Origin of the sequence: Micromonospora sp. NPDC005324, assembly GCF_040607155.1 — a bacterium.
In the GTDB taxonomy this organism is placed as follows: domain Bacteria; phylum Actinomycetota; class Actinomycetes; order Mycobacteriales; family Micromonosporaceae; genus Micromonospora; species Micromonospora trifolii.
Map to the genome: position 1 here is coordinate 146,714 of NZ_JBEXGE010000005.1, position 114,994 is coordinate 261,707.

102 protein-coding genes and 1 pseudogene (1 of these 103 only partly in view) are annotated in these 114,994 nt (G+C 72.3%); 47 read left to right on the plus strand and 56 right to left on the minus strand.

Translation table 11 applies throughout. The annotated features are described in order from the left end of the window. Positions 1–102: 102 nt before the first annotated feature. The 3 genes from ABZS40_RS07290 to glnA form a co-directional block, all read right to left on the minus strand. Positions 103–1,086, minus strand: a complete 984-nt coding sequence (locus tag ABZS40_RS07290; protein WP_354942480.1) for a hypothetical protein — start codon at positions 1,084–1,086, stop codon at positions 103–105. Continuing rightward, the gene (locus ABZS40_RS07295) at positions 1,083–1,448 is read right to left on the minus strand and encodes a helix-turn-helix transcriptional regulator (protein ID WP_354942481.1); all 366 of its coding nucleotides are present in this window, start codon (positions 1,446–1,448) and stop codon (positions 1,083–1,085) included. Before ABZS40_RS07295 ends, ABZS40_RS07290 begins: the two co-directional genes overlap by 4 nt. A 157-nt stretch (positions 1,449–1,605) precedes the next feature. Next, a complete protein-coding gene (glnA, locus tag ABZS40_RS07300; RefSeq protein WP_354942482.1) occupies positions 1,606–3,030 on the minus strand; it encodes a type I glutamate--ammonia ligase in 1,425 nt (474 codons plus the stop codon). 263 nt (positions 3,031–3,293) lie between these two features. Here glnA and ABZS40_RS07305 point away from each other — a divergent pair, with 263 nt between their 5' ends. Beyond that, positions 3,294–3,692, plus strand: coding sequence for an RDD family protein (locus tag ABZS40_RS07305; protein ID WP_354942483.1), 399 nt, complete (start codon positions 3,294–3,296; stop codon positions 3,690–3,692). A 219-nt stretch (positions 3,693–3,911) separates the two neighbouring features. Here the strand turns inward: ABZS40_RS07305 and ABZS40_RS07310 are convergent, their stop codons facing one another. After that, a complete protein-coding gene (locus ABZS40_RS07310; protein ID WP_030488852.1) occupies positions 3,912–4,598 on the minus strand; it encodes a DUF4191 domain-containing protein in 687 nt (228 codons plus the stop codon). 207 nt (positions 4,599–4,805) lie between these two features. Between ABZS40_RS07310 and ABZS40_RS07315 the strand changes: the two genes are divergently transcribed. After that, positions 4,806–4,976 (plus strand): hypothetical protein, encoded by a 171-nt coding sequence (locus ABZS40_RS07315; RefSeq protein WP_167362519.1) that lies wholly within the window; start codon positions 4,806–4,808, stop codon positions 4,974–4,976. Beyond that, positions 4,973–8,056, plus strand: a complete 3,084-nt coding sequence (locus ABZS40_RS07320; protein WP_354942484.1) for an AAA family ATPase — start codon at positions 4,973–4,975, stop codon at positions 8,054–8,056. The genes ABZS40_RS07315 and ABZS40_RS07320 overlap by 4 nt, the downstream gene beginning before the upstream one ends. 41 nt (positions 8,057–8,097) lie before the next feature. Here ABZS40_RS07320 and ABZS40_RS07325 read toward each other — a convergent pair whose 3' ends face one another. Both ABZS40_RS07325 and lipA read right to left on the minus strand, forming a co-directional pair. Further along, a complete protein-coding gene (locus ABZS40_RS07325; RefSeq protein WP_354942485.1) occupies positions 8,098–9,786 on the minus strand; it encodes a hypothetical protein in 1,689 nt (562 codons plus the stop codon). A 53-nt stretch (positions 9,787–9,839) separates the two neighbouring features. After that, positions 9,840–10,835 carry a lipoyl synthase gene (gene lipA, locus ABZS40_RS07330; protein ID WP_112589194.1) on the minus strand — a complete coding sequence of 332 codons (996 nt, stop codon included), beginning with the start codon at positions 10,833–10,835 and terminating at the stop codon, positions 9,840–9,842. 454 nt (positions 10,836–11,289) lie between these two features. Here lipA and aspS point away from each other — a divergent pair, with 454 nt between their 5' ends. Continuing rightward, entirely contained in the window at positions 11,290–12,576 is a 1,287-nt protein-coding gene (aspS, locus tag ABZS40_RS07335) for an aspartate--tRNA(Asn) ligase (protein ID WP_354942486.1), read from the plus strand. Positions 12,577–12,597: 21 nt separating this feature from the next. Here aspS and lipB read toward each other — a convergent pair whose 3' ends face one another. The 3 genes from lipB to ABZS40_RS07350 form a co-directional block, all read right to left on the minus strand. Next, positions 12,598–13,239 (minus strand): lipoyl(octanoyl) transferase LipB, encoded by a 642-nt coding sequence (lipB, locus tag ABZS40_RS07340; RefSeq protein WP_354942487.1) that lies wholly within the window; start codon positions 13,237–13,239, stop codon positions 12,598–12,600. A 97-nt stretch (positions 13,240–13,336) separates the two neighbouring features. Then, the gene (locus ABZS40_RS07345; protein ID WP_354942488.1) at positions 13,337–14,662 is read right to left on the minus strand and encodes a hypothetical protein; all 1,326 of its coding nucleotides are present in this window, start codon (positions 14,660–14,662) and stop codon (positions 13,337–13,339) included. A gap of 57 nt (positions 14,663–14,719) precedes the next feature. Beyond that, positions 14,720–16,552 carry a DUF2079 domain-containing protein gene (locus ABZS40_RS07350; RefSeq protein ID WP_354942489.1) on the minus strand — a complete coding sequence of 611 codons (1,833 nt, stop codon included), beginning with the start codon at positions 16,550–16,552 and terminating at the stop codon, positions 14,720–14,722. A gap of 217 nt (positions 16,553–16,769) precedes the next feature. On the opposite strand from ABZS40_RS07350, the gene ABZS40_RS07355 reads away from it, so the two are divergent. Further along, positions 16,770–18,011 carry a PHB depolymerase family esterase gene (locus ABZS40_RS07355; protein WP_354942490.1) on the plus strand — a complete coding sequence of 414 codons (1,242 nt, stop codon included), beginning with the start codon at positions 16,770–16,772 and terminating at the stop codon, positions 18,009–18,011. Positions 18,012–18,083: 72 nt separating this feature from the next. Here the strand turns inward: ABZS40_RS07355 and ABZS40_RS07360 are convergent, their stop codons facing one another. After that, complete coding sequence (locus ABZS40_RS07360) at positions 18,084–18,986, minus strand: TIGR01777 family oxidoreductase (protein WP_354942491.1); 903 nt, start codon at positions 18,984–18,986, stop codon at positions 18,084–18,086. Between the two features lie 321 nt (positions 18,987–19,307). Here ABZS40_RS07360 and ABZS40_RS07365 point away from each other — a divergent pair, with 321 nt between their 5' ends. Continuing rightward, positions 19,308–20,159, plus strand: coding sequence for an NmrA family NAD(P)-binding protein (locus ABZS40_RS07365; RefSeq protein WP_354942492.1), 852 nt, complete (start codon positions 19,308–19,310; stop codon positions 20,157–20,159). A 30-nt stretch (positions 20,160–20,189) separates the two neighbouring features. Here the strand turns inward: ABZS40_RS07365 and ABZS40_RS07370 are convergent, their stop codons facing one another. Further along, positions 20,190–21,188, minus strand: coding sequence for an aldo/keto reductase (locus ABZS40_RS07370; RefSeq protein ID WP_354942493.1), 999 nt, complete (start codon positions 21,186–21,188; stop codon positions 20,190–20,192). 56 nt (positions 21,189–21,244) lie between these two features. Here ABZS40_RS07370 and ABZS40_RS07375 point away from each other — a divergent pair, with 56 nt between their 5' ends. Then, positions 21,245–21,631: a MerR family transcriptional regulator gene (locus tag ABZS40_RS07375; RefSeq protein WP_354942494.1), complete on the plus strand. Its 387-nt coding sequence runs from the start codon at positions 21,245–21,247 to the stop codon at positions 21,629–21,631. Here ABZS40_RS07375 and ABZS40_RS07380 read toward each other — a convergent pair. Both ABZS40_RS07380 and ABZS40_RS07385 read right to left on the minus strand, forming a co-directional pair. Beyond that, the gene (locus ABZS40_RS07380; RefSeq protein WP_354942495.1) at positions 21,628–22,077 is read right to left on the minus strand and encodes a hemerythrin domain-containing protein; all 450 of its coding nucleotides are present in this window, start codon (positions 22,075–22,077) and stop codon (positions 21,628–21,630) included. The two genes, ABZS40_RS07375 and ABZS40_RS07380, sit on opposite strands and share 4 nt — an antisense overlap. Positions 22,078–22,102: 25 nt before the next feature. Next, a complete protein-coding gene (locus ABZS40_RS07385) occupies positions 22,103–23,440 on the minus strand; it encodes a low temperature requirement protein A (protein ID WP_354942496.1) in 1,338 nt (445 codons plus the stop codon). A gap of 152 nt (positions 23,441–23,592) precedes the next feature. On the opposite strand from ABZS40_RS07385, the gene ABZS40_RS07390 reads away from it, so the two are divergent. Further along, positions 23,593–24,528: an SDR family NAD(P)-dependent oxidoreductase gene (locus ABZS40_RS07390; protein ID WP_354942497.1), complete on the plus strand. Its 936-nt coding sequence runs from the start codon at positions 23,593–23,595 to the stop codon at positions 24,526–24,528. A 65-nt stretch (positions 24,529–24,593) separates the two neighbouring features. Here ABZS40_RS07390 and sucB read toward each other — a convergent pair whose 3' ends face one another. After that, a complete protein-coding gene (gene sucB / locus ABZS40_RS07395) occupies positions 24,594–26,432 on the minus strand; it encodes a 2-oxoglutarate dehydrogenase, E2 component, dihydrolipoamide succinyltransferase (RefSeq protein ID WP_354942498.1) in 1,839 nt (612 codons plus the stop codon). A 67-nt stretch (positions 26,433–26,499) separates the two neighbouring features. Then, a complete protein-coding gene (gene lpdA / locus ABZS40_RS07400; protein ID WP_354942499.1) occupies positions 26,500–27,891 on the minus strand; it encodes a dihydrolipoyl dehydrogenase in 1,392 nt (463 codons plus the stop codon). Positions 27,892–28,069: 178 nt separating this feature from the next. Between lpdA and ABZS40_RS07405 the strand changes: the two genes are divergently transcribed. Further along, positions 28,070–28,399 (plus strand): hypothetical protein, encoded by a 330-nt coding sequence (locus tag ABZS40_RS07405; RefSeq protein WP_354942500.1) that lies wholly within the window; start codon positions 28,070–28,072, stop codon positions 28,397–28,399. Positions 28,400–28,450: 51 nt separating this feature from the next. Here ABZS40_RS07405 and ABZS40_RS07410 read toward each other — a convergent pair whose 3' ends face one another. After that, positions 28,451–30,025 (minus strand): leucyl aminopeptidase, encoded by a 1,575-nt coding sequence (locus ABZS40_RS07410; RefSeq protein ID WP_354942501.1) that lies wholly within the window; start codon positions 30,023–30,025, stop codon positions 28,451–28,453. Between the two features lie 162 nt (positions 30,026–30,187). Between ABZS40_RS07410 and gcvT the strand changes: the two genes are divergently transcribed. Further along, complete coding sequence (gene gcvT, locus ABZS40_RS07415) at positions 30,188–31,318, plus strand: glycine cleavage system aminomethyltransferase GcvT (protein WP_354942502.1); 1,131 nt, start codon at positions 30,188–30,190, stop codon at positions 31,316–31,318. A 23-nt stretch (positions 31,319–31,341) separates the two neighbouring features. On the opposite strand, the gene ABZS40_RS07420 is transcribed toward gcvT, so the two are convergent. The 4 genes and pseudogenes from ABZS40_RS07420 to ABZS40_RS07435 form a co-directional block, all read right to left on the minus strand. Next, positions 31,342–32,637 carry a DUF2314 domain-containing protein gene (locus ABZS40_RS07420; protein WP_354942503.1) on the minus strand — a complete coding sequence of 432 codons (1,296 nt, stop codon included), beginning with the start codon at positions 32,635–32,637 and terminating at the stop codon, positions 31,342–31,344. A 68-nt stretch (positions 32,638–32,705) separates the two neighbouring features. Beyond that, complete coding sequence (locus ABZS40_RS07425) at positions 32,706–33,479, minus strand: adenosylcobinamide-GDP ribazoletransferase (protein WP_354942504.1); 774 nt, start codon at positions 33,477–33,479, stop codon at positions 32,706–32,708. After that, the gene (locus ABZS40_RS07430) at positions 33,469–35,412 is read right to left on the minus strand and encodes a bifunctional adenosylcobinamide kinase/adenosylcobinamide-phosphate guanylyltransferase (RefSeq protein WP_354942505.1); all 1,944 of its coding nucleotides are present in this window, start codon (positions 35,410–35,412) and stop codon (positions 33,469–33,471) included. The genes ABZS40_RS07425 and ABZS40_RS07430 overlap by 11 nt, the downstream gene beginning before the upstream one ends. A 442-nt stretch (positions 35,413–35,854) precedes the next feature. Beyond that, positions 35,855–36,091 (minus strand): annotated as a pseudogene (locus ABZS40_RS07435) (serine/threonine protein kinase); the annotation flags it as partial. A gap of 142 nt (positions 36,092–36,233) precedes the next feature. Here ABZS40_RS07435 and ABZS40_RS07440 point away from each other — a divergent pair. Both ABZS40_RS07440 and ABZS40_RS07445 read left to right on the plus strand, forming a co-directional pair. Continuing rightward, the gene (locus ABZS40_RS07440) at positions 36,234–36,434 is read left to right on the plus strand and encodes a hypothetical protein (RefSeq protein WP_354942506.1); all 201 of its coding nucleotides are present in this window, start codon (positions 36,234–36,236) and stop codon (positions 36,432–36,434) included. Beyond that, positions 36,434–37,231, plus strand: coding sequence for a site-2 protease family protein (locus tag ABZS40_RS07445; protein WP_238680063.1), 798 nt, complete (start codon positions 36,434–36,436; stop codon positions 37,229–37,231). The genes ABZS40_RS07440 and ABZS40_RS07445 overlap by 1 nt, the downstream gene beginning before the upstream one ends. A 59-nt stretch (positions 37,232–37,290) precedes the next feature. Here ABZS40_RS07445 and ABZS40_RS07450 read toward each other — a convergent pair whose 3' ends face one another. The 6 genes from ABZS40_RS07450 to nadA all read right to left on the minus strand — a co-directional run bounded on the left by ABZS40_RS07450 (position 37,291) and on the right by nadA (position 47,880). Then, positions 37,291–38,289 carry an aldo/keto reductase family protein gene (locus ABZS40_RS07450; protein ID WP_354942507.1) on the minus strand — a complete coding sequence of 333 codons (999 nt, stop codon included), beginning with the start codon at positions 38,287–38,289 and terminating at the stop codon, positions 37,291–37,293. A 44-nt stretch (positions 38,290–38,333) separates the two neighbouring features. Next, positions 38,334–43,289 carry a WG repeat-containing protein gene (locus ABZS40_RS07455; protein WP_354942508.1) on the minus strand — a complete coding sequence of 1,652 codons (4,956 nt, stop codon included), beginning with the start codon at positions 43,287–43,289 and terminating at the stop codon, positions 38,334–38,336. Between the two features lie 383 nt (positions 43,290–43,672). Beyond that, positions 43,673–44,233, minus strand: a complete 561-nt coding sequence (locus ABZS40_RS07460) for an XRE family transcriptional regulator (RefSeq protein WP_354942509.1) — start codon at positions 44,231–44,233, stop codon at positions 43,673–43,675. Positions 44,234–44,405: 172 nt separating this feature from the next. Beyond that, positions 44,406–44,999, minus strand: a complete 594-nt coding sequence (locus ABZS40_RS07465) for a DUF3043 domain-containing protein (RefSeq protein ID WP_354942510.1) — start codon at positions 44,997–44,999, stop codon at positions 44,406–44,408. A gap of 113 nt (positions 45,000–45,112) precedes the next feature. Beyond that, a complete protein-coding gene (murA, locus tag ABZS40_RS07470; RefSeq protein ID WP_354942511.1) occupies positions 45,113–46,468 on the minus strand; it encodes a UDP-N-acetylglucosamine 1-carboxyvinyltransferase in 1,356 nt (451 codons plus the stop codon). Between the two features lie 212 nt (positions 46,469–46,680). Continuing rightward, positions 46,681–47,880, minus strand: coding sequence for a quinolinate synthase NadA (nadA, locus tag ABZS40_RS07475; RefSeq protein WP_354942512.1), 1,200 nt, complete (start codon positions 47,878–47,880; stop codon positions 46,681–46,683). A gap of 68 nt (positions 47,881–47,948) precedes the next feature. On the opposite strand from nadA, the gene ABZS40_RS07480 reads away from it, so the two are divergent. The 4 genes from ABZS40_RS07480 to ABZS40_RS07495 all read left to right on the plus strand — a co-directional run bounded on the left by ABZS40_RS07480 (position 47,949) and on the right by ABZS40_RS07495 (position 51,635). Continuing rightward, positions 47,949–49,088, plus strand: coding sequence for a glycerate kinase (locus tag ABZS40_RS07480; RefSeq protein ID WP_354942513.1), 1,140 nt, complete (start codon positions 47,949–47,951; stop codon positions 49,086–49,088). A gap of 181 nt (positions 49,089–49,269) precedes the next feature. Further along, a complete protein-coding gene (gene erpA, locus ABZS40_RS07485; RefSeq protein WP_354942514.1) occupies positions 49,270–49,638 on the plus strand; it encodes an iron-sulfur cluster insertion protein ErpA in 369 nt (122 codons plus the stop codon). 198 nt (positions 49,639–49,836) lie between these two features. Then, a complete protein-coding gene (locus ABZS40_RS07490; protein WP_354942515.1) occupies positions 49,837–50,814 on the plus strand; it encodes a carbohydrate kinase family protein in 978 nt (325 codons plus the stop codon). Continuing rightward, entirely contained in the window at positions 50,811–51,635 is an 825-nt protein-coding gene (locus ABZS40_RS07495; RefSeq protein ID WP_354942516.1) for an inositol monophosphatase, read from the plus strand. Before ABZS40_RS07490 ends, ABZS40_RS07495 begins: the two co-directional genes overlap by 4 nt. A 300-nt stretch (positions 51,636–51,935) precedes the next feature. Here ABZS40_RS07495 and ABZS40_RS07500 read toward each other — a convergent pair whose 3' ends face one another. Next, positions 51,936–52,169, minus strand: a complete 234-nt coding sequence (locus ABZS40_RS07500; protein WP_124820720.1) for a sulfurtransferase TusA family protein — start codon at positions 52,167–52,169, stop codon at positions 51,936–51,938. Further along, positions 52,166–53,317, minus strand: a complete 1,152-nt coding sequence (locus ABZS40_RS07505) for an aminotransferase class V-fold PLP-dependent enzyme (RefSeq protein ID WP_354942517.1) — start codon at positions 53,315–53,317, stop codon at positions 52,166–52,168. The genes ABZS40_RS07500 and ABZS40_RS07505 overlap by 4 nt, the downstream gene beginning before the upstream one ends. A gap of 231 nt (positions 53,318–53,548) precedes the next feature. Here ABZS40_RS07505 and coxB point away from each other — a divergent pair, with 231 nt between their 5' ends. Further along, positions 53,549–54,520 (plus strand): cytochrome c oxidase subunit II, encoded by a 972-nt coding sequence (coxB, locus tag ABZS40_RS07510; protein ID WP_354942518.1) that lies wholly within the window; start codon positions 53,549–53,551, stop codon positions 54,518–54,520. A 9-nt stretch (positions 54,521–54,529) separates the two neighbouring features. After that, positions 54,530–54,955, plus strand: coding sequence for a cytochrome c oxidase subunit 4 (locus ABZS40_RS07515; RefSeq protein WP_354942519.1), 426 nt, complete (start codon positions 54,530–54,532; stop codon positions 54,953–54,955). Between the two features lie 124 nt (positions 54,956–55,079). Here ABZS40_RS07515 and ABZS40_RS07520 read toward each other — a convergent pair whose 3' ends face one another. The 4 genes from ABZS40_RS07520 to ABZS40_RS07535 all read right to left on the minus strand — a co-directional run bounded on the left by ABZS40_RS07520 (position 55,080) and on the right by ABZS40_RS07535 (position 58,019). Next, the gene (locus ABZS40_RS07520) at positions 55,080–55,280 is read right to left on the minus strand and encodes a hypothetical protein (protein WP_354942520.1); all 201 of its coding nucleotides are present in this window, start codon (positions 55,278–55,280) and stop codon (positions 55,080–55,082) included. A 167-nt stretch (positions 55,281–55,447) separates the two neighbouring features. Then, positions 55,448–56,494 (minus strand): anthranilate phosphoribosyltransferase, encoded by a 1,047-nt coding sequence (gene trpD, locus ABZS40_RS07525; protein ID WP_354942521.1) that lies wholly within the window; start codon positions 56,492–56,494, stop codon positions 55,448–55,450. Between the two features lie 91 nt (positions 56,495–56,585). Next, entirely contained in the window at positions 56,586–56,981 is a 396-nt protein-coding gene (locus ABZS40_RS07530; protein ID WP_196925327.1) for a hypothetical protein, read from the minus strand. Positions 56,982–57,089: 108 nt separating this feature from the next. Beyond that, entirely contained in the window at positions 57,090–58,019 is a 930-nt protein-coding gene (locus ABZS40_RS07535) for a cytochrome c oxidase assembly protein (protein WP_354942588.1), read from the minus strand. Positions 58,020–58,118: 99 nt separating this feature from the next. On the opposite strand from ABZS40_RS07535, the gene ABZS40_RS07540 reads away from it, so the two are divergent. From ABZS40_RS07540 to ABZS40_RS07560, 5 genes are all read left to right on the plus strand, one after another. Continuing rightward, positions 58,119–58,718: a heme-copper oxidase subunit III gene (locus tag ABZS40_RS07540; protein WP_112582810.1), complete on the plus strand. Its 600-nt coding sequence runs from the start codon at positions 58,119–58,121 to the stop codon at positions 58,716–58,718. A gap of 70 nt (positions 58,719–58,788) precedes the next feature. Continuing rightward, positions 58,789–59,625 carry a cytochrome c gene (locus ABZS40_RS07545; RefSeq protein ID WP_354942522.1) on the plus strand — a complete coding sequence of 279 codons (837 nt, stop codon included), beginning with the start codon at positions 58,789–58,791 and terminating at the stop codon, positions 59,623–59,625. Between the two features lie 64 nt (positions 59,626–59,689). After that, complete coding sequence (locus ABZS40_RS07550; protein WP_354942523.1) at positions 59,690–60,778, plus strand: Rieske 2Fe-2S domain-containing protein; 1,089 nt, start codon at positions 59,690–59,692, stop codon at positions 60,776–60,778. Next, the gene (locus ABZS40_RS07555) at positions 60,775–62,406 is read left to right on the plus strand and encodes a cytochrome b N-terminal domain-containing protein (protein ID WP_354942524.1); all 1,632 of its coding nucleotides are present in this window, start codon (positions 60,775–60,777) and stop codon (positions 62,404–62,406) included. Before ABZS40_RS07550 ends, ABZS40_RS07555 begins: the two co-directional genes overlap by 4 nt. 193 nt (positions 62,407–62,599) lie before the next feature. Then, positions 62,600–63,292: a DUF4142 domain-containing protein gene (locus tag ABZS40_RS07560; protein WP_354942525.1), complete on the plus strand. Its 693-nt coding sequence runs from the start codon at positions 62,600–62,602 to the stop codon at positions 63,290–63,292. A 105-nt stretch (positions 63,293–63,397) separates the two neighbouring features. Here ABZS40_RS07560 and ABZS40_RS07565 read toward each other — a convergent pair whose 3' ends face one another. The 5 genes from ABZS40_RS07565 to ABZS40_RS07585 form a co-directional block, all read right to left on the minus strand. After that, positions 63,398–63,685 (minus strand): Lrp/AsnC ligand binding domain-containing protein, encoded by a 288-nt coding sequence (locus ABZS40_RS07565; protein WP_238680081.1) that lies wholly within the window; start codon positions 63,683–63,685, stop codon positions 63,398–63,400. A 79-nt stretch (positions 63,686–63,764) separates the two neighbouring features. After that, complete coding sequence (locus tag ABZS40_RS07570) at positions 63,765–64,634, minus strand: sugar phosphate nucleotidyltransferase (RefSeq protein ID WP_354942526.1); 870 nt, start codon at positions 64,632–64,634, stop codon at positions 63,765–63,767. Further along, entirely contained in the window at positions 64,631–65,173 is a 543-nt protein-coding gene (locus ABZS40_RS07575; protein ID WP_091407528.1) for an NUDIX domain-containing protein, read from the minus strand. Before ABZS40_RS07575 ends, ABZS40_RS07570 begins: the two co-directional genes overlap by 4 nt. A 53-nt stretch (positions 65,174–65,226) precedes the next feature. Beyond that, the gene (locus ABZS40_RS07580; protein ID WP_354942589.1) at positions 65,227–67,020 is read right to left on the minus strand and encodes an HD domain-containing protein; all 1,794 of its coding nucleotides are present in this window, start codon (positions 67,018–67,020) and stop codon (positions 65,227–65,229) included. A 126-nt stretch (positions 67,021–67,146) separates the two neighbouring features. Further along, complete coding sequence (locus ABZS40_RS07585; protein ID WP_354942527.1) at positions 67,147–68,901, minus strand: DEDD exonuclease domain-containing protein; 1,755 nt, start codon at positions 68,899–68,901, stop codon at positions 67,147–67,149. A gap of 127 nt (positions 68,902–69,028) precedes the next feature. On the opposite strand from ABZS40_RS07585, the gene ABZS40_RS07590 reads away from it, so the two are divergent. Further along, entirely contained in the window at positions 69,029–70,480 is a 1,452-nt protein-coding gene (locus ABZS40_RS07590; protein WP_354942528.1) for an NYN domain-containing protein, read from the plus strand. A 72-nt stretch (positions 70,481–70,552) separates the two neighbouring features. Next, on the plus strand, positions 70,553–71,272 hold the full coding sequence (locus ABZS40_RS07595; protein WP_354942529.1) for a DinB family protein: 720 nt from the start codon (positions 70,553–70,555) through the stop codon (positions 71,270–71,272). A 36-nt stretch (positions 71,273–71,308) separates the two neighbouring features. On the opposite strand, the gene ABZS40_RS07600 is transcribed toward ABZS40_RS07595, so the two are convergent. After that, the gene (locus ABZS40_RS07600) at positions 71,309–71,842 is read right to left on the minus strand and encodes a hypothetical protein (RefSeq protein ID WP_354942530.1); all 534 of its coding nucleotides are present in this window, start codon (positions 71,840–71,842) and stop codon (positions 71,309–71,311) included. 220 nt (positions 71,843–72,062) lie between these two features. On the opposite strand from ABZS40_RS07600, the gene ABZS40_RS07605 reads away from it, so the two are divergent. The 3 genes from ABZS40_RS07605 to ABZS40_RS07615 all read left to right on the plus strand — a co-directional run bounded on the left by ABZS40_RS07605 (position 72,063) and on the right by ABZS40_RS07615 (position 74,764). Further along, entirely contained in the window at positions 72,063–72,281 is a 219-nt protein-coding gene (locus tag ABZS40_RS07605) for a hypothetical protein (protein ID WP_196925337.1), read from the plus strand. A 102-nt stretch (positions 72,282–72,383) separates the two neighbouring features. Further along, on the plus strand, positions 72,384–73,643 hold the full coding sequence (locus ABZS40_RS07610) for a M48 family metalloprotease (RefSeq protein ID WP_354942531.1): 1,260 nt from the start codon (positions 72,384–72,386) through the stop codon (positions 73,641–73,643). Further along, positions 73,640–74,764: a glycosyltransferase family 4 protein gene (locus ABZS40_RS07615; protein WP_354942532.1), complete on the plus strand. Its 1,125-nt coding sequence runs from the start codon at positions 73,640–73,642 to the stop codon at positions 74,762–74,764. Before ABZS40_RS07610 ends, ABZS40_RS07615 begins: the two co-directional genes overlap by 4 nt. A gap of 13 nt (positions 74,765–74,777) precedes the next feature. Here ABZS40_RS07615 and ABZS40_RS07620 read toward each other — a convergent pair whose 3' ends face one another. The 7 genes from ABZS40_RS07620 to ABZS40_RS07650 form a co-directional block, all read right to left on the minus strand. Next, positions 74,778–75,440: a lysophospholipid acyltransferase family protein gene (locus tag ABZS40_RS07620; RefSeq protein WP_354942533.1), complete on the minus strand. Its 663-nt coding sequence runs from the start codon at positions 75,438–75,440 to the stop codon at positions 74,778–74,780. Between the two features lie 20 nt (positions 75,441–75,460). Further along, entirely contained in the window at positions 75,461–76,045 is a 585-nt protein-coding gene (locus ABZS40_RS07625) for a TetR/AcrR family transcriptional regulator (RefSeq protein ID WP_354942534.1), read from the minus strand. 78 nt (positions 76,046–76,123) lie between these two features. Continuing rightward, positions 76,124–77,782, minus strand: coding sequence for a bifunctional diguanylate cyclase/phosphodiesterase (locus tag ABZS40_RS07630; protein WP_354942590.1), 1,659 nt, complete (start codon positions 77,780–77,782; stop codon positions 76,124–76,126). Positions 77,783–77,861: 79 nt separating this feature from the next. Continuing rightward, on the minus strand, positions 77,862–78,671 hold the full coding sequence (locus ABZS40_RS07635; protein WP_354942591.1) for an SAM-dependent methyltransferase: 810 nt from the start codon (positions 78,669–78,671) through the stop codon (positions 77,862–77,864). A 190-nt stretch (positions 78,672–78,861) separates the two neighbouring features. Beyond that, positions 78,862–79,530, minus strand: coding sequence for a response regulator transcription factor (locus ABZS40_RS07640; protein ID WP_030337723.1), 669 nt, complete (start codon positions 79,528–79,530; stop codon positions 78,862–78,864). Positions 79,531–79,537: 7 nt separating this feature from the next. Further along, complete coding sequence (locus ABZS40_RS07645; RefSeq protein WP_354942535.1) at positions 79,538–81,229, minus strand: GAF domain-containing sensor histidine kinase; 1,692 nt, start codon at positions 81,227–81,229, stop codon at positions 79,538–79,540. Positions 81,230–81,243: 14 nt separating this feature from the next. Further along, positions 81,244–83,058, minus strand: coding sequence for a long-chain fatty acid--CoA ligase (locus tag ABZS40_RS07650; RefSeq protein ID WP_354942536.1), 1,815 nt, complete (start codon positions 83,056–83,058; stop codon positions 81,244–81,246). Positions 83,059–83,176: 118 nt separating this feature from the next. Between ABZS40_RS07650 and ABZS40_RS07655 the strand changes: the two genes are divergently transcribed. From ABZS40_RS07655 to ABZS40_RS07680, 6 genes are all read left to right on the plus strand, one after another. Beyond that, a complete protein-coding gene (locus ABZS40_RS07655; protein WP_354942537.1) occupies positions 83,177–83,632 on the plus strand; it encodes an SRPBCC family protein in 456 nt (151 codons plus the stop codon). Positions 83,633–83,663: 31 nt separating this feature from the next. Then, positions 83,664–84,368 carry a hypothetical protein gene (locus ABZS40_RS07660; protein WP_354942538.1) on the plus strand — a complete coding sequence of 235 codons (705 nt, stop codon included), beginning with the start codon at positions 83,664–83,666 and terminating at the stop codon, positions 84,366–84,368. A gap of 76 nt (positions 84,369–84,444) precedes the next feature. After that, positions 84,445–85,392, plus strand: a complete 948-nt coding sequence (locus ABZS40_RS07665; protein WP_354942539.1) for an ROK family glucokinase — start codon at positions 84,445–84,447, stop codon at positions 85,390–85,392. Positions 85,393–85,402: 10 nt separating this feature from the next. After that, positions 85,403–86,095: an endonuclease/exonuclease/phosphatase family protein gene (locus tag ABZS40_RS07670; protein WP_354942540.1), complete on the plus strand. Its 693-nt coding sequence runs from the start codon at positions 85,403–85,405 to the stop codon at positions 86,093–86,095. A 117-nt stretch (positions 86,096–86,212) separates the two neighbouring features. After that, positions 86,213–87,619 (plus strand): NAD(P)-binding domain-containing protein, encoded by a 1,407-nt coding sequence (locus ABZS40_RS07675; RefSeq protein ID WP_354942541.1) that lies wholly within the window; start codon positions 86,213–86,215, stop codon positions 87,617–87,619. Positions 87,620–87,674: 55 nt separating this feature from the next. Next, entirely contained in the window at positions 87,675–88,469 is a 795-nt protein-coding gene (locus ABZS40_RS07680; RefSeq protein ID WP_354942592.1) for an alpha/beta fold hydrolase, read from the plus strand. 19 nt (positions 88,470–88,488) lie between these two features. On the opposite strand, the gene ABZS40_RS07685 is transcribed toward ABZS40_RS07680, so the two are convergent. Next, positions 88,489–89,985 carry a trehalose-6-phosphate synthase gene (locus ABZS40_RS07685; RefSeq protein WP_354942542.1) on the minus strand — a complete coding sequence of 499 codons (1,497 nt, stop codon included), beginning with the start codon at positions 89,983–89,985 and terminating at the stop codon, positions 88,489–88,491. 158 nt (positions 89,986–90,143) lie between these two features. Then, the gene (locus ABZS40_RS07690; RefSeq protein ID WP_354942543.1) at positions 90,144–90,995 is read right to left on the minus strand and encodes a DUF308 domain-containing protein; all 852 of its coding nucleotides are present in this window, start codon (positions 90,993–90,995) and stop codon (positions 90,144–90,146) included. A gap of 684 nt (positions 90,996–91,679) precedes the next feature. On the opposite strand from ABZS40_RS07690, the gene ABZS40_RS07695 reads away from it, so the two are divergent. Next, entirely contained in the window at positions 91,680–92,372 is a 693-nt protein-coding gene (locus tag ABZS40_RS07695; RefSeq protein WP_354942544.1) for a lysophospholipid acyltransferase family protein, read from the plus strand. 42 nt (positions 92,373–92,414) lie between these two features. On the opposite strand, the gene ABZS40_RS07700 is transcribed toward ABZS40_RS07695, so the two are convergent. Beyond that, complete coding sequence (locus tag ABZS40_RS07700) at positions 92,415–95,903, minus strand: adenylate/guanylate cyclase domain-containing protein (protein ID WP_354942593.1); 3,489 nt, start codon at positions 95,901–95,903, stop codon at positions 92,415–92,417. Between the two features lie 131 nt (positions 95,904–96,034). Here ABZS40_RS07700 and ABZS40_RS07705 point away from each other — a divergent pair, with 131 nt between their 5' ends. Next, positions 96,035–96,292, plus strand: coding sequence for a hypothetical protein (locus ABZS40_RS07705; RefSeq protein ID WP_196918950.1), 258 nt, complete (start codon positions 96,035–96,037; stop codon positions 96,290–96,292). Positions 96,293–96,348: 56 nt separating this feature from the next. On the opposite strand, the gene ABZS40_RS07710 is transcribed toward ABZS40_RS07705, so the two are convergent. Beyond that, positions 96,349–97,569: an MFS transporter gene (locus tag ABZS40_RS07710; RefSeq protein WP_354942545.1), complete on the minus strand. Its 1,221-nt coding sequence runs from the start codon at positions 97,567–97,569 to the stop codon at positions 96,349–96,351. 211 nt (positions 97,570–97,780) lie between these two features. Between ABZS40_RS07710 and ABZS40_RS07715 the strand changes: the two genes are divergently transcribed. Further along, the gene (locus tag ABZS40_RS07715; protein ID WP_354942546.1) at positions 97,781–97,930 is read left to right on the plus strand and encodes a hypothetical protein; all 150 of its coding nucleotides are present in this window, start codon (positions 97,781–97,783) and stop codon (positions 97,928–97,930) included. A 152-nt stretch (positions 97,931–98,082) separates the two neighbouring features. Here ABZS40_RS07715 and ABZS40_RS07720 read toward each other — a convergent pair whose 3' ends face one another. Then, entirely contained in the window at positions 98,083–98,775 is a 693-nt protein-coding gene (locus ABZS40_RS07720; RefSeq protein WP_091407574.1) for a Crp/Fnr family transcriptional regulator, read from the minus strand. Positions 98,776–99,044: 269 nt separating this feature from the next. Between ABZS40_RS07720 and ABZS40_RS07725 the strand changes: the two genes are divergently transcribed. The 5 genes from ABZS40_RS07725 to ABZS40_RS07745 all read left to right on the plus strand — a co-directional run bounded on the left by ABZS40_RS07725 (position 99,045) and on the right by ABZS40_RS07745 (position 102,603). Next, the gene (locus ABZS40_RS07725; RefSeq protein WP_112582786.1) at positions 99,045–99,542 is read left to right on the plus strand and encodes a polyadenylate-specific 3'-exoribonuclease AS; all 498 of its coding nucleotides are present in this window, start codon (positions 99,045–99,047) and stop codon (positions 99,540–99,542) included. A 78-nt stretch (positions 99,543–99,620) separates the two neighbouring features. Beyond that, positions 99,621–100,124 (plus strand): pyridoxamine 5'-phosphate oxidase family protein, encoded by a 504-nt coding sequence (locus ABZS40_RS07730; RefSeq protein WP_354942547.1) that lies wholly within the window; start codon positions 99,621–99,623, stop codon positions 100,122–100,124. 162 nt (positions 100,125–100,286) lie between these two features. Further along, positions 100,287–101,315, plus strand: a complete 1,029-nt coding sequence (locus tag ABZS40_RS07735) for a 6-phosphofructokinase (RefSeq protein WP_124821156.1) — start codon at positions 100,287–100,289, stop codon at positions 101,313–101,315. Between the two features lie 72 nt (positions 101,316–101,387). Next, complete coding sequence (gene proC, locus ABZS40_RS07740; RefSeq protein WP_354942548.1) at positions 101,388–102,206, plus strand: pyrroline-5-carboxylate reductase; 819 nt, start codon at positions 101,388–101,390, stop codon at positions 102,204–102,206. Positions 102,207–102,252: 46 nt separating this feature from the next. Continuing rightward, positions 102,253–102,603 (plus strand): DUF2203 domain-containing protein, encoded by a 351-nt coding sequence (locus ABZS40_RS07745; RefSeq protein ID WP_036412622.1) that lies wholly within the window; start codon positions 102,253–102,255, stop codon positions 102,601–102,603. A 1-nt stretch (position 102,604) separates the two neighbouring features. Here the strand turns inward: ABZS40_RS07745 and ABZS40_RS07750 are convergent, their stop codons facing one another. Further along, positions 102,605–103,282 (minus strand): class F sortase, encoded by a 678-nt coding sequence (locus ABZS40_RS07750; protein ID WP_354942549.1) that lies wholly within the window; start codon positions 103,280–103,282, stop codon positions 102,605–102,607. Continuing rightward, positions 103,279–104,148, minus strand: a complete 870-nt coding sequence (locus ABZS40_RS07755; RefSeq protein WP_354942550.1) for a DUF4397 domain-containing protein — start codon at positions 104,146–104,148, stop codon at positions 103,279–103,281. The genes ABZS40_RS07750 and ABZS40_RS07755 overlap by 4 nt, the downstream gene beginning before the upstream one ends. A 183-nt stretch (positions 104,149–104,331) precedes the next feature. Here ABZS40_RS07755 and ABZS40_RS07760 point away from each other — a divergent pair, with 183 nt between their 5' ends. Next, positions 104,332–105,924: a glycosyltransferase 87 family protein gene (locus tag ABZS40_RS07760; RefSeq protein WP_354942551.1), complete on the plus strand. Its 1,593-nt coding sequence runs from the start codon at positions 104,332–104,334 to the stop codon at positions 105,922–105,924. A 28-nt stretch (positions 105,925–105,952) separates the two neighbouring features. On the opposite strand, the gene ABZS40_RS07765 is transcribed toward ABZS40_RS07760, so the two are convergent. Then, entirely contained in the window at positions 105,953–106,627 is a 675-nt protein-coding gene (locus ABZS40_RS07765; RefSeq protein WP_354942552.1) for an NADPH-dependent F420 reductase, read from the minus strand. Positions 106,628–106,910: 283 nt separating this feature from the next. Beyond that, positions 106,911–107,402 carry a glutathione peroxidase gene (locus ABZS40_RS07770; protein WP_354942553.1) on the minus strand — a complete coding sequence of 164 codons (492 nt, stop codon included), beginning with the start codon at positions 107,400–107,402 and terminating at the stop codon, positions 106,911–106,913. Positions 107,403–107,571: 169 nt separating this feature from the next. On the opposite strand from ABZS40_RS07770, the gene ABZS40_RS07775 reads away from it, so the two are divergent. The 4 genes from ABZS40_RS07775 to ABZS40_RS07790 all read left to right on the plus strand — a co-directional run bounded on the left by ABZS40_RS07775 (position 107,572) and on the right by ABZS40_RS07790 (position 112,452). After that, positions 107,572–109,197: a glycosyl hydrolase family 18 protein gene (locus tag ABZS40_RS07775; RefSeq protein WP_354942554.1), complete on the plus strand. Its 1,626-nt coding sequence runs from the start codon at positions 107,572–107,574 to the stop codon at positions 109,195–109,197. 181 nt (positions 109,198–109,378) lie between these two features. Continuing rightward, on the plus strand, positions 109,379–109,885 hold the full coding sequence (locus ABZS40_RS07780; protein ID WP_354942555.1) for a nuclear transport factor 2 family protein: 507 nt from the start codon (positions 109,379–109,381) through the stop codon (positions 109,883–109,885). An 87-nt stretch (positions 109,886–109,972) separates the two neighbouring features. Then, positions 109,973–111,379, plus strand: coding sequence for a class II 3-deoxy-7-phosphoheptulonate synthase (locus ABZS40_RS07785; RefSeq protein ID WP_112725193.1), 1,407 nt, complete (start codon positions 109,973–109,975; stop codon positions 111,377–111,379). A gap of 38 nt (positions 111,380–111,417) precedes the next feature. Continuing rightward, entirely contained in the window at positions 111,418–112,452 is a 1,035-nt protein-coding gene (locus tag ABZS40_RS07790) for a GntG family PLP-dependent aldolase (RefSeq protein WP_354942556.1), read from the plus strand. A 155-nt stretch (positions 112,453–112,607) separates the two neighbouring features. Here ABZS40_RS07790 and ABZS40_RS07795 read toward each other — a convergent pair whose 3' ends face one another. Together ABZS40_RS07795 and pknB are read right to left on the minus strand one after the other, a co-directional pair. Continuing rightward, positions 112,608–113,477, minus strand: coding sequence for a deoxyribonuclease IV (locus ABZS40_RS07795; protein WP_354942557.1), 870 nt, complete (start codon positions 113,475–113,477; stop codon positions 112,608–112,610). After that, a protein-coding gene (pknB, locus tag ABZS40_RS07800) for a Stk1 family PASTA domain-containing Ser/Thr kinase (protein ID WP_354942558.1) crosses the window boundary here: on the minus strand, positions 113,477–114,994 show its 3' portion. The gene runs 471 nt beyond the window's last position; 1,518 of the gene's 1,989 nt are visible here — the last part of the coding sequence; the start codon falls outside the window, past its right edge; the stop codon is at positions 113,477–113,479. The genes ABZS40_RS07795 and pknB overlap by 1 nt, the downstream gene beginning before the upstream one ends.

Consider the following 114,994-nt stretch of genomic DNA (forward strand, 5'->3'; position numbering starts at 1 on the left):
GGCAGGGCAGGGCAGGGCAGGGCAGGGCAGGGCAGGGCAGGGCAGGGCAGGGCAGGGCAGGGCAGGGCAGGGCAGGGCAGGGCAGGGCAGGGCAGGGCAGGGTTAGGCTCGCGCGCCGCAGGTGGGGCAGGGTTGGCCTGAGGGTTGGGGGGTGGAGGTCCGGCGGGAGCGGAACAGGACGGCCAGGAGCAGTGCGGCCGGACCGGCGAGCGCGACGGCGACAGAGGTCACGGCCAGTTTGGCGAAGGTGACGCTGCCCTGTACCGGGCCGAGGCCGTCAGCCAGGCTGGGCACCGCCAGGAAACCGGCGGGGGTGAGCAGTGAGACGAGCGCCCAACCGCCGCGGGTGTCCCCGCCCAGTGCCAGACCCGTGGCCAACAGGGCCCCGACGAACAGCAACAGTCCGCCGACGGTGGGCAGGAAGACTTCCATGGCGGCGCCACGATAGATGAAAACCGGGTCCAAGCCGCCGAGGAATTCAGTCGCCACCACCGCCAACAGTGCGGACAGCGCCGGCGCGAATCGGATCACCCGGGAGGGTCGGTCGGGCAGGGCCAGCCCCAGCAGGCCCAGGACCACCTGCGGCAGCAGCACCATCAGCGGCGGTCGGGGTGCGTCGAGCGCCGCGGCCACCGGTGGCAGCGCAATCGTGAGCAGGAGCGAGACGATGATGGCCCACCGGGCGACCCGGCTCGGCGCGACGGCGATCACCACCGCCGCCAGCAGCCATGCCGCCCACGTGACAACGCCGAGCGAGACGAACGGGCCGACGTGGGGGACGCCCCACTCCACGGGCGGTGGATGCAGCTCTGCCGTACCCCAGACGCCGGCGAGAGCGCTGGCGGTGACCAGGGCCAGCAGCGCCGCGAGGCGTACCCCGGGGATCAGGTCGGTGACGCCCGCGGCCCGCAACCGCTGGCGGAGGCCGCCGCGCACCAGGTCCGCGGCGTCCGCCGGCGCCGGCCAGCGTTGGTCAGGGGCGGCCAGGTCGAGGTAGGTGCCGACGATTTCGGCGCCGCGGGCGCGCCGGTAGTCGGCGGGGTACGCGCGCAGCAGCCGGAGGTAACGGCGTTCGAGGTCGTTCATGCCAAGCCTCCGGCCGTGCGTGGGGTCATCGGGAGGGCGGCGCGAGTCCGCTTGGACAGCCGGGTGGTGGCGGCTTCGACGTTGCGGCGCAGTCGCTCGGTCTCGGTGCCCAACGTGGTCTCGCCGCCGAGGGAGAGGCGGTAGTAGCGGCGCAGTCGGCCGTCCACCACCTCTTCCCGGTCGACCTCGACGAGGCCGGCGTCGACCAGCCGGTCGAGCGCCCCGTAGAGCGTCCCAGGGCGCAGCGACACGCGGTTGTCGGAGAGTGCGGCGATCTCACCGATCAGCCCGTAGCCGTGCATCGGCTGGGCGGCCAGCGCGGTGAGGATCAGGAAGGTCGGTTCGCGGAGAGGTGTGTCCACCCGAGCAATATATCGGACGCGAAGGTATGTCGGAGGGCGGCGCACAGCGAACCGGGCCGGCTCCGCGGTGAGCGGAGCCGGCCCGGCCGGTGTTCCAGCGACTGCTCAGCAGTCGTCGTGCATCTGACTGCTCAGCAGTCGTCGTGCATCTGACTGCTCAGCAGTCGTAGTACATGGCGAACTCGTGCGGGGTCGGGCGCAGACGCACCGGGTCGACCTCGTTGGCGCGCTTCCAGTCCACCCAGGTGGAGATCAGGTCGGGGGTGAAGACGCCGCCGTCGAGCAGGTAGTCGTGGTCGGACTCCAGGGAGTCGAGCACTGCCGACAGCGAGCCCGGCACCTGCTTGACGTCGCCCCACTCCTCCGGCGGGAGGTCGTAGAGGTCCTTGTCGATCGGCGTCGGCGGCTCGATCTTGCTCTTGATGCCGTCGAGGCCGGCCATCATCATGGCCGAGAAGGCCAGGTAGACGTTGGCCGACGGGTCCGGGACGCGGAACTCGACGCGCTTGGCCTTCGGGTTCGCGCCGGTCACCGGGATGCGGGTGCAGGCGGAGCGGTTGCGCTGCGAGTAGACCAGGTTGACCGGCGCCTCGAAGCCCGGCACCAGACGACGGTACGAGTTGATCGTCGGGTTGGTGAAGGCCAGCAGCGACGGCGCGTGGTGCAGCAGACCACCGATGTACCAGCGGGCCATGTCGGACAGGCCGGCGTAGCCGGTCTCGTCGTAGAACAGCGGCTCGCCGTTGAGCCAGAGGCTCTGGTGGGTGTGCATGCCGGAGCCGTTGTCGCCGAACAGCGGCTTGGGCATGAAGGTCGCGGTCTTGCCGTTGGCCCAGGCCTCGTTCTTCACGATGTACTTGAAGAGCTGGAGCTGATCACCGGCGTGCAGCAGGGTGGAGAACCGGTAGTTGATCTCGGACTGGCCGGCGGTGCCCACCTCGTGGTGCGAGCGCTCCACGTTGAAGCCGGTGTCGACCAGGCGGCGCACGATCGAGTCACGCAGGTCGGCGTAGTGGTCGACCGGCGGGACGGGGAAGTAGCCGCCCTTGTACGCGGTCTTGTAGCCCCGGTTGCCGCCTGGCTCATCGCGGCCGGTGTTCCAGGCGCCCTCGATCGAGTCGATGTAGTAGAACGACTGGTGCGCCGAGGTCTCGTGGCGGATCGAGTCGAAGATGTAGAACTCCGCCTCGGCGCCGAAGTAGGCGGTGTCGGCGATGCCGCTCGCCGCCAGGTACGCCTCGGCCTTCTTCGCCACGTTGCGCGGGTCGCGGCTGTAGGCCTCGCGGGTGAACGGGTCGTGGATGAAGAAGTTGAGCGCGAGCGTCTTCTGCGCGCGGAACGGGTCGATGAACGCGGAGGCGACATCCGGGAGCAGGAGCATGTCCGACTCGTGGATCGCCTGGAAACCGCGGATCGACGAACCGTCGAACGCGAGGCCGTCGGTGAAGAGGTCGTCGTTGACGGACTCGACCGGCAGGTTGAAGTGCTGCATCACGCCGGGCAGGTCACAGAAACGAACGTCGACGAACTTCACGTCCTCGTTCTTGAGGTATCGCAGCAGTTCCTCGGGATTGGCGAACACACATCCTCCTGGCACGTCCACGGGGTGGCTAGGCTTCTGGCGACGCTAGGGCCGGGGGGTTGCCCGGCCGTGTCTCCGTTGTTTCTGCCGTGTTACGTCCCTCGCGGAGCGTCAGCGACGCCCCGGTCCGCGCCTCCGGCCCGCCAGGAACGCCGTACCGACTGTGCCAGTGTAATGACATCTGATGCCTTTGGCCTGAATCGGCACACAGCGGCGGCGGCACCCGGCGAGCCCTCGTCCCGGCGCGGATACCCTTGACCGCTGTGACCAATCCGCACCTCCCGGCAGCGCCGGCCACCGACCCCACCTTCACCGCGCCGAGCCTCGGTCGGCGGTTCGGGGCGCTGATCATCGACTGGGTGCTCTGCCTGCTGGTGTCCAACTTCTTCGCCGACCCGGTACGCGACGGCTGGGCGCCGGTGCTGGTGCTGGTCCTGGTCTACGGCATCTTCCTCGGCCTGTTCGCCCAGACTCCGGGCATGTACATCACCAAGATCCGCTGTGTGAGCTGGAACGACGGTGGTCGGATCGGCGTACTCCGGGGGCTGATCCGGGGCCTGCTGCTGGCCCTGGTCGTCCCCGCGCTGATCATGGACGAGCACCGGCGTGGCCTGCACGACCGAATCGCCGGCTCGGTCATCGTCGACGCCCCCCGAGGCTGAGGCCGACCCTCCAAGGCAGGTCCGGGGCCGCCCGAACCCAGATCGCACTCGATCCAGGATGTAGTGGCATCCTCCGCGCGCGAGGCCACTGCATCCAGGATCCAGCACGATCATGGCGAGGGTGGCCCGAGGCGGGCGGCGCGTCGGGGGTGGGCGCCTGCGGGTGTACGCGAAGGAGCCGGACCCGTGTGGGTCCGGCGCCTTCGCGTACACCTGGGGTCAGCGGCCCCGCGACTGGCGGGAGGCGCCTGGCGGCCGCATGTTCTTCGGGATCGCGCCCTTGGGCATCTGCGGCCGGGCGGTGAGCGCCTTGAGTCGCTTGTCCAGCGAGTTGACGTCCTTGCCGGAGAGGGCGCGGGGCAGGCGCAGCAGCGTCGTCCGGAGCTTGCGGATCGGCAGCTCGCCCTCCTCCTGCCCGATCACGTAGTCGTGCAGGGGAGCGGAGCCGATCACCTTGGACAGCCGCCGCTTCTCCTGGCCGAGCAGGCCGCGCACCCGCTGTGGGTTGCCCTCGGCCAGCAGGATCACGCCCGGGCGGCCGATCACCAGGTGGACCATGTCCATCTGGGTGGTCGAGCTGACCGCCGGGGTCACCCGCCAGTCGCCGCGCATGTTCTCCATGATCTGCGCCGCCGCGCCGGGTTGCCCCTCGGCGGCGTTCATCATCGCCTTGTTGGACCGCAGGTTGAGCACGATCAGCACCGCGAGCAGGATGAACAGGATGCCCAGCGGCAGCCAGATCCAGCCCCAGAGGATGACAGCGACCACGGTGAGCGCGAGCGGGAGCAGCACCGCTGCGGCGACCAACGGCGCGAACCACCGGTCCTGCTTGGCGGTGAACTGGAACACCATCCCGATCTGCTTCAGCCGCTGGCCGAACGAGACCTTCTCCTGGGGCTTTGCCATGCCGCAGAGTCTAGTGGTCGCCGCTGGCCCGGTTGATCCGCGTCCGGGTGCCGGGGCAGCTGAGTACCTTACGTCGCCGTAAGCGCCCGGAGCGGCCGGGTAAGGAGGCTGTGGGCGGGGAAGATGAGGCGCCATGCCCATGCCCGGGTGGGGCCTTCGCGCGGAGAGTCGTCAGCAGAGGACGACGACCCCACGAAGGAGCCCGACATGTTCGGCAACGACGCAGATTTCCTGCTCACCCTGCACCGTACCCACGCCGCCGAGCTGCGCGCCGACGCGGCCGCGGACCGGCTCGCCCGGTCGCTGTCCCGTCCGGTCAGCCGCGGGTGGTTGGGCCGGCGCAGGCAGGCCGGTCGCACCGGCGACGCACGCCGGTGACCGCGCCCAGCACGGCCGCCACGTCCACCGCGCCCAGCACGGCCGCCACGTCCACCACCCCCGGCGGGGCTGCCACGTCCACCGCGCCCGCCGGGCTGACCGCTCGACCCGATCCGACCCCGTCGCCCGGCCGCCGGCCGATCGGCGGGGTCGGCGGGGCGGGCCGCCATGGCATGCTCGAACACGTGACAGTACGCGCCGCCAGCTCCGTCCTCGTCGGACGCCACAGCGAGACCGCAGCGCTGCGGGACGCGCTGGGCCGGGCGCGGGCCGGGGAGCCGACCACAGTGCTGGTCGGCGGCGAGGCGGGCGTGGGCAAGACCCGGCTGCTGGAGGAGTTCGCCGGCTGGGCCACCGACGGCGCGGCGCGGGTGCTCGTCGGCCAGTGCCTGGAGCTGGGCGAGGCGGGTCTGCCGTTCGCGCCGTTCGCCGCCGCGTTGCGCGCCGTGCTCCGCGCCGACGGCCCCGAGGTCTTCGCCGGTTACGAGGCGGAGTTCGCCAGGCTCCTGCCGGAGCTGGGCCGCGCCTCCGCGACGCTGGCCACCCCGCGTGCCGTCCCGCTCAGCGACGCCCCGCGCGGCTACCTGTTCGACCTGGTCGCCGAGCTGTTCCAGCGGCTGGCCGATGCGCGCCCACTGGTCCTGATCATCGAGGACCTGCACTGGGCCGACCGTTCCACCCGCGACCTCATCGGCTTCCTCGTCCGGGCGGCGAGGCCGGGTCGGCTGCTGCTGGTCTGCACCTACCGCACCGACGAGTTGCAGCGCGGGCACCCGCTGCGCCCGTTCCTCGCCGAGCTGGACCGGGCCCGGAGTGTGGAGCGGGTCGAGCTGGGTCGCCTGGACCGCGACGGCACCGCCGCGATCCTCGCCGACCTGCTCGGCGCCGAGCCGCCCGCCCGCGCCGTCGACGATGTCCACGACCGCACCCAGGGCAACCCCTTCTTCATCGAGGAGTTGGCCGTCGCCGGTGACCCGATCGGCTGCGCGGCGCTCCCCGAGACGCTGCGTGACCTGCTGCTGGCCCGCGTGGACCGGCTCCCCGAGCCGGCCCAGCGGGTGTTGCGGATCGCCGCCGCCGGCGGCACCCGTTTCGCCCATGACCTGCTCGCCGAGGTCGCCGGGCTGCCCGAGGCCGAGTTGGAGGACGCGTTGCGCGCCGCCGTCGCCGCCCAGTTGGTGGTGGCCGACCGGGACGGTGACTACGAGTTCCGCCACGCGCTGGTCCGCGAGGCCGTGCACGACGAGTTGTTGCCCGGTGAACATGCCCGGATGCACGCCCGTTTCGCCGCCGCCATCGAGGCCCAGCCGCACCTGGTCGCCGCCGGCCGGGCCCCGGCCGAGATCGCCCACCACTGGTACGCCGCACACAACCACCCGAGGGCTCTCGTCGCCGCCCGAACCGCCGCGTGCGCCGCCGCCGACCGGTACGCGTACGCCGAGCAGCGCCGGCTGCTGGAGCGGGCGCTGGAGTTGTGGGAGCTGGTGCCGGACGCCGTCGACCTGCTCGGCATGGACCATCTGGCGTTGCTGGAGCAGACGCTGGCCGCGGCGGTCACGGCCGGCGACTTCAGCCGGGCCATCACGCTGACCCGGGCCGGCCTGGCCGAGGTGGACGCCGACGCCGCACCGCTGCGTGCCGCCCGCCTGCTCAACCAGCGGGGTCGGCTGATGGCACTGCTCGGCAAGAGTGACGGTCGCCGGGAGCTGGATGAGGCGTACCGGCTGGCCGCTGGCGGCCCCCGTGACGTGGCGCGGGTCCGGCTGCTCGCCGACATCGCCGCGCACATGGTCAAGATCGACCCCCAGCAGGCGGCCCGGGTGGCTGCCGAGGCTGCCGTGGACGGCGAGGCACTCGGCGAGGACCTGGCGCTGCTGCACACGCGGATCGCCCTGCTCTGCCACGGCGAGCGGGACCTGGAGCGGGGGTTGGCCGAGCTGAGCCAGGCCGAGGCCGTCGTCCGCGCGTCCGGGGACTCCACGGCCCTGGTGCTCGCCCGGGTGTACCAGTCGGACGTGCTCTGCGAGCTGGGCCGCTACGCCGAGTCGGCGCAGGCCGCCGAGGCTGGCGTGGCCGAGGCGCGACGGGTGGGGATCAGCCGCTCCACCGGGGCGTACCTGCTCTCCAACCGGGCCGAGGCGCTCATCGCGCTGGGTCGGTGGGACGAGGCCGAGGCGGTCTGCGCGGAGGCGGCCCGGATCGACCTGTCCGGTGTCACCGGGCTGCACTGGCTCCAGTTGGGCGCCGGGCTGCGGCTGGCCCGCGCCCACCCGGGCGCCGACGAACTGGTGGACCGGGCGCTCACCTTCCTCAACCGGCCGTACCTGTGGCCGAACCACCGCCTGCCCCTGCACGAACTGGCGATCGAGGCGGCGCTGGCCGCGGACGACAAGGTCGAGGCGGTACGGGCGGCCCGCGTCGCGGTGGCCGACCAGAGCCTGCCGCAGCTTCCCCGGGAGGGTTGGCCGGTGCTCAGCGCCGCCGCGCGTACCGCGGCCCGGTTGGGTGACCGGGAGTTGGCCGCCGCCGTGGCGGCGCTCGCCACCGACCTGCCGGCGCGGCACCCGGCGGCCCGTGCGCACGCCGCTCAGGTCACCGCGCTGCTCGCGGTCGGCGACCAGGCGCTGCCGGCGTGGCGTGCGACGGTCGACGCGTGGCGGGCCGACGGGCAGCCCTACCCGTTGGGCAGGGCGCTGCTGGTGCTGGCCGAGGCGACCGCCGCGGCCGGGGAACGCGACGAGACGGCGGCGGCGGTCACCGAGGCCACCGAGATCGGCCGGCGGCTGGGCGCGACCCCGCTGGTCGAGGCGGCCGCCACACTGGCGCGGCGGGTCGGCCTGCGCGGTGCCGGAGGCGGGGCCGGCGCGGACCTGCTGACCGCTCGGGAGCGGGAGGTGCTGCGCCTGGTCGCCGAGGGGCACAGCAACAGCCGGATCGCCGAGCGGCTGTTCATCTCGCCGAAGACGGCAAGCGTGCACGTCTCCCGGATCATCGCGAAGCTGGGTGTGACCAACCGGGTGGAGGCCGCCGCCCTGGCCCACCGCCTCGGCCTGCTCACCGAGGCCGCCGCGCCACGCTGACGAGAGCACCGAGGTCGCCGCGCTGACGCGTACCGCCGCGCTCAGCGCGGCAGGTAGATGCGCCAGCCCTCGATGGTGACCAGGTCGAGGCTGCCCGGCGTGGATCGCTGCCGCTCGTCGAGCACCTCCGCCAGCGGCGAGCCGGCCGGCGCGACCCAGGCCGGTGCTGCCGCGCCGTCCACCTCCCGCCGGTACGCGGGGTAGCGGTCGAACCCGGGGCGCAGGGTGTCGTCGACGACGGCGCAGACCACCTGCTCCGCGCTGGCGAAGGTGAGCCGGTTGCAGGTCCAGTAGCCGGCGTGCACGTGCCGTACGCCGAGATGACGCAGGGTGCTCACCAACTCGGTGTGCCGGGCCTCGTCGGCCCGGGTCGTCGGGACGGTCTGCGCTGCCCGCCCTGTGGCGTGGGCGGCGGTGCCCAGCGTGGCCGCGAGCAGCACCACAGCTACCGACCGGGCAAGCGTCGACCCGACGCCGCGCCGGCCGGTCGCCGGCGGGCGCAACCCGTGCCGGGCCGCCGCCCACACCGGCCAGAGCAACGCCGGAAGGGAGATGAGCAGGCAGGACAGGTAGCGGGAACTCTCCACGGCTGTGAGCCCGGCGGAACTGCTCACTGTGTACGCGCCGAGGGTGGCCACCGCGGCCAGCACGAGTGCCAGCCGGGCCGCCGCCGCCACCCGGGGCGACACCGCCTCGGGGCCGACAGCGGCAGGGCCAGCGGGGTCGGGGTCGGGGGTGCGCAGGGCCCGCCAGGCGGTGGCGGCGGCGATGGCCAGCAGCAGCGGCAGGGCGAGCGCCCACCACAGTTGCCAGGTGGCGCACTGGCCGGGAGCGCAGAAGCCCATGCCCAGCGGCGGCCCGAGCACCAGGCCGCCGTGCAGCCGGTCCGGCCAGCCCGCTGTGGCGTTCGCACCGCCGGCCGCGAGCACGGCGTGCAGGGGGTTGCGCCCGGTCAGCAGGCTGTGCAGCAGCAGTGGGGCCGCCCCCAGCACGGCCGCCGCCCCGAGCAGCGCCCCGGCGGCACCCCACAGCTCCCGGTGGCAGAACCCGACGAGGACCGCGCCGGTCGCCGCGACGTACGGCAGCACGAGCGGGTCGACCCAGATCATCAGCCCGGCCAGGAACCCCCACGCGGCCCAGCGCGCCAGCCGCCAGCCGGGCCGTCCGGTGACGGCCGATCGCCGCCCCGGTCGACCGGTGGCCAGATCCACGGCGAGCAGGGCCAGCGCCGCCCCGGCCGCGTTCATCTCGGGGTAGCCGCCGCCGGCGATCAGCTGGTTCTTGACGATCCGGTCGGACCCGAGGGCCAGCAGCGCCACCATCAGCAGCCCGAACCACCGGTCCCCGGTCAGCCGCAGCGTCAACCGCCAGGTCAGCAGCAGGAACAGCGCGTACAGGGCCAGCGTGGGCAACCGCAGCCCGAGCAGCGACGGCCCACCGGCGAGGGCGAACACCGGCGCGGCCAGGTACGCCTCCAGCGTGCCCATGTACTGCTGGCCGTAGAACCAGACCGGGAAGCCCTCGCCCCGGGCGATGTGCAGCGCGGCCAGCCCCATGGTGGCCTCGTCGCTGTTCGTCGGCGGGGCGGCGTGCAGCAGCAGCCAGAGCCGGTAACCCACCCCGGCGAGCACTGCCAACCCGGTGAGCCAACCGACCAGGCCGGGGCGTGCGCCGGGTCGCGGGCGGGGCGAGTCCGCGCCGCGCGGCTGCTCGCGTACGCCGACGGTCATCACAGGATCATGACACCCGGGCGCCGAACGGCCGTGCGGCGCTGCCGGCGGAGTCAGCCGGCGGTGGCGACCGAGGCGGCGGCGCGGGCGTCGATGGCCTGCTTGTAGAGCCGACCGGCCCGGTACGACGAACGCACCAGCGGCCCGCTCATCACCCCGGCGAAGCCGATCTCCTCGGCCTCCTCGCGCAGCTCCACGAACTCCTCCGGCTTGACCCAGCGGGTCACCGGGTGGTGCCGGGGGGAGGGGCGCAGGTACTGGGTGATGGTGATGAGCTCGCAGCCGGCCTCGTGCAGGTCGCGCAGCGCCTGCGAGACCTCGGCCCGCTCCTCGCCCATGCCCAGGATGAGGTTGCTCTTGGTGACCAGGCCGTCGGCGCGGGCCTGCCGGATCACGTCCAGTGAGCGGTCGTAGCGGAACGCCGGCCGGATGCGCTTGAAGATGCGCGGCACGGTCTCCACATTGTGGGCCAGCACCTCGGGGCGGGAGCTGAAGACCTCGGCCAACTGCTCGGGGACGGCGTTGAAGTCCGGGATCAGCAGCTCGACGCCGCAGCCGGGCTGGAGGGCGTGGATCTGTCGGACGGTCTCGGCGTACAGCCACGCGCCGCCGTCGGGCAGGTCGTCACGGGCGACACCGGTGATGGTGGCGTAACGCAGCCCCATCGAGACCACCGACTCGGCGACCCGACGTGGCTCGTCGGCGTCGAACTCGGCCGGCTTGCCGGTGTCGATCTGGCAGAAGTCGCAGCGCCGGGTGCACTGGTCACCGCCGATGAGGAAGGTGGCCTCCCGGTCTTCCCAACACTCGTAGATGTTGGGGCAGCCGGCCTCCTGGCAGACGGTGTGCAGCCCTTCGCGCGAGACGAGCCCGCGCAGCTGGGTGTACTCCGGGCCCATCTTGGCCTTGACCTTGATCCATGGCGGTTTGCGCTCGATCGGCGTCTCGGCGTTGCGCGCCTCGATCCGCAGCAGGCGTCGCCCCTCGGGGGCCGCCGTTGCGGTGCGCGCTGCCTGGCCGGTCGTCGGCGCGGAGTGCTCGATCGTCACGAAAATGAGCCTACGCCGGACGGCGGGTGTCTATGTGCGTCAGGCGACCGGCGTCACGCCCCGAACGTTGTGACGCCGGACACCGGTTGGTCGGAAAAGGGCGTCACAGACCGGGGAATCGGATGCTACGGTCCCCGGCAACAGCGACGACGGAGCCGAGTAGTGCCCCGACCCGCCAGTGCAGAGAGCCGCCGGTGCTGAGAGGCGGTCTGGCGCCGGGGCGCGAAGACCCTCCCGAGCTGCGGGAAGAACGGCCGCGGGTCATCCGCGCCCAGTAGAGCCCGCCCGGCTGGCCCCGGTCATCAGGCGACGAACGAGGCCCCCGCTTCGGCGGGGGTGAAGGTGTGGTGGCACCGCGAGGTTCCCGCTCGCCCACACCTCCCTGGGGCTGATGCGACGCTTTCGCCACCCCAGGGCGGCGGCGGCGTGGCGATCGACCGAGGAGCAGCCCGCCATGCAACGAACCCTGTCCCAGCAACTGCCCGCCAGGATCGGCACGACAGTGCGGATCGCCGGCTGGGTGCACCGCCGCCGACTGCTCAAGTCGGTGGCCTTCCTGATCGTGCGCGACGCCACCGGCCTGGCCCAGGTGGTCGTCACCGACCCGGCCGTCCGCGCCGAGCTGGAGAAACTCACCGAGGAGACGGTCGTCGAGGTCACCGCGACGGCCACCGCGAACGGCACGGCGCCCGCCGGGGTCGAGTTGACCGACCCGACGGTACGTCTCCTCGGGCCGCCCGCCACACCGCCGCCGTTCGACCTGTACCGGCCGGCACTCGCCGCGAGCCTGCCCACCCAGCTCGACAACGCGCCCACCGCGCTGCGGCACCCCACCCGGTCCGCCGCGCTGCGGATCTCGGCGGCCGCGGTGGCGGGGTTCCGGGCCGCACTCGACGCCCAGGACTTCGTGGAGGTCCACACCCCGAAGGTGGTCAGCTCCAGCACCGAGAGCGGGGCGAACGTGTTCGCGCTGGACTGGTTCGGCCGACCCGCGTACCTGGCCCAGTCGCCGCAGTTCTACAAGCAGCTGATGGTCGGTGTCTTCGAACGTGTCTACGAGGTGGGGCCGGTCTTCCGGGCCGAACCGCACGACACCGTCCGGCACCTCGCCCAGTACACGTCGCTCGACGCGGAGCTGGGCTTCGTCACCGACCACCGGGACGTGATGCGCGTGCTGCGCGACACAGTGGCCGGGATGCTGGACGCGGTCAGCGGGCGGGCCGGCAGGGCTCTGGCGACGCTCGACGTCACACCGCCGCAGGTGCCGGCGCAGATCCCGGCGGTGCATTTCACCGAGGCGCTGACGATCGCCGGCGCGCCCGCCGACGAGCCGGACCTCGCGCCCGCCCACGAACGGGCGCTGGGCGAGTGGGCAGTGCGCGAACACGGGTCGGACTTCCTCTTCGTCACCGGCTACCCGATGGCGAAGCGACCCTTCTACACCCACCCGGACCCGACGCGGCCCGCGTACTCGAACGGGTTTGACCTGCTCTTTCGCGGTCTGGAGCTGGTCACCGGCGGGCAGCGGCTGCACCGGCACGCCGACTACGTGGCGGCGTTGGCGGCCCGGGGTGAGCCGGTCGAGCCGTACGTCGGCTACCTGGACGCGTTCCGGCACGGCATGCCACCGCACGGTGGCTTCGCCATCGGCCTGGAACGGTTCGTGGCCCGGCTGGTCGGCGCGGCCAACATCCGGGAGGTCACCGCGTTCCCGCGTGACCTGCACCGCCTGACGCCGTAGGACCCGGCGCCGGCTGTGCGCTCAGATCTCGGTCAGGGTGGACAGCCGGCGCTCGACCACCGGCAACACGTCGGCGACGCTGATCGGGCGGCCCAGCTCGGCGGTCAGCGAGGTGACGCCCGCGTCCCGGATGCCGCACGGCACGATCCGGTCGAAGTACGTCAGGTCGCAGTCGCAGTTGATCGAGAAGCCGTGCAGGGTGACGCCCCGGGCCACCCGGATGCCGATGGCCGCCACCTTGCGGGCCGGCCCCCGGTCGTCCTCGGGCACCCAGACCCCGCTGCGCCCCTCGACCCGGCCGGCGGTCAGCCCGAACTCGGCGCACACGTCGATGAGCAGCTCTTCGGTCCGGCGCACGTAGGCGACCACGTCCACCGGGTCGGGCAGGCGCAGGATCGGGTAACCGACGAGCTGCCCCGGCCCGTGCCAGGTGATCTTGCCGCCGCGGTCCACGTCGACGACCGGAGTGCCGTCCATGGGCCGGTCCCACGGTTCGGTGCGCTTGCCCGCGGTGTAGACGCTCGGGTGCTCCAGCAACAGCACGGTGTCGCCGCGCTCGCCGGCCACCACCGACTCGTGCAGGCGCCGCTGCTCGTCCCAGGCGGCCTGGTAGTCGAGCAGGCCGGCACGGACGGCCGTCAGGCCGGGGGTCGTCGTCGTCACGGCAACCAGCGTAGTCCCGCCAGGGGCGATCATCCCTGGTGAGCCGCCTCACGAGGACCTCGTCGTGCCGGCCGCGGCACCGCTCGGCGGCTCGTTGTCACGCCGGAGCAGGGACCGTCGCAGCGCGGCGGCGGCGGATCCGGCGAACGACGAGGGCGATCGCGAGTAGCGTCGGCACGCCCAGCGTCAGGTAGACCCAGAGGGGGGCGGCGAACGGTGACGGTCGGGGCTCCGGCCCACCGAACGCGGCCCGGGTCAGCAGGTGGCCCGGCACCATCAGGTCGGTCGACCCGACCGGCCCGGTCACCAGCACCTCGCGACCGCCCTCGGGCGACAGCGCGGCGAGAGTGGCCTGCCGGTCCGTGTCCGCCTCCGTTCTGTTGACATACCGCAGGAGCGGGTCGTCGCCGCGCCAGCCGACGATCCCGCTGACCGAGGTGCCGGCCGGCAGGGCCTGGCCGACCGCCTGACCGGTGGCCGTGTCCAGGAACTCGATTCGCCAGCTGCGCGCCGCCAGCTGCTCGGACGTGCACCTGGGCCCGGCGCAGCCGTCGAAGGCGAGCAGCGCGAGCCGCCGGCCGTCGGGATGCCAGGCGGCGGGGCCGGCCAGCATCCGCCGGTCGCCCAGGTCGACCTGCCAGCGAGGACCGCCGCCGGTCGGGTCCAGGACCACAAGTCGCTGGCGCTCGGCGAGCAGGGCAGGCACGTCCGGCCAGCCGGTGACGGCTACGAGGTCGCCACCGGGTGACCAGGCCGCCCCGGTGTGGGCGGCGAAAGTGCCCACGTCGAGCGTCCGCTCGGTGCCCCGGAACGGGTCGACGACGAGCAGGTCGTCGGGCTTCTCCGGATCGTTGAGCTGCTGATTGTCCGGTCCGTAACTGATCACACTGTCATCGTTGCTGCGGGTGCCCAGCACCTGCTGCCCGTCCGAAGACCAGGCCATCGGGTAGACGCCGGTGCTCATCGTGCGGCGCTGCCGTCCGGTGGTGAGGTCCAGCAGCTCGCCGGAGTCCGGCCGCAGGTAGTGCCGTCCATCCGGGGAGAGCAGTCCGTGCCCCTCCGCCATGCCGATCGGGATGAGCCGGTAGGCGCCGTCCCGGGCGACCAGCACGCCTGTCGACTCGAAATAGCGGGTGCGGTCGGTGAAGAACACCAACGCGGCCGGACCGGCCGGTCGTTGCCCCACGGTGGCCTGCCACAGCCACGGATCGCGCACCCGGCTCGGCACCACCCCGGCCGTGCTGTCGGTGACAGCGCCTCCGCCGGCCGTGCCGTCGGCGACATTGCTGTCTGCGGCCGTGGCGGCCGGCGCGCCGAGCGCCACGCTGTCAGCGGCCGTGGTCGCTGGCGCGCTGAGCGCGACGAGCCCCAGCGCGAGCCCGACCACGACGGCACGCCGCAGTCGCTCACCGGTCAATCTCATCGGTCCATTAGACGCGACGGCGGCCGGTCGTGATGCCCCGACCGGCCGCGTCGCGGTCTACCGATCGGCAGGGGGAATGCGCCAGAGCCACACGTCGTCGACCCGTTGCGGCTCGCCGAACAGTGCGGTGCCGGTACGCAGCAGCGCCTCCTCGTCGACAGGGAACTTCGCGCCGTGCACCTCGTCGGCGAGCACCACCGTCTCGATGCGCCAGTGCCGCAGGTCCGACTGGACCTCCCGGACCGTCCCGTCGGTGATGATGGGCACCAGCCCGGTGCGGCCGGCCTGGTCCATCAACGCGCTCAGCGTGCGCGGCACCGGGCCGATCCGGCCCCGCCCGTCCGGCCCGCCGGGGCCGAGGAAGAAGCCGCCCGGGATGGCGAACTCGCCCTGCCGGTGCGACAACGCGTACGCCTGCCAGCGCTGGCCGTCCGGGTAGATGTCCACTGTCAGCGGCACCGGGGTCAGCACCCCGTCGGGTGAGACGTAGTCCCGCCACGTGCCGGAGGTGATGAAGCGCGGGATCGGCTCCCGCTCGTCGGTCAGCAGCGGGGTGGGCAGCAGCGGCACCAGGGCCACCGCGAAACCGAGCAGCCAGGCCAGCTCCGTGGAGCGGTGCCGAGGTGGCGCGGCGCGCAACAGGTCGACGACGTACGCCAGCAACAGCCCGACCACCGGCGCGACCACCAGGGCCAGCCGGGCCGGTAGCGCGGCGTTCACCACGGGCAGTTGCCCGACCAGGTCGAACGGCATGGGCAGATCGGTGCGTCGGCCGTCGACCTTGGCGACCGGCCCGAAGGAGAGCACCGTGAAGATCAGCGCGAGGGCGCCCAGCGCCCAGAGGGTGGCCCGGCGGTGCGGGTCGGCCCGCCGCCAGAGCACGACGAAACAGACCACTGTGAGCACCAGCAGCGGGATGCCGAAGAACGAGTTCTCCTCGGTCGGGTTCGGCGCCAGCGAGGTGCCCAGTCCAGCCTCGCCGGCCAGCGAGCGGCGCGGGAAGGCGGCGAACGCCGCGATGTCCTCGGAGTGGATCACCGGGTCGAAGCCGGTGCCGTGGAACCGTTGCGGCCCGGCGAAGTGCAACCACAAGGGGTACGACAGCAGCACGCCGGCGACCACTGCGGTCACCCCGAGCCCGCGCAGGACATTGGGCAGCGCGGCGCGGGCCTCCACCCGGTTGACCGGGTGCAGCGCCCAGATGGCGACGAACACCCCCAGCGCCAGCGCGGTGAAGAAGAGCCCCTCGGCGGCGATCGAGAAGGCCACCGCGACCAGCACGCCGAGGATCACCCCGTCGCGAAGCCAGTGCCCGGCGCTGCGCAGCGCGAACAGCCGCCAGATCAGCAACGGCACCAGCCAACCAGCGGTCCAGTTCAGGTGCGCGTTGGCGTGCGACACCATGCCGGGGGAGTAGGCGATGAACAGGGCGCCGACCCCGGCGGCCAGCCGGTTGCGGACCAGGTGCCGGGAGAGCAGCCAGTACCAGACCAGCGCGGTGGCGAGCAGGTTCAGGGTGAGGATCACCAGGAACGTCGCCGGCGGCCCGATCAGGTACGTGAGCGGGGCGAAGACCACCGCGTACACGGTGATCGTCGTGTTGACCGCGAGGTTCACGCCGTCCGGGACGTTGATCAGGTAGGTGAAGAGCGGGTTGTCCCAGTGGGTGACCGCGTGCCCGCCGAAGGCCAGCAGCCATTCGAACAGCGCCTGGTCGCTGGAGTTGACGGTGATGGTGCGGACGTTCGGGTCCCGCCACAGCCCGCTGGTCACCCAGACGGCGAGCGCGAGCGCCACCAGCACGACGATCAGGTCGGCCCGGCGGTCCCGGACGACGCGCGGCGGTGACGCGGGTGCGGGCCCGGTGGCCAGCGACGGGGAGGACGGCACGCAGCGGACGTTACCAACCGGACCTGGACGGGCCGGTCAGACCTGCGAGGACGGGACCGTTGGGGACGGATTCGGCCCACCACGTCGACGGTTTGGCGTACACAGCGTCCGCCGTGAATGTGTGAGTGTGCCCCATGTCATAGCGGCGACACATCGTCGTAACGTCACGGCAACTCGACCGTGACCCAGTTCACAGTCCGCCCCTCAGGAGGCCGCCGTGCGCCGCTCCTCGTCCACCCTCACCCGGCTGCTCGGTGCGGTCGCCGGGCTCGCCCTCGCCGTAGCGGGCGCGGTCGCCGTCGCCGCACCAGCCCAGGCCGCCACCCTCACCCAGGTCACCGGGTTCGGCTCCAACCCCGGCAACCTCGCCATGTACGCCTACCGGCCGGACGGCCTGCCGGCCAACTCCCCGGCCGTCGTCCTGCTGCACGGGTGTACGCAGAACGCCTCCGGCTACTTCGCCAACTCCGGCTGGCAGAAGTACGCCGACCAGTGGAAGTTCGCCCTGATCGTCGCCCAGCAGCCCTCCGGCAACAACGCCAACTCCTGCTTCAACTTCTTCGAGGCGGGCGACACCACCCGGGGTCAGGGCGAGGCGCTGTCGATCAAGCAGATGGTCGACCACGCCAAGGCGAACTTCGCGGTGAACGGCTCCCGGGTCTACGTCAGCGGGCTCTCCGCCGGCGGGGCGATGAGCGCGGTCATGCTGGCCACCTACCCGGACGTCTTCGCCGCCGGATCGATCATCGCGGGTATCCCGTACCGGTGCGCCACCAGCATGGTCAACGCGTTCAGCTGCATGAACCCGGGTGCGGACAAGACCCCGGCCGCCTGGGGCGACCTTGTCCGTGGCGCGTACTCCGGCTACACCGGCCCGCGCCCCCGCGTGGCTATCTGGCACGGCACCTCGGACACCACCGTCACCCCGCTCAACGGCACCGAGTCCCGCGACCAGTGGACCAACGTGCGGGGCGTGTCGCAGACCCCGACCAGCACCTCGTCGCTGCCCGCCAACACCAGCCTCGAGGTGTACGGCAACGACGACGTGCGGCTCTACCGGATCTCCGGGATGGGCCACGGCACCCCGGTGGACCCGGGCTCGGCGGCCGAGCAGTGCGGCACCGCCGGCGCGTACATGCTGGACACCATCTGCTCGACGTACCGTGACGCGCTCTTCTTCGGTCTGAACGGCGGCGGGACGAACCCGACCCCGACCCCGACGGCCACCCCCACCCCGACGGCCACCCCCACCCCCACGCCGACCCCGACGGCCACCCCGACCACGCCGCCGACCTGCGTGACGGCCAGCAACTACGCGCACGTGGCGGCCGGTCGGGCGTACCAGTCCGGCGGCTACGCCTACGCCAACGGCTCCAACCAGCGCATGGGCCTGTACAACACCTTCTACACCAGCGCCCTCAAGCAGACCGCCCCCAACCACTGGGTAATCGGCTGCTGAATCCCAACTCCACCCACCCCACCCAGCCCGAACCCCACCCCGTAACCCAACGCGGTGGAGTTCGGGGTGGGGTCAGGGGGTTGTCAGTGCTGCTTGGAGGGCGGCGGGGAGGGTGGGGTGCTGGTACGGGAAGGCCGCGCGGGCCAGGACTCCGGGGAGGACCCGGGTGCTGGTGAGGGCCTCGTGGGCGAAGCCGCCGAGGACCACCTTGAGCGCCAGGGCGGGGATCGGGATGATCGCCGGGCGGTGCAGCTGCCGGGCCAGCTCGCGGGTGAACTCGACGTTCGTCACCGGGTTCGGCCCCACCACGTTCACCGGGCCGGCGACCTCGTCGTGGTTCAGCAGGAAGCGGGTCGCGTCCAGCCAGTCGGCCATCGAGATCCACGGCAGCCACTGCCGGCCGCTGCCCAGCCGGCCGGCAATGCCCAGCTTGAACGGCAGCAGCTGCGGCTTGAGCAGCCCGCCGTCGCGGTCCAGCGGCAGACCGGTACGCAGCCGGACCACCCGTACCCCGGCGTCCTCGGCCGGCCGGGTCGCGGCCTCCCACACCCGGCAGACGTCGGCCAGGAAGCCCTCGCCGGCCGGCGCGTCCTCCTCGACCGCCCGGTCGCCCGTGTTGCCGTACCAGCCGACGGCCGACGAGTTGAGCAGCACCTGGGGTCGGTCCGCGGCGGGCAGCCCGGCGATGGTGGTCGCCAGCGTGGTGGTGCTGTCCACCCGGCTGGTGCGGATCAACCGGCGGTAGTCGTCGTCCCAGCGTTTGTCGCCGACGCCCGCGCCGGCCAGGTTGACCACGGCATCGGCCTCGACGACGACGGCCGGGTCGAGCTGCCCGGCGGCGGGGTCCCACCGCCGCTCCTTCGAATCGCGCGGCGACCGACGGACCAGCCGGGTGATCTGGTGCCCGTCCGCCGCGAGCCGGTCGGCCAGCCGGGTGCCGAGGAAGCCGGACGCGCCGGCCAGAAGGATCCGCATACCCCCATCTTCGTCCAGAACGGCGCCGACAGATGCGCGGCGCGGCCGACGTCACCGGCTGTGGGACGTACCGGCGAAGAAATTTGTGAACGCCCCCGTGCGGCGCGAAGAACGCAGGTCAACGGGCCTCCGGGGGGCCGAAAAACGCTATCGCGCGCTTTCGGTGCCGGTCGCGTTTCCGCAGGTCAGAGCGAACGTGAATGCGGTGTTCACGATTGCTTCCGGTATCGAACTGGCTGACCATGAGCCATCCGACAGCGCCCCCGGAATGGCGGGGTCGGCTCACCGTGCCCACCGTCGGGCGACATCTGAGGAGGAACCATGCCGATCCTGGTGACCGGAGCGACCGGAACCGTCGGAGGCAGCCTGGTCCGGCAACTGGTGGCCGCCGGCCACGACGTACGCGCACTGACCCGCGATCCCGCGTCGCCGGCGGCCGCCGCGCTGCCCAACGGGGTGGAAGTGCTGGCGGGCGACTTCGCCAGGCCCCACACGCTGACGCCGGCGCTGCGCGGCGTCACGCGCATGCAGCTGGTCGCGATGGACGGGTACGGACCGCTGACCACCGGTGCGGAGATCCTGGAGCTGGCCCGGAAGGCCGGGGTCCGTCGGGTCACCCACCTCGGTCACAACGATCCGAGCCGGGCCGACGACGACCCGCTCGAGGCCCCGCACCGGCCGCTGCACCGGGCGATCGAGAACTCGGGTCTGGAGTGGACACACGTGTTTCCCGGCGAGTTCATGGCGAACACCCGGGACTGGGCGGCCGCCATCCGGGCCGAGGGGGTGGTCCGGGCGCCGTTCGGTGACTGGAACAGCGCCCTGGTCCACGAGGCGGACATCGCCGCGGTCATCCTGGCGGCGCTCACCGACGACGGCCATGCCGGCCGGGTCTACCAGCCGACCGGTCCGGCGCCGGTCCGGCGCCGGGACGCGGTCGAGATGATCGGTGCGGCGATCGGCCGTCCGGTGCGGTTCGAGGAATTGACCCCCGAGCAGGCCCGGGAGTACTGGAAGGGCGACTATCCCGCCGAGGTGATCGAGTGGTTCCTGGAGATGGGCCGGCATCTCGACGGCAACGCCTGGGTCGCCCCGGACGTCGAGCAGGTGACCGGCCGCCCCGGGCGCACGTTCCGGCAGTGGGCCGTCGAGCACGCGGACGACTTCCGCTGACGGCGCCCGGGGCGTGGGCCGGCCCGGTGGTCAGGCCGCGGGGGCCGGACGAAGGTCGGCGAGGAGGCGCTCGACCTCGGCGTAGGACTCGGGGCTGAGCGGGCCACGCTCCAGGGTCGCCAGGTTCTCGTCGGCCTGGGCCACAGTGCGCAGGCCGGGGATCGGCACGGTACGGGGGCTGCGCGCCAGCAGCCAGCCGAGCGCGCCCTGCGCCAGGGTGCGGCCGTCGGCGGTGAGCGCCTCGCGGACCTGGTCGACCCGGGCCGCCCAGCGTGGCGTCGGTCGACCGTCGGTGAACCACTCCAGCCACTCCGGCGCCCGTCCGCGCACATCGTCGGCCCCGACCGACCGGGTCGACCCGGTGAGCAGCCCCATCGCCAACGGCCCACGGTTGAGGCTGGCCAGGTCGTGCTTGTCGCAGACCGCCAGCACCGCCGCGTTGTCGCGCAGCACCGACTCGTCGTGCTGGATCGCCGCGCAGTGCGGGCCGGCAGCCGCGAAAGCCTCCGCCGAGGCCGGGTCGTCGGTGCTCCAGCCGTACGCGCGGATCTTGCCCTGGTCGACCAGGGCCTCCAGGGTGTCGACCAGATCGAGCGCGGCGGGCACCGGCAGTGCGTTGATGTGCAGTTGGTAGAGGTCGACGTGGTCGGTGCCGAGCCGGCGGAGCGAGTCGTCCAGGCTGCGCACCGCGAAGGCCGCGCTGGCGTCGGTGCCGAGCGCCCGCCGGGTGCCCTCCTCGCTGACGTTGCCGAACTTGGTGGCGATCACCACGCTGTCCCGCCGCCCGGCGAGGGCTTGACCGAGGATCCGCTCGCTGTCCCCGGCGCCGTAGTTGCTGGAGGTGTCGAACAGCGTCACCCCGAGGTCGAGCGCCCGGTGGATGGTGCGGATCGACTCGTCGTCGTCCACCTCACCCCAGCCGAACGGCTGCCCGTCGTCACCCCAGAGCGGGCCGCCGATGGCCCAGCATCCCATTCCGATAGCGCTCACCGTGATGCCGCTGCGTCCCAGCGTCCGTGTCGTCGTCATGGTCACCAGCCTCCAACCTGGAGCGCGCTCCAGGTCAAGCACTACCATCTCGCGACATGAGCGGTTACGCCCCCTCGGAGGCCGCCCGCCGCAGCGGCTTCAGTCTGGACACTCTGCGGTACTACGAGAAGATCGGCCTCCTCGCGGACGTGGAGCGGACGACAGGCGGGCAGCGGGTCTTCACCGACGACGACCTCGGCTGGCTGGTGCTGTTCCGCTGCCTGCGCGACACCGGGATGCCGATCGCGCAGATGCGCCGCTACGCGCAACTGGCCCGCGACGGCGAGCACACCGCCGACGAGCGGCACGAACTGCTGCGCCACCACGCGGCGCGGGTCGAGGAGCAGATGCGCCTGCTCCAGCGCCAGTACGACCACCTCCGGGAGAAGATCCGCTTTTACGAGCGTCTGCCCGGCACCGCGCCGACGTCAGAGGCCGGCTAGAGGGAACCGGGCGTGGTCAGGCCGAGCAGTTCCTCGGTCGTACCGGTTCGACCGGTGAGCGCGTTCAGGGCGGTGACCAGCCGCTTCTCCTCGTAGCGGAAGTGCGACTCCAGCAGGGCGGCCAGCCCGCCCAGCTCGGCGCGCACCTGGGCAACCGGCACCGCCGCGTCGCCGCCCAGCAGTGCCTCGACCCGTTCCAGGATCCCCGCCACCACCTCGTGGTCGGTGATCAGGTTGTCGATGACCGGGCGCAGCTCGGGGGCCTCCTCGGCCAGCAACCGGAACGCGCCCGCGTCCTCACCGGTGTGGTGTCGGCCGAGCGCGGCGCAGAAGGTCAGGCAGTGCGCCCGCAGGTCCCGGGACGGGGTGTCGAGGCTTGCCTGGAGCCGGGCCAGCTCCGCGCTGAGCCAGAGGTGGATCGAGATCGTCCAGGGCCGGCCGGTCACGCCCTCGAACCGGGGAACGCCGCAGTCACGGCGTGGTCGGCTCGTCGGTCTCCCGGACGTCGTGCCAGCGCGCACGCCAGGCGGCCTCGTGGGCCTCGTGGGAGGTCCGCTCCTGAAAGACGGCGGCCCGCAGGGCGTGCCGGGATTGCGCCATCACCGTCACCTCCACGGCCACCAGCGCCACGCAGATCACTGTCGCGAGGGTGAGCGTGCCCAGCGCTGGCAGGTGTTGGCCGACCGGGAGGGCCGCCGTGAGCACCACTATGACGCCGACGCGGGTCCAGCTGACGGTGTGCAGGGTGCGTAACTGGAAGAGCAGGTTGACGGCGAAGTAGCAGATCAACCCGCCGAAGAGCATCGGCACCCCCGGTCCCTCGACCCTCTCGGCGATCCCGCCGGCCGGGTCGGTGATCTTGTGCAGGATCTCCTCGTTGCCGATCGAGAAGAGGATCACCCCGGCGATCATCGGCAGGTAGAGATACGCGTACGCGTCGCGGGCCATCGCCACCCGGGGGCCGCCCTCCGCCGCGTGCAGGGCGATCCGGGCGGCCGGCCCGATGAAGTCGAAGTGCGCCCACCAGAGGGCGGCGGTGACCACGATGCCGAGCGCGGCGGCGGCCACCGCCGGCCAGGTGACCGGCTTGCCGAGAAGGTTGCCGCCGACGCCCGTGGAGATGATCGACTCGCCCAGCGCGATGATCAGGATGAGGTCGTAGCGCTCGGTCCAGTGCTCGGCGCTGGTCACCCCCCAGCCCCAGGTCCCGACGATGAAGCCGGTGGCGTACTGCACCACCACCACGGTGATCCACAGCCCGTCGCGGACCAGGGCTGCCCGGTCGGGGTCGGTGATCTGCGGCGGGATGAGCGCGGCGGCCAGCAGCAGCACGATGCTCACCGCCAGCTCCGGGGCGAACCGCCGCAGTTGCCGCCGCTCCTGCGGGCTGTCCCGCACCACGTGCTGATAGAGGATCATGTGTACGGCCCGGACCACGACGTAGCTGATGGCCACCAGCATCGGGCCGGCGGCGCTCTCCTTCGGGTCGTTGAACGCCTGCGGCAGCGCCAGCGCGAACGCGAACAGGGCGACCATCGCGATCACCATGAGCACCGGGACGTAGCCCTCGCCGAGCCGCACCCGGGTGGCGACCAGGCTGTGCACCACCCAGATCCACCAGAGCACGGCGAGCACCAGGCCGGCGTGCAGCAGTTGCCGGCCGGAGATGTTCGCGGCGGTGGCGCGGGTGATGATGAAGAACGAGAAGACGAAGACCAGGTCGAAGAAGACCTCGAACTTGTCCACCCGGGCGCCCGGGGCGATCGGGACGGCCGGTCCCAGCTGTCCACCCCGCCGGTAGCCGCCCACGATCCCACTCTGGCAGCGTCCGGGCTGGTCGGAGGCACGAACGGCGATGGCGACGGGGTCTGGCGTTACCTCCGGCCCGGGTCGGGGAAACACGGGGCCGCGGCCTTCCGCAGCGGGCCGGTCGGTCCGCCCACCCCGGACAAGGATGGACAATGACGACCAAAAACCCGATTACCACTTCGTTCGACCATCACTCCACGGCCATGGACGTGATCCGGGGCGTGGACCTCGTCGGGCGGCGGGCGATCGTCACCGGCGGGTCCTCCGGGATCGGCGTGGAGACCGCCCGCGCCCTGGCCAGCGCCGGCGCGGAGGTGACCCTGGCCGTCCGCAACCCGGACGCGGGTCAGCAGGCAGCCAACGACATCACCGGCACCACCGGCAACGACAGCGTCCTGGTCGCACCGCTCGACCTCGCCGACCAGGGTTCGGTCGCCGACTTCGTGGCCAACTGGGACGGCCCGGTGCACATCCTGGTCAACAACGCCGGCATCATGGCCGCACCCCTGTCCCGCACCCCGCAGGGCTGGGAGATGCAGTTCGCCACCAACCACCTGGGGCACTTCGCGCTCGCCACCGGGCTGCGCCCGGCACTCGCCTCCGGCGACGGGGCCAGGATCGTCTCGGTCAGCTCCGCCGCCCACCTGCGCTCACCGGTGGTCTTCGAGGACATCCAGTACGACAAGCGGGAGTACGAGCCGTGGCAGGCGTACGGGCAGTCCAAGACGGCCAACGTGCTGTTCGCCGTTGAGGCCACCCGGCGCTGGGCCGACGACGGCATCCTCACCAACTCGCTGATGCCCGGCGCGATCCGGACCAACCTCCAGCGCTACGTCAGCGACGAGGAGTTGGACCGGCTGCGCGCCGGTAACGCGGCGACCTGGAAGACCGTCGAGCAGGGCGCCGCCACCTCTGTGCTGGTCGCCGCCTCACCGCTGCTCGACGGGGTGGGCGGGCGCTACTTCGAGGACTGTCAGGAGGCCGCCCCCAACCAGCCCGGTGGGCGGACGGGAGTCGCGGCGTACGCGCTGGACCCGGAGGCCGCCGAGCGGCTCTGGCAGGTCTCGACAGCCCTGCTGAAGGGCTGAGGACCGCAGACGGAAGGGCACCCCGGTCGACGGACCGGGGTGCCCTTTCGGCGTTGCGGGGTGGATCAGGCCAGGCCCAGCTCCGACTCGAAGTTGCCGGCCTCCAGCCGCTCCTTGACAGTGGTCAGGAAGCGGGCCGCGTCGGCGCCGTCGATCAGCCGGTGGTCGTAGGACATGGCCAGGTAGACCATCGACCGGATCGCGACGACCTCGCCCAGCTCCGGGTCGTTGACCACAACCGGCCGCTTGACCACGGCACCGGTGCCGAGCATCGCGGACTGGGGCGACGGCACGATCGGGGTGTCGAAGAGTGCGCCCCGGCTGCCCGTGTTGGTCAGCGTGAAGGTCGCCCCGGCCAGCTCGTCCGGGCTGATCTTGTTGGTCCGGGTCCGCTCGGCCAGGTCGGCGACCCGCTTGGCGATGCCGCCCAGGTTGAGGTCGCCGGCGTTGTGGATGACCGGCGTCAGCAGACCCCGCTCGGTGTCCACCGCGATGCCGAGGTGCTCGGCCGCCGGGTAGGTGATCGTGCCACCTTCAAGGTCCATGCTGGCCTGGACGATCGGGTGCGTCTGGAGCGCCTCGATGGCGGCGAGCGCGAAGAACGGCAGGAAGGACAGCTTCACGCCGTGCCGCTGCACGAAGGAGTCCTTCGCCTGCGCCCGCAGCTTGGCGATCCGCGTGACGTCCACCTCGACCACTGTGGTGAGCTGCGCCATCTCGTGCAGCGACTCGTGCAACCGCTTGGCGATGGCCTTGCGGATCCGGGGGAGCTTCTCGGTGGTGCCCCGCTTGCCGCTCGGCTGCGGCTTCTCGGCCGGCTTGGCCGGGGGCGCAGCGGCGGCGGGAGCGGCCGCCGGAGCCGGAGCGGCCTTGGCGGCCTTCGCCTTCTCGGCGGCCTCCAGCACGTCCTGCTTGCGGATCCGACCACCCACGCCGGTGCCGTTGAGCGAGGCCAGGTCGACGCCGTGCTCACTGGCCAGCTTGCGCACCAGCGGGGTCACGTACCCGGCGGCCTCCTCGCCGGCACCCGGTGCCGGGGCGGACGGGCGCGGCGGCGTCGAGGTCGACGCGGCTGGCTGCGCGGCCTGCTCGGTCTTCGCCGGCTGCGCCGAGCTCTCGGTCTCCGCGGCGGGCTCGCTGTACGAGGCGCCCTGCGTCGGCTCCTCGACCTTCGGCTCCGGCTTCGGCTCGGCCTTCGGCGCCGGCTTGGCCTCAGCCTTCGGCTCGGGCTTCGGCTCGGGCTGCGCCTGGGCCGGGGCCCCGCCGGCAGCGCCGATGATCGCGAGGTCGGCGCCGACCGCTGCGGTCTCGTCCTCGGCGACCTTGATCTCCAGCACCGTGCCGGCGACCGGCGACGGGATCTCGGTGTCCACCTTGTCGGTGGAGACCTCCAGCAGCGGCTCGTCGACCTCGATGGTCTCGCCGACCTGCTTCAGCCAGCGGGTGACAGTACCCTCGGTGACGCTCTCGCCCAGGGCGGGCATCTTCACCGCGGTGCCCTCGCCCGACGAGGCGGCGGCCGGAGCCGGCGCCTCGGCCGGGGCCTCGTCCTGGGCCACCTCGTCGGCGGTGCCCTCGGCGGCGGCCGTCGGCTCGGCGGCCGGCTCGACCGACTCGGCCGGGGCCTGCTCCTGCGGGGCGGCCTCGCCACCGCCGGTCGACTCGCCCTCACCGGAGATGACGGCCAGCTCGCTGCCGACCTCGGCGGTCTCGTCCTCGCCGACCACGATCCGGCTCAGCACGCCCGCAGCGGGCGACGGGATCTCGGTGTCGACCTTGTCGGTCGAGACCTCGAGCAGGGGCTCGTCAACCTCGACCGTGTCGCCCTCCTGCTTGAGCCAGCGAGTGACGGTGCCCTCGGTGACGCTCTCGCCGAGCCTTGGCATGGTGACCGATACCGGCATTTTCTCCAGACTCCTTCATTCCCCTGGTGGGATCTTCGCCCGTCGCCGGACGCCGCGGTTTGGATGATCAGGCGTGCGCGTGCAGCGGCTTGCCGGCGAGGGCCAGGTGCGCCTCGCCCAGGGCCTCGTTCTGGGTCGGGTGGGCGTGCACGAGCTGGGCGACCTCGGCCGGGTACGCCTCCCAGTTGTAGATGAGCTGCGCCTCACCGATCAGCTCACCGACCCGGGCGCCGATCATGTGCACGCCGACCACCGGGCCGTCCTCGACGCGGACCAGCTTCACGAAGCCGGTGGTCTTGAGGATCTGGCTCTTGCCGTTGCCACCCAGGTTGTAGTTGTACGTCTTGACCTTGTCGGCGCCGTACTGCTCCTTGGCCTTTACCTCGGTGAGACCCACCGACGCCAGCTCCGGGTCGCAGTAGGTGACGCGCGGGATGCCGACCTCGTCGATCACGGCGGGGGTCTGCCCGGCGATCTCCTCGGCCACGAAGATGCCCTGCTGGAAGCCCCGGTGCGCGAGCTGGAGGCCGGGCACGATGTCGCCGACCGCGTAGACGTTCGGCACGTTGGTGCGCAGCCGCTCGTCGGTCAGCACGAAGCCGCGGTCCGTCTTGACGCCCTGCTCCTCGTACCCGAGGTTGGCGGTGTTCGGGCCGCGACCGACGGCGACGAGCAGCAGCTCCGCCTCGACGGTCTCGCCGCCCTGGATGGTCAGCTTGACGCCGCTCTCGGTCTTCTCGACCTTCTCGAACGGCTTGCCGACCTTCAAGTTGATCTTCCGCTTGCGGAACGCCCGCTCCAGCGCCTTCGACGACTCCTCGTCCTCGGCGGCGACCAGCCGGGGCAGCGCCTCGACGATCGTCACGTCGACGCCGAAGGACTTCCACACGCTGGCGAACTCGACGCCGATCACGCCGCCACCGAGGACGATCACCGACGACGGCACCCGGTCCATCGTGAGGGCGTGGTCGCTGGTGATGATCCGCTCACCGTCGACGTCCAGGCCGGGCAGGCTCTTCGCGTACGAGCCGGAGGCCAGGACGATGTTGCGGCCGGTGTAGCGCTTGCCCGCCACCTCGACCACGTTCTTGTCGACCAGCTTGCCGGCGCCCTCGACGACTGTGATGTTCTTCGAGCCGCCCACCAGGCCCTGCAGGCCCTTGTACAGGCGGGAGATCACGCCGTCCTTGTACGAGTTGACCCCGGCCATGTCGATGCCGATCAGCTCGGCCTTCACACCGAACTGCTCAGACTCGCGAGCCTGGTCGGCGATCTCGGCCGCGTGCAGCAGCGCCTTCGTCGGGATGCAGCCGTTGTGCAGGCAGGTGCCCCCGAGCTTGCCCTTCTCGACCAGCGCGACCTTCAGGCCCAGCTGGGCGGCGCGCAGCGCGGTCGCGTAGCCGCCGCTGCCACCTCCGAGAATGACAATGTCGAAGGTCGCTTCGTTCGGCTCGCTCACGTCCAACTCCCAGGTCGCGTCGCTGCATCGGGGGTCACGGGGGTGTAACACGGACACACCCCACCTCGGTCATCTTGTCACCACTGAGCACAGGGTGCGTACTGAGGTGCCCAACGACACGTCATCGACACGTACCCTTGGCACCGTTGTCGATGACGCACGGTGGGGGAGAGATCCGGTGGGGTTGTTCCGGCGCCGCAAACAGGCGGCTGTGCCGAGCCATGACCGTGCCGCCGATCGTGGCGATCTGGAGCATCTGGAGAACTTCATCCGGAGCCGGCGCGGCGTCGAGGCGTACATCGAGCCCAGGACGACAGTGACGGAGACCACTGTCATCCTGATCGCCGACGACGGGGAGTGGACCCGCCGGCGCATCGACGGCCCGGACGGGGCCCGGCGCTTCGCGTACCGGATGGGCATCCCGGTGTACGACGTCCGGCTGATGGGCTACCCGCAGCGGATGCGCGACTTCAACGAGCGCCGCAAACGGCGCCCCGAGCGGTACTGACCCACGCGAAAGGGGGGCCCCTGCTCAGGGGGCCCCCTTTCGCGTGTCCCGTCAGCCGTTGGTGGCGACATCCTCGACGAGCTGCACCAGCGTGCGGACCGGTACGCCGGTGCCGCCCTTGGTCAGGTAGCCGGTCGGCTCACCCGAGTGGTAGCCCGGCCCGGCGATGTCGATGTGCGCCCACGCCACGTCGTCGGTCACGAACTCGCGCAGGAACACGCCGCCCTGCAGCATGTGACCGGCCCGGTCCATTCCGGCGTTGACCTGCGAGATGTCCGCCACATCCGACTCCATGCCCTTACGGACGTCGTCGGGCAGCGGCATCGGCCAGGCCGGCTCGCCGACGGCGTCGCCGGCCACCTTCACCCGGTCGCACAGCTCCGGGGTGCCCATCACGCCGGCCATCCGCTTGCCCAGCGCGATCACCTGGCCGCCGGTCAGGGTGGAGGTCTCGAACAGGTAGTCGGTGCCGTCCGCGCAGGCGCGGGCGATGGCGTCGCCCAGGATCATCCGACCCTCGGCGTCGGTGTTGAGCACCTCGACCCGCTTGCCGTTGAACATGGTGATCACGTCACCCGGCCGGTAGCTGGTGCCCGACGGCATGTTCTCCGCCATCGGCAGGTACGCGCTGACCGCCACCGTCGGCTTCAGCGCGGCGATCGCCAGCATGGCCGCGCCCACCGCGGCGGCGCCCGCCATATCGGACTTCATCTCCCACATGCCCTGCGCCGGCTTGATCGAGATGCCGCCGGTGTCGAAGGTGATGCCCTTGCCGACCAGCGCGACCCGCTTGCCGTTGCCGCCGCCCTGCGGGGTGTAGGTCAGCTTCACCAGCCGCGGCGGGGCCTCCGAGCCCTGGCCGACCGCGACGATGCCGCCGTACCCGCCAGCGGCCAGCGCCGCCTCGTCGAGCACCTCGACGTCGAGGCCCGCCTCGCGCGCCGCGTCGGCGACCGCGTCGGCGAACGACGGCGGACGCAGCTCGTTGGGCGCGGTGTTCACCCAGTCCCGGCTGAGCCGGACCGCGCCCGCCACCGCCTGCGCCCGGGTGATCTCCGCCTGGGCGCCCGCGTCGCCGGCGTCCGGCACCGCGATGAGCACCTCGGCCACCGGCTCCCGCCGGGTCGGCTGGGGCCGGGTCTTGTAACCGGCGAACCGGTACCCACCCAGCAGCGCGCCCTCGGCGACCGCGCGCAGCTCCGCCGAGGCGTCCGCGTCGTCCGGCAGCGGCAGCGCCAGCGCGACAGTGGGTGCGCCCGCCAGGGCCCGGATCGCCGCACCGGCGGCCCGGCGCAGCGTCTCCGGGGCCGGGGCGGCACCCGACGGCTCCGGGCCGAGCCCGACCGCGGTGACCAGCGGGGCGGTCACGGTGCCCAGCGTGGCCAGCTTGATGACCTCACCCGGCCCGCCGGTCGCGCCGAGCAGCGCGAGGGTCTCGGTCAGCTTGCCGTCGAAGGCGGCCGCGATGCTCTCCGCGCCGCTGGCGAGCAGCAGGGTGCCGGCGAGGCCGCTGGTGGCGCCCTGCTCTCCGGTCTGGCTGTGCACGCCGATCACGATCGCGTCGACGGCGAGCTCGGCCGGGTCGGTGTCGACCAGGCTCAGGTTGGTGGTGCGGGGTGAAGTCACTGAAGCTACTCCGGGCGGGCCGGGCCGGTCGCGGCGTCGCGTACCAGCGGTGAAGGTCTCCGGCGGAACCTACCCGCCGGACGTCATGGCTGTCCCGCCGACAGCGCCAGCGGGCTCCCGCCGATGCTAACCAGCGACGTTGCCCCCGGTAAGTTGCCACCCATGACCGACGTGACCTCCGACGCCGCCGCGACCCGGCTGCGCCGTTCCCCGCTGCACGAGCGGCACACCGCCGCCGGAGCCAAGCTCGCCCCCTTCGGGGGCTGGGAGATGCCGCTGGAGTATGCCGGCGGCGGAGTGCTCAAGGAGCACACCGCGGTGCGTACGGCAGTCGGGGTATTCGACGTGTCACACCTGGGCAAGGCCCGGGTGAGCGGCCCCGGCGCGGCCGACTTCGTCAACTCCTGCCTCAGCAACGACCTCGGCCGGATCGGCCCGGGCCGGGCGCAGTACACGCTCTGCTGCGACGACGCCACCGGCGGTGTGGTGGACGACATCATCGCCTACCTCTACGCCGACGACCATGTCTTCCTCATTCCGAACGCGGCGAACACCGCCGAGGTGGTGCGCCGGTTGCGCGCCGCCGCGCCCGCGCAGGTGACCGTCACCGACGAGCACGAGGCGTACGCGGTGCTGGCCGTGCAGGGCCCCCGCTCGGCCGAGTTGCTGGCCGCCCTGGACCTGCCCACCGAACACGGCTACATGAGCTTCTCCGCCGCGAGCCTGGCCGGGGTCGAGCTGACCGTCTGCCGTACCGGCTACACGGGCGAGCTGGGCTACGAGTTGGTGGTGCCGGCGGAGCACGCGATCGCCGTCTGGGACGCGCTCTTCGCCGCCGGCGCGGCGTTCGAGCTGCGCGCCTGTGGGCTGGCCGCCCGGGACACGCTGCGGACCGAGATGGGTTACCCGCTGCACGGGCAGGATCTCTCCCTGGACATCAACCCGGTGCAGGCCCGCTCCGGCTGGGCGGTCGGCTGGGACAAGCCGGCCTTCTGGGGCCGCGACGCGCTGCTCGCCGAGAAGGCCGCCGGCCCTCGGCGTACGCTGCGCGGCCTGGTGGCCGTCGACCGTGCCATCCCCCGCCCCGGCATGACCCTGCACGTGGGCGACACCCAGGTGGGTGAGGTGACCAGCGGCACCTTCTCCCCGACCCGCAAACAGGGCATAGCGCTGGCCCTGTTGAACACCGACGCCAACCTCGCGGACGGCGACGAGGTCGAGATCGACATCCGAGGCCGCCGAGCCCCCCTGAAGCTGACGAAGCCCCCCTTCGTAACCCCCTCAGTGAAGTAACCCTCACCCTGGGGGAGTGAGGGTCAGGGGGCTGGGGTTGGGGGTTCGCCTGAGTCGAGGACCGCTTGGGTCCAGCCGCCTTCTGTGACGCCTGTCGCGTCCAGGACGGCCCAGTCGACTACGTCGGACGTCTCCACGACCACCGGGGCGCCGATGCGGACGCTCTGGTCGGTGTTGGCGTCGCTGGCGCTCACGCCGACGATGCGTTCCGGGGTCTCCCACGAGGTGACGCCCGCCCAGACGTACTCCGGGCCGTCGTCTCCGGGCAGGCCGTACTTCACCACCAGCTGCGACTCGGTGGGGAGCTGGCCGGCGACGAACCGGGCCCGCGCGTCACCCAGCGCGGCCCGGGCGGTGGCGACCGCACGGCTCATCGCGTCACCGGAGCGGGCGTAGCGCACGTCCGGCTGGATCCCGGAGAACAGGGTCGCGCAGGCGGCGGCGTAGTAGCGCCCGTCCGGGCCGGGGTGCCCGGCCGGCGGGCGCAGGCTGAGGAACGAGTCGGCCTCCGGGTCGGTCGCCGGGTCCAGTTCGAGGCGGAGCAGCACCGGGGCGGTTGCTCCGTGCTGCTCCGGGTTGCCGTACGCCACGGCGATGTCGTGGCCGGTGACCGTGGCGAGCACCGGCAGCTGCACGAACGCCGGCACCTCCTCGCCGGTGAGCCCGTCGGTCCAGTCCCGCAGCAGTCGGCGGGCCGCGCCGGTCATCACCGCACCCCAGGCGCGGGTGAGGTGGTCGGGCACCCCCTGGGTCTGCAACTCCAGCAGACCGAAGCGGCGCAGCCCCTTCGTGGTGAACCAGAGACCCTCGGTGTCCGAGGAGTACGGCACCAGCACCCAGTCGACAAGTCGGATGCGGCCCTGCTCGTCGGGGAGGGAGCGCAGCGCGGTCGCCGGGTCGAGGAACTGGAGGCCGAAGACGTCCACCACGTCGCTGTCGACGGATTCCGCCACGGCGGCCGCGACCGCCCGGGCGGCCCACTCGTGCGCGGGTGGCCAGCCGGGCCGGTACTCGGCCTGTACGACCACCAGGTGCGTCGCCGCCGCCAGCCGGTCCAGCTGTTCCCTGGTGGCGCCGAACGCGGTGAGCAGGTCCGGTGGCAGCTCGGGGAACTCGGCGATCGGCCGGGTGTCGACGCTCATCAGCGGGCTGTCGAGCATCTGCCGGGCCAGCCCGTGCACCGGCTCGGCCAGCCGGCCGGTCAGGGCCGCCACCGCGGTCTTCGCACTGACCTTCGGTAGCCCCGCCATCGGCACCAGGTAGGTCGCGCTGAGCGACTCCGGCACCGGAACGGGCAGGAAGTCGTCCGTGATGAGCATTGTGGGATCCCCCGGTGGCCGCGCCGGTGTTGTCGAGGGAGAACGCTACCCGGCCCGCCGGGCCCGGTTCAGCCGGACAGCACCAGACCCAGGTAGACCAGCGTGGTGACCACCTCGACGGTCGCGCCCAGGACGTCGCCGGTGATCCCGCCGAGCCGGCGTACCACGTGGTTGAGCAGCGGTAGCGCGACGGCGATCGCGGCGACGACGGCCAGCGGCCCCTGCCACGGACGGCCCGGCACCGCGGGCACCGCCAGCAGCACGACGGCGACCGCGCCGGCGGCCACTGCCACCGGGCCGACGGTGCCGGCGACCAGCGCGCCCAGCCCGTCGGGCCGGGCCGCCGGCACTCCCCGCCGGCAGGCCACCGTGACACCGAGCCGCCCGGCAGCGGTCGCCGCGACCACCGCCGCGAGGCACGCCGGCCAGGACCGGCCGGCGAGGTCGGCGAGCGCCGCCGCCTGCACCAGGAGTACGACCACCAGGGCGACCACCCCGAACGGGCCGACGTCCGGCTTCTTCATGATCTCCAGGGCGGCCGCGCCCCGCCGGTACGAGCCGAGCGCGTCCACGGTGTCGGCCAGCCCGTCCAGGTGCAGCCCTCGGGTGAGCAGAGCGGTGGCGCCGACTGTCACGCCGGCCGCCACCAGCGGCGGGGCGAGCGCGCCGGTCAGCAGCAGCACACCGGCCAGCAGGGCGCCGAGCAGCGCGCCGACCACCGGGGCGAGGGCCATCGCCGTGCCGGCGACCGGGCGGTCGATGCGCCCGGCCCGCACCGGCAGCGTGGTGAACGTGGTGACCGCCAGCCGGGCTCCCGCGAGCAGCCGTGGCTCAGCCGGCACGCCAGCCCGACGCCGGCTGCTCGTCCGCCCCGGTGCTGGCCGGGCCCGGCCCGGTCGGCTCCGGCTCGGCGAAGTCGGGCTCGGTCGAGTCGGGCTCGGTCCGGTCGGGTTCGGTGAGATCAGGGTCGGCGTGGCTCGGGTCGGTGGATTCCGGCTCGTCGGCGGCCGGGTCGGTGTCGTCCGCGCCGCCCAGCGACGGGTGCACCGGCAGCGCGGCGGACAGCGCCAGCACCGAGCGCAGCAGCGGCAGCGCGACCAGCGCGTTCGCGCCCTCGCCGAGATCCAGCCGCAGGTCGAGCAGCGGGGTGAGGCCCAGCACGTCGGCGGCGAGCCGCACGGCAGGGTGCCCGCCGTGGTCAGCCAGCAGGCACCAGTGCCGGGCCTGCCCGGCCAGGTCACGGCTCACCATGCCGGCGGCCAAGCCGACCGGCCCGTCGAGCAGCACCGGCACCCGGCGGGCGGTGGCGCCGAGCAGCACGCCGGTGGCCACCGCCACGTCGCCGCCACCCAGCTCGGCCAGGATGTCCTTGGCGCCGCGCGACGAGCGTCGGGTGCGGTGCAGCGCGTCGCGGACCGCCGCGCAACGGATCATCCACGCGGCGTCGTCGATCTCACCGGCTTCGGTGATCACCCGGCCCAGCACGGCGGGTGGCTCCGCACCCGCGGTCGCCGCGAGCACCGCCGCGGCCGCCGCCTCGGTGCCGGCGCCGCACGCACCGAGCACCAGCAGTTGTACGCCGGCGTCGGCTGCCTGCTCGGCCAACCGCCAGCCGTAGCGCAGCGCGGACTCCACCTGCTCCGGCGCGAGGGCCGGCTGATCCTCGATCGGCGCGGAGGCCGGAGTGTCCACCACCTGGAGACTGGCGCCGCTCTCGGCGGCCAGCCGCGCCAACGCGCCCTGGCCGGCGCGGGCCTGTGCGGCGCGGCGCGCCGACTCACCGGCGACGGTGCCGGCCGCCGCCCCACCGGCGTGGTCGCCGTGCAGCAGCAGCACCCGCACCGAGCCCCAGGCCGCGGGGGTCGAGGTGCCCTGGGTGGCTGCGGCGAAGCCCACCACCCGGTCCAGCACGCCCAGGCCGGCGCCCGGTACGTCCAGCGTGGCCAGCCGGTCCACCGCCTGAGGGCCGGCGTACTCGTCGGGCATCGGCAGCTCCATGCCGGGCTGGATGACCAGCCCGGTGGCCACCATCGGCAGCGCCATGGTCGGTGCGGCCCACGTGTTGCCCGGCTCCGCGGTCGGGGTGGCCGGCGGCGTGTGGGTCAGCACGTCGGGCAGCTGCACCTCGGGGGTCGGCTCGCTGTCGGCAAGGCTCGCCACCACCGCTGCGCTGGCAGCTGCCGTCGGCGCGGTCACGGTTGCGGGGGCGGGCGATTCGGTGGCGCTGGCGACCGACTTGAGCCAGACCGGCTGACCGGCGACGACCAGCACCACCGCGTCGCAGGCGTCGGCGACCGCGCGGTTGGCCGCGCCCAACGCGTCGGTGAACGCCCTGCCCAGCGGGGTGGTGGGCACCAGCGACAGCCCCACCTCGGGGCTCACCAGCACCACCCGTGCGGCACACCCGCGGATCGCCTCGGCCAGCTCGGCGATGGTCGCCACGTCGTCGGCGGGCTGGTGGTCCGGGTCGAGCAGCACCGTCACCCAGCCGCCCAGGTCGTCGACGAGCAACATCTCGTTGGGCTCGGCGGACTCCAGCACGTCGGCCAGCCGGCGCGGATTCTCGGTGGTCTCCTCGGTGGTCCAGCTGCCCGGCCGTCGGGCGCGGTGCGCCGCCAGCCGGGTCGCCCACTCGGTGTCCTCCGGGTCGCCCTCGGGCGCGGTGGCGACGTAGCGGACCACCGGCGCGTCGGTGACCAGGGACTCGGCGAACTCGGACTTGCCGGACCGGATACCGCCGAGCACCAGGACCGTGTTCCACCCGTCTACGGACATGCCCGTACCTTAGTTCGCCTCCTCCAGCACCGGGCACGTCGCCCCAGCCTCCCGAAGATCGAAAGTCCATGCTGCGTCCGTCCCGGGCCGGCGTCCGAACCGTCAACGAGGCAAAGAGCCCCGCAAACCTGAACGGCCGGTCGCTCGATCGCCGGAACGCCCCGCCCCGCCCGCGCTGATCTTGCAGCTTCGGTTGCCGATATGTCCGGGATGCCATGTTGTGCCGCGACAGCAAACGCAAGATCGCGGAGGGGGGGATCACCCGTTCTCGTCGATCATGGAGTTGTGGTGCCTGGTTTGCTGTGATGCGAGCACCTTGTCACCCACCGCAACTCCATGATCGACGCGGACAGTGCGCCTCCTCGGCGATCCACCACGGGTGAGCGTCGTTCAGTCGCATCACCAGGTAGTCGACCTGGCTGCCGTCGTCGAGCGCGGCCTGACCCACGTCGTGCACCGGGACCACGCCGGGGTGCCGCAGCGCGGCAAGCATCCGCGCCTCGGCCCGGAACCGGGCGGTGAACTCCGGATCGGCGACCAGCGACGGCAGCAGCACCTTCACGGCGACCTCGCGTTCCAGCAGCACGTCAGTGCCGCGCCAGACCGCGCCCATCCCACCCGTCGCCACCCGCTCGCCCAGCCGGTACCGGTCGCCGAGCAGCACTCCCCGTGTCAGCAGCGAGCCACCGTACCGGCCGACGTCGATCGGATTGATCCACCCCTGGGTCCGCCGGGGCGAGCGAGCGGCCGTTGCGCGCCGGGCCGACTACGCTGGCGAGGGTTCGTCCCACGGGGACTTCAGCGGCGAGGGGAGACGCGGCATGGCGTGGAGCTGGCGGTACGAGGGCACGGACGGTCAGACGGTCGAGGGACCGGCGGAGTCGTTCGGCAGCCAGGCCGACGCCGAATCCTGGATCGGTCAGACCTGGCGGGAGCTCGCGGCGTCCGGCGTCACCTCGGTCGCGCTCCTGGAGGACGACCGGGTGGATTACCGGATGAGCCTGCTGCCCACGGCCGAGTGATGGCCTACGACCGCCCGGGCGGCGACGGGCTGGTCCTCGGCGTACCCAAGGCGGCGTTCCGGCCCAGCCCGGTCTTCCTCGGCCTGGTCGCGCTCTTCGCGGTCAGCGGGGTGCTGACCTGGAACGGGTACGGCAACGTCCGGTTCAACGTTTTCCTCTTCGTGGTGTCCGGCTGGCTGGTGTCGCTCTGCCTGCACGAGTACGCCCACGCGGTGGTGGCCTACCGGGCCGGCGACCGGGACATCGCCCATCGCGGCTACCTGACGCTCAACCCGTTCAAGTACACCCACCCGTTGCTGTCGATCGTGCTGCCGGTGGTGGTGGTGCTGCTCGGAGGCATCGGCCTGCCGGGTGGCGCGGTCTGGGTGGACCGGCACTCCATCCCGGGTCGACTGCGGCACACCCTGGTCAGCCTCGCCGGCCCGGCGACCAACGTGCTGTTCACGTTGGTGTTGGTGGCGGTGGTGCGGCTCGGCGCCCAGTCGGATGGTCCGGTGGAGTTCTGGGCCGGGGTGGCGTTGCTCGCCTTCCTCCAGCTCACCGCCAGTGTGCTGAATCTGCTGCCGGTGCCCGGCCTGGACGGCGGCAACATGATCCAACCGTGGCTCAACCCGCAGTGGCGCAAGATGTACGACCTGTTCGCGCCGTACGGCTTCATCCTGCTCTTCGCGCTGCTGTGGAACCCGCGCATCGGCGGCTGGTTCTTCGACGCGGTCTTCGCGGTCGGTGACCTGCTCGGTCTGCCGTCGTGGCTCTACGCCACCGGCCTGGAGCTGATCCGCTTCTGGCAGAGCTGACCTGACCTGACCCGGCCCGGCCTGCGCGAAACCCTCGCGCCGGCCGGGCCGGAACGGCGTCAGGGACGCTGCGCGGGGGACTCGGTCTTCGCCGGGTCCCGCTCGACGATCGGCCCGACGATGTCGTCGATCGCCTGGAGCAGGTCGGCGTCGAGCTTCACGCCGGCCGCCTTCACGTTGTCGTGCACCTGCTCGGGGCGGGACGCGCCGATGATCGCCGACGAGACGTTCGGGTTCTGCAGCACCCACGCCACGGCGAGCTGCGCCATGCTGAGCCCGGCCTGCTCGGCGAGGGGCTTGAGCTGCTGGACCCGGGTCAGCACGTCGTCGTTCATGAACCGGGAGATGAAGCCCGCACCCGACTTCTCGTCGGTGGCGCGGGAACCTGCCGGCGGCGGCTGGCCCGGCAGGTACTTGCCGGAGAGCACGCCCTGCGCCATCGGCGACCAGACGATCTGCCCGATGCCCAGTTCCTCGCTGGCCGGCACGACCTCGGTCTCGATGACCCGCCACAGCAGCGAGTACTGCGGCTGGTTGGAGACCAGCGGAATGTGCAGCTCCCGGGCGAGCGGGTGGGCGGCGCGCAGCTGGGCGGCGGTCCACTCGGAGACGCCGATGTAGTGCGCCTTGCCGGAGTGGACGACGTCGGCGAACGCCTCCATCGTCTCTTCCAGCGGGGTGCTGCTGTCGTAGCGGTGGGCCTGGTAGAGGTCCACGTAGTCGGTGCGCAGTCGGCGCAGCGAGCCGTTGATCGACTCCATGATGTGCTTGCGGGACAGGCCGCGGTCGTTGCGGCCGGGCCCGGTCGGCCAGTAGACCTTGGTGAAGATCTCCAGGCCCTCACGGCGCTCGTTCTGCAACGCGCGGCCGAGCACGTCCTCGGCCCGGGTGCCGGCGTACACGTCGGCGGTGTCGAAGGTGGTGATCCCCGCGTCGAGAGCGGCCCGGACGCAGGCGAACGCGGCGTCCTCCTCGACCTGCGAACCGTGGGTGATCCAGTTGCCGTACGAGATCTCGCTGACCATCAGGCCGGAACGGCCCAGGTGTCGGAATTCCATGTACCGACCCTAGCTCTAGTGGATCATCGGTGGCGACTGATGACTCAGAGCACCGGATTGGCATCGGTGAGTAGTCGGTCGATCTCCTCCAACACCTCGGCGCGATCGCTGTGCACCGGGTCGATGAGCGGCACGCCGCGCCGGTCCAGCGCGCCCCACCGCCCGGTGTCGCTCTCGACCAGGAACGCCACCGGGTGGATGACCAGCATCGGGTGCGCCGGCGGCACCAGCACCGTGCCGGTGCGGTCCACCACGCCCCGCCGACCCGCCACGTCGACCACGGCGAGCCCTTCGTCGGTGAAACCGTCGATCTGCTGGCCGTCGGCCAACTCGGTGACGAAGCCGTGGTAGCGGGTGGGCACGATGACCCGACCGGTCCGGTCGACCGCCCCCCACCCCTCGCGCCGCACCGCGGCCAGCCCGCGCCGGAACGGCCGTACCTCGGCGAAGTTGGGCGCGACCTGCACCGCGCCGGTCGCGTCGATCGCCGTCCAACCGCCCTCGCCGACCACCCAGGCCAGGCCGTCACTGAACGGATGCGCGGCCCGGAAGGACGGCGGGATCACCGTCGTACCGAGCAGGTTGATCAGCGACCAGCGGTCGGTGTCCGGCCGGCGGACCCAGGCCAACCCGTCGTGGAAGGGCTGCGCCTCGGCGTACCGGGCGGGGACGACCACCTCGCCGTCCTGGCTGGTGTAACCCCACAGCGACCCGTCCCGGTCCGGCAACGGGGGTCGGTCCCGGTCGAGCACCTCGTCCCGACCCCGGGGGTACGGCCCGAAGCCATCCGCCTCGGCCCGGACGGTGACCGCGTCGAGGGCCACCCGGACCCGGTCGAGCAGTTCGGCGTCGCCCGCGCCGCGCAGGTCGAGCGCCTTCTCGAAGTGCTCGCAGGCCTCCATGAGCCGCCCCTGGTCGTAACACGACCGCCCGGCGTGCTCGTGCAGCGCGGCCCGCAACCGGTCGGGCAACTCCACCGAGTTGGCCTGGGCGAAGAGCTGGTCGGCCTCGGGGAAGTCGCCGCGCCAGCGCAGCACGTGGGCCAGCCGGGCCTGGGCCAGCGCGGTCCGGCGCAACTCGCCGGTGGCCTCGGCGTAGGTGAGGGCGAGCCGACCATCGGCCAGCGCGTCGTCCAGGTCGCCGAGAATCCGCGAGGCCACCGCCCGCAGGCTGAGCAGCCGGGCCCGGGCACGGTTGTCGACCGCCGAGCCCAACTTCCCGGTCAGCCGCCGCCGGATGGCCCGCAGGTCGTCCGGCTCCGTCAGCTCCTCGCGCAGGGTCACCGGGTCCAACCGCCACCGGTACGCGGCCAGCACCTGCTCCGGGTCTCCCGGGTCGGCCAGCGACGGGCGGGTCACCACCGGCGGTGCGTCGTCGGGTGGCGCGGACACCGGCTCGTTCTCCCCGTCCGAGCCGCTCCTCGGGCCGGGTACGGCCGAGGCGGGTGGCCCGGACGTCGGCGCCACCGACGTCGGCGGCCCGGAGACGGCCGCCGCGGCGGTCGGTGGTGTCGAGGCGGGTGGCGCGGAGACGGGCGCTTCGGAGTACGGCTGCGCTGAGGCGGGTGGTGCGGAGACCGGGGCTGCGGTCGGCGCTGGCGGCGCGGAGACGGGCGCTGCGAAGAGGGGCGGCGCGGAGACGGGGGCTGCGGTCGGCGTTGGTGGCACGGAGACGGGCGCTGTCGCGGACGCTGGTGGCGCGGAGACGGGTACTGCGGGCGGGGTCGATACCGGCGGCGCCGGGGGAGCGGAGACCGGCGCGACCGAGGTGGGCGGTGCGGAGAACGGCGGTGCGGCGACCGGCGGTGCCGAGACGGGCGGGCTCGTGTCATGCGCAGACGTTACGGACGGCGCAACCTCGCCCGACCACTCGTCGGCTGGCGAGTCATTTGCCGGGCTGGTACTCGGATCGTCGATCGCATCCGCCGGCTCGTCGGGTGGCGCAAGCTCGCCGGTCGGGTCGTGCTCGACCGGATCGGTGTCGTCGTCGGGCGAAGCGGTGAAGGGCTGCCGGTCGACCTCGGCGTCGAGGTCGGCCTCGGCCGGCTGGTGGGGGATGGCCACGACAGGTGCGCCGGAGACGGGCTGGTCGCCGTCGAGCGTTCCCGTGTCGAGAGCGGGCTGCGGGTCGTCGTCCAGGTCGTCCGCCCAGAGCCGGGGGGCACCGGAGACGGGATGGGCGGAGACCGGGTCGAAGGCGTCGTCCGGTGTCGAGCCGCTGGCGTGCTCGTCGGCCACGTCGACGTGGGTGTCGGTCGTCGACGTCTGCGCGTCCGGTGCGACCGGTGTCGCGGAGAGGCCGGGGTCGCCGGCCGTCGACTCGTCGCCGACCCTGTCGAACGACCGCTCGTCCGTCGTCGGCTCGCCCTGGTCGGATTCGGCGAGCTGAGCGGAGCTGAACCATGCATCCGGCCCGCGGGTGCCCGGGACGTCGTCCGGCTCGTGAACGGCTGCCACCGGCTCTTCCGAGGGCGGCGGGGGTACGTAGCGGCGCGGCGTACCGGGGGCCGGCGGGAGCGGCGGCGCGACCTCCGCCGCTGGCGGCTGCGAGGCCACCGGAGCCGGAACCGCGCGGGTCGGGTCGGCCGGGGTCGGTTCGGGTCGGGTCGCCGGTGGCGGCGGTGCCTGCCAGGTGGGTGGCGGGGCCACCGACGGGCGGGCGTCGGCCGTCGGGACCTGTCGCTCCGGCGAGTACGGGCGCTGCGGCGCGGCCGGGCGCTGCGGCGCGGCCGGTCGATCCGGCGCGGCCGGTCGCTCGGCGGGGTGCTGCCGCTCCGCCGGGGACGAGCGGTCCGGGGAGACCGGGCGGCGGTCGGTCGCTGGGGTGCCGGCCAACGGGTCGCCGACCCGACGGCGGTCCGGGCCCGGCTCCTCGCCGCGCCGCTGGTCCGCCGGACGGTCCCTGGTGTCCGGGCCGGGGTAACGCGGCGGCGGTGCGGGATGCGCTCCGGATGCCGGTGGCGGTTCGGCCAGCGGCCGGCGTCCCGATGCCGGCGGGGCATCCGAGCGTTCGTCGGCGACGGGCGGCTCCACCGGCGCGGGCAGGTACTCCAGCCGCAGGCGCGCGGCGGGTGGCCCCGAGACGGGCCGGTCGGAGGCGGGGGAGACCGGGGCGGCCGACACCGGCCGGTCCCGACCGGGCGCGGCGGGGGAGACGGGGGCGGCCGACACCGGCCGGTCCCAGCCTCGGGCGGCGGGGGAGTCGGGTGCTGGCGACACCGGCCGTTCCGGCGAGGCCGGGGCGCCCGATACCGGTCGGTCCCAGCCTCGGGCGGCGGGGGAGTCGGGTGCTGGCGACACCGCCCGTTCCGGCGAGGCCGGGGAGACCGGGGCAGCCGACACCGGCCGATCCCAACCGGGGGAGACGGGCGCCGGCGACACCGGTCGCTCCGGGGAGACCGGCATGGCACGACCGGAGGCGGGCGGCGCCGTCGCGGCCGGGCGTGCCGGGCGCTCGTCGTACCGCGCCGGGGTGGCCGCCGGCCGCTCGTCGGGCCGCGCCGGGGTGGCCGCCGGCCGCTCGTCGGGCCGCGACGGCGTGGCCGCCGGCCGCTCGGGCCGGGCGGCCGGCCGCGGCGCGACGCCCGGCTCGGCGCTGCGGTGCGGGTCCGTGGTGCGGTACGGATCCGTGGTGCGGTGCGGGTCGGGGCTGCGGTGCGGGTCAGTGGTGCGGTGCGGGTCAGGGCTGCGGTGCGGGTCCGTGGTGCGGTGCGGGTCGGGGCTGCGGTGTGGCTCGGGGCTGCGGTGTGGCTCGGTGCGGTGGCCGGGCTCCCGGGTGCGGTCCGAGGTGCGGTCCTGGCGTACCGGACCCGGTGCTGGCCAGGGCAGGCTGCCGTCCGGCCGTTGGCCCGGCTGCGGCCGCGGCTCGCGGTAGCCGTCCTCGCGGTAGCCGTCCTCGCGGTAGCCGTTGTCGCGGTACGCGTCCGGGCGGGCCTGCTCGCGGGGTCGCCGGTCCGGGTACGCCTCGGCGCGGGCCGCCGCCTCACGGGGCTGCTGCCGGTGCGGGTCGGTGTCGGGCCGCCGCCGGTCGTCGTCGAGGCGGGGCTGATCGGGCACGTCCGGCTCGGGGCGACGTCGTCGTCCACCGTTGGGTGCGGGCGCAGCGCCGACCCCCTCGTCCGCGCGGTAGCGCGGTTCCGGGCGGCGCGGGTCGTCGGCGGCCCGGTCCGGGTAGCCGTCGGCGCGGTATCGCGTGCGGCCGTCCACTGGTGCCCACGGGTCGACCCCGTCGGCGATGCGGCCGTCGTCGTCGCGGGTGGGTCGGACGCTGTACCCGTCGCCGGGGTGCTGTTCGTAACCAGCTGCGGATCGTTGCGGTGTGCCGCGCCGACGTGGTGCGTCGTCCGGCTCGGGCACCCAGCCGGGTTCGGCCCGGGGCGCGGGGGAGACCGGCGGACTGCCCCGGTAACCCCGATCCCGCTCGGCGGGCTCCTGCCGGGGACGGCGGCTGTCGTACCGCTCGGGGGTGGGCTGGTCCCGGTGCCAGGCGGCTTCTCGCGCGGGCCCCCGCTCGTCGGCGGGGCGTCGGTCGGACCAGGCGGTACGTCGGTCCGACTCGGGCGAGCGGCGTTCGTCGCGGCGGGGCGGCTCGGGCAGCGGACGACGGTACGGCTCGTGGTCGTAGTGGCGGGAGTCGGCGTTGTCGGGTCGGCCGTAGGTGGAGGTGTCCGCCGCAAGCTCGTCGTCGCGGAGTCGGCCGTAGGCCGATGCCTCGCCCGGCTCGTCGTCTACCCAGGATCGGCCGTGAGGCGCCTGGTCCGCCGGTGGTTCGTCGGACCAGGACCGGCCGAGGTAGGTGCCGTCCGGGCGGGTGGGCGCGAGCGGCGGCACCTCGGCCCGGCCGGACACGGTCGCGCGCCCGCGCGGTGGCGGCTGGTGCGGCATGCCGATGTCGCCGGGGTAGCGCTGGCCGGGGAACTGGGGGTGCCACTCGCTGGTCGGCTCGCCCACCCAGGACGGTTCGTTCGGGTCTGGCCACCGGTCGGTGTAGCGGCCGTTCATCCGTCGAGCCCGTCGCCACACCCGGCCGCTGGGCCGATTCTCGCCGGGGGTGAGGTGTCCGCAGCCGCCGTCGGGTGACCGCTGGGCGTCCGGTCGCCGCCTGCCACGCCCCGGTGGCCGGCTCGCGTCCGCTCGCTCACGCGTTGTCACCTCGTTGCAAATTGTCGCGCTGGGGCCGCACGTGCCGGTCAGATCGCCGCTCCGGCAGGCCGTGGCTGCGGATGGAGGGTAACGGCGTGGGCTCGCTCACCGCCACTGTGGTGCCGCCCACCGGCGCAAACGTTATCCCATTGGTTTCGGACATTTGGGCCTATAAGCGAATCTGAGCTCCGACCCTCCCGCACGCGAGGACCCCCCGGCTGCGGCGGGATGGCCGTCCTCGTTCAGGGGTGCTCCATGATGAGGACGGCGAACGTACCGGGAGCGAGCGCCTCGTAACGGTGCGGTGCGTCACCGGGGAACGTGGCGTAGTCGCCGGGGTCGAGTTCGACCGGCGCCGCCTCGGGCCCCACCCGCAGCCGGCCGGCAGCGACCACCACGTGCTCGATGCTGCGCGGGGTGTGTCCGTGCCCGGCTCGGACCGCGCCGGGTTCCAGCCTGATCAGGTAGACGTCCCGGCGCAGGTGCGCCGCGCCGGCGCTGAGCAGCGTTCCGCTGAAGTCGGCCTGCTCGGAGCGGACCTGCGGCCCGTCCCCGGCCCGGATGACCCGTACGCCGTCGTCAACGGGCTCCACCAGCCGGCTGAAGGGCACACCGAGTGCGACGCCCAGCGCCCAGAGGGTCTCCACACTCGGGTTGCCGGTGCCCGACTCCAGTTGGGAGAGGGTGGACTTGGCCACCCCCGCCCGACGGGCCAGCTCGGTCAGCGAGATGCCGACCCGTTCGCGCTCCCGGCGCAGGGCGGCGGCGATGGTGGCCAGCGGGGCAGCCGGTTCCGAAGGCATGCCTTCGCTCCATTGGGTCAAACGTTCGGTCTGGCGAACAACGGCAACCTGTTCAGCATGATGAACGCACAACAAGATCCGCGCAGTTACGGCGAAACTGCTGCCTCGAAGATGGCTGAGGCAGCAGTTTCGCGGATGTCGCGCGGATCCTGGAGGTGCGGGAGCCCGAGGGTCAGACCTTGTCGCCCAGCTTGACCTGGGGCGCCGGAGCGCGCATCCGCCGGAAGGTGATCGACCGCATGACCGCGTAGAGGAAGAGCGAGCCCATCCGCTGATCGGTCTTCGGGAAGCGCTCCCGGACCAGCTTGCTGATCTTGCGGCAGATCAGCACCGAGTCGACGACCACACCCAGCGCCAGCGCGCCCCAGAGCACGTTGGAGATCAGCCGGACCAGCGGCGGCATGGCCGCGTTCGACCCGACCAGCACGATCAGCGCGCCGCCGAAGAACCAGGTGCCGACGGTACGCCGGGAGTCGACCACGTTGCGGGCCAGCAGCCGCTCCGGGCCACGGTCGCGGGGGCCACCCTCGCGGCGGAACTCCGACGCCGCCTCGGCGCGCAGTTGACGGCGGCGCTCCCGCTCCTCCTCCTTGGTGAGGGGGCGAGTGGGGCCGGCCGGGCGACGGCCGGCGATCGGCCGCTTGGGCGTCTCCCGACCCTTGGCCGGGGTGTAACCCCGGGAACGCTCGGCGGTCTCCTCGGGGGTCACCGAGGTGACGGCCTCGTCGACGAGGTCGGTGGACTTGCGGCGAAAGAGCGACGGCACGCGGCAAGGGTAGCCAACGGTCCGTGCCCGGTCCACATCGCGGTACAGCGGCCGACGGCTCCAGGTCGCAGTGCGACCTGGAGCCGTCGTAGCCGAACGATGGGTGACCGAGGTTACGGACGCTCGGCGTGCGCGCCCAGGTCGGCGAGCTTCGCCTCGAAGTCCTCGTAGCCCCGGTTGATCAGGTCCACGCCGTACACCCGTGAGGTGCCCTCGGCCGCGAGCGCAGCGATCAGGTGGCTGAACCCGGCCCGCAGGTCCGGGATGACCAGGTCGGCGGCGTGCAGCTTGCTCGGCCCGGCGATCACCGCGGAGTGCTTGAAGTTACGCCGGCCGAAGCGGCACGGGGTGCCGCCGAGGCAGTCCCGGTAGACCTGGATGTTGGCGCCCATCGAGTTGAGGGCCTCGGTGTAGCCCAACCGCTGCTCGTAGACCGTCTCGTGGACGATCGACAGGCCGCGGGCCTGGGTCAGAGCCACGACCAGCGGCTGCTGCCAGTCGGTCATGAAGCCGGGGTGCACGTCGGTCTCCAACGCGACAGCGTTCAACTCGCCACCCGGGTGCCAGAAGCGGATGCCGCCCTCCTGGCCGGGGTCGCCCAGCTTCGGCGCGCGAGCGTCGGTGACCTCGTACTCGCCGCCGACCGAGCGGAAGATGTTCAGGAAGGTCATCATGTCGGCCTGCTGCGCGCCCAGCACCTCGACGTGACCACGGGTCGCCAGGGCGGCGGCCGCCCAGCTCGCCGCCTCGATCCGGTCCGGGATCGGCCGGTGGGTGTAGCCGTGCAGCTTGGGCACACCCTGAATCTCGATCACCCGGTCGGTATGGACCTTGATGATCGCGCCCATCTTCTGCAGGATGCAGATCAGGTCGATGATCTCCGGCTCCACCGCGGCGTTGCGCAGCTCGGTGACGCCCTCGGCCATCACGGCGGTCAGCAGCACCTGCTCGGTGGCGCCGACGCTCGGGTACGGCAGGGCGAACTTGGTGCCGTGCAGCCCGTTCGGCGCGGACAGGTGCATGCCCTGCGGCTGCTTGTCGACGACTGCGCCGAACTGGCGCAGCGCCTCCAGGTGGAAGTCGATCGGGCGCGGGCCGATGTGGCAGCCGCCCAGGTCCGGGATGAACGCGTGCCCGAGGCGGTGCAGCAGCGGGCCGCAGAACAGGATCGGGATCCGGCTGGAACCGGCGTGCACGTTGATCTGGTCGGTGCTGGCGCTCTCCACGTTCGCCGGGTCGAAGACGAGCTCGCCGTCCTCGGTGCCGTCGGTGACCTTGACGCCGTGCAGGCCGAGCAGACCTCGCACCACCTCGACATCGCGGATCTTGGGCACGTCGAACAGTCGGCTCGGGCTGTCGCCGAGCAGCGCGGCGACCATCGCCTTCGATACCAGGTTCTTCGCGCCGCGCACGCGGATCCGCCCTTCGAGCGGAGTGCCTCCGTGCACAACCAGGACGTCGTCGGTCAACGCAACCTCCAGCGCGTCGGTGCTGCCGTGTTGATGGTGGGGCGCCTGAACGTCGTCGCTACCCCGGATGCGGCCATGTCGAAACGGCCCGCGTATGTCGTCGCCTGGGCAGCATAGCCCTCGGTAACGAAAAAGGACTCGGTCACATCGGCGTGTGTGGCATTAATCGGTGATCCGGCACTTTTGCGTACCAAGAGCGCTACGGATCGTGATCAGGACACCGCCGGCGGCGGAGTGTCCGCGCCGGGCAGCGCGAGCATCTGATCCAGCGCCACCCGGGCGTGGTGCGCGGTGTCGGCGTCCACCGTGATCTGGTTGACGACCCGGCCCGCGACCAGCTCCTCCAGGGCCCAGACCAGGTGCGGCAGATCGATCCGGTTCATCGTCGAGCAGTAGCAGACGGCCTTGTCCAGGAACGTGATCTGCTTGTCCGGGTGCGCCAGCGCCAGCCGGCGGACCAGGTTCAGCTCGGTGCCGAGCGCCCAGGCCGAGCCGGCCGGAGCCGCCTCGATCGTCTTGATGATGTATTCGGTGGACCCGACGTAGTCGGAGGCCGTGACCACCTCGTGCCGGCACTCCGGGTGGACCAGGACGTTGACCCCGGGCACCCGCTCCCGTACGTCGTTGACGCTGTCCAGCGTGAACCGGCCGTGCACCGAGCAGTGCCCCCGCCACAGGATCATCTTGGCGTCGCGCAGCTGCTGCGCCGTGAGCCCGCCACCGGGCTTGTGCGGGTCGTAGAGCACGCAGTCGTCCAGCGACAGGCCCATCTCCAGCACCGCGGTGTTGCGGCCCAGGTGCTGATCCGGCAGGAAGAACACCTTCGACCCCTGCTCGAAGGCCCAGTCCAGGGCGCGCTTGGCGTTGGACGAGGTGCAGACCACGCCGCCGTTGCGGCCCACGAAGCCCTTGATGTCGGCCGAGGAGTTCATGTACGTCACCGGAACGGTCTCGCCGGCGATGCCCAGCTCGGTCAGCGTGTCCCAGGCCGCCTCGACCTGGCCCAGGACCGCCATGTCCGCCATCGAGCAACCCGCCGCGAGGTCGGGCAGGATCACCCGCTGGGTGTCGGTGGTGAGGATGTCGGCGCTCTCGGCCATGAAGTGCACGCCGCAGAAGACGATGTACTCCGCGTCCGGGCGGGCCGCGGCCTCCCGGGCCAGCTTGAACGAGTCGCCCGTCACGTCGGCGAACTGGATCACCTCGTCGCGCTGGTAGTGGTGACCCAGCACGAAGACCTTGCTGCCCAGCTTCGCCTTCGCGGCGGTGGCACGGGCCACCAGATCCGGATCGCTGGGCGCCGGCAGGTCGCCCGGACACTCGACGCCGCGCTCGGTGTCGGGGTCGCTGCCCCGGCCGAGCAGCAGCAGAGCCGTCGCCGTGTTGGAGGGTTCCACCCAGGTCGAAGTCACGTAGCCCATGGTCCCACAGCGCGAGCGCGACGCAGCTTCGCTCGGTGTGGGCTGCCACACTGCTCGGCATGCGCGTGCTGCTCTGCCCGGACAAGTTCGCCGGCACCCTGTCCGCACCGGAGGTGGCCACCGCCGTCGCCGCCGGTTGGCGCACCGTCACCGACGGAGACGAACTGCTGATCCGGCCCCTCGCCGACGGCGGGCCGGGCTTCGTGGAGGTGCTCGCCGAAGCCCTCGGCGGCCGGCGGGTGCCGGTGTCGACGGTCGATCCGCTGGGCCGGCCGGCGGCCGGTGAGATCCTGCTCACCGCCGACGGCGCGACCGCCTACCTGGAGAGCGCGCAGGCGTGCGGCCTGCACCTGCTCTCCGCAGCCGAGCGCGACCCGAAGACCACCACCTCGTACGGGCTGGGTCTGTTGGTGGCCGCCGCGGTGGAGAGCGGCGCCCGCACTGTGGTGATCGGGTTGGGCGGCTCCGGCACCAACGACGGCGGTGCCGGGATGCTCACCGCGCTGGGCGTGACCCCTCTCGACCAGGGTGGCGCCGCGCTGCCGTACGGCGGGGCGGCGCTCGCCGCTGTCGACGCCCTGGACGGCGCGCCCCGGCTGCGCGGCGTCCGACTGGTCGCGGCCACCGACGTGGACAACCCCCTGCTCGGCCTGCATGGCGCGAGCAACGTGTTCGGCCCGCAGAAGGGCGCCGACCGCGCCGACGTGCTGCTGCTCGACGCGGCCCTGGAGCGTTTCGCGGCGGTGCTGGAACGGGACCTGCCCGGCTGCCCGGCGGGGCTCGGCGTACTGCCCGGGGGTGGGGCCGCTGGCGGCATCGGCGCGGCGCTCCTGGCCCTGGGCGGCGACTGCGAGTCGGGGATCGGCCTCGTCACCCGGGCCACCCGACTCGACGCCGCACTGGACACCGCCGACCTGGTGATCACCGGTGAGGGGTCGTTCGACCACCAGTCACTGCGCGGCAAGGTCGTCGCCGGGGTGGCCGGCGCCGCCCGCGACCGGGGAGTCCCCTGCGTGGTGGTGGCCGGGCAGGTGAGCACCGGCCGGCGGGAGGCCGCCTCGGCCGGGGTGACCGACGCGTACAGCCTGGTGGAGCACTTCGGCGGCGAGGAGGGCGGCGGGCTCGACGCGGCGCTCAGCCGGCCCGCCGAGGGGCTGCGCGAGTTGGGCGCCCGGCTGGCCCGGCAGTGGAGCCGCTGAGCGTCCCGACCGCCCGTGTGCCCGCCCCGAGCGGGGGCCGACCTGCGGCGGGGGTCACGCCACGCGGGTGAGCCCGGCCGAGGCGGCGTAGGATCGGTCGAGGACCACAACCGGGAATCACTGGACGGCGCGCGACGTTGGCCAGTGCGTCCGGACCCAAACCGCGCAGGGAGACTTCCACGTGACCACGCCAGCGCAGACCGAGTCGACCGAGGCCAAGGCCCCTACTTCCGTCGTCCTCACCGACGTCGCGGCGCAGAAGGTCAAGGCCCTGATCGAGCAGGAGGGCCGCGACGACCTGCGGCTCCGCGTCGCCGTGCAGCCGGGCGGCTGCTCCGGCCTGCGGTACCAGCTCTTCTTCGACGAGCGTTCGCTCGACGGTGACGTCGTGACCGACTTCGGTGGCGTCGGGGTCGTCGTCGACCGGATGAGCGCCCCGTACCTTTCCGGCGCGACGATCGACTTCGCCGACCGGATCGACGCCCAGGGCTTCACCATCGACAACCCCAACGCGGGCAGCTCCTGCGCCTGCGGTGACTCGTTCAACTGAGTCACACCCCACATCAGCGACGATGGGGCCGTTCTTCGGGACGGCCCCATCGCCGTACCGTCCGGCGGCCGCACCGGTCTGGGAGCGGTCCCGGAGGGGGCCGTTGCGGGCTGGTTGCCGTTGTCCGACCGAGCGGTGACCATCGGGTTGCCGTCCCGGTAGGCTGACCGCGCCCTGCTCCCGACCCCGAGGGTTGACATGAAGATCGCCGTCACCGGCTCGATCGCCACCGATCACCTGATGAGCTTCCCCGGTCGCTTCGCCGACCAGCTCATCGCCGATCAACTGCACAAGGTGTCCCTCTCCTTTCTGGTGGACGATCTGGTGCTTCGCCGCGGCGGCGTGGCGGCGAACATCTCCTTCGGGATGGGTCAGCTCGGGCTGCGCCCGGTGCTGCTCGGCGCGGTCGGCGCCGACTTCGCCGACTACCGCTCCTGGCTGGAGCGCCACGGTGTGGACTGCGACTCGGTGCACATCAGCGAGGTGGCGCACACCGCCCGCTTCGTCTGCACCACCGACACCGACATGTGCCAGATCGCGTCGTTCTACGCCGGCGCGATGAGCGAGGCCCGCAACATCGAGCTGGCCCCGGTCGCCGACCGGCTCGGCGGTCTGGACCTGGTGCTGGTCGGCGCGAACGACCCCGCGGCGATGCTGCGCCACTCGGCCGAGTGCCGCACCCGCGGGTACGCCTTCGCCGCCGACCCGTCCCAGCAGCTCGCCCGGATGCCCGGCGAGGACGTGGTGGCGCTGATCGAAGGCGCCGAGTACCTGATGACCAACGACTACGAGAAGTCGCTGTTGCAGAGCAAGGCGCAGCTCAGCGACGACCAACTGCTGGACCTGGTCAAGGTGCGGGTCACCACGCTGGGCAAGCACGGTGTGGAGATCGCCGGGCGCGACATCGACCCGATCCACGTACCGATCGCGCGGGAGATCCGGGCGGTCGACCCGACCGGCGTGGGCGACGGCTTCCGAGCCGGCTTCTTCACGGCGCTCTCCTGGGGCCTCGGCCTGGAGCGCGCCGCCCAGGTCGGCTCGCTGCTGGCCACGCTGGTCCTGGAGACCGTCGGCACCCAGGAGTACGACGTTCGCCGCGACCTGTTCGTCAAGCGGCTCGCCGAGTCCTACGGCGACACCGCAGCGGAAGAAGTCCGCCCTCACCTCCTCCCGTGAGTGACCTCCTGGTTGCTCGCCGCGCTGCGCTCGCTGGCGCTGCGGTCGGCCTCCGGTACTTTGCTGCCCTCGCCGAGCTTCCCCGGGAGCTGAAGTCGGACGGCAGCGTCGTTACTGAGGCCGACCGTGCGGTCGAGGCCGCCATCCGTGAGGTGTTGGGCGATGCCCGGCCAGACGATGCCGTTCTCGGCGAGGAAGCCGGCCAGACCGGCGGGGGCAGCCGTCGCTGGATCGTCGACCCGATCGATGGCACCGCGCTCTTCGTCGACGGTGATGATCGGTGGCTGGTCCTCGTCGCTCTGGAAGAGGCTGGCGAGATTGTTGTCGGGGTGGCCGTCGTCCCTGCCCAGCGGAAGGTGTGGTGGGCGCAGCGAGGCTCCGGCGCTTTCGAAGCGGACATCTCCGGCGCAGGTCTGACCGGCGAACGGCGGATTTCCGTCGCCCGTCCGGATCAGGGCGGCCTGGAGGGGAGCCGGCTCGGCGTAATTCCGACTGATGCCGAGCTCTCTTCAGCCGAACGTGAGTTGATCGCACCGCTGGCTGCGGTGGCCACGACTGCCCCGTGGAGCGTCCACGCCGCGCTACTCGTCGCGCGTGGGCAACTGGACCTCACCGTTCAGGTGCGGGGGCAGGTCTGGGACTACGCGGCAACGAAACTGATCGTCGAGGAGGCGGGTGGGCGCTTCAGTGGTCTCGATGGCCAGCTACGGCCCATGCCCGGCCCGGCCCTCTTCGCCCGCAGCACTGTCTTGCATACCGCTGCGCTGCAGATCCTCACCGCTGCCGTCACTCAACCGCCCCACAAGCCCGGCGTTTCTTGATCGGTTGGCACTCAGCAATGCAACACCGTTGCGCTAGACGGAGTGGCTGTTCGTCACCCCGCGCTGTCCGGGTCGATCATGGAGTTGTGGTGGGTGGCAAAGTGCTCGCATCGAGCTAAACCGGGCACCGTAACTCCATGATCGACGAGGGCCGGGCTGCCCCTCTTCCACGATCTTGCGCTTACTGTCGCGACATAAGAGGGTATTCCGCGCATCTCGGCGACCGAAACTGCAAGATCGGCGCGGGCGGGGCGCATGCTGAGCGTCAAGAGGCTGATCTGGATCGATGAATGACTCGGGTTAGTGGGTGCGGCGGACGTCGTAGGCGGGGCCTTCGGGGCCGTTGACGGACCCGAGGAACTCCTGGCCGCGCATTCGGCACCAGGCGGGGATGTCGACGGCCGCCGCCGGGTCGTCGGCCAGCACCCGGACCACGGTGCCGACCGGCACCTCGGGCATCCGTCGCGCCGCCGCGATCACCGGCAGCGGGCAGCGTTGCCCCCGGCAGTCGATCACCTCGTCCGGCATCGTCACAGCCCCACCACCCCGGCCTCGGCGCGCAGCCCGGTGACGATCCCCGGCAGCTCGGTCAGGAACCGCTCCACGTCCGCCTCGGTCGTCTCCCGGTGCAGGCTGACCCGCACGTTGCCGTGCGAGAGCACCCCCATCGCCTCCAGCACGTGCGACGGGCGCAACGTGGACGAGGTGCAGGACGAGCCGGACGACACGGCGAAGCCCCGCCGGTCCAGTGCGTGCAGCAGCGCCTCCCCGTCAACGTACAGGCAGGAGAAGGTGACCAGGTGGGGTAGCCGGAGCGCCGGGTCGCCGACCACCTCCACGTCGGGCACCTCCGCCGCGACCCGCTCCCGGACCCGGTCCACCAGGGCGGCCAGCCGGGTCGCCTCGGTCGCCGCGTCGGCCGCCGCCGCGCGCAGGCTCGCCGCCGCCGCCACCACCGCGGGCAGGTTCACCACCCCGGGGGTACGCCCGCTCTCCCGCTCGTCGGCCGGCCAGGGTGACTCCCAGCGAGTGCCCTTCCGGACCGCCAGAACTCCCACGCCCGGTGGCCCACCCCACTTGTGGGCGCTCGCCGTGAGCACCGACCAGCCGGCCGGCAGGGGCACCCGGCCCACCGACTGCGCCGCGTCCACGTACAGCGGCACACCCACGTCGGCGCACGCCGCCGCCGCCTCGGCGACCGGCTGGACCGTCCCCACCTCGTGACTGGCGGTAATCAACGCGGCCAGCGCGACCCCCGGCGCCCGAACGGCGGTCGACCACGCCGTCAGGTCCAGCCGGCCCCACCGGTCGACCGGCACCGCTGTGGCGGTTCCGCCCGCGCCGACGTGCCGCTCCGCCGCGTGCAGCACCGCCGAGTGCTCGATCGCCGAGTGCACCAGCGTCGACCCGACCCGGCGCCGCCCCGCCAGGCCGCCGAGCACCGCGCCGTGGGCCGCGGTCGTACCGCTGGGTGTGAAGGAAACCTCGTCGGCGCGGACGCCGAGCGTCAGCGCGGTGGCCTCGCGGGCGGCGTCGAGCAGTTGCCGGGCCCGGCGGGCCTGCGTGTACAGCTTGCCCGGGTCGGCCCAGCCGTCGTCCAGCGCGGCCAGCAGCGCCTGCCGCGCGACCGGATGCATCGGCGCGGCGGTGGCCGCGTCCAGGTAGACCGGGGATGCGCTCACAGACCCTGCCTTCGTTCGCGACTGCGGGGCTCGCAACCCCGGCTCACTCCTCGCGCTCACAGACCAAGACGCTATCGCGGCGGTATGCCCAGGATCCCCCCGATGGGGGTCGGACAGTGACCCCACCACGGCCGAGTCCGTCATGGTCGAGTAATCTGCGACCGTCGGTGACGCCTTTGCCGCGGGTGCTGAGGAAAGACGCACCGCGGCGCGCTAGGGAGGCAGGACCAGGTGGTCGCAAGGAGTTCGGAGGTACGGCCGTCGGCCGTACGGCACAGCGCTTCCCCAGGGGTTGGTGGACGCCGGGAGCGTGGTGCTGGTCGCCTGGCCGGGCTCGGTCTCGGTGGCGTGGCGTTGCTGGTTCTGCTCACGGGCTGTGACGTGGGTCAGACGTTCCACGGCTTCGGCTGGCCGCAGGGCGGCATCTCGCCGGAGTCCAAGCGGATGTACGACCTGTGGATCGCCTCCTGCATCGCCGCGCTCGCGGTCGGCGTCTTCGTGTGGGGCCTGATCTTCTGGTGCGTCGTGCGCTACCGCAAGCGTGGCAACGTGCTGCCGGTGCAGACCCGCTACAACATGCCGATGGAGTTCCTCTACACCATCGCGCCGATCCTGATCGTCTCCGTGCTCTTCTACTACACGGCGATCGTGCAGACCGACGTCGACAAGCTGTCGAAGAACCCCGACGTCACTGTCGAGGTCGTCGCGTTCAAGTGGAACTGGCAGTTCAACTACCGCGACGGTCAGGGCACGGAAGCCCGCACCACCGCGTCGACGCTCGGCACCAGTGAGGTCATCCCGGTGCTGGTGCTGCCGACCAACCGGTCCATCCGGTTCGAGGAGACCAGCCGCGACGTCATCCACTCGTTCTGGGTGCCGGAGCTGCTCTTCAAGCGGGACGTCATGCCGGGCAAGATCCGCAACGTGTTCGAGGTCTCGAGCCTGGACGCCGAGGGTGCCTACGTCGGGCGCTGCGCCGAACTGTGCGGCAGCTACCACGCGTTCATGAACTTCGAGCTGCGGGTGGTCTCGCCGGAGAAGTACGACCAGTTCCTCGCGGCCAAGCAGAGCGGCAAGTCCACCCAGGATGCGCTGTCCGCGATCGGTGAGCAGCCGTACGCGACGACCACGCAGCCGTTCGACACGCGGCGGACGCAGGACAACTTCAACCCGGACGACGTTCCGGCCCGCACGGGAAGCTGAGGCAGCCGCATGAAGACCGAGTGGCGTATCTTCCTGATCATCGCCGGGTTCCTCGCCGGTGCCACCATCCTCTACGGCGCCTGGACGCACGGGGAGTCGGGCGGCGTCGAGTGGGTCGGCACCGTCGCCCTGCTGCTGTCGTTCCTGCTCTGCTCGATGTGCGGTGGCTTCTTCTGGTTCGTCTCCCGCCGCATCGACCTGCGCCCGGAGGACCGCCCGGACGCTGAGATCGCCGACGGGGCTGGTGAGGTCGGCTTCTTCAGCCCGGGCAGTTACTGGCCGTTCGGTCTGGCGCTGGCCGCCGCGATCGCCGCGCTCGGCATGGTGTTCTGGCAGTACTGGCTGATCGGCGCCGGCCTGCTGGCCGTCGTCTTCTCCGCCTGCGGGCTCCTGTTCGAGTACTACAGCGGCACCCGGCGCACCGCCGAGCACTGACCCACCCGGTCGCCGTCGCGACCGACCCGCACGACGAAGGCCCGTTCCCCGAGTGGGGGAGCGGGCCTTCGGTCATGTTCCACCCCGCATCGGGTGGCGCGGCGGCGCGGGCGGTGCTGTGGTCTCAGGCGGCGCGGCGGGCGGGCTGGCGTCGGCGGGCGGCCAGCCGGGCGACCGGGGAGGCGAACGTGCCGACCACCACTGCGGCGCCGCAGTCGGTGCAGATCAGCTCCGGACAGTCGGTGCCGTGGCTGTCGACGCAGGGCGGCGCCTCGAACAGCGCCACGCCCTCGCAGACGTCGCAGTAGAGCTCGCGGTGCGACACGGGCGTCTCCTCTCGGATACCAGGCGGACCGCCCTCGGATGCGACAACGACGCACCGACGGCAGCAGAGAACTACTCAGCTGTAGTTTCCCAGACGGGTCCGACAAATCTCCGCGCACGGTCGCCCGCTGCCCGCGGACGGCACCGGCGGGCCGGGTGGTGGTGAGGTCAGGCGGCGGTGGCGGTCTCGATCCAGCGGTTCAGGGTCGCGGCGGCCGCGCCGGAGTCGATCGACTCGGCCGCGCGGGCCAGGCCGGCGCGCAGCGCCTCGGTCAGGTCGCCGTCCAGCGGACCCTGGGTGGCCAGTGCCGCCGCCGCGTTGACCAGCACGGCGTCCCGGACCGGGCCCGTCTCACCGGCCAGCAGGCGACGGGCCACGCCCGCGTTGTACGCGGCGTCACCGCCCCGCAGATCCGCGAGGGTGGACCGGGGTACCCCCAGGTCCGTCGCGTCCAGCACAGCCTCGCGTACGGTGCCGCCCTGCGCCGCCCAGATCCGGGTCGGCGCGGCGGTGGTGAACTCGTCCAGCCCGTCCTCGCCGCGCATGACGATCGCCGAGTCGCCACGGCCCGCGAACACGCTGGCCATCACCGGGGCCATCCGCAGGTCGAAGCAGCCGACCGCGCCGGCCCGGGGCCGGGCCGGGTTGGTCAGTGGGCCGAGAAAGTTGAAGAAGGTGGGCACGCCCACCTCGCGGCGGACCGGGCCGGCGTGCCGCATCCCGGGGTGGAAGCGGGCCGCGAAGCAGAACCCGATGCCGGCCTCCTCGACACAGCGGGCGACCTGCTCCGGGCCGAGATCCAGCGGGATGCCGAGGAACTCCAGCAGGTCGGCGGTGCCGCACAGCGAGGAGGCGGCCCGGTTGCCGTGCTTGACGACGCGGACGCCCGCGCCGGCGACCACCAGCGCCGTCATCGTGGAGATGTTGACCGTGTGGGCGAGGTCACCGCCGGTGCCGACCACATCGAGCGCGGTGCGGCGCAGTTCCTCGGGGAGCGTCACCGGGACCGCGCGACCCAGCATCGCCTCGACCAGACCGGCCAGCTCCGCGGGGGTCTCCCCCTTGGCCCGCAGCGCCACGGCGAAGGCGGCGATCTGCGCCGCGCTCGCCGAGCCGGTCATGATCTCGTCCATCGCCCAGGCGGTGTCGGCGGTGGAGAGCTCGTCACCGCGCAGCAGCGCGTTGAGCAGGTGCGGCCAGGTCCAATCGCCCATGGCGGGCCTCCCGAGCATGCGAAGTGCGGGTGGGCTGGAACCGGCGCCGAGGAGATCCGGCGCCGTGGGGGTGCCGGAGGAGCGTGGGACGTCAGGCGGGTGCGTGCGTCCGCAGCAGCTCGGCCACCGTGCCGCCGGTGGTCACCGGGTCGAGCGGGTGCACCAGCGTCGCGTCGACCTCGGCGTACGCGGCGAGCCATCGGTCGGCGGCGCGGGCGATCACCAGGCAGGTCGGGGGAGCGTCGTCCCGGTCGTCCTTGATCTGCCGGGCGATGCCGATGCCGCCGCCCGGGCTCGCCTCACCGTCGAGCAGCAGCAGGTCGATCTCGTAGTCGTCGACCAGCCGGATGGTCTCCGCGTAGGTCGACGCCTCGACGAACTCGATCTGCAGACCGGGAGCTGGTCGGGTGCCGACAGCCATCCGCATCCGATCACGGACCTGCGGGTCGTCGCTGTAGAGCAACACGGTGCAAAGACGATCGGTCATGCCGGCACTCCGCTTCCACTTCGTAGCTGCCCGCAGATCGTACCGGTCGGCGTGACGTAGCCGACATCCCGCCCGGCGTCGCGCGTCGGGGCGTACCGTCCGGGCAGCTCAGGCGGGCGCGGCGTCGGCCGCGCGTTCGCGGGCCTCCTGGCGGTCCAGCTCGCGGTCCACCCGGCGGGCCTCCCGCTCGGACTGCTTGACCCACTGCACCACCAGCACCGCGAGCATGGTCACACTGACGAACTCGCCACCGGCCCAGAGGATGCCGCCGGCGACCACCTGGTCCTGCCACGGGTCGACCCAACCGAGGTTGAGCGACGGGTACCAGTCGCCGCCGAAGAGCGTGCTGCTCTGCATGATGGTGAGGCCGAGCACTGTGTGGAACGGCACGGAGAGCAGCATCAGCAGCGCGCGGGCCGGGTACGGCCAGCGGCCGGGCAGCGGGTCGAGGCCGAGCAGCGGCCAGAAGAACACGCAGCCGGTCATGATGAAGTGCGCGTGCACCAGCTCGTGCGCCCAGGCGTGTTCGAGGGTGTAGCGGTACAGATCACTGAAGTACAGCACGAACGGGTTGACCACGAAGATGGCGAACGCCACCAGCGGGAAGCTGTAGACCCGGGCGACGCGGCTGTGCACGATCGCGAGCAGGCGCTTGCGTGGCCGGACCGGCAGGGTCCGCAGGGCCAGGGTCATCGGCGCGCCCAGGGCCAGGAAGATCGGCGCCACCATGGAGAGCACCATGTGCTGGATCATGTGCACGGACAGCAGCGCGGTGTCGTACGCGTGCAGCCCGCTGACCGTGACGAGCGCGATGCCGCCCAGGCCGGGGCCGAGGAAGAACACGGTACGGGCGATCGGCCAGCGGTCGCCTCGCAGGCGCAGCCGGTACACCCCGTAGAGGTACAGGCCGGCGGCGAGCACCAGGCCGAGGGCCAGCCAGCTGTCCAGCCGGGTCTCGCTCAGCACCGCGCCGACGGTGAACGGCGGCGGGGCCGAGGTGGCGGCGAAGATCGGATCGACGTGCAGCACGCTTTTCAGGCTAGGCCAGGCGAACCGGACCCTGACGCTCGGGCCACGGAAGGCGCAGGTTTGCCACCCCGCTGATCGGCTGCCCCGGTCAGGGGCAATAATGACGGCGTGACTGCGGCCCCAGCCATTGACAAGAGCCGGATCCACTCTCTGACTCGACCAAACATGGTCAGCGTCGGGACGATCGTGTGGCTCTCCAGCGAACTCATGTTCTTCGCGGCGCTGTTCGCGATGTACTTCTCCATCCGCGCGGCTGCGCCGGAGCAGTGGGAGAAGCACACCGAGGCGCTGAACATTCCGTACGCGACCACCTTCACGGTGATCCTGGTGCTGTCCTCGGTGACGTGCCAGCTCGGCGTCTTCGCGGCGGAGAAGGGTGACGTGCACGCGCTGCGGCGCTGGTTCACCGTCACCTTCGTGATGGGCCTGATCTTCGTGCTCGGCCAGCTGAACGAGTACCGGCACCTGGTCGCCGACGGCATCAAGATCAACGAAGACGGGTACGGGTCGGTGTTCTACCTGACCACCGGCTTCCACGGCCTGCACGTGACAGGTGGTCTGATCGCCTTCATCATCTTCATGGTCCGCACGACCATGGGCCGGTTCACTCCGGCGCAGGCGACGTCGGCGATCGTCGTGTCGTACTACTGGCACTTCGTCGACGTCGTGTGGATCGGGCTGTACGCCATGATCTACTGGCTCCAGTGATCTTGCGCGTCACATCCCGCGCTGCTGCTCCGTCCCCTGAGACAGGTCCAACCGGTTAAGGACACCGCTCATGACTTCTGACAACGACCGCCGACGCGGTCTGCTCGCGCGGTTGCGTGAGCGGCCCGCCGCGCGCAGCAGGGGCCGCCGCCGGCTGGGCGCCGCGGTCCGGCTGATCGCCGCGCTGATGCTCGCCGGCGGCGCATACACCGTCTTCGCCCCGGGCGCGCAGGCGCAGGACAACCCGCAGCTGACCGGCGCCGCCGCCGAGGGCAAGGCGCTGTTCGACGTGAGCTGCGTGACCTGCCACGGCCGCAACGCCCAGGGCGTCGAGGGCCGCGGGCCGAGCCTGATCGGCGTCGGCGCGGCGTCTGTCGAGTTCCAGGTCAGCTCCGGGCGGATGCCGCTGGCCCGCCAGGAGGCCCAGGCGCACCGTAAGCCCCCGGTCTTCACCGACGAGCAGACCCGTCAGCTGGGCCAGTACATCCAGGAGCTTGGCGGCGGCCCGGTCGTGCCCGAGGGCGACGACCTCGGCGAGGACGGCAACATCGCGTCCGGCGGTGAGCTGTTCCGGATCAACTGCTCGCAGTGCCACGCCTTCGGTGGCGGCGGCGGCGCGCTCTCGTCGGGCAAGTTCGCCCCGAGCCTGCACCCCGCTACCGACCGCCAGATCTACGCGGCGATGTTGAGCGGCCCGCAGAACATGCCGGTGTTCGGCGACAACCAGCTCCGGCCGGAGCAGAAGGCCGACATCATCGCCTACATCCAGGAGACGCTGAAGCACGACCAGGACCCGGGTGGGCTCAACCTCGGGCGGTACGGCCCGTCCACCGAGGGCCTGGCGATCTTCCTGGTTGGCATCGTGGCGCTCGTCTTCGCCAGCCTCTGGATTGCGGGTAAGTCGTGATCGAGCAGGCCATCCGATTCAGTGCTGTGGTGCCGCTCGGCGCCACCCGTAGCGAGGTGACGGCATGAGCACCCACCCCGAGCACCAGGCCGCACAGGGCCCGGAGCCGCTCGACGTGAACGACCCCAGGCTGACCCGGTTCGACATCGTTCGTGAGGGCGCGCGGCGGGACGACATCGAGATCGTCCACTACGAGCCGCAGGTGCTGCCGGGCACCAAGGCGGAGCGTCGGCTGACCCGGGTGGTCGCCGGCTTCTTCCTGCTCACCGGCCTGGCCGCGACCGCCTTCATGGTCATCTACATCGCGTGGCCGTGGAAGTACGAGGCGGGCCGGGGCGGCGACAAGTTCTACACCCCGCTGCTCGGCTTCACCCTCGGCGTGGCGCTGCTCGCCGTCGGCTTCGGCATCCTGACCTGGGGCAAGAAGTTGCTGCCCAAGGAGGTCTCGATCCAGGACCGGCACGAGGGCCAGGTGGACTCCGAAGGCCGCACGATCACCGGCCAGACCATGCTCTACATGGCGGACGAGCTGGGCGTGAAGCGTCGCCCCCTGCTCGGCATCTCGCTGCTGGCCGGCCTCGCGCCGGTCGCCGCGGTCGCCGCGGCGCCGCTGGTCGGCGGCCTGATCTCGCAGCCGCACAAGAACAACCAGATGTTCACCACCGGGTTCGCCACGGCCGAGGGCGGCGAGCGGATCCGCCTGGTCCGCGAGGACGGCCGTCCGGTCCGTCCGGCGGACATCAGCACCGGTGGTCAAATCACCGTCTTTCCCGGCATCGACCACGGTGTGAGCAACAAGCACGCCGACTCGCCGACGCTGCTGATCCACCTCCGTGACTCGGACGCGCAGGAATCGCGCCGGGCCAACGAGAAGATCGGCCACGGCGACTACATGTGGGGCAACTACGCGGCGTTCTCCAAGATCTGCACGCACGCGGGATGTCCGGCCAGCCTGTACGAGCAGCAGACCAACCGGCTGCTCTGCCCGTGCCACCAGTCCCAGTTCCTGATCACCGACAACGCCCGGCCAGTCTTCGGCCCCGCCAGCCGGCGGCTGCCGCAGCTGCCGATCGAGGTAGACTCCGAGGGCTTCTTCGTGGCGAAGTCCGACTACACCGAGACCGTCGGGCCTGATTTCTGGGAGCGGCCATGAAGCGTCGAAAGTTTGACCTTGCGGCGACGCCGGGCAAGGCAGCGGTGGGAGTGGACGACCGCTTCGCGGTGGCCACCCCGCTGCGCAAGCTGCTGAACAAGGTCTTCCCGGACCACTGGTCCTTCCTGCTCGGCGAGATCGCGCTGTTCTCGTTCGTCGTGCTGCTGCTGACCGGTGTGTTCCTCACCTTCTTCTACGAGCCGGCGATGACCGAGGTGGTCTACGACGGCAGCTACGCGCCGTTGCAGGGCACCCCGATGTCCGCCGCGTACGCCTCCAGCCTGGACATCTCGTTCGACGTCCGCGGCGGTCTGGTGATGCGGCAGATGCACCACTGGGCGGCGCTGCTGTTCATGGCCGCGATCGTCGTGCACATGCTCCGGGTCTTCTTCACCGGCGCCTTCCGCAAGCCGCGCGAGACCAACTGGATCATCGGCTCGCTGCTGTTCTGGGTCGGCTTCCTGGCCGGCTTCACCGGCTACTCGCTTCCGGACGACGGCCTGTCCGGCACCGGCCTGCGGATCGCCTCGGCGATCATGCTGTCCATCCCGGTGATCGGCTCCTGGGTCACCTCGTCGATCTTCGGCGGCGAGTTCCCGGGCACGATCATCATCAGCCGGTTCTTCATCGCCCACGTGCTGCTCATCCCGGGTCTGCTGGTCGCACTGATCAGCGTCCACCTGGGTCTGGTCTTCAAGCAGAAGCACACCCAGTGGCCCGGCCCCGGCCGGACCAACAACAACGTGGTCGGCGAGCGGATGTTCCCGCGGTACGCGTTGAAGCAGGGCGGCTTCTTCATGGTCGTCTTCGGCGTCATCGCGCTGATGGGCGGTCTGTTCCAGATCAACCCGATCTGGTTGTTCGGCCCGTACGAGGCGTGGGTGGTCTCGGCCGCCAGCCAGCCCGACTGGTACGTCATGTTCCTCGACGGGTCGACCCGACTCATGCCGGCCTGGGAAATCAACATTCCGCTCGGCGACGGGTACGTCATCCCGCCGCTGTTCTGGCCGACAGTCGTGCTGCCCGGCATCCTGGTGGGCCTGTCGACGATGTACCCGTTCCTGGAAGCCCGGCACCTCAAGGACCGCAAGAGCCACAACCTGCTCCAGCGGCCCCGCGACGTCCCGGCCCGGACCGCCGTCGGCGCCATGGCCGTCTCGTTCTACATCGTGCTGACGCTCTCCGGCGCCAACGACGTGATCGCCGACAAGTTCCAGATCAGCTTGAACGCGATGACCTGGGCGGGCCGAGTCGGCCTGCTGGTGATCCCGCCGCTGGCGTACTACGTCACCTACCGGCTCTGCCTGGGTCTGCAGCAGCACGACCGGGAGGTGCTCGCGCACGGCGTGGAGACCGGCATCATCCGGCGCCTGCCGGACGGCCGGTTCGTCGAGGTGCACCAGCCGCTCAGCGCGTCCAACGGGCACGCTGACGGTCACGGTCAGCTCGACTACGTCGGCTGGGTCGTACCGAAGAAGATGAACCGGTTGGGTGCCCTCGGGCCGGCCATCCGGGGCTTCTTCTACCCGATCGAGAAGCCGGTCGAGGCGCCGGTCTCGCCGGGGCACCCGCCGGTCGAGGCCCGGCCCGAGCGCGAGGAGATCGGCAGCGGCGAGAGCCGCCGCTGACCGCCCAGTCGCACCGTTACGGGGCGCCCGCCGGATTCCGGCGGGCGCCCCGTCGTATTCACGCCCCGCGACCCATCCGACCAGGAGTCGGACGGCCCTGACGGGACCGGTCGACCCCGCGCGACGGGCGATCGCAGGAATAACCCCGGTGAGCCGGGTATCCGTGCGGTCCAACGTCTCAAGGGGGGGAAGCATGTTGGGTATCAAACGCCTCGGCCTGTTGGCCGCGCTGGTACTGGTCGGTGTCGCGCCGGCTGCGGCCGCGCAGGCCGCGGCACAGCCGTCGACGCAGGACACCCAGTACCTGCAGGCGGTACACCAGGTCAACCTGTTCGAGATCACCGCTGGTGACCTGGCTCAGCAGAAGGGTCAGGACCAGGGGGTCAAGGACCTGGGCGCGATGCTGAAGACCGACCACACCCAGCTGGACCAGACGGTGCAGCAGACCGCGTCGCAGCTCGGGGTGGAACTGCCGAACGAGCCCAGCGCCGATCAGCAGGCGGTCATCGACAAGCTGAACAACGCCAGTGGTGCGGAGTTCGACCGGCTCTGGGTGACCAGTGAGCTGGCCGGCCACGTCCAGTCCATCCAGGCCACCCAGACGGAGATCTCGCAGGGCTCCGAGCAGTCGGTGGTCCAGTTGGCGCAGACGGCGCTTCCGACGCTGCAGACGCACTACGACGAGTTGGTGGCGCTCGCCAACAAGCTCGGCATTCCGGTTCCGCAGACCAGCGCCAGCGGTACGCCCAGCCCGGGCGGCACCGGCACCGGGTCGCCGGCTCCGGGCGGCACTGTCACCGAGTCGCCGGCTCCGGGCGGCACCGGCACCGAGTCGCCGGCTCCGGGCGGCGGCAGCACCGAGGTACCGGCTCCCAGCGAGAGCTGACGTAGCCACAGCAGACGGCCGGTCCACCCAACGGGGTGGGCCGGCCGCCCTGTGCGCGCTACGCGCCGCCGTGCGGCCGGCGCAGGCCCCGAAACGGCGAGCGGGTCAGTCGGCGCTGGCCAGACCGATCGCGAACGCCTCCTCCAGGTCGTGCTGGGAGTACGCCCGGAAGGCGATGTGCGACTCGGTGTTGAGCACGCCTTCGACCTTGGAGATGCTGCCCGCGATGACCTGGGCGATCTGGTCGAACTCGCGGACCCGGACGATGGCGATGAGGTCGACGTGCCCGGCCACCGAGTAGACCTCGCTGACACCGGGAAGGTTGGCCAGGTTCTCCGCCACCTCGGGGATCGCATCGGTGGCGCAGTCGATCAGCACGATCGCGGTGATCACGGGGCATTTCTCCGTTCGTCGGCGTCGTCGCCCATGCTAGATGTTCCAGCTCGAGACCGGAGGCGGGAGCCGTCGGCCCTCAGCCCTGGGCGGGGCAGGGCACTGTCAGGTCGCTCCCGGCCCGGATCACGTTCCGCAGCCGCTCGCCGGCCCGTACTGTCGCGCCCGGCCACACCACCGTGCGGAACACGTCGCCGGCCACCCGCGCGCCCGCGCCGACGACCGACTCCACGCAGCGGCCGGTCACCGTCGCGGACTCCTCAACGAGAACGCCGCCGGCAGCGGCGTGCAGATTGGCCGCCAGGTAGTCGGCCGGGGTGCCGGTGTCGACGAACGTGCCCGGGTAGGGCACCACGGCCAGCGCGCCCGCCGCCTCGGCCGGACGCCACACGGCGCGGACCAGGTCCGAGAAGACGACCGGCAGGTCCCGGACCAGCCGCCAGGGCAGCAGCGAGAAGCCGGTGAAGCAGTGCCCGGCGAAGGTGCCCGGCGCCGCCGGGTCCGCGGCGGGCTGGCCGAGCAGGCGTACGGTGTGCCCGTCCCAGCCGTCGAGCAGGGCGACCACGTCCGGGCCCGGGGGAGCGGCCAGGTCGGCGAGGTACGCGTCGGCGTTGCCGACCAGGACCGGCCGCCCGTCGATCCAGTCTCGCAGGTTGGCCACCCCGCCCGCAGTGCCCAGCGGGTCGCCCGGCTCCACCGACAGGTGGGCGCGGTCGCCGACGTGCGCCACCACCTGGTCGCCCAGGTAGCAGGCGTTCACCGCTACCCGGTCGGGACCGCTGAGGCCCAGGCCGGCCAGCCGCGCCAACGCCCGGTCCAGCAGGGGTACGTTGCCCACCGGGCAGAGCGCCTTGGGCACCCGTTCGGTGAGCGGGCGCAGCCGCGTGCCCTCGCCGGCGGCCAGCACCACCGCGCACAGCTCCGTCGGCACACCGGCCGCGACGGTCACGGGGTGTCGTCGGGCACCGGTGGCGGGAACTGCCCGGCCAGCGGCCCGATGTCGTAGTAGGCGAGCAGCCGGGCCGTCGGCCAGGTCAGCTTGGGCAGGTCGTCCAGGGGGTGCCAGGCGGCCTCGAAGACCTCCCCGCCGTCGACGGTCAGCTCGGTGCTGGACGCCGGCACCTCGGCCTCGAAGACCATGTCCACCCAGCCCTTGGCGTGCACGATCGCGTTCGGCACCGCCGGGCGCAGCCGGGACGGTGGGAGCCGGACGCCGGACTCCTCGAACAGCTCACGGGCCGCGCCCACCACCGGGGCCTCGCCCCGGTTGAGCAGGCCGGCGGGGAGTGACCAACCCTTGCCGGGCGGCTGGCGCAGCATGAGCAACCGACCCGCGCCCGTCGCCTCGGTGTCCCGGACCAGGGTCACCGCGCCGACGATGTACTTGGGCACGGCCAGTCGGACCAGACGCCGACGCACCGGCAGCGGCAGTCGGTAGAAGGCCTGGTAGAAGAGGGCCCGACCGGTGGCGCGGGAGCGGGGGATCATGACTCCAGGCTAGTGGTCACGAATGTCCCTCGGACGCGCTGGGGCCTGTCGGGTCACTGTCGATGGTCGACCAGGTCGATGAGCTGGCGAACCACGGTGTCCGGTTCGATCACCCGGTCGAAGACCGCGACCAGCAGGGTCTCCAGGTCGGGGTAGCCCAGCTCCTCGGAGAGGCGCAGCAGCGGCAGGTCACTGGCGAGGCCCCGGTTGTGCTGGCGCAGGGCGAGCCCGATGGTGGCCCGACCGAGGCGCACCTTGTCACTGATCGTGATGCCCGGTTCGGTGTGCTCGGCGAACCACCGGTTGATCTGCATCTGCGCGTGCGGCGACTTGACGAAGGTCAGCCACTCCCGCCGGGGGCCGCGCGGCGCCACACCGGCCTCGAAGCCGTTGTCGCCGTCGTTCTCGGTGAAGATCTCCACCACGTCGCCCTCGTCCAGCTCCGAACTGAGCGGGGCAAGCCGACCGTTGATGCGTGTGGCGAGGCAGTGGTCGCCCCGGTCGTTGCCCAACTCGTACGCGAGGTCGACAGGCGTGGCGCCGGCCGGTAGGACGACCTGCCGTCCGTCGGCGAAGACCTGGATCTGCCCCTCGGCCAGGTCGCAGCGCAGCGACTCGTAGAACTGTGCCGGGTCGGCGGCGTCCGGTTCCCAGTCGAGCACCCGCCGCAGCCAGTCCAACTGCTCGGCACGGGCCGCGGCGGTGCTGCTGCCGGAGTGGGGGAAACGGAAGTCGGCGGCGATGCCGTACTCGGCCGAGCGGTGCATCTCCTCGGTGCGGATCAGCACCTCCACGGTGCGGTCCTGGGGGCCGCACACGCTGGTGTGCAGCGACCGGTAGAGGTTGTTCTTCGGTGAGGCGATGAAGTCCTTGAAACGGCCGGGCACCGGTCGCCAGGTGCCGTGGATCGCGCCCAGCGCGGCGTAACAGTCGGTGGCCGGGCCGTCGACCACCACCACGATGCGGGGCAGGTCGTACGGGGCGGTGTGGCCGCCGGCGATGGTGTCCTTCCAGATCGAGTAGAGGTGCCGGGGACGGGGGCTCACCTCGGCGTCGACGCGGCTGCGGCGCAGCGCCACCCTGGTCCGGGTGGCCACCGAGTCGAGGTACGAATCCCAGCCCGGCCGATCGTGCACGTGCCGGGCCAGCCGGGCGTGCTCGTCGGGCTCAAGGTGCAGCAGCACCACGTCGTCCAGCTCGCGTTTGAGGGTCTGGATGCCCAGCCGGTCACAGAGCGGGACCAGCACCTCCTGGGTCTTGCGGGCGATCCGTTCCCGCGACGACGCCGAGCGCACCCCGAGCGTCCGCATGTTGTGCAGCCGGTCGGCCAGCTTGATGATCAGCACCCGGACGTCCTTGGCGGCCGCGACGATCATCTTGCGGACCGTCTCCGCCTCGGCGGCCTTGCCGTAGAACGCCTTGTCGAACTTGGTCACCCCGTCGACCAGGTGGGCCACCTCGCCGCCGAAGTCCTCGGAGAGTGCCTGGAGGGTGTAGCGGGTGTCCTCTACGGTGTCGTGCAGCAGCGCCGCGACCAGGGTGGTGGTGTCCATCCCCAGCTCGGCACAGATCTGCGCCACCGCGAGGGGATGGGTGATGTACGGCTCCCCGCTCTTGCGGAACTGCCCGCGGTGCATGTTCTCCGCGATCGTGTAGGCCCGGCGCAGCACCGCGGGGTCGGTGCCGGCGTGGATGCCCCGGTGGGTGCGGACCAGTTGGGTGACCGGGTCCGAGTCGGTGGTTGGCCAGCTGAGCAGCGACCGCAGCCGGCGGGCGAGCGGCAGCTCACCCGGCTGTGTCGGCAGGGCGCCCCCCAGGGCGGCGCCGTGTCCGGCGTCGACGTCCACGAGGGACACCTCCTCACCCCGGCTCCACACCGCCGGAACCCGGCGGGGGAGCAGGCCCACGAATCGGGCAGGACTGCACTTCTCTAACAGCCTAAGCGAGTCGACGTAGTCCGATCGGTCAGTTGGTCATGAGCGTTCGGTCGAGAGTTGGTGGGACGCGCCGCTCTCGGCCTTTGCCAGCAGGTCACGGAACCGGGCCGCGCCACTCGCCGGAGAGGACCAACCGGAGGACATCTCGACGAGTCGGGTCTCCGGTCGCTCCAACCAGGACAGGATCCGCTCGGACTCCTCGGCGGTGGCGGCCGGCACCGGGCCGTGCCCGCCCGACACCGTCTCGGCGGTGGCCCGGATCGTGGTCAAGGTGGGCCGCGGGTGCACGCCCGGCGGGGACACCCCCGCGCCGGCCAGCCGGCCGTGCCGGACCAGCGCCAACTCCCAGCCGCCCTGGGCGGCCGGCCGGGCCGCGGCCAACTCGACGATCCCGGTCAGCGCGGCCAGCCGCTGCATCCGCACTGTGGCCCGCAGCACGGCGGCCAGCCGGGACCGCACCACGGCGGCCTCCTCGTAGCGCTGGTCGGCCGAGAGCACGTCGATCCGCGCGAGCAGCGCGTCCACCACCGGCTGGGGGTCGCTGGCCGTCGCGGTCCGGAAGGGCGCGGCGGCGCTGTCGTCGTACTCCTCGGGGGTGATCTTGTGTTCGCAGGGCGCCGGGCAGCGACCCAGCTCGGCCAGCGCGCAGGCCGGCGTGACGGTACGCAGCGAGAGCCGGTGCGTGCACTGGCGCAGCGGCACCGCGTCGTGGAAACCGGCGGCGGCCAGCTCGGCGGCCCGCCGGGAGGTGAACGGCCCGAGGTACGCGGTGTCGGTGGGGGAGAGGTCGCGGACGATCGACAGCCGAGGGTACGGACCGTCGGTCAGCTTGAGCCAGACCATCCGTTCCGGGTATTTGGACCGGCGGTTGTACGGCGGGGCGTGCGCGGCGATCAACCGCAGCTCACGGACCTCCGCCTCCAACGAGTGGGCGCACTCCACCGCCTCGACCCGCTCGGCCGCGCCCAGCATCTCGGAGATCCGGGCACGCTTCTCGCCGGCGGTGAAGTAGCTGCGCACCCGGGTGGCGATGTCGACGGAGGTGCCCACGTAGAGCGGCCGGTCGTCGGCGGCCCGGAAGATGTAGACCCCCGGGACCTTGGGCAACCCCTCGGCCAGGTGCCGTTTGCGGCGCTGGGTCGGGGTGACCGCGCGGGCGAACTCGATGGCGTCGCCGATCGTGTCCACCCGGTGCCCGCCCAGCCGGCCGATCAGCCCGTGCAGCACGTCGACGGTGGCCTTCGCGTCGTCCAACGCCCGGTGGTTGGGCTGGGTGGCGGTGCGGAAGTAGGCGGCCAGGGTGCCCAGCTTGCGGTTGGGCACCTCGTCGCGGGTCAGCACCCGGCGGGCGAGCGCCGCCGTGTCCAGGACCCGGGGGTTGGGCCAGCGGTAGCCGTGCTTGGCGCAGGCGGCCTTGAGGAAGCCCACGTCGTAGGGGGCGTTGTGGGCCACCAGCACCGCGTCGTCGATGAACTCCAGGAAGCTCGGCAGCACCTGCTCGATCGGTGGCGCCGGCACCAGCATGGCCTGGGTGATGCCGGTCAGCACTGTGATGAACGGTGGAATCGGCTGGCCCGGGTTGACCAGGGTCGCCAGCACCCCCAACTGCTCGCCACCGCGCACCTTGACCGCGCCGATCTCGGTGATGCCGCCGCCGTCCGGCGCGCCGCCGGTGGTCTCCAGGTCGACCACCACGAAGGTGGTCGCGTAGAGCGGCAGCGCCGGGTCCACCCCGCCCACCGCCGGGTCGAGACCGGCCAGTGACTCCTGGACGTACTCCGCCTGTGCCATCGGCGGCACGCTAGCGCCACGGTCCGACACTCCCGTCGCAGCCGTCCCATCAGTCACCATGGGGCTAGGATGAGAGATCGGCTCACTCACCGGGCGGTGGGCCCGGTCGCGGTGGGAGACTTGCCACATGCCCCTCACCGAGCCGTACGACGACCACCTCCCGCAGGAGGATCCGGTCGCGCTCGACGGGGCCCTGGGCAACCCGGACGACAACGTAGTCAACGACACATCTGGCGCATCAGGCCCGACGACGGGCGACGTCCCCGCCGCCGAGCCGGAGCCGACCCTGCCCGAGCCGGTCCGGCAGCGGATCGTGACGCTCACCGCGGCGGTGCTGCCCACCCTCCCCACCGACGAGGTCCCGGTGCCGTTGCGCCGGGTGGCCAAGTTCGCCCCCAACCGACGTGCCCGGCTCGGCGCGCCGGTCATCGCCGCTCAGCTCACCGCCGACCCGCTGTTCCGGCAGCGGGTCACCGCGCGGGTCCTGGCCGACGCCGGTGACCTCGGGGCGGCAGTGGTCGAGGGCACCGCGCCGGCCGCCGCCGACCCGGTCGAGGTGGCCGCGCTGGCCTACCTGGCCCGGCCCCGTGGCTGGCGGGAGCTGATCGACGCCAGCGGCGCGGCCGTGCGCGCCGAGGCGGACAGCGCCGTCGTCGCCGAGTTGGTCCGCGAGGCCGAGCAGCGGGCCACCCGGGCCGAGCACGACCGGGCGGTGGCCCGGGTCGAGGCCGAGAAGCTCCGCGACGAGCTGGCCCGCGTCCGCGAGGAGTTGGGCCAGCTCCGGGAGGAGTCCCGGCAGGTGGCCCGCACCCTGCGGGAGACCCAGGCCCGCGAGCGGAAGGCCAGCGAGCTGCTGGCCACCGAGCGCGGCCGGGCCGCCCGTGCCAGCGCCGACGTGGACGCCGAACTCCGCCGCGCCCGAGCCCGGCTGGCCGAGGCCGAGGCCGCCGCCGGGGTGGCCCGGGCCAGCGCCAAGGAGGCGCGCTCGGTCGACGACGCCCGGCTCTGGCTGCTTTTGGAGACCATCGGCCAGGCCGCCGTCGGGCTGCGCCGGGAGCTGGCGCTCGATCCGGTGGACAAGCTCCCCGCCGACTTCGTCGCCGACGCCTTCGCCGAGCAGCCGGGCACCGCCCCGGCCGGCCCCGCCGCCCGCGCCCGCGACACCGACGACCCGGCCCGGCTCGACCAACTGCTCGCCCTGCCCCGGGCGCACCTCGTGGTGGACGGCTACAACGTCACCAAGCGTGGCTTCGGCGAGATGTCCCTGGAGCAGCAGCGCAAACGCCTGATCACCGGGCTGGGCGGGATCGCCGCGCAGACCGGCGACGAGGTCACTGTGGTCTTCGACGGCGCCGAGCGGATGCACGGGCTGCCGCCCGCGCCGCGCGGCGTGCGGGTGCTCTTCTCCCGCAAGGGTGAGACCGCCGACGAGCTGATCCGGCGACTGGTGCGCGCCGAGCCGGCGGGCCGGCCGGTGGTCGTCGTCTCATCGGACCGCGAGGTCGCCGACGGGGTACGCCGGCACGGGGCGTACCCGCTGGGCGCGGACTCGCTGCTACGGCGGCTCGCCCGCTCCTGACCCGTCCTGGTCAACCCGGCTGTCGTACCCGAACGCTAGCGTCGCTGCTGTCGCTGACAGGAGGGAGTCGCCATGGCACAGGACGACGTCACGGTCTTCGTCGACCGGGACCTGCGGGGTGCCCGGTTCAACAGGTCGACGCTGGCCGGCGCGGTGATGCGCGGCGTCGATGTGGATGGTCTGGACATCGACGCGCCGTGGATGGCCGAGGGCACGTTACTGGTCAACGGCGTCGATGTGGCGCCGCTGGTGGAGGCCGAACTCAACAGGCAGTTCCCCGGGCGCGACCTCCGGCACGCCAAGAATCCGGATGACCTCCGCGTGGCGTGGGCGGCACTCGAACGGGCCTGGGCGGCTGCTGTCGACCGGGCCGTGTCCATGCCCGAGGGTGCTGTCGACGCCTCGATCGACGGTGAGTGGTCGTTCGCGCAGACACTGCGCCACCTCGCGTTCGCCGCCGACACCTGGCTGGGCAAGACGATCCGGCAACTGCCGCAGCCCTTCCACCCGCTCGGGCAACCACACGCCGAGTACGAGACCGACGGCTTCGACATGTCGATCTTCGCTGTCGAGCAGCCGACGTTCGCCGCGACCCTGCGGCTGCGGGCCGAGCGGCAGGCGATGGTGCGCGACTTTCTCGCCGCCGTCACACCGGCCCTGCTCGCCGAGACCCGGCCGGCCGCCTGGTGGCCCGACAAGCAGGTGACCGTCCTGCACTGCCTCCACGTGATCTTCGACGAGGAGTGGCAGCACCTCCGCTTCGCCCTGCGTGACCTCGACGCACAGGGCTGAGATCTCGCCCCCAACGGCCGCGCGGGCTGTGGTCGATCAGGTGGTCGGTAGTCGCCGGGCCAGCTCACGACGCAGTGCGTCGGGGCCCGGCGTCATCCAGGTGAGCCGGACGACCAGTTCGTAGGGGCCGCGCCCGGGAGTCGACCACTGCCCGGGTCGCATGGGGGGCCGCGTCTGCTCCGGGTCGAGTGGCCTGACCACCAGCCGTGGGTCCAGGCGGCCTCGAACCTGGGCGCTGGCCATGTTGACCCAGTCGATGCTGAGCCCGGTCCCGTTCGGTCCGGTCAGGTGCAGCGTCTCGTCGGTCAGCCGTAGCGGCAGACGAGGCTGACGGCGCAGCTGCCAGTTCGTGGTCAGCGTGATGACGGCGCCGATCATGCCGAACCGCAGCAGCACCTGCCACCACACCTCGTCGAACACCGTCGTGTAGAAGGCGAGGAGGGCCGCCAGACCCAGCACGATGAGGACCATGGCGAGGCGGTGTCGGCGCGGGGAGTACCGGAAGTCCACGACTGACGAAGCATCGAGGTCGGCCACCATCGCCCAGTGCCCGGGTGGCCGCTCGGTCAAACGATGCCCTCCCTCGCTTGATCGACACGACGTCCTTGCTGTCGGGGCTTCCGGCCGGGTGGGATACCCGATATCGCTGACCTTAAGTGGATCTAGCCCTGAAACGGGCGGTCGGACGGGGTTCCTGTCGTACCCGGTGGTTAGTGTCGATGTCACCGACGGTGCCCGGTCGGCGACGGCAAGAATTGCCCCGGGCGCCGCGAGCCGATCAGGAGGTGTGATGCTCATCGACTGCGACGGGTGCGCGAAGCGGGCCGACGGCTGTTCCGGCTGCCCGCTGACCGCCCTGTTCGACGAGACGTCCCCGGCGGCCGGGTTGGTCGCCGCCGAGGTCGAGGCCATCGAGGTGTTCGCCCGGGCCGGCTTCGACGTGGAGGTGCTGACCGCGCCCGCGCGCCCGGAGGCCGCTCGCCGCCGTGCCACCCGCCGCGTCGCCTGAGCGCGACACCGCGCCCGGAAGCGGGCTTCTCGCGGGCCATAGGATGAGCGGTCACGGCGGGAGGAGCGGCGCGATGAACGGGGAACAACTGGCGGTGACGCGGTGACCCCGCGCGGCTGGGCGCTGCTGACCCTGGCCGGGCTGACCATCGCGCTGGTCGTGCTGGCCGCGCTGCTCATCCCGTGGCACCGCCCGCCGGCACCCCGGGCCGACCAGCTCGCCGCGCTGGGTGACCTGCCTGCCGAGCAGGTGGCGAAGGGTCGGGAGTTCCGGGCCGCGCTGCGCCCCGGCGGCTATGCCGCGCTCGCCGTGGGGCTGCTGATCGCCCTCGCGCTCGGGCTGACCCCGCTGGGCAGTCGCCTGGTCGAGCTGGTGGGCCGGCCGTTCGGTGGGCACTGGGCCGCGCAGGCGGTGCTCGGCGGGCTGGCGGTGGTGCTCGTCGCCGACCTGGTGACGCTTCCGTTCGCCGCCTGGCGGCAGAGCGTGCTCACCCGCTACGGGTTGAGCACCAACGGCTGGAGCGGCTGGGCGGTCGACCTGCTCAAGTCGTACGCGGTCAGCGCGGTGATCGGCGCGGTGGCGCTGTTCGGCTTCTACGCGGTCATCCGGCTCGCGCCGCGCTGGTGGTGGGCGTTCGGCGCGGCCGGCGCCGCGGTGCTGGTGGTGCTGCTGTCGTTCGTGCTGCCGGTGCTGGTGGAGCCGGTGTTCAACCGGTTCACCCCGATGGAGCAGGGCCCGTTGCGCACCGAGCTGATGAGCATGGCCGCCCGCGACGGGGTGCCGGTGCGCGATGTGCTGGTCGCCGATGCCTCCCGGCGCACCAGGGCGGTCAACGCGTACGTCTCCGGTCTCGGGCCGACCCGACGGGTGGTCGTCTACGACACGCTGCTGCGTGAGGCGACACCGGCCGAGGTGACCGCCGTCGTGGCGCACGAGTTGGGGCACGCGAAGGACTCCGACGTGGCGGCCGGCACGCTGACCGGGGCGCTGGGCGCCGCGGCGGCTGTGGTGGCGCTCTACCTGCTCGGCTCGTGGGGGCCACTACTGCGGTTGGCCGGTGTCGACTCGGTGGCCCAACCGCGCGCGTTCCCGCTGCTGGTCGCCCTGGTCACGGTGGCCGGGCTGGTGGCCGCTCCGGTGCAGGCGCTGATGTCCCGACGGGTGGAGGCGCGGGCCGACGCGCACGCGCTCGCGCTCACCACCGACCCGGAGTCGTTCGAGTCGATGCAGCGCCGGCTCGGCTCGGTCAACCTCGGCGACCCCGACCCGCCCCGCTGGGAATACCTCTACTCGGCCTCACATCCGTCCACAGTGGAGCGGATGGCCGCCGCCCGCGCGTACGCCCGGGAGGTCGGCCGATGAGCCGTACCCTGCTGATCACCAATGACTTTCCGCCCCGCCCGGGTGGCATCCAGTCGTTCGTGCACAACCTCGCCGTCCGTCAACCGGCCGGCTCGGTCGTCGTCTACGCGTCGAGCTGGCGCGGGGCCGCGAAGTTCGACGCCGACCAGCCGTTCGAGGTGATCCGGGAGCGCACCCGGGTGTTGTTGCCCACCCCGTTGATCGCCCGCCGGGCGGCCCGGTTGGCGCGCGCGTACGACTGCGACACGGTGTGGTTCGGCGCGGCGGCCCCGTTGGGTCTGCTCGCGGCCGGCCTGCGGCGTCGGGCCGGCATCCGTCGGGTGGTGGCGCAGACCCACGGCCACGAGGTCGGTTGGGCGGCGGTGCCGGCCGCCCGGCCGGCGCTGCGGCGAATCGGTCGAGGTGTGGACGTGACCACCTATCTCGGCGAGTACACACGTAGTCGGTTGGCCCGGGTGCTGGACGGGGTGACCGAGCTTCGCCGTCTCGCGCCCGGGGTCGACGTGGACACCTACCACCCGAGCGTGGACGGTGAACAGGTCCGGGCCCGGCTCGGGTTGACCGACCGTCCGGTGGTCGTCTGTGTGTCCCGGCTGGTGCCGCGTAAGGGCCAGGACACCCTGATCCGGGCCCTACCGGAGATCCGCCGCAGGGTGCCCGACGCGGCGCTGCTGATCGTCGGTGGCGGGCCGCACCGGGCGACCCTGGAGAAGCTGGCCCGCCAGACCGGTATGGAACGGGACGTGGTGTTCACCGGCACTGTGCCGTCGGTCGAGTTGCCGGCGCACTACGCGGCCGGCGACGTCTACGCGATGCCGTGCCGCACCCGCAACCGCGGCCTCGACGTCGAAGGGCTGGGCATCGTCTACCTGGAGGCATCCGCGACCGGCCTGCCGGTGGTGGCCGGTGACTCCGGGGGCGCACCGGACGCGGTCCGGGAGGGGGAGACCGGCTACGTGGTGCGCGGCCGGGACGTCGCCCAACTCGCCGACCGGGTCGCCCGGCTGCTCGCCGACCGGGACCTGGCCCGTCAGTTGGGCGCGGCCGGCCGGGCGTGGGTGGAACGCGAGTGGCGCTGGGAGGCGCAGGCGGATCGCATGGCGGCACTGCTCGCCGGCTGATCGCCGCCCGCGTTCAGCTCTCCCGGGCGGGCGCGTAGCGCGGCACGTACTCCTGGCCCGTGAGCTGCTGGATCGCCGCCATCACCTCGTCGGTGACAGTCCGGATGTCACGCGGCCCGTTGATCCGGTCGGCGACCGGGATCGGCGGGCCGAACCGCAGGGTGACCGGGTGTCGACGGGGCAGCCGCGCGTCGACCGGTAGCACCTCGGCGGTGCCGAGCACGCCGACCGGGATGATCGGCACCCCGGCGTCGCGGGCCAGCCGGGTCATCCCGACCCGGCCCCGGTAGAGCCGCCCGTCCGGGGAGCGGGTGCCCTCCGGGTAGACGGCGACCAGGCCGCCGGCGCGCAGCACCGGTATGGCGGCGTCGAGGGCGCGCAGGGCGGCCCGACCGTCGGCGCGGTCGACCGGGATGGCGCCCATGCCGGCGACGATCCGCCGGTTGAGCCAGCCGCCCGGACCTCGCCCGTTGAAGTACTCGACCTTCGCCCAGAAGGTGACGTGTCGGGGCGTCGAGGCGACGAGAAACAACTCGTCGGCGACGGACAGGTGGTTGCCGGCGAGGATCGCGCCGCTGTGTCGGGGCAGATGCTCCAGCCCTTCCACCCGGGGTCGCCAGCCAAACCGCAGCGCGGTGCGGACGGTCAGCTTGGTGACGTCGTACAGCAGGGGCACGTGTCCTCCGGGGTCGAGTTTCAGGCGGGCGCGGGGCCGAGGTGGGCCTCCAACGCGGCGCGCAGCAGGGCGTCGTCGTCGGTGGCACCGGTGGCCAGCGGCAGGCTGCCCCAGGCCCAGAGTTGGGCGATGCCGTGCACGTTCGCCCAGAGCGCGCCGGCCAGCACCGCCGCGGGCGCGTCGGTGGGCCGGCGCGCCTGCGCCACCAGGTCGGCCAGCACGGCGAACAGCGGCAGGCTCGTCTCGCGCAGCCGAAGCCGGCCGCTGTCCAACAGGTCGTGGCGGAACATCAGCTCGAACATGCCGCGGTGGGCCGCCGCGAAGTCCAGGTACGTCCGGGCCAGCGCGGTCAATCGGGTACGCGGGTCCGGACCGACGTCACACAACGTCCGCTCGACCTGTGCGGTGAGGTCGGCGAAGCCCTCCCGGGCGATGGCGGAGAGCAGGTCGACGTGGGTGGGGAAGTAGCGGCGCGGCGCGCCGTGCGAGACCCCGGCACGACGGGCGATCTCCCGTAGCGACACCGCCGACTGACCCTCGCGCAGCACCAGGTCCACACCGGTGGCCACCAGCCGCGCCCGCAGCCCCGTCTCGTCCGCGTCCATAGACATTGTCTACCAGGCGAGGTAGACGCTGTCTACCTGGCCTGCGGACCTCCCCGGCGCCAGCGCCGTGCAACGAGGTCAGCGGATGCGGGCCAGGATGCGATCGGCGGGGGCCGGGCGGCCGAAGTGCCAGCCCTGGGCGGCGTCGCAGCCGATCGCGCGTAGCCGCTCGGCCTGCCCGGCGGTCTCCACCCCTTCGGCGGTGACGGTCAGGTCCAGCGCGTGCGCCAGCGACACCAGCGAGGCGAGGATCCGCTCGTCGGTGCGGCCGACGGAGGGCGACCGCAGGCCGGCCACGAACTCCCCGGCCACCTTCAGCTCGGTCACCGGCAGGTCCCGCAGGTACGCCAGGTTGCTGTAGCCGGTGCCGAAGTCGTCGATGGCGATGCGTACCCCGAGGTCGGCAAGGACCCGCAGGGCGCGGACGGGCTCCTCGGCGGTGCTCATCATGGTGCTCTCGGTGATCTCCAGTTGGAGCCGCTCCGGTGGCAGGCCGGTCTGCCGCAGCAGCGCGCGGACCTCCTGCACCAACCCGGGCCGGTGCACCTGTCGTACGGCCAGGTTGACGCTGACGAACGGCGCGGCGGCACCCCCGGCCGACCACGCCTCGGCCTCGCGGCACGCCTCGGCCAGCACCCAACCGCCCAACTGGACGATCAGGCCGGTCTCCTCGGCCAACCCGATGAAGCTGTCCGGGCGCAGGACCCCCAACTCGGGATGCCGCCAGCGGACCAGCGCCTCCACGCCGACCAGGCTGCCGTCGCGCAGTGAGGTCAGCGGCTGGTAGTCGAGGTAGAACTCGCCCCGCTCCAACGCCGCCGGGATGGCCGCGGAGAGCGCGTAGCGGGCCAGCTCACGTTGGTTGCGCTCGGCGTCGTAGAGCGCCCAGCGCGCCCCACCGGCGGACTTCGCCCAGTGCAGGGTGCTGTCGGCGGCCCGCATCAGGTCCGTGGGGTTGGCCCCGGCCACCTGGCGCTCGACGATGCCGATGCTCGCCGAGATCTGCAGCTCGTGCCCGTCGACCAGCGCCGGGGTGCGTACCGCGGCGAGCGCGGTCTCGGCCACCGCCACCATGTCGTCGGTGCCGGCGGAGCGTTCCACCAGGATGACGAACTCGTCGCCGCCGAGCCGGGCCACCAGGTGCTCGCCCATGGCCTTGCGCAGCCGTTCGGCCACAGTGGCCAGCAGCAGGTCACCGATCTGGTGCCCCAGGGTGTCGTTGACCACCTTGAAGCGGTCCAGGTCCAGGAAGCACACCCCGACCCGCTGCGCGCCCCGGCCCGGCTCGTTGAGCGCGGCGGCGAGGCGCTCGGTGAACAGCGTCCGGTTGGGCAGGCCGGTGAGCGGGTCGTGGGTGGCCTGATGCCGGAACCGGGCCTCGCTGGCCCGCAGCGCCCGCTCGGCCTGGGTGCGGGCCCGCATGGCGGCGCGGCGGATCGACTCCTGCTCGTCGAGCGTCCGGTCGCGCAGCGCGCGGGCGTAACCGGTCGCCACGGCCGCCAGCAGCCGGGCCATCCGGTCCTCGACGTCCTCGGCCACCAAACCCAGGTCGCGCACGAGGCGGAGCTGGATGACCTCGACGGTACGACCCAGCCCTTCGGCGGACGCGATGTGCGCGGCGACCAGCTCGGCGCCGACGCGGTGCCCGGCACGCAGGTCGAACGGCTCGGTGAGCAGCGCCCCGGCCAGTTGCCCGGTGAGCCGGTCCAGCAGGGACTCCAGCTGGGCCTGGGTCATCGGTAGGTAGCTGGTGCCGGAGACCGCCTTCGCCCAGGCCCGGGCGAACGTCCCCGGGTAGGAGGTCGCTGCGGGCGACTCAGTCACCGAGACGCCCGACGCCGCCCATGAAGACCGCGCGCTCGGCGTCCTCCGCGCTCTCCGGGGTGTCCGGTCGCCACTCGGGCACCCAGACCACGCCGGGGTCGAGCAGCTCGAACCCGTCGAAGAGCGCGGTCAGCTCGGCCCGGCTGCGCACTGACAGCGGGTTGTCGGTGCGCCGGTAGACCCGCTCCGCCTCGGCGCGTTCGTCCTCGCTGCGCCCGTCGTCGCTGGCCTGCGACAGCACCAGGAAGCTGCCGGGCGCCAACGCGTCCCGCAGCGTCCGCAGCAGCTCCGCCGGCCGGTCGTCGTCGGAGACGAAGTGCAGGACGGCCACCACCATCACAGCCACCGGTTGGCTCAGGTCGAGCAGCTTGCGGACGTCCGGATGGGCCAGGATCGCCTCCGGGTTGCGCAGGTCCTCCTGCACGACCGCGGCCTGCTCGTTGCCGGCGAGGATCTCGCGGCTGTGCGCCACCGCCACCGGGTCGACGTCCACATAGACCACTCGCGACCGCGGGTCGAGCTGCTGGGCGATCTCGTGCACGTTGCCGACGGTCGGGATGCCCGAACCGATGTCCAGGAACTGCCGGATCCCGGCGTCGGCGAGGTGGTGCACGGCCCGGCGCAGGAACGCCCGGTTGGCCTGGGCCATCAACGGCGCCTCGGGCACCGCGGAGACCATCGCCTGCGCCGCGGCCCGGTCGGCGGCGAAGTTGTGCGAGCCGCCGAGGTAGTAGTCGTACATCCGCGCGACGCTCGGGCGCTCGATGTCGATGGTGTCGGGTGCCCAGTCCGGCCGCTGCATGCGTTTCACCCCTCGAATCCGCGATGCGAGCATCGTCGCCCGCGCGGGTATTGTGCACCCGCCACGCACGCCAGACCATAGCGCGCCGAAGGTTGCCCGCCGACGTCGGTCGATGCGCGACGGTCCGCGCCGGGGAGAAGCTGGCGCGGACCGTCGGTCGCGTCGTCCCGCTCGACGAGCGGGAGACCTGTCAGAACTTCGGCGCGTCCGGTGCCTCGAGCAGGCCGAGCCGGAGTGCGGTCATCAGGGCCTGAGCCCGGTTGGCCGCGCCGAGCTTCTCGTAGAGCTTCGAGATGTGCGTCTTCGCCGTGGACTCGCTGACGAACAGCTGCTTGGCGATGCCCGCCACGCTCATGCCGTCCGCGAGCAGCCGCAGCACCTGCCCCTCCCGGGGAGACAACTGCGGACCGGACGGGGCGAGCCGGCGCTTCATCGCCTCGGCCAGGTCGGCCGCGGTGAACGCGCTGGGGGAGGAGGCGGCGTGCCGGGCCGCGGCCACCACCTCGTCGGCCGGGGCGGTCTTCGGCACGAAGGCGCTCGCGCCGGCCTCCAGGGCCCCGAAGAGCTGGTCGTCGCCGGCGTACATGGTCAGCACCACGATGCCCATCGACGCGCTGGACTTGCGCAGTGCGCGGGTGGCCTCCAGGCCGCTGCCGTCGGGCAGCCGCAGATCCATGATCACCACGTCCGGCTGCAAGGCGCCGGCCTGGCGTACCCCCTCCGCCGCCGTGGCCGCCTCACCGACGACCTCGAACTGGCGGTCGCGCTCGAAGGCGTGCCGCAAACCCTTGCGAATCAGGTCATGATCGTCGACAAGGAGGACCTTGGTACGGGTGGCCGGTATCGGACTTGTGGTCATCCTCGGGTTACTCCCCTTCTGGTGCTGCGCTGCCGCGCACGTTATCGCGCCGGGCCGAGGTGCCGAGAACCACCGCCACAGTCGTGCCGCTGGGTTGCCGCGGCCTGATCTCCAACCGGCCCCGGATACGTTCCGCCCTCTCGGCCATGATCGCAAGACCGTACCGCCCGTCCGGGCGCTGGTCAGCCATCCCCTGACCGTCATCCGACACTTCTATTTGCGCGTACGGGGGGTCGATCTCACACGTGACCCACAAATTCGACGCCCCGGCGTGCTTGCGCGCGTTGGTCACCGCCTCCTGCGCGATGCGCAGCAACTCGGCCTCGGTGGCGGCCGGCAGCCGGGCGGTGGACTCGTCCAGCGACAGGTGCACCCGCAGCCCGCCGGACGAGCCCACCGTGCGCGCGTACTCGGCGATCGCCGCGGCCAACCCACCCTGCCGGTCCACCTCGCTGCGCAGCTCGAAGAGGCTCAGCCGCAGCTCCTGGATCACCCGGGTCACCTCGCCGCGCAGCGTACGCAGGGCCTCGGCGGTCTCGTCGGCGTCGTCGAAGACGGTGGCCAGGGCGTTGTCGATGCCGTAGCCGACCATCACCAGCTCCTGGGCCACCCCGTCGTGGATCTCCCGGGCCAGCCGCTGCCGCTCCTCGTTGGTGGCCAGCGAGCGCACCTCGTCGAAGAGCAGCGCCGCCTCCAGCCGCAGCGCGGCGGGGCGGGTCAGCGCTGTCACCCGGGACACCACCGGCGGCGGGTACGCCTGCGCGACGTCGGCCTCCAGCACCACCAGCCCCACGGTGCGCACCCCGGCGACCAGCGGAATGATCAGCGCGGACACGTCGCCGCCGCGGTGCGAACGGGACTGCGACCGGGCGGCGGTGGTGGCCTGCTGGGTGGCCCAGGCGTCGGCGATCGCCGAGTCCGCGTCCAGCGTCGTCTCCCAGTCCACCCGGTCGACGCCGGCCTGGGCGAGCACCACGAGCCGACCCCCGCCGCTGGCCGACAGCACCGCGCCCCGGTCCGCGCGGGCCACAGTGCGCAGCTCCTCGATCAGGTGCTCGGAGATGCCGCCCGGGTCCAGGGTCGCCCCGGGAAGTTGCCGGGCCACAGTGCGCAGCTGGGTCAGCAGCCGGGTGGCCTCGGCGTACGGCTGGGGTTTGCCCTCACCGCGGACCGCCATCACCCGGTGCAGCGTGCCGGCGGCGTAGAGCCCCAGCGCGGCCAGGATCAGCCACTGCGCGCAGACCGCGAGGTAACCCAGCTGGCCGAGCTGGGGCCCACCGTCGACCCGGGTCAGCGCGCCGCTGAGCAGCAGGGTGACGGCAGTGACCACGAGCAGCGCGGCGCCCTCCGGGAAGCGGCGGCGCAGCGCGGTGACGGTCACCGGCACCGCCAGGTAGGGCAGCACCGCCGACGCGCCCAGGCCGTCGACAGTGCCGCCGATGGACGCCACCGCGGCGACGTGGCTCGCGGCCAGCCCCAGCACCACCACCTCGGCCACCCGGCCCAGTGGGCCGACCAGCCGGTGCTGCGGTGCCAGCAGCGACGGCAGCCCGGCCACCGCCAGCAGGGCGATCCACCACAGCTGGGTGACGTCGCGGGTGGCGAACAGGGTCAGGATGGCGACCAGGGCCAGCATCACCAGGCGGGCGGCCGCGGCGAGGGGATGCGGGTGCGGTGCGGTGGCTGTGGATGCGGGCACGTGACGGATGGTAGTCAGCCTCGGTAGATATCGGCGATCTCCGCCGCGTACGTCTTGTGGACAACCTGGCGCTTGACCTTGAGCGACGGGGTCAGCTCGCCGGTCGCCTCGGTGAAGTCGTGGGGCAGGACCCGGAACACCTTGATCGCTTCGGCCTTCGACACGGCCTGGTTCGCGGTGTCGATCGCGGCCTGGATCTCCTTGCGGAGGCCCTCGTGCTCGCGCAGCTGCTCGAGGGTGGTGTCGAGGGGCATCCCGGCGTTCTCCAGCCAGGTCGGCAGCGCCTCCTCGTCGACGGTGACCAGCGCCGCGATGAACGGCTTCCGGTCACCGACCACGACGCACTGGCTGATCAGCGGGTGCGCCCGAACCAGGTCCTCCAGCACCGCCGGGGCGACGTTCTTGCCGCCGGCGGTGACGATCAGCTCCTTCTTGCGGCCGGTGATGCTCAGGTAGCCGTCGGAGTCGAGCTGGCCCAGGTCGCCGGTGCGGAACCAGCCGTCGGCGCTGATCGTCTCGGCGGTCGCGGTCTCGTTGCGCCAGTAGCCCTGGAAGACAAGCTCGCCGGAGATCAGGATCTCGCCGTCGTCCTCGATTCGCACTGTCACGCCGGGCAGCGGACGGCCGACGCTGCCCATCCGGGTGCCGCTGGGCAGGTTCGCGGCGGCGGCGGGCGAGGTCTCGGTGAGGCCGTAGCCCTCCAGGACCGTCACGCCGATGCCCCGGAAGAAGTGGCCCAGGCGGGCGCCGAGCGGCGCGCCGCCGGAGATCGCGTCCCGGCACCGTCCGCCGAGCGCGGCGCGCAGCTTGCGGTAGACCAGCCGGTCGAAGACGACGTGCTGGGCGCGCAGCGCCAGGCCCGGTCCGCCGGGGGTCTCCAGCGCCTCGCTGTACGCGATGGCCACCTGCTCGGCGCGGGCGAAGATGCCGCCCTTGCCGTCCGCTTCGGCCTTCTGCTTGGCGGCGTTGTAGACCTTCTCGAACACCCGGGGTACGGAGAGCACGAAGGTCGGCCGGAACGCCTGCAGCTCGGCGACCAGGTTCCTGGTGTCGGCGCAGTGCGCCATGGTGGCTCGCGCCTGCACGACGCCGATCTGGATGAGTCGGGCGAAGGCGTGCGCCAGCGGGAGGAAGAGCAGGGTGGTCGCGCCGGCGTTGAACAGGTTCGGCAGCACCGGCACCGCGTTGGCGATGTCGGCGTACATGTTGCGGTGGGTGAGCACGCACCCCTTGGGCCGGCCGGTGGTGCCGCTGGTGTAGATGATCGTGGCCAGGTCGCCGGCGCGGACGGCCTTGCGCCGCCGCTCGACCTCGGCCAGCTCGACAGTGGCGCCGGTGGTGACCAGCTCGTCGACCCCGCCGCTGTCGATCTGCCAGACCTGGCCCAGCTCGGGCAGCCGGTGCCGGACACCGGCGATCAGGGCGGCGTGCGCCTCGCTCTCCACCACTACGGCGACCGCGTTGGAGTCCTCGAGGATCCACGCGGCCTGCTCGGCGCTGGACGTCTCGTAGATCGGCACGGTCACCGCGCCGACGGCCCAGATGGCGTAGTCCAGCAGTGTCCACTCGTAGCGGGTGCGGCTCATCAGCCCGACCCGGACACCGGGCTCGATGCCGGCGGCGATCAGCCCCCGGGCCACGGCGGCCACCTCGTCGCGGAACTGGAGGCAGGTCACCTCGGTCCAGGCGGTGACGGCGCCGTCGGCGCTCGCGGTGGGGCGGGCGAACTGAACGGTGTCGGGCGCGACTTCGGCGTTGTCCCAGACCGGATCGGTGAGGTTGGCCGCGTCGCCAACTGTGACGATCGGCGGGACGGAGAACTCGCGCACCTGCACTCCTTCGTGCTCGCACTGGCTGGGCCGGCCGCCGCCGTGGCGTCGGCATGTGACGAAACCTACCCGGCGGGCGGTCGGGGTGAGACATCCAGGAGGCGGGTAGCCTCCCCCCATGGCGGACTCCTCCACCCAGTCGATCATCATCGGCGCCGCACCGGATCGGGTGACGGCGGTCATCTGCGACTTCGCGCGCTACCCGGAGTGGACCGACGCCGTACGTCGTGCCGAGGTCGTCGAGGAGTACGAGGACGGCTACGCCAGTCAGGTGCGTTTCACCATCGACGCCGGGGTCATGGCCGACGAGTACGTGCTCGCCTACTCCTACGCCGAGGACCTGTCCCGGATCGAGTGGCACCTGGTCGCGCCCTCGAAGATGCAGAAGGCCCAGCGTGGTTCGTACGACCTGGTGGGTAACCCGGACGGCAGCACCACGGTGACCTACACGTTGGAGGTCGACCTGTCGGTCGGCATGCTCGGGATGTTTCGGCGCAAAGCCGAGAAGATGATCATGGACACCGCGTTGAAGCAGCTCAAGCGCCGGGTAGAAGCAACCGGTGCGGCGCAGTGACGTGTCCGGTGGCACGGTAGAGGAGCCGACGGTGGGCGGAACAGATCCGGGTTCGGCCCGGGAAGAGGCGGAGCGGCTGGTCGCCACCCTGCTGGCGGGGGCGCGACTGGCCTCCGCAGGCTCGGCGGGCGGCGCGTTCGGCTCGTTGGGCGGGATGCTGTCCGGTGTCCTCGGTCACAGCGCTGGCCCGGACGCACGCTCGGGCACCGGTGGTGCTTTCGCCACCGGTTCGGCGGAATGCTGCGTCTGCCCGGTCTGTCGGGGCATCGCCGCGTTGCGGGACCCGAGTCCGGAATTCGCCGAACGGCTCGCGACCGGCGCCGGTGACCTGGCCGCGGGCGTCGCCAGCCTGCTCCGCGCGTTCTCCCCGGCGGAACCGTCCGCGCCGAGCCCCGCCGAACCGGCCGCGGAGCCGACCGCCCCACCCTCGCCGGCAGCCACCGCGAGCACTGACGACGTGTTCCCCGCGCCGGCGCCGAGCGCCCCGCCCACCGCGACCGCCGACGACCACGTGTGGCGCGATGCCACCCGCACCGGGCATGATTCTCAGCCGGCGCCGGAGCGGGATGTCTGGTCGGTCGCCACCCGGACGGCGGACCCACTCGCCCCGGCCGCCGTACCACCCGTCGACGAGGCCGGGACGGCGACCGTACCGGCACCGACCACCCGTCCCGTGGTGCCCGCCTCGCGGGTGCCCGATGACGCCGACGCGGAAGCATCGGGCGACGGCGCCTGAGCGCGGGACCTTCCGACCCGGACCGGCACTGGGCCGGGACCGGGGCCGGACAGCACAGCAGAGGGGGGCGGTAGCGGTGACGCTGACCATCGGAGTCGACGTCGGTGGCACGAAGGTGGCCGGCGGTGTCGTGGACGACACCGGCGCGGTCCTCGTGCAGACCCGACGGGACACTCCCGCCGATGACGTGGCCAAGACCCGCGACGTCATCATCGAGTTGGTCGGCGAGCTGGCTGCCGGGCGGACCGTCGAGGCCGTCGGCATCGGCGCGGCCGGTTGGATCGACGCCAGCCGTTCGACGGTGCTCTTCGCTCCCAACCTGGCCTGGCGTGACGAACCGCTGCGCGAGTACGTCAGCGAGGCCGTCGGGCTGCCCGTGATCGTGGAGAACGACGCGAACGTCGCCGCGTGGGCCGAGTTCCGCTACGGCGCGGCCCGCGACGCCGACGACTCGATGATCATGTTCACCATCGGCACCGGTGTGGGCGGCGGCATCGTCCTCGGCGGCGACCTGATGCGCGGCGCGCACGGCATCGCCGCGGAGCTGGGCCACATGCTGGCAGTGCCGGACGGGCACCAGTGCGGCTGCGGCCGGCTGGGCTGCATCGAGCAGTACGCCAGCGGCAGCGCCCTGGTCCGGTTCGCCCGGGCCGGCGCCCGGCAGGAGCCCAACCGGGCCGCCGCCCTGCTGAAGCTGGCCGGCGGCGAGGCCGAGGCGATCACCGGCCCGATGGTGACCGCCGCCGCGCAGGGCGGAGACCCGGTCTCCGCCGAGGCGTTCGCCCAGATCGGCCGGTGGCTGGGCACCAGCCTCGCCGACATGGCGCAGATCCTCGACCCGCAGACCCTGGTGGTCGGCGGCGGGGTGATCGACGCCGGTGACCTGCTGCTCGGCCCCACCCGTCGCTCGTACCTCGACGCGCTCGCCCAGCGTGGTCGCCTGCCGGTGGCCGAGGTGCTCCCGGCGGAGCTGGGCAACAGCGCCGGGGTGATCGGCGCCGCCGACCTGGCCCGCCGGATCTGAGGCGGCCGGGATGGGCGTGCCGCTGCGCGTGGTGTCGTACAACATCCACAGCCAGCGCGACGACACCGCCGCCCTGGCGGCGGTGGTCCGGGCCGCGACGCCGGACGTGGTGATCGTGCAGGAGGGGCCGCGCCGGTTCCGGTGGCGGCAGAAATCCGCCACGTTGGCCGAGTCGTTCGGTCTGGTGGTGGCCGCCGGTGGGCTGCCCGCCCTGGGCAACCTGCTCCTGACCAGCCTGCGGGTCCAGGTGCTGGGCACCCGCTGTCAGCGCTTCCCGCTGACCCCCGGCCGGCACCTGCGCGGCGCCGCGTACGCCGACTGCCGGGTCGGTGACGCCCGGTTCACCCTCGCCGGCTCGCACCTGTCCACCGACCCGGCCGAGCGGCCCTCCCAGGCCACCGAGTTCAAGCGTGGCCTGGACGCGGCGACCAGCCCGGTGCTGGCCGGGGCGGACCTCAACGAGGGTCCGGACGGGCCCGCCTGGGCCACCGTGTCGCGCGGGTTGACCGACGCGGCGGTGGCCGCCGATCGGGCCGAGCGGCTCACCTACTCCTGCGCCGACCCGCGCCGGCGCATCGACGCGCTCTTCGTCGACCCGCGGATCACAGTGGTCGACTACGACGTGGTGGACACCCCGCAGACCCGCCGGGCCAGCGACCACTTCCCGGTCCTGGTCGACCTGCTGCTGCCCACCACCGGCTGACCCCCGACACCGGCCCGGCAGTCGGCGGGTCCGGTTCAGGACTGGACATCCGGCCCGGTTGTGGAGAGGATTTCGCGGCGACCGGCACGCCTGCCGTACCAAAAGGAGATGTCCCCGGTGTCCACCTCCACCGACCACGGCCGGCCCGACCCGGAGGCGACCTCGCCAGCGTCGAACAGCGACGGCCGTCCGGTCTCCGACCGGGGCGACACGGTCTGCGTCATCGGGGCCGGGGCCAGCGGCCTGACGGCCATCAAGAACCTGCGCGAACACGGGTTCGGCGTGGACTGCTACGAGCGGGAGACGGGCGTCGGCGGCGCCTGGAACTGGCGGCACGACCGCAGCCCGGTGTACGCCAGCACCCACCTGATCTCGTCGAAGCCGTTCACCCAGTTCCCCGACTTCCCGATGCCGGACTCGTGGCCGGACTACCCGCACCACGGTCAGCTGCTGTCCTACTTCGAGCGGTACGCCGACCACTTCGACCTGCGCTCGCACATCTGGTTCGGCACCGAGGTGATCCGGGTCGAGCCCGTCGAGGGCGATCGGTGGGACGTCACCACCCGCTCCACCGGCGGGTACGGCCCCGAGCGCACCGCCCGGTACGCCGCCGTGGTGATCGCCAACGGCCACAACTGGTCGCCGAAGCTGCCCCGCTACGAGGGCCTGGAGGAGTTCCGCGGCGAGATCATGCACGCCTCGTCCTACAAGGACCCGGCGCAGCTGCGGGGCAAGCGGGTGCTGGTCGTCGGCGCCGGCAACACCGGTTGCGACATCGCCGTCGAGGCCGCCCAGCAGGCGTCGCGCTGCTGGCACTCCACCCGGCGCGGCTACTGGTACGCGCCGAAGTACGTGCTCGGTCGCCCCGCCGACCAGGTCAACGACAGCCTGTTGGCGCTGCGGGTGCCGCTGCGGGTGCGGCAGTGGCTCTACCACTGGACGCTGCGGCTGACCGTCGGCGACCTGACCCGCTTCGGCCTGCCCAAGCCCGACCACCGGGTGTACGAGACGCACCCGATCGCGAACAGTCAGCTCGTCTACTACGTGGGCCACGGCGGGATCGGCCCGGTGCCGGACGTCGCCCGGTTCCACCCGTACGCCGTGGAGTTGGCCGACGGTCGTGAGATCGACCCCGAGGTGGTCGTCTTCGCCACCGGTTACCTGCCGCGCTTCGAGTTCCTCGACGCGTCGGTGTTCTCCGACAGCGCCGGAGCGGGCCGGCCCACGCTGTGGCTCAACGCGTTCACCCCGGGGCACCCGACCCTGGCCGTCGCCGGCCTGCTGCAACCGGACTCGGGGCTGTTCACACTGTCGCACTGGCAGACGGTGCTCTTCGCCCGGCTGCTACAGGCCCGTCGGGACCGGCCCGAACGGGCCACGGCCTTCGCGTCTCGGGTGCGGGACCGGGCCGGGGAGCGGTACTCCGGGCCGGTCAAGGACAGCAGTCGGCACTGGTTCGAGGTCGGGCACGCCGACTATCTGCGCGCCATCCAACGCGCCCTGGTCGAGCTGGAGGGCAAGTGAGCCGCCAGCCGCATCGTCGCGAACGAGAGGCAGACCAGTGAGTGAGCTGCGGATCATGCGGGGCCGGGAGTGGTCCCGGCCGGTCCGGCCGGCCCGGCGGGAGGTGCTCAGCGCGGTCCCCGAGCTGGAGGAGGGGCGTCCGCCGCTGCTCTTCGTGCCCGGGTTCGGGCACGGCGCGTGGGCGTTCGCCGAGCACTGGTTGGGTCACGCGGCGTCGCGGGGGTTCCCGGCGTACGCGGTGAGCCTGCGTGGGCACGGTGGCAGCGAGCCGGCGCCGGAGGCGACGCTGCGGGCGTACGCCCACGACGTGGTCCAGGTGGCCGCGAGCCTGCCGCGGCAGGCGGTGCTGGTGGGGCACGGCGCCGGGGCTCTGGTGGTGGCGCACGCGTTGGCCCGCTACCCGGCGCGGGGCGCGGTGCTGGTGGCGCCGGTCTTCGGCGGCTGGGGTGTGCTGGGCACGGCGTTGCGCCGCAACCCGGCGGGCACGTTGCCGGCGGTGTTCGGCGGGCCGTTGCGGCTCAACCGGGGGCAGTTGTTCAGCCGCGACCTGCCCGACGAGGAGGCCCGGCGGTACGTCGGACGCCTCGGTCGGGCGGGTCGGCGGGCGCAGTGGGCGCTGCTGGGTGAGCCGGAGGCCGAGCCGGCCGTGGGCGCGCCCCCGGTGTTGGTGCTGGGCAGCCCGGACGACCGGGTGGTGCCGGCGTCGACGTTGACCCGGGTGGCCCGCCGCTACGGGTCGGCCCCGCTGCTCTTCCCCGGGATGGGCCACGACCTGATGCTGGACGCGCGGTGGGCGGAGCCGATCGACGCGATCCTGGACTGGCTGGAGAAGGAGCCGGCGGCGCACTGAGGCGCCGGGCCGCCGGCGGTCAGCCGCCGGGCTGGTGGACGGCCGGGCTGCCGGTCGGGGTGGCCGGCCGGGGCACCCGTGCGGTGCCGTCGGAGCCGGCGTCGGTGCTGGTCAGGCGACTGACCAGGGCGCCGCCCTCGTCCAGGGCGCGCAGGTAGGAGCGGGCCCAGGCCCTGATGTCGTGCTGGTGCAGGTGGGCGCGCATTGCCCGCATCCGCTGGGTGGAGTCGGCCGGGTCGGCCCGCAGCGCCGCACGCAGGCCCTGCTTGAGCCCTTCCAGGTCGTGCGGGTTGACCAGGTATGCCTGGGACAGCTCGGCGGCGGTGCCGGCGAACTCGCTGAGCAGCAGTGCGCCCGTGTCGTCGACCCGCGCGGCCACGTACTCCTTGGCGACAAGGTTCATTCCGTCGCGCAACGGGGTCACCGCCATCACGTCGGCGACCCGGTAGAGCGCGGCCAGCTCGGCCCGGTCGAAGGGCTGGGTGAGGTAGTGGATCGCCGGCTCGCCGACCCGGCCGAACTCGCCGTTGATCCGGCCGACCTCGCGCTCGATGCGCTCGCGCAGGATCTGGTACTGGCCGACGCGTTCCCGGCTCGGCATGGCGACCTGCACCAGCACCGTGTCGCGGACCTTGACGTCGCCGCTGGCGAGCAACTCGCTGTACGCCTTGAGGCGCTGCTCGATGCCCTTGGTGTAGTCCATCCGGTCCACGCTGAGGACGACCTGCCGGGGATCGCCGAGGTCCTGGCGGAGCCGGTGGGCCCGGGCGGCCACGTCCGGGCGGTCGGCGAGCGCGGCCATCTCGGCGGTGTCGATGGAGACCGGGAACGCGCCGATGCGGACGACGCGGTCGTCGATGCCGATCCGCCGGTCGGTGGCCGGCAGCTCCAGCACCCGGGTCACCAACTGGGCGAAGTTGTGCGCCGCCTGCACCCGCTGGAAGCCGACCAGGTCGGCGCCGAGCATGCCGCGCAGCAGTTCGGCCCGGCGGGGCAGTTGCATGAACAGCTCCGGCGGTGGGAACGGCACGTGCAGGAAGAACCCGATGCGCAGGTCCGGCCGGAGCGCGCGCAGCAGACCGGGGACCAGTTGCAGGTGGTAATCCTGCACCCAGACCACAGCGCCCGGCTCGGCCACCTGCGCGGTCGCCTCGGCGAAGCGCTGGTTGACCCGCTGGTACGCCTCCCACCAGCGGCGGTGGTGCTGCGGCTGCTCCACGGAGTCGTGGTAGAGCGGCCAGAGGGTCGCGTTGGCGAACCCCTCGTAGTGGTCGCGCAGGTCTTCCGGGCTGAGCGCGACGGTGTGCATCCGCACGCCGTCCACGTCCGGCAGGGCGGGGGCCGCCCCGGTGCCACCGGCCCAGCCGACCCAGGTCGCCGGGGTGTGCCGCAGGAGCGGGAGCAGCGCGCTGACCAACCCACCCGGGCTGCGCCGCCACTCGCAGGCCCCGTCGGGGGCCTGATTGTCGTCGATGGGGAGGCGGTTGGCGACCACCACGAGAGAACTCTGTCGCATCTCGGGCATTCCGATCAGCAGAGGACTGACCGCCGCGAGCAAGGAAAAACCGGTCAGTCAGCGGGGGGAGTGACGTACAGCGGTATTCCTACTGACAGTAAGTTACACCACTGTTACGCCCCCGGCGGGGCGCTGCCGTCCCGGGATGCGGGCCGACCTCAGACGACGGCGCCGTTGTCCGGGTCGTCCTCGTCCTCGTCGCCGGGGCGTAGCCGCCAGATCAGCGTGACGAAACCGGCCAGGATGCCGGTGAACCCGAACAGCGTGACCGCCGAGCGGTCGATCGGGAGCAGCCACGGGAAGAGGAACAGCGCGAACCCGACGACCACCCCGAGCACGCCGATCACCGCGTACTTGCTGACCCGCGGCAGCGGCGGCGGTGGCGGTGGGTGGTAGCCCTCGTCGTCCTCGTCGTCGGGCAGGTCGGCGCCGAAGGTGTCCAACCCGTCCAGCAGCGACGGCTCGTCCGGTCGGGTGCCGCGCCCCACGGAGATCCCGGAGATGTCCGTCGCGGACGGTAGCCGGCGGACGTCGGTGGCGGTCGGGCCGGGTTCGTCGGTGCCGGAGCGGGTCAGCGGCCCGGAGGTCGGTTCGTCATGGGTGTCCCGTTCGTCCACGTCCTCCGAGGCCGGCCACGGGTGGTCACCGGGCGTGGAGGTGGTGTGGAAACCCGCCACGATCCGTGCCCACTCGGCGTCGATGTCCGGTTCGTCGCGCGCCGGCGGCTGCTCCGGAGCGGTCTCGTCGGCGAGTTGGGTCAAATAGTCCCGTGCGGTGGTCAGGTGCGAGCGGTCGACGTAGAGCCTGTCGACCGGCCGGGCCGGCACCGTTGTGGTGCGGGTGACCGGGTTGAGGTCGGCGGACGGCTGGAGGTAGGCGGCGATCCCACCGGCGGCCAGCACGTCGAGCAGGTGCTCACCGACGCGCGGATCGACGTCGCCGACGACGGCGTACTCGTTCGCGTCGAGCCCGTTGTCCCGCCGTCCCCGGCGGGCCCCACCCGCTGACACCCGGACATCCCCCTTAACGCGCCTTCCGGCGCGGCCACCGCTGCCCTTCGGCGCCCGTGCGCACGCCGTGCTCTGAATCGTGACACGTCCGGACCCGGTTCCGGGAGTGCGTTGTGTCGCGTCTTCCAAAGTCAGAGCCCCTGCCGCTGGTCACGACGGGGGTTCTTTGTCGGTTTTTGCTAATCCCTTGCTAACAGGAGGCCGCACCGGATGACGTTGCTCGCCTTCTCGTCGACCGCCCGCACGGCCCTGCTGTGGTTCCCCGGAGGCAGTTGGGCGTACTCCCGACGATCCATCCCTCAGCTCGGTGGTTCGACGGCCCTTCGGTGGTCCGGCGGGCGGATCGGGGTCGAGCCTGCTCACAGCGAGGGCGTCCGAGGAGGTTGGCCGAACCCCCTGGGCCTCGCGATCTTGCACTTCCTGCGGCGGCATAACGAACACTGCCCCCCATCCCGGCAGCCGAAACCGCAAGATCGCCGGAGCGTCCGACCGGGCCTGCGTCGATCATGGAGCTGTGGTGCCTCACAAAAGTGGCGGACATGGAGCTGTCGCCCACCACAACTCCATGATCGGCGGGGCGGGGCGGGGCGATTCGTCCGTTGTGGTGAGAGCGCCCGCTTCGTAGGCTCGGCGGCGACGACGACGGCTGGCGCTGTCGCGGGCACACCACGGGAAAGGACGCCGGTGCTCTACTGGCTGCTGAAGTACGTCATCCTCGGTCCGCTGCTCAAGCTGATCTTCCGCCCGCAGGTGGAGGGCCTGCGCAACGTGCCGGCGACCGGCCCGGTGATCCTGGCGAGCAACCACCTCTCCTTCTCCGACTCGATCTTCACACCGTTGATCACCGCCCGGAAGGTCACCTTCGTCGCCAAGGCCGAGTACTTCACCGGCAAGGGGATCAAGGGCTGGCTGACCAAGATGTTCTTCGTCGGCACCGGCACGATTCCGGTGGACCGTTCCGGCGGCCGGGCCGCGCGCGCCGCCCTGGACACCCAGTTGCAGGTGCTGCGCGCCGGGGGAGTGGCCGGCATCTACCCCGAGGGCACCCGCTCCCCGGACGGGCGGCTCTACCGGGGCAAGACCGGGGTGGCCCGGCTCGCCCTGGAGAGCGGCGCGGTCGTGGTGCCGGTGGCGATGCTCAACGCCGACGAGATCCAGCCGCCGGGCAAGCTCATCCCCAAGATCGATCGGGTGAAGATCCGGTTCGGGGCGCCGCTGGACTTCTCCCGTTACGCCGGGCTGGCCGGCGACCGGTTCGTCGAGCGCGCGGTCACCGACGAGATCATGTACGAGTTGATGGAGCTCTCCGGTCGGGAGTACGTCGACGTCTACGCCCAGAAACTCAAGGACCCCGTGCCGGCGCCGCTGGCCGCCTGAGCCACCGGCCTGCCGGCTCCGCCCTGCCGGCCCGCTCGGCGGTCAGGGCAGGTGGAGCAGGGCGGGGGCGTGGTGACGGGTGGCGAAGTCGTGCAGGCGGGCGCGGGTCGCCGCGGCGGCCGGTGGGTCGGTCTCGGCCAGCGGGCCGACGGCCAGCGCCAGCGTGATGACCTCGTCGGTCACGTCGGTCATCCGGGCGTAGCTCGCCGCCGCCGAGCGCAGCAGGTTCGCCGCGGTCGAGGCGTCCCCGGCGTGCCGGGCCAGCGTGGCGTCGGCGACCTGACCGGCGGCATCAGCCCACGGCGTCATCCGGGGCGCCCGGCCGAGCAGTTGCCGGACCAGCCGGGCCGCGTCCGCGCCCAGCACCCCGGCGACGTGCCCGACGGCCGGCACCCACTCCGCGAACGGAATCATCCGGGTCCGTTGCCAGTCCTCGTCCAGCTCGGTGAGCAGCGCCATCGCCTCGTCGCGGCGGCCCTGCACCGCCCGGCAGAGGGCGGCGTGTGCCAGGGTGGAACGCAGCACCCGGTGGAAACCGGTGCGCCGCGCCGCGACCAGCGCCTGCTCGACCAGATCCCCACCCGGTCCGTCCGGCCCCGCGGCTTCGTCGGGCCCGACCAGGTCGGCTCCGGCCAGCCCGCGCATCCAACCCGAGACCGCCACGATGTGCAGATCCCACTCCGCTGTCGGCCGTCGGGTCGACTCCGCCGCCATCGCCAGCGCCGCCGACCAGTCGCCCGCGTAGTACGACCGCGCCCACTCGTCGGCGAAGCTGGTGGCAAGGCTGTGCTCGCCGCCCAGGTCGAGGGTGAGCTGCTCGTCGACCAACCGGGCCGAGCCGGCCAGGTCGCCCTCCTCCTGCAACGCCCAGGCCAGGTTCTGCACCGCCCGGCGTCGACTGGTCAGCCGCTCCACCCGGCAGTGCTCGGTCACCTCCGCCAGCTCCGGGAACGCCGATGCGGAGCCGGCCAGGTAGCGCGCCACGGCCAGGGTGATCCGCGCGTTGGCCTGGACCTCGCGCAGCTGGAGCCGCTCGGCGAGGGACGCTGCCGCCCGCGCGGCCGTACACGCCGGCTCGGTCTCGGCGTTGAGCATGTGCACCCGGGCCAGCTCCAGCAGGGCGCCCGCCTTCTCCTGACTGTCCGGTAGGTCGCCGTAGATGCCGATCGCCTGGTCCAGGCAGTGCAGAGTCGCCGACCGGTCGGCCCGACTCCAGGCGGCGGTGGCGAGCAGCGTCCAGGCGCGCGCCGCCCCCGTCCGGTCGCCGCTCGTGGTGAGCCGCTCGGCCAGCCGGGTGAGGGTGTCCGTGCCCCCCGCCACCAGGAAGGCGTCCCCGTCCCGATACAACGCCAGCTGCGCGTCGAACAGCTCCAGCGCCGGGTCCGGCCCGACATCCAGGGCCAGCGCCCGGCCGACCAGCGCGGCGGCGGTGTCCAGCGCGTGCAGCTCGTACGCCCGGCGGGCCGCCTGGTGCAGCGCGGCCCGCGCCGACGGGGCGTAGGGGGCGGTGTCCAGCCCGACCGTCCGGGCGATCTCGTGCGCCGCCCAGCGATGGTTGGCCAGCACCTCGGCCAGGTCGTACTGCCGGCCGTCGGTGAGCTGCGCCATCCAGTCGGCCGTGCGTTGGTGGCGCAGCACCCGCTCGGCCCTGGGCAGCCGCTGGTAGCAGACGTCGCGCACCAGGATGTGCCGGAACCGGTACTCGGACTGGCCGGACATCGTCGACGTGCTCTGCTCGTACACCAGGTCGCGACGTTGCAGGCGGTCCAGCGCGCGCTCGACCCACTCCACCGGCCGTCCCAACGCCATGGCCACCGGCGCGGCCCAGAACACCACGCCCACCACTGCGGCGGCCTGGAGCACGGCCCGGTCGGCCGGGTCCAGCAGGTCGAGCCGGTTGGCGATGACCGCCTGCACGGTGCGGGGCATCTCCGCGCCACCGTCGAGGTCGGGACGGGAGGCCGAACCGACCGCGTCGAGCAGGCCGCCGTCCAGCAGCATCCGGGCGTACTCCTGGGCGTAGAGCGGGTTGCCGTCGGCGAACTCGATCAGCGGGGTACGTGAGCTGGACGGCAGCGTCGCCTGCCCGAGGAGCAGCGAGTAGAGCGTGTCGATGTCGGTGTCGTGCATCGGCGGCACCGAGATGGACATCGCGCCACTGATCGTGCCGGTCCAGGCCGGGTGTCGTTCCCGCAGCTCCGGCCGGGCTGTCGCGACGACCAGCAGCGGTACGCCACGCGCTGACGCGCCCAACTGCTCGACGAAGGCGAGCATCGCCTGGTCGGCCCAGTGCATGTCCTCGAAGACCAGCACGGTCGGGCCGGTGGTCGCCAGGGCGATCAGGAACCGCCGCCAGGCGGCCTCGGTCTCACCGGGGGTGAGTCGTTCGCCGGGTACGCCGATCAGCGGCCCGAGCGCCTCGGCCAGCCGGGTCGCGTGCGGATCGGCGAGCTGCCCCAGCCGGGCCCGCAACCGTTCGCGCAGCGCGGCCGGGCCGTCGACCTCCGGCACGCCCACCCAGGTCTTCACGATGTCCGACAGGGCGGCCCAGGTGACGTTCTCGCCGAACGGCGGGCACTGCCCGACGAGCCAGGTGATCGGCGGGCCGGGCAGGCTGCCGGCGTGCCGGGCCAGTTCGCGCAGCAGCCGGCTCTTGCCCACACCGGCCGGGCCGAACACCGTCACCAACTGGGAGGTCCGTTCGGTCACCATCCGGTGCAGCGCGTTGACCAGCAGACCGCGCTCGTGTTCCCGGTCCACCATCGGGGTCAGCTCGGCGCCGCGCGGGTCACGGTGTGGTCGCACCTGGACGGCCAGCCAGATCCGGCTCACCGCGGACCGGCCGCGCAGGGTGACCGGTGGTTGGTCGGCGTACTCCATCTCGTGTCGGGTGGCCGACCAGGTGCTCTCGTCGACGACGACACCGCCCGGTGGGGCGAACCCCTGGAGGCGGGAGGCCGTGTTGACCACGTCTCCGGTCACGAAGGCCTGCCCACCGTCGCGGGTGGCGGAGAGGTCGACAAGGGCCTCGCCGGTCGCGATGCCGACCCGGAAGCCCAGCGGCGGCTGCGGACCGGCGGGCTGGCGAGCCAGGTTCCGTTGCAGCTCCAGGCCGGCGCGGACGCAGCGCAACGCGTCGTTGTCGGTGGCCACCGGCGCGCCGAACAGCGCCATCGCCGCGTCGCCGATGTACTTCTCGACCACCCCGCCGTACTGGTGCACGATCCGGCGCACGGTGGCGAAGTAGGTCTGTTGCAGACTGCGGGCCTGCTCCGGGTCGGCCCGCTCCGCGTAGCTGGTGAAGTCCACGATGTCGACGAAGAGCACACTGACCTGACGCCGGTCCTCCTGCACCGTGACGACGTGGTCCCGCAGCGGTTGACCGCAGCTGGTGCAGAAGTTGACCTCGGTGCTGTTGGCGTGCCCGCAGTGCGCACAGTTGACCCCGAGCGGCTGGCCACACCCGCCGCAGAAGCGGTCGTCCGGCCCGGCCGCGCGTGCGCAGTGTCCACACTTGAGGTCGATGTTCAGCTCCGTGGGCGAAAGAGGTCAGTATCGCGGCCGGTCCGCCCAGTCGGGTACCCGACGTGCGGACGGGCAACGGCGTCGATCGGTCGGGGTTAGTGTTCCGTACCAGGAAGTTTCATGTCAGGGAGAGTGCCGTGCAGGTACGACTGTCCGCCTCGTGGACCGATCCGGGTGGCACGCAGTGGGCGCCGGGCGACACGATCGACGTCGATGCGGTCACTCTCGCCGAACTGGAGGAGCAGGGCATGGTGGAAGAGCCTGAGGGTCAGTCGGGCGGGTCGGGGGAGACCACGACCACCTCGTCGAGCACGTCCACGGCTGGTAAGCCGACCGATCCGAAGAAGATCGGTCCGGGGCCGGGCGCGCCGCCGGCCGACGGTAAGGAGAACTGATCGTCCGGGTGCGGTCGGCGGGCCGACGGTCCGCCGACCGCACCCGTCGTGCAGCCTCACCCGTTGGCCGCCGCGACCCTGCCCGGCGTCGGCAGCCGTAGCCCCAGGGCCCGGGCGAGCAGGGGAGCGATCAGCCCCAGGGTGGCCAGCACACCCAACCCCGAGATGACCAGCACCCATCGTGGCCCGACCACCGCCAGCAGCGGTGCGCCGACGGCGTAGGCCAGCGCCTCCGCCGCGTACGGAAACATGTAGACGGTGCCGAACACCACGCCGAGCCGTTCGGCTGGCACGTTCTGCTGGATGAGGGTGTCGGCGGCGACGTTGTGCCAGCCCGCGCCGACACCGGCCACCGCCTGACCGGCTATGGCGAGCGCGATCACCGGGCTGAGGCCGGTGACCAGCGTTCCGGCGCCGAGCGCGAGCAGCGCGCCGTAGAGGACCAGGTCCATCCGGATACGTACGCCGGTTCTCGCCAGGCACATCGGACCGAGCACCATGCCGACGCCGTAGGCGGTGCCCAGCAGACCGATCGTGACCTCGGTAGCACCCAGTTCGGCGCGTCCGAGGGGAACGATGGCGAGGTTGTCCAGCGCGGCGAACATCACCATCACCAGGAACCCGACCGAGACCGCACGGACGACGCTGTGCCCTCGGACCACCCGCAGCCCTTCGCGCAGCACCGTGTGCAGTGGCTCGGACCGGCGGGTCGCGCCGGCCGTCGAGAGTGTCCGGACTCCGCCGATCAGCAACGCGGAGAGGACGAAGGTCGCCGCGTCCACGAGCAGCGTGGCGGTCAGCCCGAGGGTCGCCAGCAGGAGGCCGCCGACGGCTGGCCCGGCAGCGAGCCCGATGTTGACGCCGGTTGCGAGTTGCGCGTTCGCCGCCGGCAGTTGTTCGCGTTCGACCAGGCGGGGGAGCAGGCTGCGTCCGGCGGGAGTGAACGCGGTGGCGGCCGTGGTAGCCGCGGTGATCAGCGCCAGCAGAACGGGCAGGGGCGGCGCGAGCAGCGCGACGGCGAGGTACGTCAACGCCTGGGCGGTGTCGCAACCGATCATCAGCCGGCGCTGGTCGAACCGGTCGGCCAGGGCACCGAGCAACGGTCCGAGCAGGCGGGGCACCGTCGACGCCAGCAGCAGCAGGGCGACCGCGCCACCACCGTGCCGGTCGTAGACGGCGATCAGCAGCGCCGTCCGGGCCAGCTGGTCTCCGGTGTACGACACCAGGCGCGCCCACCAGTAGCGACGAAATGCGACATTGCCGCGGAGTAGTGACATGACCGATGGCTCCTCACTGCTGCGGATATGTCGGCACGGGCCCTGGAACAGGGGCGGGCGCGGCAACCTTGTCAGCGCGGTGTGGGGGCCAACAACCGCTCTTCAGTCAGTGATTCATGTCGATTTGTCCTATTTTGTTCCATCGCTCTACGCCATAGCGTCCTTGGCAAGACAGGCACGGCAGGCACCACACATCGACCAGGGGGACGACATGGCGACCACGACGACGACCACCACGACCGCGAGCGGCTGGGCCGGACCGGGTATCTGGGCCGGACCGGGCTTCTGGGCCGGACCGGGCTTCTGGGCGGGCCCTGGCTACCAGTCGGCCGCGACCCGTTGGCCGGGCGCGACCCGCTGAGCCCGACCCGCTGAACCGCGAGAACGGTGACGCCGGCTGCCACTGGCAGCCGGCGCAGCCGTGCGTACGGACGGGGGAGCGGGTGGCGGGTGGCGGGTGGCGGGTGTCCAGATCGGATGACCGACCGGCGACGAACCGGGCGGGCCGGTCGGTCAGCGGTCGGCCATGCCGGCGCGGCGGCGCAGCGCGGCCACGTCGGTCACCACGATCCGGCGGCCCTCGGTACGCAGCCAGCCCCGGCTGGCGAACGAGCCGATAGCCTGGTTGACGCTCTGCCGGGAACCACCGGCCATCTCGGCCAGTTGGCTCTGGTTGAGCTCGATCGTGATCATCGGTGCCTGGCTCTCGCCGGCCAACCGGACCAGCGTCTTCGCCACGCGACCGGGCAGGTCGAGGAAGACGTGGTCGGCGTTCTGCTCGGTGAGCCGGCGGATCAGCCCGCCCAGCGAGCGCATCACCGCGTCCAGGATGCGTGGGTTGGAGTGCACCAACTCCATGAACGCGCCCCGCGAGAGAGCGAGCGCCGCGCAGTCCTCGATGGCCTCGGCCGAGGCCGACCGGGTGGACGCGTCGAGCAGGGAGACCTCACCGAGCACGTCCGGTGGACGGATAACCGACAGCACGGCCCGCTCGCCGGTGGGTGCGGTGCGAAAGACCGCCACCGCGCCGCGGCGCAGGACGATCAGCGACTCGCCGGGGTCGTTCTCCACGAAGAGCAGTTGGCCCTTGCGGTAGGTGCGCGGAACGGCGGCGGCGATGACGCGCTGCCGCACCTCGGGCTCCAGCCCGGCGAACATCTCAACACCCGTGAGCGCGTCACCCGGCTCCGGCAGGCGAACCTCCACGGCCCAACCCCTCCCCCGGTCATGGACCACAACTCGCTCACCGGGCGAACCTGATGGGCCCCGACAAGGTGAACTGACACCGAGTCGGCGTCCGGTAGCGGTACACATCAGATCATGACGGTCCGGTCGCTTGCTGTACACCCCTCGAAGCACTTCCGTGACCGTCACGAGCTGCGACGTGCCGTTCACGAGGTGTTGCCGCGGCTCGGTCGACCTCGGGGAGGCCCCCGCCTGGCGCGGCCGTGCGGTGGTGGGCGAGGATGCCCGGAATGGTCTACCGCTACTTCTACGACTGCGAGTTCATCGAGGACGGCACGACCGTCGACCTCGTCTCGATCGGTGTCGTCGACGAGTACGGCCGTGAGTTCTACGCGGTCTCCACCGAGTTCGACGACTCCCGCGCCGTGCCCTGGGTCCGACGCAACGTGCTGGACAAGCTGCCCTCCCCGGCGGACCGGGCCTGGCGCTCGCGGGAGCGCATCCGCGACGACCTGTACGACTTCCTGGTCGAGCCGATCCGGGACCGGCCGGGGGAGCAGCTGGAGCTGTGGGCCTGGTTCGCCGCGTACGACCACGTGGTGCTCGCCCAGCTCTGGGGTGCGATGCCGGCGCTGCCGCGGGAAATTCCCCGCTACACCAAGGAGCTGCGGCAGCTCTGGGACGACCGGGGCCGGCCGCCCCTGCCGGACGCGGACGCGGCCCGGCACGACGCGCTGGTCGATGCCCGACACAACCTGGCCCGCTGGCGGGCGATGACCGCCCGTTGAGTGGTGGCCGCGCCGCCGTAGGTTTGACCGGTTCTGTCCCGGGCAACGGTTCGACCAGCCGAGCCGAGGGAGATTGCCATGAGCGACCAGCCGAGCAACGCCGCGGAGGCACGCGCCCGGGTCACCGGCCTGGCCCGGGCCGCGCGGATCTGCATGCTCACCACCACTGCTCTGGACGGGCGGCAGGTGAGTCGACCGATGGGGCTCCAGGAGGCCGAGTTCGACGGCGATTTGTGGTTCTTCGCCTACGCCGACTCGGCCAAGGTCCGCCAGATCCGGGTGAACCCGGAGGTCAACGTCGCCTTCTCCGACCAGAAGCACAACGCGTGGGTGTCGATCTCCGGCACCGCTACCGAGGGGTTCGACCGGGCCCGGGCCGAGCGGCTGTGGAACCCGCTGCTCAGGGCGTGGTTCCCCGACGGGCTGGACACCTCCGGTCTCACGCTGATCAAGGTGCACGCCAGCTCCGCCGAGTACTGGGACTCGCCGAACAGCACCGTGGTGAACCTGCTCGGCTACGCGAAGGCGGCGGTCACCGGCCGGCCACCGAAGGCCGGCGAGAACCACGAGGTGACCTACTGACCGGGGGCTGGTGCCCGGGGCGCGCTGTCGTCGTACTGGCGGGCCGACTACAGTTCGCAGTGACGGCCCGCCCCGGGCCGGCAACGGCGCCGATGGTCTGACCTGACACATATCCTGGGGCATATCGGGCTTTACCTGATGCTCCAGGAGGATGAGCGGATCATGCGTATCGGCGTGCTCACCGGCGGCGGCGACTGCCCCGGTCTCAACGCGGTCATCCGGGCGGTGGTCCGCAAGGGCGTCGCCACTTACGGTCACGAGTTCGTGGGCTTCCGGGATGGCTGGAAGGGCCCGCTGGAGGGTCTGTCCCGCCCCCTGGGTATCGCCGACGTCCGCGGCATTCTGCCCCGCGGCGGCACCATCCTCGGCTCGTCCCGGACCAACCCCTTCAAGATCGAGAACGGCGTCGAGCGGATCAAGGACAACCTCGCCGCCCAGGGCGTGGACGCGCTGATCGCGATCGGCGGTGAGGACACCCTCGGCGTGGCCACCAAGCTCTACGAGCTGGGCGTGCACGTCGTCGGCGTGCCGAAGACGATCGACAACGACCTCGGCGCCACCGACTACACCTTCGGCTTCGACACCGCTGTCAACATCGCGATGGAGGCCATCGACCGCCTGCACACCACCGCGGAGAGCCACCACCGCACCCTGGTCGTCGAGGTGATGGGCCGGCACGCCGGCTGGATCGCCCTGCACGCCGGCCTGGCCGGCGGCGCCAACGTGATCCTGCTGCCCGAGCGCCAGTTCGACGTCGAGCAGGTGGCCGGCTACGTCGAGAAGCGCTTCCAGCACCAATACGCCCCGATCGTCGTGGTCGCCGAGGGCGCCCAGCCGCTCGACGGCCAGATGGTCCTCGCCAACCAGGAACTCGACTCGTTCGGTCACGTCCGCCTCGGCGGCATCGGCCAGTGGCTCGCCGAGCAGCTGGAGGCCAAGACCGGCAAGGAGGCCCGCACCGTGGTGCTGGGCCACATCCAGCGCGGTGGCACCCCGACCGCCTTCGACCGGGTGCTCGCCACCCGCCTCGGCCTGCAGGCCATCGACGCCGTCAACGACGGCGACTGGGGCAAGATGGTCGCGATGCAGAGCACCGACATCGTCCGGGTGCCCCTCGCCGAGGCCACCCGCGAGCTGAAGACCGTGCCGCTGGAGCGGTACGCCGAGGCCGAGGTCTTCTTCGGCAGCTGATCGATGGTCGGCGGCGCGGCGGGCCCACGGGTCCGCCGCGCCGCGACCCGATGCGAGGGGGTACGGGCCGACATGTCAGCCGGAGTGCACACGGTCGCGGTGATCGGCGCGGGCAAGATCGGTGAGCTGATGCTCTCCGGGTTGCTGCGCTCGGGATGGCCGGTGGACCGGCTGTTGGCCACCGCCCGCCGGCCCGCTCGCGCCGAGGAGCTGACCGCCCGCTACGGCGTACGGGTGGTCGACAACCTGACAGCTGTGGACGAGGCGGCGGTGCTCGCGGTCTCGGTCAAGCCGCAGGACGCCGCCGCGCTCCTCGACGAGATCGGCCCGAAGGTGCCGGCCGACAAGCTCGTCATCTCGCTCTGCGCCGGTCTGCCCACCAGCTTCTTCAGCCGCCGGTTGCCCGACGGCACCCCTGTGGTGCGGGTGATGACCAACACCCCGGCGCTGGTCGACGAGGCGATGACCGCGATCTCCGCCGGCGCGCACGCCACCGGGGCGCACCTGACGCTGGCCGAGGAGATGTTCAAGCCGCTCGGCCAGACGATCCGGGTGCCCGAGTCGCAGCAGGACGCGGTCACCGCGCTCTCCGGCTCCGGCCCGGCCTACTTCTACCTGCTGGTCGAGGCCATGATCGACGCGGGGATCCTGCTCGGGCTGCCCCGCCAGGTGGCGCACGAGCTGATCGTGCAGACTGCGATCGGGTCGGCCGTGATGCTGCGCGACTCCGGCGAACACCCGGTCAAGCTGCGCGAGGCGGTCACCTCACCGGCCGGCACCACCATCTCCGCGATTCGTGAGCTGGAGAATCACGGCGTACGCGCGGCGCTGCTCGCCGCGCTGGAGGCCGCCCGGGATCGCGCCCGCGAGCTGGCGGCACAGGCCGACTGAGCGGTCGGGGCGCGTCGCGGGGCCAAGCGTGCCGCATACTGGCCCGGTGTTCACACTTGCCCAGGCCCGGCACCTGGTGGCCACCCTGCAACCGCGCGTCGACGAGTTGATCCGGGTCCGGGCCGACCTGGCCGAGTTGCGCGCTGACCTGGCCGACCACGGCGTGAGCGCGCTCGGCGGGCTGGCCGAGGTCAAGGCGCTGGAGGCTCGGCTGCACGCCGTCGTCGACGAGCTGCACCAGCACGACATCCAGGTCAAGGGCATCGCCCCCGTGCTGCTCGACTTTCCCGGCGAGCGGGCCGGCCGCGCCGTGCTCTGGTGCTGGCTGGAGGGCGACTCCGACGTGCGCTGGTACCACCGCGCCGAGTGCGGCTTCGCCGGCCGCCGCCCCCTCTGACTCAGCCTGCCGCGGACGTCGGCAGGACCGGGTCGCGGGCCTCGGTCACCGCGAACACCACCACGTTGTCGACGTAGTGGCTCCGCCGCCGGTCGAAGTCGCCCCCGCAGGTGACCAGGCGCAGCTCCGCCCCGGGCGTCGGACCGTAGACCACTGCTGTCGGAAACTGGTCCTTGCGGGTACGCAGCGACCCGGTCACCCGGAACGGCAACCGCTGCCCGCCGCGCCACACCTCCACGAGGTCCCCGGGCCGTAGCTCGCCGAGCCGGGCGAAGACCGCCGGGCCGCGTCGTGAGTCCAGATGCCCGGCGAGTACGGCCGGGCCGGTGTCGCCCGGGGCCGGGCCGCCGCCGTACCAGCCAGCTGTGTGGAAGTCGGTCGGCGGGATCAGCGCGCCGGCGCGGTCCAGACCCAGCACGGTGAGCGGTGAGTCGACGTCGATGCGCGGTACGCGTACCCGCGTGGGTGGACCGTGTGGCGTGGGCGCGGCGGCCACCGACGGGCAGTCGTCGCCGCAGCCGGGGTGCCAGCGCGCCATCGGCGGTGGCGGGCCGGTGGCGGCCAGCCCGACCCCGGTGCCGACGGCCAGGCAGACCGCCGCGCCGGCCGCGACCAGCGCGGCCAGCGGTATCCGGCGGTCACGGTGCCGCCGGATCGACGGGTCCGGCCCGGCGCTCACCAGGTGGTGCGCCGCCGCCGACGCCAGAGCAGCAGGACCACCGCGCCGGCCGCCGCGGCCAGACCGCCGGCCACCAGTGGGTACGCGTCGAGCCCGGCCCCGGCGGTGCCACCGGCGCCGGTGTCCACCCCGCCGGCCGGGACGACGGTGCCGCCCTCGGCGTCGCGGCGCAGCTCGGCGGTGAGCCCGCCCTGTTTCGCGTCGAGTACCAGCAGCGAGTAGACCGCGCCGCCGGTGAGCCGCACCTCGGCGTCGGTGCTCGGCCCGCCGGCACCCGTCAGCTTCAGCCGCCAACTGCCCGGCTCGACCTGCTGGTAGTCGGTAGTGGTGGCGAACTGCACTCCGTCGGCGATCATCGGGCCGTCGGCGGCGGCCACGTCGAGCACCGGGGTCCGCACCGACGCCTGCACGACCCGCACCTTGGCGCGCCCGTCGGTGGGGGCGCTGAGATCGTCGTTGAGCACCCGCAGGCCGAGGTCGGCGTGCCGGCCGACACCGGCCACAGTGAAGGCGTCGCCGCTGGTCACCGCGACCTCGGTGGTCAGCACCGGGGGGTCGCTGGCGGGGGCGCCGGCCTCGCGCATGGCCACCGCGTACCGGCCCGGCGCGAGTTCGAGGTAGTCGGAGACCACGCCGTAACCGACACCGGGAAAGACCTGCGGCTTCGCCGCGCCCGGCGCGGCCAGGTAGACGTCCACCGCCGGGGTGTCCGGGGAGAGGTGCGCGAGCCGGACGTATCCGACGGTGTCCGCGCCGGCCGCGGCGTTGGCCGGAATCGGAATGGCGGCGGTGGCGAGGGCGGTGCCGAGCAGGAGCGCGCCGGAGCCGGCCAGAAGCCGGCGGGGCACGGTACGGAGCGTGTGCATGTCGCCTCCGGGGCACGTTCGGTGAGCGGGCAGCAACCCAGAGAACAGGGTCCCGTTAACAGGACTGTGGCGCAAGTTGCCACAACGATGTTTTTGCCGGCCGTCGCCACCGATCGCGGAGGGAGCCCTGCGTCTGCGGTTACGGGGCCGTCGCGGACCGCCGTGGTCGCCTATTCTCGGGCGATGCGGGATCGCCGGGTGGCGCTGGCGTGGGCGGCCTTCGTCGTCGTCGCGCTGGTGTCCGGTGTGCTCGTCCTGCATCGGCCGGATCGCCTCTCCGACCTGCACATCTACTACGGCGCGCTGTCCGACCTGCGCGCCGGCAAGCCGCTGTACGGATATGTCGCGGAGAACGGCGGTCCGTTCACCTATCCGCCGTTCGCCGCCCTCGTGCTGTGGCCGATCACCGCCGTCAGCGAGGGCGTACTCCAGGGGATCTGGCTGGTGACGACGTGCGCCGCGGTCGTCGCCATCGCCGGGTCGGTCGGTGTCGCGCTGACCACCCGACGATCTCGGCGCCCGCTCGTCGTGGCGCTGGCGGCCACCATGCTGATGCTCTCCGCGCCGGTGCAGAGCAACCTGCGCTTCGGGCAGGTCAGCATCTTCATCGTGCTGATGGCCCTGCTCGACGGGCTGGGCGTCGTCCCACCCCGACTGCGCGGGACGCTGGTCGGGGTGGCCGCGGCGATCAAGCTCACCCCGCTGCTGTTCGTGGTCTACTTCCTCGCCGTCGGGCGCTACCGTGACGCCGGCCGGTCGGCGGCCACCTTCGTGGCCTGCGCGGGGCTCGCCGCGATCGTGTTGCCCCAGGAGAGCTGGGCCTACTGGACCGAGACCGTGCGACAGACCTCGCGCATCGGCAATCTGTCCTCGTTGGGCAACCAGTCCCTGCACGGAATGTTGCTGCGCGTCGGCGTCGACGAGACGGCGCTGCCAGTGCTCTGGGCCGGCATGGTGGCACTGACCTGCGCGGCGGCACTGCTGCGGGCCCGACAGTTGACGAGGCAGGGTCGCCCCGGGCACGCCGCCGTGCTCGTCGGCTGCGCCACAGTGGCCGCGTCCCCGGTGTCCTGGACCCACCACCAGGTGTGGCCGGTGCTCGCCGCGATGCTGCTGATCGGCGCGTCCGGCGTCACCCAGCGGGCCGCCGGCGCGGCGCTGCTCGCCGCCATGGTCGTCTCGTTGGGCGCGGTGCTCAGCCCCGTCTCGACGCGGCCGGGGGTGCAGTTCCTCTTCGAGAACGCCCGTGCCGTCGGGGTCTGCCTCCTGTGCCTTGTCGGCTTCGGCGGTGTCGCCATCGCCGCCCAGAGACGACCGGCCGCCGGCCGTGCCTGGCTCCGGGTGGGCGTCACCGCCTCGGTGGCGGTCGCGTTCTTCGCCGTGCAGCCGCTGCCGGCCGGGGCCGACCCCACCTTCAAGGCGTACAGCCTCGACGACGTGGTCAACCCGCGATACTTCTTCGTCTGCCGTGGCCCGGCCGAATGCGCCGAATACGCCACCGACGCGCCCGTCACCTTCGGCACCCGGGCCGAGAAGACCAAGGTCCGGGTCAACGGCGTGGTTTCCCCGCAGGTGACCCGCCTGGAGTACTACTCCGCCCCGGGTGGGGCACCCCGGGCCATCCCGCTGCTCGCCGCGTACCCGGGTTTGCGTACCTTCTCGTTCCGGTCCGCGACGATGGCCCACGGCCGGCTCGTCGCGTACGCCTCGGACGGGCGGCCGATCGTCAGCTACGACGACGAACTCGCCGCCGCCCTCCGCACCACCACCCGGTAGGCGATCGCGGGGAGGACGGCGGCCTTGCTCAGCGGGTGGCGGCGGCCACGGCGGCGCGCACCTTCGCGGCGTCGCCCGGGGCCGGGTGCTCCCAGTCAGTCGGGCTGGCCGAGTAGAGCGTGCCGTACGCCGGGGTGTCCGGCTGGTAGCGCCACCCCTCGGCCAGCGGGCCGACGTCCACCGCGTCGTAGCCGATCCGGTCCAGGAAGGCGGTCACCTCGGCCTTCGCGGCGGCGTCGTCACCGGCGATCGCGAGGGCGCTGCGGTCGGCGGCGCCGGTCGGGCGGGGGAGCGCGGCCAGACCCTTGAAGTTGATGTTGTTGAAGACCTTGACCACCCGCGAGTCCGGCAGGCGGCGCTGGAGTAGCTCACTGCTGGTGGTCTCGCCGGAGTCCAACTCCGGGAAGGTGCCATCGCGCTGCGCGTAGTAGTTGTTGGTGTCGATGACGACCTTGCCGGCCAGCGGTTCCACGGGCACCGCGCGGTACGCCTTCAGCGGCACGCTGACGACCACCAGGTCACCGACCTGTGCCGCGTCCTGCGTGGTGCCGGCGCTGGCGTGCTCGCCCAGGGTTTCCACCAGGTCGGTGAGGGTCTCCGGGCCCCGCGAGTTGCTCAGCACCACGTCGTAGCCGGCGTCGACCGCCAGCCGGGCCAGGGTGCCGCCGATGTTGCCACTGCCGATCAGTCCCACAGTTGTCATGCTCGTTCCCAACCTCGTTCACCCACGACGCATTCCCGACCAGAATGGTGGGTTATTCCGCTTGCCCGCTGCCGGGTAGTGGCGCAGGCTGCTCGCGACCTTCGCCGTCGCGGCGGGCGCCTGGTTGCGCCGCGAGCCCGCCCTCCACAACGTACTGCTCACGCGGGTCGCCGACCGGCTCTCCGGGACGTGCCACTCTCCGGTGACGAGCGGTTCGGGCGAGCGGTCGACGGCGGGGCGACGGTCGTCCTGCGGCACCGGTGCCGTGGAGCGCTCGGGGCCGTCAGGAGGTGGGGAGGGCCTTCTCGACGGCTACGCGCAGGTCGTCGGAGTCGGGCTCGACAGTGGGGGCGAAGCGGGCGGCGACCGAGCCGTCCGGGGCCACCAGGAACTTCTCGAAGTTCCAGCGCACGTCTCCGGTGTGCCCGTCGGTGTCCGGTGTGCCGACGAGCGCGGCGTAGAGCGGGTGCCGGTCGGGGCCGTTGACGTCGACCTTCTCGGTCAGCGGGAAAGTGACACCGTAGTTGACCTGGCAGAAGTCGCTGATCTCGGCGGCGCTGCCCGGCTCCTGCCCGGCGAACTGGTTGCACGGCACCCCGAGCACCACCAGGCCACGGTCGGCGTAGGAGTCGGCGAGCGTCTGGAGGCCGGCGTACTGCGGGGTGAGGCCACAGCGCGAGGCCACGTTGACGACCAGCAACGCCTTGCCGCGGTAGCGGGCCAGGTCGGCGGGGCCGCCGTTGAGGGCGTCGATCGGGATGTCGAAGACGGTCATGGGCCGAGGCTACGCGCCGGCCCCCGGCGTCCACCCGGGGTGGGCGCAGCGTGTGCACTCCGTGCACCAGGAGAAATCGAAACATTCACATCTTGACGAACTGATGACGCCGTGAGTACCGTCTCACCATCTCTTTTGGAAAGTTTCCTAACAGTTCGGGAGACGCCTCATGAAAAGATCGCTCCGCCGGGCCCTCTGGGCCGGTGCCGTGGTCGCCGTGACCGTCGCAGCGGTGCCGGTGACCACCGCGTTCGGCGCCGGCACGGTCACCACCACCTTCACCAAGGCGCAGGACTGGGGGACCGGTCACGAGACGAGGGTGACCGTCACCAACGGTTCGAGCGCCACGGTCACCACCTGGCGCATCGAGTTCGACCTGCCGTCGGGCACCACCATCAGCAGCGCGTGGGACGCCGACGTCACCAGCAGCGGCAACCACTACGTCGCGGTCAAGAAGAGCTGGGCCGGCGGCATCGCCCCCGGCGCCTCGTTCAGCTGGGGCTACAACGGCAGCGGCGCCTACAAGGCACCGCTGAACTGCACCATCAACGGTGCCGCGTGCGGCGGCGGGACGACCCCGCCGACCACCACTCCGCCGACCACGACCCCACCGACGACGACGCCGCCCACCACCCCTCCGCCCACCACGCCACCGCCGACCACCAACCCGCCGAACCCGGGTGGCAAGAAGATCGTCGGCTACTTCGCCGAGTGGGGCGTCTACGGGCGCAATTACCACGTCAAGAACATCCAGACCAGCGGCTCGGCCGCCAAGCTGACCCACATCCTGTACGCCTTCGGCAACACCACCGGCGGTCGTTGCGCCATCGGTGACAGCTACGCCGACTACGAGAAGGCGTACACCGCGGCGGAGAGCGTGGACGGCGTCGCCGACACGTGGGACCAGCCGCTGCGCGGCAGCTTCAACCAGCTGCGCAAGCTCAAGCAGCTGAACCCGCACCTCAAGGTGATCTGGTCGTTCGGTGGCTGGACCTGGTCCGGCGGTTTCACCCAGGCCGCGCAGAACCCGGCCGCGTTCGCCGAGAGCTGCTACAACCTGGTCGAGGACCCGCGCTGGGCGGACGTCTTCGACGGCATCGACGTCGACTGGGAATACCCCAACGCCTGCGGTCTGAGCTGTGACAGCAGCGGCCCGAACGCCTTCAAGAACGTGATCAGCGCGTTGCGGTCGAAGTTCGGGTCCAGTGCCCTGGTCACCGCCGCCATCACCGCGGACGGCAGCAACGGCGGCAAGATCGACGCCACCGACTACGCCGGTGCCATCGGCAACCTCAACTGGCTGATGCCGATGACCTACGACTACTTCGGCGCATTCGCCGCCCAGGGTCCGACGGCACCGCACTCACCGCTCACCTCGTACACCGGCATCCCGCAGCAGGGCTTCAACTCCGACGCGGCGATCCAGAAGCTCAAGAGCAAGGGCGTCCCGGCCAACAAGCTGCTGCTCGGCATCGGCTTCTACGGTCGGGGCTGGACCGGTGTCACCCAGGCCGCTCCGGGTGGCAGCGCCACCGGCGCGGCGCCGGGCACCTACGAGGCCGGCATCGAGGACTACAAGGTCCTCAAGAACACCTGCCCGGCCACCGGCACGATCGCCGGCACCGCGTACGCCAAGTGCGGCAGCAACTGGTGGAGCTACGACACCCCGTCGACCATCAACGGCAAGATGACGTACGCGAACAACCAGGGCCTCGGTGGCGCGTTCTTCTGGGAGCTCTCCGGTGACACGAGCAACGGCGAGCTCATCGGCGCCATCAAGGGCGGTCTCGGCTGAGCCGAGGGCCGACGCACCACCCACACGGCGGGAAGGGGCCCGCACCGTCCCTTCCCGCCCGTGACACAGCGGCCCGGTCGACGCCCAGCGTCGGCCGGGCCGCCGCCGTTGGGCTCGGTCAGTTGGATGTGGCAGACTCGCGGCTCGGCACGTCTCGATCTCACCGCCGACGGAGGTGATCATGCGCCCGACCCACCGCAGGCTGGCGGCGACCGCCGCCGGGCTGGTGCTGCTGCCGGTTGCCCTGGTCGGCTGCGGAATCGGCGACAAGGACGAGGAGAAGTCCGCCGCCAAGCCGGCCCGAGCCCCCGCCGAGGAGGCCGCCACCCGCTCCCGTGAGCGCGTGCAGGCGTACCTCGACGCGATGGCGGCCAAGGACGTCGCCGCCGGCCGCAGCCAGCTCTGCGCTCTGCTGCACGACGGCTTCGACCTGGGTGCCACCGGCCCCAACGGTGACTTCGCCGACCACTTCCAGGTGCCGGAGGCGGCCATCACCGACGTCCGGTCCGGTCCGCTCGGGCAGGAGGTCCGCGTCTCGGTCTCGGTCGCCGTCGGCAAGCGCACCGTCACCCGGCCGCTGGTCTTCACCGTCACCCGCGACGGCAGCGACTGGTGCATCGCCGCCGAAGCGCCGGGCGCGCCGGTCGCCCCGACGCCGACCGGCGTCGCCCCCACCCCCGCGTCCTGACCAGCGCCCGGCAGATTGATCTCCCATCTGCCGGAACCGTCCCCCTCGCCGCCCGGCCACCCCGACCGTCGCCGTACGCTTTCTGTCATGCGCCATGAGTGGCATCAGCTGAGCCATCCCGCGGTGGGCAGCCCGGGCCTACAGACCAGCCGACCGACCGTCGACTCCGCCGAGGACGCCGCGCTCGGTCTGGACCGTTGGCGGGAGCTGCCCCGCGAGCAGGTCCCGCCGTGGTCCGACCCGGCGGCAGTGGCAGCGGTCTGCAAGGTCCTCGACACCGTGCCGTCGGTCGTCGCGCCCTACGAGGTGGACCAGCTCCGGCAGAAGCTCGCCCTGGTCTGCGAGGGCAAGGCGTTCCTGTTGCAGGGCGGTGACTGCGCCGAGACGTTCGTGGACAACACCGAGAGCCACCTGTTGGCAAACGCCCGCACCCTGCTCCAGATGGCGATCGTGCTCACCTACGGCGCGTCGCTGCCGGTGGTCAAGGTCGCCCGGGTCGCCGGGCAGTACACGAAGCCCCGCTCGCTGCCGACCGACGCCCGCGGTCTGCCCGCGTACCGCGGCGACATGATCAACTCGCTGGAGGCCGACCCGGCCGCCCGGGTCGCCGATCCGCAGCGCATGATCCGGGCGTACGCCAACTCGGCGGCGGCGATGAACATGCTCCGGGCGTACCTCGCCGGAGGGCTCGCCGACCTGCACGCCGTGCACGACTGGAACAAGGGCTTCGTGAAGAACTCTCCGGCGGGGGAGCGTTACGAGGCGATCGCCCGGGAGATCGACAGGGCGCTGGCCTTCATCCGGGCCTGCGGCATGACCGACGACGAGGCGCTGCGCACCGTCACGCTCTACTGCTCCCACGAGGCCCTCGCCCTGGAGTACGACCGGGCGCTCACCCGGGTCTCCGACCGTCGGGCGTACGGGCTCTCCGGGCACTTCCTCTGGATCGGCGAGCGCACCCGGCAGATCAGCGGGGCGCACATCGACTTCATCTCCCGGATCGCCAACCCGATCGGGGTCAAGCTCGGCCCGACCACCTCCCCGGACGAGGCGATCGAGTTGTGCGAGAAGCTCAACCCGGACAACATCCCCGGCCGGCTCACCCTGATCAGCCGGATGGGCAACCATCGGGTACGCGACGCGCTGCCGCCGATCGTCGCCAAGGTCACCGCCGCCGGGGCCAAGGTTGTCTGGCAGTGCGACCCGATGCACGGCAACACGCACGAGTCGTCCAACGGCTACAAGACCCGGCACTTCGACCGCATCGTCGACGAGGTGCTCGGCTACTTCGAGGTGCACCGGGGGCTGGACACCCACCCCGGTGGCCTGCACGTCGAGTTGACCGGCGAGGACGTCACCGAGTGCCTCGGCGGCGCCCAGGGGATCGAGGACCTCGACCTGCCCGACCGGTACGAGACCGCCTGCGACCCACGACTGAACACCCAGCAGTCGTTGGAGTTGGCGTTCCTCGTAGCGGAGATGCTGCGTGGCTGAGCTTGCGCGCCCCGCAGTCGCCAGCCGAGAGGATGACAGTGCCTGATCTGTTCGTGGACCTGCGGTCCGACACGGTGACCCGACCCACCGCCGGGATGCGGGAGGCGATGGCCACCGCCGAGGTCGGTGACGACGTCTACGGCGAGGACCCGAGCGTCAACGCGTTGGAGGCCGAGGTCGCCGCGCTGTTCGGGCACGAGGCGGCGCTGTTCGCCCCGAGTGGGTCGATGGCGAACCAGATCGCCCTGCAACTGCTGGTGTCGCCCGGCGACGAGTTGCTCTGCGACGCCGACGCGCACGTGGTCACGTACGAGATCGGCGCCGCGGCCGCGTACGGCGGGATCTCCTCGCGGACCTGGCCCGCGGTGGGCGCGGACATCGACCCGGAGGTGGTGGCCGGGATGATCCGGCCGGACGGCTACTTCGCCGTCCCCACCCGCGCGATCGCCGTCGAGCAGACCCACAACCGGGGCGGTGGCGGTGTGATTCCGCTGGCGACCCTGCGGGATCTGCGCGGGGTCGCCGACGAGGCGGGCGTCGCGCTGCACTGTGACGGCGCCCGGATCTGGCACGCGCACGTCGCCGACCGGGTGCCGCTGGTCGAGTACGGCCGGCTCTTCGACACGCTGTCGGTGTGCCTCTCGAAGGGTCTCGGCGCGCCGGTCGGTTCGCTGGTGGTGGGCAGCGCGGAGAAGATCGAACGTGCCCGGCTGATCCGCAAGCGGATGGGCGGTGGCATGCGCCAGGCCGGCATTCTCGCCGCCGCCGGTCGCTACGCGCTCGCGCAGCACATCGACCGGCTGGCCGACGACCACGCGAAGGCGGCCCGGCTCGCCGAGGCGGTTGCGCCGTTCGGTGTGCTGGCCACCACGGTCCGTACGAATCTGGTCGCGCTGGATCTCACCAAGCACCCACTGGACGCGCGGGCCCTGGCCGCAGCGGCGCGGGCCGAGGGCGTACTGATCTCGGTGCTCGGCCCCCGTACCGCCCGCCTGGTCACCCACCTGGGCGTCAGCGACGCGGACATCGACCGCGCCCTGACAGCCCTACCCCGAATCCTCGCCGCCCCCTAGACCCCACCCCACCCCGACCGGGCCCGTCCACCCCACCGCCCGCCTCCGTTGATCATGAAGTTATTGCCGCTCGGATCGGCGTGTCATGGCAATAACTTCATGATCAACGAGGCGAGTCGGGGACGCCGGGAGGAGGAGCGCGCAAGGGGTGTGGTTCAGGGGTGGGACAGGCGGGTGAGGGTGGTGATGTCGGCGGCGTGGCCTACATGCTTCTCGCTGGGGGTTTCCACGACGATCGGGACGCCGGCGGTCGCTGGGTGGGCCATCAGCTCGGCGAAGGCGGGCTCGCCGATGCTGCCCTTGCCGATGTTCTCGTGCCGATCCCGGGTGGAACCGCACAGGTCCTTCGAGTCGTTGGCGTGAACCAGCCGCAGCCGGTCCGCACCGACGGTGGCCACCAGGGTGTCCAGGGTCGCCGTCATGCCGCCCTCGGCCGCCAGGTCGTGGCCGGCCGCCCAGGCGTGGCAGGTGTCGAAGCAGACCCCGAGCATGGGGTGCCCGTCCACCGCGTCCAGGTAGGGCCCGAGCTGCTCCACCCGGGAGGCCAGTGACCGGCCACCGCCGGCGCTCGGCTCGACCAGCAACATCGGCCCGCCGGCGTCGGCAGTCCGGTCGAGCAGCGGCAGCAACACCTCGCGGACCTGTCGCATCGCCCCTTCGGCGTGCCCCTCGTCCACCGAACTGCCCGCGTGGAACACCACCCCGCGCGCGCCGATCGCCACACCCCGGCGCAGCGCGTGCGCCAGCGTCTCGGCCGACTTCTCGACAGTGGCCGGGGTGGGCGAGCCCAGGTTGACCAGCAGCGCGGCGTGGATGAACGCGGGAATGCCCCGCTCGGCGCAACCGTCGCGGAACAGCGCGTCCTGCACCGGGTCGCCGGCGGGCAGTGCCCAGCCTCGCGAGTTGGAGACGTAGACCTGCACCACCTGCGCACCGGTCGCGTCGGCGTACGGCAGGGCAGCCTTCGCCAGCCCACCCGAGGTCGGAGTGTGCGCGCCCACCGGCCGCACGGAGATCGTCGGCATCAGAAGCACGTCAGGGTGACCGGGGTGCCGGGTGCCACCTGCGAATTCTCGCCCGGGATCTGGATCCGGACCACGGCGTTCGGGTTGATCGCCATCGTCACCGGGAAGCCCTGGCCCTCCAACGCCTGCTTGGCCTGCTGGCAGGGCAGGTCGATCACCCGCGGCATGGCGACCAGCGGTGGCCCCTTGCTGACGTCCAGCTTGACCTCGGTGCCCTTCTCCACGCCGGCGCCATCGGCCGGGCTCTGCCCGAGGACCTCGTCCCTCGGCTTGTCGGAGTCCTTGTAGGTCTCCTTGAGCACCAGGTTGAGCTGGGCCAGGGCCGTGCGGGCGTCGGTGAGGCTCTTGCCGACCAGGTTCGGCACCGTCACCGGCGCCCTGCCCCGGCTCAGAATGAGGGTGACCTTCGCGCCGGGTTTGACCTCGGTGCCCACCTTGGGGGAGCTGTCCACCACGACCCCGGCCGGCAGGCTGTCGTCGTAACGGGGGGTGCCTTTGGCCACCACCAGCTTCACGTTGAGCAGGTCCGCCTCGGCGAGCTCGAACTCCTTGCCGATCACATCCGGTACGGGGAAACGCTCCGGGCCGAGAGAGAGGGTCAGAGTGACAGTGCCACCCTTGACGATCTTGGCAGCGGACGCCGGGCTCTGCTCCAGCACGCTGTCCTTCGGGGCCTTCTCGTCGAAGCGCGGCTCAGCGTACGTGAGGAGAAGCCCGGAGCGGTCGGCCCGCGCCTGCGCCTCGGCCTTGCTCAGGCTCACCAGCTGCGGCGCGTCCGTGTAGCGGCCGACGCCGAACCACCAACCCCCGATCGCGGCCACCAGGCCCAGCGTCACCACCACGGCAGCGACGGCCAGCCGGCCACGGGGGTTGCCCAGCGCCGCCCTGCGCAGCGCGGCGAGCCGGGCGCCCAGGCCCTCCGCCGGCTCCGGGGCGGCCCGACGTCGCCCCGGACCCTGGCTGCTGGCCCCCTCGGGCAGTCGTGCCCACGACGGGCGGTTGGGCGGCTGGACCGTCGCGACCATCATGGTCGGCTGGGAGAGCGACGGTTCGTCGCTGACCGGGCGGAGTACGGCGGTGTGGCTGTTGGCGTCGCCCAGACGATCCCGGGCCACCTGCACCTCGGCCAACAACGCGCCGGCGTCCGCCGGCCGCGCGCCCGGATCACGCCGGGTGGCCCGCTGCACCAGGTCGTCGAGGACCGACGGCAGGCCCGGCACCAGCGTCGAGGGCGCCGGCACGTCCCGGTCGACGTGCTGCCAGGCCACGTCCACCGGGCGGTCCCCGTCGTACGGCACCCGGCCGGTGAGCATCTCGAACAGCACGATGCCGGCCGAGTAGACGTCGGTGCGCGGATCGGCGCGGCCCTCGGTGACCAGCTCCGGGGCGACGTACGCCACGGTGGCCATCAGTTGGTTGCCCTGCTCCTCGTCGGCGCTCGCCTCGACCGCCCGGGCCAGCCCGAAGTCGGCCACCTTCACGACGCTGTCGACCAGGTTGGCGACGCCACCGGTAGG

Bases quoted from the DNA above. Each gene is read 5' to 3' on its own strand.
- ABZS40_RS07290 (WP_354942480.1), bottom strand. From the start codon at position 1,086: ATGAACGACCTCGAACGCCGTTACCTCCGGCTGCTGCGCGCGTACCCC.
- ABZS40_RS07310 (WP_030488852.1), bottom strand. From the start codon at position 4,598: ATGGCAAAGCCCCAGGAGAAGGTCTCGTTCGGCCAGCGGCTGAAGCAG.
- ABZS40_RS07315 (WP_167362519.1), top strand. From the start codon at position 4,806: ATGTTCGGCAACGACGCAGATTTCCTGCTCACCCTGCACCGTACCCAC.
- ABZS40_RS07325 (WP_354942485.1), bottom strand. From the start codon at position 9,786: ATGACCGTCGGCGTACGCGAGCAGCCGCGCGGCGCGGACTCGCCCCGC.
- aspS (WP_354942486.1), top strand. From the start codon at position 11,290: ATGCAACGAACCCTGTCCCAGCAACTGCCCGCCAGGATCGGCACGACA.
- ABZS40_RS07345 (WP_354942488.1), bottom strand. From the start codon at position 14,662: ATGAGATTGACCGGTGAGCGACTGCGGCGTGCCGTCGTGGTCGGGCTC.
- ABZS40_RS07360 (WP_354942491.1), bottom strand. From the start codon at position 18,986: ATGCGGATCCTTCTGGCCGGCGCGTCCGGCTTCCTCGGCACCCGGCTG.
- ABZS40_RS07365 (WP_354942492.1), top strand. From the start codon at position 19,308: ATGCCGATCCTGGTGACCGGAGCGACCGGAACCGTCGGAGGCAGCCTG.
- ABZS40_RS07370 (WP_354942493.1), bottom strand. From the start codon at position 21,188: ATGACGACGACACGGACGCTGGGACGCAGCGGCATCACGGTGAGCGCT.
- ABZS40_RS07375 (WP_354942494.1), top strand. From the start codon at position 21,245: ATGAGCGGTTACGCCCCCTCGGAGGCCGCCCGCCGCAGCGGCTTCAGT.
- ABZS40_RS07390 (WP_354942497.1), top strand. From the start codon at position 23,593: ATGACGACCAAAAACCCGATTACCACTTCGTTCGACCATCACTCCACG.
- sucB (WP_354942498.1), bottom strand. From the start codon at position 26,432: ATGCCGGTATCGGTCACCATGCCAAGGCTCGGCGAGAGCGTCACCGAG.
- gcvT (WP_354942502.1), top strand. From the start codon at position 30,188: ATGACCGACGTGACCTCCGACGCCGCCGCGACCCGGCTGCGCCGTTCC.
- ABZS40_RS07420 (WP_354942503.1), bottom strand. From the start codon at position 32,637: ATGCTCATCACGGACGACTTCCTGCCCGTTCCGGTGCCGGAGTCGCTC.
- ABZS40_RS07430 (WP_354942505.1), bottom strand. From the start codon at position 35,412: ATGTCCGTAGACGGGTGGAACACGGTCCTGGTGCTCGGCGGTATCCGG.
- ABZS40_RS07440 (WP_354942506.1), top strand. From the start codon at position 36,234: ATGGCGTGGAGCTGGCGGTACGAGGGCACGGACGGTCAGACGGTCGAG.
- ABZS40_RS07445 (WP_238680063.1), top strand. From the start codon at position 36,434: ATGGCCTACGACCGCCCGGGCGGCGACGGGCTGGTCCTCGGCGTACCC.
- ABZS40_RS07450 (WP_354942507.1), bottom strand. From the start codon at position 38,289: ATGGAATTCCGACACCTGGGCCGTTCCGGCCTGATGGTCAGCGAGATC.
- ABZS40_RS07455 (WP_354942508.1), bottom strand. From the start codon at position 43,289: ATGAACGGCCGCTACACCGACCGGTGGCCAGACCCGAACGAACCGTCC.
- ABZS40_RS07460 (WP_354942509.1), bottom strand. From the start codon at position 44,233: ATGCCTTCGGAACCGGCTGCCCCGCTGGCCACCATCGCCGCCGCCCTG.
- ABZS40_RS07480 (WP_354942513.1), top strand. From the start codon at position 47,949: ATGCGCGTGCTGCTCTGCCCGGACAAGTTCGCCGGCACCCTGTCCGCA.
- ABZS40_RS07490 (WP_354942515.1), top strand. From the start codon at position 49,837: ATGAAGATCGCCGTCACCGGCTCGATCGCCACCGATCACCTGATGAGC.
- ABZS40_RS07515 (WP_354942519.1), top strand. From the start codon at position 54,530: ATGAAGACCGAGTGGCGTATCTTCCTGATCATCGCCGGGTTCCTCGCC.
- trpD (WP_354942521.1), bottom strand. From the start codon at position 56,494: ATGGGCGATTGGACCTGGCCGCACCTGCTCAACGCGCTGCTGCGCGGT.
- ABZS40_RS07530 (WP_196925327.1), bottom strand. From the start codon at position 56,981: ATGACCGATCGTCTTTGCACCGTGTTGCTCTACAGCGACGACCCGCAG.
- ABZS40_RS07545 (WP_354942522.1), top strand. From the start codon at position 58,789: ATGACTTCTGACAACGACCGCCGACGCGGTCTGCTCGCGCGGTTGCGT.
- ABZS40_RS07550 (WP_354942523.1), top strand. From the start codon at position 59,690: ATGAGCACCCACCCCGAGCACCAGGCCGCACAGGGCCCGGAGCCGCTC.
- ABZS40_RS07555 (WP_354942524.1), top strand. From the start codon at position 60,775: ATGAAGCGTCGAAAGTTTGACCTTGCGGCGACGCCGGGCAAGGCAGCG.
- ABZS40_RS07560 (WP_354942525.1), top strand. From the start codon at position 62,600: ATGTTGGGTATCAAACGCCTCGGCCTGTTGGCCGCGCTGGTACTGGTC.
- ABZS40_RS07575 (WP_091407528.1), bottom strand. From the start codon at position 65,173: ATGATCCCCCGCTCCCGCGCCACCGGTCGGGCCCTCTTCTACCAGGCC.
- ABZS40_RS07585 (WP_354942527.1), bottom strand. From the start codon at position 68,901: ATGGCACAGGCGGAGTACGTCCAGGAGTCACTGGCCGGTCTCGACCCG.
- ABZS40_RS07590 (WP_354942528.1), top strand. From the start codon at position 69,029: ATGCCCCTCACCGAGCCGTACGACGACCACCTCCCGCAGGAGGATCCG.
- ABZS40_RS07595 (WP_354942529.1), top strand. From the start codon at position 70,553: ATGGCACAGGACGACGTCACGGTCTTCGTCGACCGGGACCTGCGGGGT.
- ABZS40_RS07605 (WP_196925337.1), top strand. From the start codon at position 72,063: ATGCTCATCGACTGCGACGGGTGCGCGAAGCGGGCCGACGGCTGTTCC.
- ABZS40_RS07615 (WP_354942532.1), top strand. From the start codon at position 73,640: ATGAGCCGTACCCTGCTGATCACCAATGACTTTCCGCCCCGCCCGGGT.
- ABZS40_RS07625 (WP_354942534.1), bottom strand. From the start codon at position 76,045: ATGGACGCGGACGAGACGGGGCTGCGGGCGCGGCTGGTGGCCACCGGT.
- ABZS40_RS07630 (WP_354942590.1), bottom strand. From the start codon at position 77,782: ATGACCCAGGCCCAGCTGGAGTCCCTGCTGGACCGGCTCACCGGGCAA.
- ABZS40_RS07635 (WP_354942591.1), bottom strand. From the start codon at position 78,671: ATGCAGCGGCCGGACTGGGCACCCGACACCATCGACATCGAGCGCCCG.
- ABZS40_RS07640 (WP_030337723.1), bottom strand. From the start codon at position 79,530: ATGACCACAAGTCCGATACCGGCCACCCGTACCAAGGTCCTCCTTGTC.
- ABZS40_RS07655 (WP_354942537.1), top strand. From the start codon at position 83,177: ATGGCGGACTCCTCCACCCAGTCGATCATCATCGGCGCCGCACCGGAT.
- ABZS40_RS07670 (WP_354942540.1), top strand. From the start codon at position 85,403: ATGGGCGTGCCGCTGCGCGTGGTGTCGTACAACATCCACAGCCAGCGC.
- ABZS40_RS07680 (WP_354942592.1), top strand. From the start codon at position 87,675: ATGCGGGGCCGGGAGTGGTCCCGGCCGGTCCGGCCGGCCCGGCGGGAG.
- ABZS40_RS07685 (WP_354942542.1), bottom strand. From the start codon at position 89,985: ATGCGACAGAGTTCTCTCGTGGTGGTCGCCAACCGCCTCCCCATCGAC.
- ABZS40_RS07710 (WP_354942545.1), bottom strand. From the start codon at position 97,569: ATGTCACTACTCCGCGGCAATGTCGCATTTCGTCGCTACTGGTGGGCG.
- ABZS40_RS07715 (WP_354942546.1), top strand. From the start codon at position 97,781: ATGGCGACCACGACGACGACCACCACGACCGCGAGCGGCTGGGCCGGA.
- ABZS40_RS07725 (WP_112582786.1), top strand. From the start codon at position 99,045: ATGGTCTACCGCTACTTCTACGACTGCGAGTTCATCGAGGACGGCACG.
- ABZS40_RS07730 (WP_354942547.1), top strand. From the start codon at position 99,621: ATGAGCGACCAGCCGAGCAACGCCGCGGAGGCACGCGCCCGGGTCACC.
- ABZS40_RS07735 (WP_124821156.1), top strand. From the start codon at position 100,287: ATGCGTATCGGCGTGCTCACCGGCGGCGGCGACTGCCCCGGTCTCAAC.
- proC (WP_354942548.1), top strand. From the start codon at position 101,388: ATGTCAGCCGGAGTGCACACGGTCGCGGTGATCGGCGCGGGCAAGATC.
- ABZS40_RS07755 (WP_354942550.1), bottom strand. From the start codon at position 104,148: ATGCACACGCTCCGTACCGTGCCCCGCCGGCTTCTGGCCGGCTCCGGC.
- ABZS40_RS07760 (WP_354942551.1), top strand. From the start codon at position 104,332: ATGCGGGATCGCCGGGTGGCGCTGGCGTGGGCGGCCTTCGTCGTCGTC.
- ABZS40_RS07765 (WP_354942552.1), bottom strand. From the start codon at position 106,627: ATGACAACTGTGGGACTGATCGGCAGTGGCAACATCGGCGGCACCCTG.
- ABZS40_RS07770 (WP_354942553.1), bottom strand. From the start codon at position 107,402: ATGACCGTCTTCGACATCCCGATCGACGCCCTCAACGGCGGCCCCGCC.
- ABZS40_RS07775 (WP_354942554.1), top strand. From the start codon at position 107,572: ATGAAAAGATCGCTCCGCCGGGCCCTCTGGGCCGGTGCCGTGGTCGCC.
- ABZS40_RS07780 (WP_354942555.1), top strand. From the start codon at position 109,379: ATGCGCCCGACCCACCGCAGGCTGGCGGCGACCGCCGCCGGGCTGGTG.
- ABZS40_RS07785 (WP_112725193.1), top strand. From the start codon at position 109,973: ATGCGCCATGAGTGGCATCAGCTGAGCCATCCCGCGGTGGGCAGCCCG.
- ABZS40_RS07795 (WP_354942557.1), bottom strand. From the start codon at position 113,477: ATGCCGACGATCTCCGTGCGGCCGGTGGGCGCGCACACTCCGACCTCG.